This window comes from Methylotenera sp. (genome assembly GCF_030653755.1).
In the GTDB taxonomy this organism is placed as follows: Bacteria; Pseudomonadota; Gammaproteobacteria; order Burkholderiales; family Methylophilaceae; genus Methylotenera.
In genome coordinates, this window is the sequence record NZ_JAURYU010000027.1 from 1 (window position 1) to 115,343 (window position 115,343).

A 115,343-nucleotide genomic window follows, 5' to 3' on the forward strand; every position below is an offset into this window, starting at 1 on the left:
AAAGTTTAACGGTATCCCTAAGCATACGTTCTATCTGCACCTGAAAGAGACTGAATATAGATTTAATCATCGACGTGATAACATTTACCTTGAGATACTTAAACTTTTACGAAATAAACCGCTTTAGCTTCCTAAGACCCAAAATAATATAAGCAAAGATATTTAATGATGTTGGCTAAATGTTAAAATGTTGCAATGAATAAACTACCAGACATACTCCAACGTTTCGTGTTTGAAAACACACCAATACGTGGCAACCTTGTCAATTTAACAAGCACGCTACAATTAGCCCTCAACAAGCAACATTTGCCAGCCGGTTTAAAGCGCGCGCTTGGTGAGTTAATGGCCGCCAGCGCTTTGTTGACTGCAACCCTTAAAATGAGCGGTTCTCTTGTGCTACAAATTCAAAGCAAAGGTGCATTAAAACTACTTGTAGTAGAGTGCAACTCTGAATTTGGTATTCGCGCTACCGCGAAGTGGAAAGGTGAAGTTTCTGATGACCAGAACTTATTTGACCTCATCGCCCATGGGCAATTTATGATTACGCTAGACCCTAAAGATGGCCGCCAAGCATATCAAGGCATTGTGCCACTTGAGGGAGATAGCATCAGTACAATTCTTGAGAACTACATGCTACGCTCTGAGCAAATTGATACCAGAATATGGTTGCACTGCGATGGAAACGCTGCGGCTGGCATGTTGCTACAAAAGCTCCCTGAAACAATGAACCAAGTCACAAAATCGGAAGATTTAAGCACGCAAGATTTAGACGCATGGAACCGCATTGGTCACTTAGCTGACACCATCACTGATGATGAGTTGCTTAACCTACCAACAGAGACTTTATTAAAACGCTTGTTCCATGAAGAGGATGTACGCCTTTTTGAAGCAAGCAATACTAAGTTTTATTGTAGTTGCTCGCGTGAAAGTGTTTCTGGCATGCTCCGTATGCTGGGCAATGAGGAATTGACAAGCATTATTGAAGAGCAAGGCAAAATTGAAGTGAATTGTGACTTCTGTAACGCCCACTACAGCTTTGATAAAGTAGACGCAACGCAATTAATGGTGACAGAGGTCGTCACTCATCCTAGCGCAAAGGTTCATTGAGAAAAGCCTCTCAATTAGCTACATTGCTGGATGATTAATATGTTAGGTGGAAATTAAGCGTAGCATTCGCGGTCAGTGACTGCTCCTACAGGTAGGTGTAGAAACGCAATGGTGAGATTATGTAGGAGGGACAGTCCAATTTTCTACCCGTAAAGGGCATCACCACCAATGTAAGCTGCTATACCAGCATTTGGCTTCCCCACATAATATATGCGCTAAAGCGCATTATTCTGAATGATATCTCTTGAAAAGTCGCATGTACCACAGGCACTCCGATTTGCTAAGTGCTGAAGCACTTGCAAAGTCGTATGTAGGAGCGGCTAGTAGCCGCGAACAAAGCCTCTCAATTAGCTACATTATTGGATGATTAAAATGTTAGGTGGAAATTTAGCATAGCATTCGCGGTCGATGACCGCTCCTACAGTTAGGTGTGCGCTCACAATCGATTGCGCAAAAGCAGCATTACTTAACACTATCAATATTCACACAATCAATCATGTGCCTATAGAACCATGCCTTTATTAAATCTAAATTACCTGAATATATAACACTGGTTATCTAGGACAGTCCCTAAAAAATATTTACTGGTACTTCATTATAAAACAAATATTTAAGCACACTTCCTACCTAAACAAACCCACCAACACCATACCTTCCAACAGTGTATATAGTCCTACCTACACAAATGTGGCAGATATTCAGGTGGAATATTGGTTCTGTTTTCACCTTTTATTGTCATCTTTTCTGGAGCTTTAGCATTGCCGCACACCCACGCCACTGGCACCACTCTAGACTCCTCAATTACAGCGGGCCTTAAACTAAGTATTTTATCTTTAATTTGAGGATGTGCTTTGTTACCAAAGGTCATATGAATTGCGCCGTTATGAATTTCCAATGCACTGATAAAATTACTCACGACTTTGTCAGGGCTAGGTAAATCAGCCTCTGCATTATTAGCCACCATCACCTGCGCAATTGACCAAGTTGCTGCGATAGGTGCCTTTGCAATATCTGCCAATGGCAAAGCAGCGGTAACTTGCTCTTTAATAATTTTGCTCATGCTTGATGGAATCGCCACCATTGCTAATATGCCTAAAATAGCGACAACCACCATCATTTCTATCACGCTAAACCCATGTGCAGAAGGCGCCAATTGCTCAGATTGTATTTGCATATTTGACTCCGTACTCCATCATCACAACTAAATTTAGTTTACCTGCCGCATACGTTCATACAAACAAACAGCGGTGGCTGCACCCGCGTTTAAAGATTCAACTGAGCCAAGCGCCGTCTGCGCCATCGGGATAGTAATCCGCTTGGTAGTGGCAGCCATGGTTTGGCTACGTAGCCCAGCCCCTTCGTTACCAATCACAAATGCGGTAGGTGTAGATAAGTCTTGTGCATAAAGAGACTCCCCCTGCATGGCTGTTGCGTAGCTATTACCTTCAAATTCTTGCAATGTTTTCACTAAGTCAGCGCGTTCAACAATCGGTAACACAAACTGTGCGCCCTGCCCGCCTCGCAACGCCTTAGGCGACCACGCATCAGTACAACTAATGCTTAAGTACACCACTTCAACACCAGATGCAGCCGCTGTGCGCAACATGCTACCAATATTACCTGGGTCTTGTATGTCTTCTAGCATTAATGCAAATACTGGCTTCTCTGGAACAGGCAATTGCGGTATTTTGACCAGCGCCAAAATACCAGTTGCGTTAGTCACAGGGGTCAACTCAGCAAACAGCAAAGTTGGCAGCATGATGGTGGGAATATCAACTAAGGCTTGTATGAGCCCAGTTGCTTCTACGGTGCTTTTGCCTTCTGGAATAATCACTAACTCAGGCTCACCAAACGTAGCCATATAGGATTCGATAAGATGCACGCCATCCAACAGTGTTTTGCCTTCAGCACGGCGCTCTCGTGCATTATCTGCAAACTTCTTAAGTTGTTTAAAAACTGGATTGTCGCGTGAGACGATGTGCTTAAAAGACATATGACGATTGTTTATAATTTAAAGGCTTAGTTTAACCTAATCTTACTTTTCATTACATGATGATTAAACCAAATTAAGTGAAGTGAACACTAAATAAAATATTCAATGGGCACAAACGTTGTTACCTCCATCTTTTTACATCCATCGCTGCCAAAATAATTAGCATTTTAGGGAAAATCTGTACGGTCAATCAAAAGACCATGTATGTACCTAAGTGCAAACTTTACAGCGCAAGCCTTTTTGTTTGTGCCTTATAATAGCACTATGGCTAAAAAACTTTCTATCGAACGCATTTTACACAACCAAGGCTTTGGGGCACGCAAGCTATGTCGTATTCTGGTCATCAACGAAGAGGTCACCGTTAATGGTGAACCCTGTAACGACCCTGATGCCACATTTGAGCTAGAAAATCTGCACTACACAATCAAAGGTGAAGCATGGGACTATCGTGAAAAGTCTTATCTCATGATGCACAAACCAAGCAACTACGAGTGCTCTCATAAAACCCAGCATCACCCAACTATCTATAGTTTGCTTCCCCATCCGCTGGTGGAGCGTGGCGTACAATGTATTGGCAGGTTAGATGAAGATACTACTGGGCTTATTTTAATTTCTGATGATGGCCAGTTTATTCATCGTATGAGCTCACCAAAACACAAAGTGCCTAAAGTATATGAAGTAACTTGTAAGCATGCAGTAAGTGATGAGCAAATCGCCCATATTTTAAAGGGCGTACAATTAATAGATGAAAATGCACCTATTGCAGCTTTAGCCTGCACAAAAATTAACGACCATGTGATTCACATGACGCTTGCGGAAGGTAAGTACCATCAAGTTAAACGCATGGTTGCTGCGATTAGCAACCGCGTAGAGGCATTAAAACGCATTGAAATTGGACGTTTAGCGTTACCGCAAGATTTAAAGCTTGGAGAGTGGCGCTGGCTAAGTGAAGCTGACCTGAGTGCTTTAAAACCAGAAAATAAAAACTAGAGATCAACTTCTAATCTAAATTTTTAACCCAATTTCTAAGCACAAGTTTTTAACGCAAAGCTTTTAATATAATGACAAAGCAAACATAATCTAATCAATCGCTCAAACAGTAGCACTATATAAATTAGGAGTACGATGAAGCGCATCTATCAATACTTTTTTCGCGGCCTGATTACAGCCTTACCATTAGGACTCACTGTATATCTGCTATACGCTTTTTTATCATGGGCGGAGCAAATTGCCATGTGGTGGGTGCGCCCAATCATTGGTGACTTCTACATCCCTGGCTTGGGTCTTGCATTAGGACTAGGTGGCATTGTTCTACTGGGCTATCTTGTGTCACACCAATATATATACAAAATACTCTCACTGATCGAATTTCCATTTACAAATCTGCCAGTTGTAAAAAGCATCTATTCATCATTAAAGAGTTTTGCTGATTATTTTGCACCACATAAAAAAGGTAGCTCTCAGCAAGCCGTTACCTTAAAGATTCCTGGATATGAGCTTGAAATGGTGGGCTTAATTACCAGACAAAATACAGATGGTTTGCCTGATGGATTTATTCAGGGTGACCGTGTAGCTGTCTACTTACCGATGGGTTATATGATTGGTGGTTACACTGTTTTTGTGCCGCGTGATTGGTTAATGCCAATTGATATGTCGGCAGAAGAAGTCATGCGTTCTTCACTCTTTGCATGGATGTTAAAGTCAGATTAATATCAGTCAATCATTTAAATCATAATCAATAGAATTTTTAAACCATTTAATGGTCAGATCACTAACTATAAAATATTAGAATTTGTTCACGATGACACTGCTCAATAATTCATTACGCCACTTACTTATTTCAAGCTGCTTGCTATTGTCTTCATGCATGGGAGTACCAGACAATGTAAAAGTCATTGATAGTTTTGATGCCAACCAATACCTAGGCACTTGGTATGAGATTGCACGGCTAGATCACAGCTTCGAACGTGGCCTAGACAATATAACTGCCACTTACAGCCTGCGAGATGATGGAGGCCTAAAGGTAATCAATCGTGGATTTAACCCAAAAACCAAAGAATGGAAAGAGGCGATTGGTAAAGCCTATTTTATTGACCCCGCTAATGCAGATAAAACCAACACAGGTAAACTGAAAGTGTCGTTCTTTGGGCCGTTCTATGGTGCTTACAACATTATTGAGTTGGATAAACCTTATTACAACTACGTGATGATTTGCGGGCCAGACAAATCTTATTTCTGGATACTTTCACGTACACCACAACTATCCTACCCGATTAAACAACATTTAATTGCACAAGCCAAAGAACTCGGGTTTGAAACAGATAAATTGATTTACGTCAATCAGTCGCCAGAAGTGGTTAATTATGAGGCTGGGCGCCACGTTACAAATTAGACATTGTGGTTTATTGTTTTTTTACAACGCTCAACTTATAACCCGCTTGCTTTAATGCTGCAATTAATCCAGTTTCACCCGCGAGGTGTGAAGCGCCTACTGCCACAAACAAGCTTTTATCTTTTGCTTTGGCTAACATACGCTCAGCCATCGCCAAGTTACGCTCGTCTAACAATTTAACACGCATACGCGCCCACAATTCGGCAGGCAGCATACTACCTGTCATCTGATCATTGATCGCATTTAACTTATCTGCATCACCTTTTAAATAAGCTTTTAATAGCCGCTCGTAATCTCGCTCTTTAATTTTCTGACTACGCTTTAACACCTTGCGCAAAAAAGCCAGTTGCTCATCAAGCGTTAAGCTATCCATCACAGAAAAATGTTCAACCGCTGTTTCTAAGCCAATGACTTCTTTTCCTGAGTCTTCAGCCAAGCGCATCAGTAGATTATCTTGCGCATAAGGCGTTAGTGGCCTTGGCGAATCAAACACCACCGCTAACAGCCAAGGTTTTGTGCGTAACGCAGCATCTCGATGCATCACATGAAAATCAGCTAATGCATACAGCTGTTCTAACTCTTGCGCACTCAACATTGCACTGAGATTAGCATCTTGCATCTGCAACATACTAGTGTCTTTAGGGGGCTCGACCTCCATCATAAAAACATCGACTGATTTTAATGCTGCGATGACTTGAGGGGGAAAGTCAGTGACACGATTATCATCAGTATGAATCGTACCAAACAGATAAATAGGTTTACTGGCGTTAGATTCTGCTTTCCAGAACAGCCCTTGCTCTGCAAAAGCTGTTGTACTTAGTAAAGACAGCAATAAAACATAAATGAGGGGTTTACAAAAATTAAGCATGAATCACCTTAAAGTTAAATCACCCTCGTGCAGAATTGCCTAAGAGTATTTACGTTTTTTCTCTGTGGTTCGTCTAGGCCTAACAGTTCGCTCTAATTGCTCACCACGCACTGTTGTCACAGGCTTACTTGAAAGTGGCTGCCAAGCAGGAATCAAACAGTGCTTGCCACTGCCAATCAAATCGTCACGCCCCATTTTTTTGAGTGCTTCGCGTAACATAGGCCAGTTATTAGGGTCATGATAGCGAATAAAAGCTTTATGTAATTTACGTACATTACCTGCTTTAGGAATAGGCACATCATCAGAATCTGCCGTCACTTTACGCAAGGGATTTTTACCTGAGTGATACATTGCGGTCGCCATTGCCATTGGCGTAGGCGTAAAGGTTTGCACTTGGTCTAATTTGAAGTCGTATTTCTTTAGCCACAATGCCAAGTTCAGCATGTCATCATCTGTCGTGCCCGGATGCGCGGCGATAAAGTATGGAATCAAATATTGCTTCTTACCTGCTTCTGCACTGTACTTCTCAAACATGACTTTAAATTCGTCATAAGCACCCATGCCAGGCTTCATCATCTTGCTCAGCACATTTTCTTCTGAATGCTCTGGTGCAATTTTCAAATACCCGCCCACATGATGTTGTACCAACTCTTTGACATACTCTGGTGATTTCACCGCTAAGTCATAACGCAAACCTGAGCCGATGAGAATTTTCTTCACACCTTTGATAGCACGCGCTTTACGATACAACTGAATCAAAGCACTGTGATCAGTATTTAAGTTTTCACAAATTCCAGGATAAACGCAGCTTAATTTACGGCAATTTTTTTCGATCGTTTCAGATTTACATGCAATACGGTACATATTGGCAGTAGGTCCGCCCAAATCTGAAATTACCCCAGTAAAGCCATCAACTTTATCTCGAATTTCTTCCACCTCTTTAAGGATAGAAGCTTCACTACGGCTTTGAATAATGCGGCCTTCATGCTCAGTAATACTACAGAATGTACAACCGCCAAAGCAGCCGCGCATAATGTTCACGCTGAAACGTATCATCTCCCATGCAGGGATTTTTGCATCTTTATAGGCTGGATGTGGCTTACGTGCATAAGGCATGTCATACACGTAATCCATCTCTTTAGTGGTAAGTGGGATGGGCGGCGGGTTCAGCCATACTTCACGGTCACCATGCTTTTGCACTAAAGCACGCGCATTGCCTGGGTTAGCCTCCAAATGTAGCACCCTTGAAGCATGGGCGTATAACACAGGGTCATTAGCGACCTCTTCATACGCAGGCAAACGTACCACCTGCTTGGTTCTATCTGCCTTTGGTGCTTTTAACCTTAGATTGGGCACAATCTCAATGCCTTTTACGCCATCGGGCAATGCTGTTTTAGCTTCATCTGTTGCGCAGCTAGCATCGGCCTTACCCATCTTCATCTCATAAGGGTCAACTGGCTTATCTACAGCACCAGGACGATCAAGCTTTGTGCTTTCTATTTCACTCCAGCCCTCTGGAATCTTTTTACGTAAAAAAGCAGTGCCACGAATATCTTGAATGTCCGCAATTTTCTCACCTTTAGCAACTCTGTGGCTGAGTTCGACCAGTGCACGTTCTGCATTACCGTACAATAAAATATCTGCTTTAGAGTCCACCAAAATACTACGACGCACTTTGTCAGACCAATAGTCATAATGGGCAATACGACGCAAACTCGCCTCAATGCTACCAACCACCAAAGGTACATCTGAGTAGGCTTCACGACAGCGCTGGCTATACACCAACACAGCACGATCAGGGCGTTTATTAGCTGCGGCATCAGGTGTGTAGGCATCATCACTACGGATTTTTCTATCGGCAGTATAGCGGTTCACCATGCTATCCATATTGCCTGCGGTGACCCCAAAATAAAGATTAGGCTTACCTAATACTTTGAACGCATTTGCATTTTGCCAATCTGGTTGCGCGATAATCCCTACTCTAAAGCCTTGCGCCTCTAGCAAGCGGCCAACTAAAGCCATGCCAAAGCTAGGGTGGTCAATATAAGCATCCCCTGTAATCAAAATGATGTCGCAACTATCCCAGCCAAGAGCGTCCATCTCTGCGCGTGACATCGGTAAAATTGGCGCAGGCCCAAACCGCTTCGCCCAGTAAGGACGATAGCTAGGAATAGGTTTTGCTAACATTGTTGAATATTGTTCCAAGGTATCTACTATAAATCGATAAAAGTGCGCGCATTTTACGCGCTAATCATATGATTAAGAAGCTTTTTTATAGTTCAATCCTTCAGCGATGCAAACTAAATAAATTTAATATCAGTTTTTAACGACTATACCCCGCATTATTACTTACAATATAAGCACATACCATCGATGAGTCTAGACAAAAACTTATGCGTAGCTACGAAAGTTTAGTACAAACTTTGCATCAATTTGCAGAAAAAGCAAAAGACAAGCCTTTAACGGTAGGCGAGGCGCTAGATACCCTAGATGAAGCTGGTTATGCATTTATTTGCATCATTCTGGTAATGCCATTTCTGCAACCTATCCCTCTAGGTCCATTCACTGTACTTGGGGGAATCGCTTTTGGCACGCTAGGCTGGCAATTGTTACGTGGTCATGAATCTCCCATATTGCCAAAGAAAATACTAGCCATTGAATTTAATGAGAAAACTTGGAGAATGCTAGTTAAAGTCTGCATAGAGATTTTAGGTTTATGCAGAAAAATTAGTAAGCCACGCTATCCAATGATCGCAGAAGGAAGGCGTGGTCAGAAAATAGGTGGTTTTATTTTACTGGCAGCTGGCGGATTAATGGCAATCCCTTTTGGGGTATTGCCATTCAATAACTTTCTACCTGGCTTAGCTATTCTGTTTTATTGCATCGGTGAACTTGAAGATGACGGGCTGATGTACTTGATTGCATTCTTTTGGCTCATCATCACGGTGATTTATTTCACTGTGTTCTTTTTTGCACTTTGGTATTTTGGTGAAAAGGCATTAGCATTTTTCAACATACTCTAAATACCAATGCCCTGACAATGCTAATGTCCTGAATGCCCTGAAGGTTTGCGCACATGAACCTCCACTGCTGATTGCTCATCAGTCGCTGGTGGTCTGGTCACAGCAGGCACTTCACCAACGTACTCGTAAGCTACCGACCCTTTAGGGTGCTGATAGGGGCCAGGGTCCTGATAGTCATTTTTAGCAAGCCCTTCTCGCACTTTTAGCGTTGTGAACATCCCGCCCATATCAATGGCACCATATTGCCCAGTTCCCGTCATCATTTGCAGTGTGTTTTCTGGCAAAGGCATCTCCATCATGCTCGCCATCTCACTCATTTCCGCCATGCCAGTCTCACCCATCGCCATATAATCAGGCAATAAATCATTGATTCTCCCCACAAGGTCATGCTGTTTAACCCCTATCATGTTTGGCACATCGTGACCCATTGCATTCATGGTATGGTGGCTTTTATGGCAATGAAAAGCCCAGTCACCCAACTCATCGGCAACAAACTCAATTGCTCTCATCTGCCCGACTGCAATATCCGTGGTGACTTCAGGCCATCTTGCAGATGCTGGCACCCACCCACCATCTGTACCTGTTACCTGAAACTCGTGGCCATGCAAATGAATAGGATGATTAGTCATGGTGAGGTTTCCCACACGGATTCTGACACGATCATTCTTATTCACAACCAATGGATCTATCCCAGGAAAAACACGGCTATTAAATGTCCATAAATTAAAATCTAGCATGGTGTTGGTTTTGGGTGTGTAACTACCAGGCTCAATATCATAGGCATTGAGTAAAAAAATAAAATCACGGTCAACTTGCATAAACTTCGGATTTTTGGGGTGTGTCACCCAACTACCCATTAAACCCATCGCCATTTGTGTCATTTCATCTGCATGAGGATGGTACATAAAAGTACCCGCCCGCCTTGCTTCAAACTCATACACATAAGTTTTACCTGGTGGTATAGCTGGCTGCGTTAAACCACTTACGCCATCCATGCCGTTAGGTACACGCTGACCATGCCAATGCACGCTGGTTTTTTCAGGCAGTCGGTTTGTCACAAAAATTCGAACACGGTCACCCTCTACCACTTCGATGGTAGGCCCAGGGCTTTGTCCGTTATAACCCCACAAATGCGCTTTCATGCCTGGCGCCATTTCACGTATCACGGGTTCAGCCACCAGGTGAAACTCTTTAACACCATTTCTCATCCGCCAAGGCAGGCTCCATCCATTCAGCGTCACCACAGGGTTATATGGTCGCCCATTATCAGGATGCAATGGCGCTTGGGTGTTAGCTTTTTCAGCCGTCACTATTTCAGGTAATGCAGCAAGGGCAACTTTATTCACAGCGGTTAATGCGATGCCTGCACCAGCCACCTTAAAAAAATCACGCCTTGATATATTTTTTGTTGATTTTGGCGTATCCATTATTCATTTCCCTCAATCAAACTAACACTCGCCACCATGCTCATTTGCAGACCTACCTCTGCCAACCAAAATGCATGTAATTTTTTAATATAGGTATTGACGCTATCTACCTGCGCACGCGCACTTGAAAAAAGCTCAAATGGGCTCACCAGCATACCGTTGTAACGTAGCTGGTTCTCATCCAATACTTTTTTACGCAAAGGGACAATCTCGTCTCGGTATTGCTTGGCAATTTCATAACTGACTAAGTAATGATTATGTGCTGTGCTAATTTCAGATTGTGCATCAATCAACATCTGCGCAGTAAGGTTAACCGCCTGCATATAGCTAGCCTCGGCACGTGCAACTTTGGCGCCACCCCAATCGAACAAAGGTAAGTCAAAGGATAAATCAACACCTTTTTTGTAATCACCGCCTCGTCTTCCTTCTAAAACTCTGGCAGGCCCTATTTCAAAAACGTTAATAAACCTTGTCACCTTGGTTAAGCCCAAACGCTTTGCTAAGTTTTCTGTTTCTAACCGCATCGCTTGCAGGTCTAACCTTTGTTCAAAAGCGCCTTGCTCAAACGCCCTTAATTCAACCGTTGTTTTTGGTAAATCAGGTAAACGTTTCTGTAGTTTAATTTTATCGACAGACACCCCTAACAATCGAGACAACCACTGATGCGCACGCACCTGCTGATTTTTAGCCTCTAACACACCCAAAACCGCATCGGCAAAAAACCCTTGCTCCCTTGCCAGCTCAAGGTGATTCCAGTTACCAGCGCGCTTCATGCGTGCTGCCAACTCAGCACTCGCCTCGGCAGAGTTTTTCACTTGTAAGCTGTAATCTAGTTGTTGATTAGCAGATACAGCATTAAAGTATGCAATCCTTGTTTGGTATGCCAAGCGCAACACATTAAGCGCGACATCTTGTTTGGTTTTCTCAAAATGTTGGCGCTCAATTTCCAATACTTTAGGCATCGTTACTAATGAAAAAATATTAAACGTGAGCGCCTGCTCAATTTTGTAATCTCCATGATTACGCGCATAAAACATTGAAAATTTAGGGTTAGGCAAACGCCCAGCTTGCACGATATCAGACTCAGCAATCCCTAAATCATAAAGCGAGCTCTGCAAAGACTTATTATTGAGCAATGCAATCTGCACGGCATCTTCAACGTCTATGGGCTTTGCGAGGATATCGTCAACGCGTGTAGTTATCATCTTTTGCTCATCAGCTGATTTTGGCCAAACCACCTCCTGCTTGATATGCTTCTGAACGACAGACTTCACGTCACCTAGGCCGCCATCTTTAGAAAAACTAGCGCATCCAGCCAGCACAAAACCAGCCAAAATACAGGTAAAAAAACCACGGGGGGAATGCGCTCCGCTTAAGAGCTTTTTATCCCTATTCATACAACCTCCAAATTCAGTCAAAAACTTGTGGTACATAGCCACAAATCATCAATACACACTCAGTTAAAGTGAATATAAACGATGAACATAGCTAACCAGCTTATGCTCATACGTTCAGGTGAGAACATTTAAAGAATAGGGGGTTTTTGCGGTTGAATAGTGACTGGGGATAAGTAGATTGGCGCAAATAAAACTGCCAAAACCATTGGGGGCTTAATAGTGGCTGCACTTAACGACACTAGTGGAAGCGCAGAAAAGCAAGCAAAACAATGATGACATTGGTTACAACTGCTGTGTACGTTAAGATTTTGATCAGTACTTTTATCTTGATCATGGCAATGTGTTGCTTCTTGCGTATGATCCTGATGTTGTACAGCAATACTTTCTTTTACATTTTCAAAAGGTTTAGACGTCATCACGCCTGCCGCGTAAACTGTATTTGTAACAAACACAGCAAGTAGCAGAACTACGAAAACCCTTAAAAAAGGTAGCCTAAACAATTTCATGAATATGTATGATTACCTCAATATTTGAAATTCAGATATTTAAAACTTACGTTTAAATGATGCATCTACAATAGTACGCTTATCATTACATAGATAGCATAATACGAATAAGACAAGAGAATCAAGACTAAAGTTTATGAGCCACGGATATTATCAACTACCCAACGGTCGAGTTGCCAGTATTGATGGTGATTGTGACTTCCCACCACTCAGCGAAGCACTGACAGACCCTAATGGTTTGGTCGCGATTGGCGGAGATTTATCTCTACCGCGTTTACTCACCGCTTATCATCAAGGCATCTTCCCATGGTTTAGTGATGGCGAACCCATTATGTGGTGGAGCCCTAACCCACGCATGGTGTTGTTTCCAAACGAGCTAAAAATATCAAACTCGCTACAAAAAACATTGAAGAAAAAAGTGTTCGAGGTTCGATTCAACACTGCATTTCGAGAAGTCATCACAGCTTGCAGCGCCACCACACGGTCACAACAAGCTGGTACTTGGATTACACAAGAGATTATTGAAGCCTACTGCAGACTACATGAAGCAGGGTTTGCCATTTCAGCAGAGGCTTATTTAGACAATCAATTAGTCGGCGGCTGCTATGGTGTGCGTATAGGCAATATGTTTTATGGTGAAAGCATGTTTCATCACAAAACAGATGCCTCCAAGGTCGCTTTTGCAAACCTAGTCCAGCACCTCACAGCGGAAGGTGTAGCACTGATTGATTGCCAGATGAAAACAGCTCACTTAGCCAGCTTTGGCGCGAGAGAAATAAACCGCACAGCATTTGCATCTTACTTAACTAAGCTTACCAATATCAGTTTAACAAACACCATAGTTAGCAACATCGATTAAAAATAGGATTATACTTTTGCCATGAGCCTACCTAGCGATACGCCACTGCAAAAACTGCAATTTTACGTCACCACAGGTTACGCTTGCGGCTATCTGCCAAACAAAATGGCACAAAGCTTAATTGCCGCGCCGCAACATCTGGTCGATGCAAAAGTGTATAGCGGCTTAATCCAACAAGGCTTTAGGCGCAGCGGAAAGTTCTCGTACAGGCCACATTGTGAAAACTGCCAAGAATGTATCGCAGTCAGAATTGTTTTAGATCAATTCAACCCAAACCGTAGCCAGAAACGTGCTTTTAAACAGCACCAAAACCTCAGCACTACCATACTGCCAGTAGGTTTTCATGAAGAGCATTACACACTCTATGCAAGCTATCAACGCGCACGTCATAGTGATGAAAAAATACAAGCCGAAACCGAATCTCAAGAAACCAATATTGAGCAATACCAAAGCTTTTTATGTCAATCCAACGTAGAAAGTGTGATTGTTGAGTTTAGAGATAATAGCCAACTCAAAATGGTTAGCGTTATTGATATTGTTAGGGATGGCATATCAGCGGTTTATACCTTCTATGACACTACCGACACCAGCAGCAGCTATGGTACTTATAACGTGTTATGGCAAACACTTTGGGCTAGAGAATTAGGCCTACCCTACCTATATTTAGGCTATTGGATTAAAGACAGCAAAAAAATGGCTTACAAACAAAACTTTAAACCCCTAGAAAAACTCATCGATGGGGAATGGGTTAAATAAGCACATCAACTTTAGCTAAAGCAGAAAAATAAGGTTCAATGCTACAATTGGGCATATTAATAAAAGAATGAATATGCTTTGAAAAATCAGGTTCTAAAAAAACTCGTTATTTTTGGCGTAGGTCTCATCGGCGGCTCTGTTGCATCTGCACTAAAAAAAGCAGGAAGCTCGGCAGAAATTGTAGGCGTTGGTCGATCTAGCGAAAGTCTGCAAACCGCAATAGATCTAAACGTCATCGACACGGCAACCAGCAATATCGCTGAAGCACTTTTGCACGCTGATATCATATTGATTGCCGCGCCAGTTGCACAAACACCGCTGATTTTAAAGGCAATTAAGCCACACCTGCATGCAGATACTGTGGTGACTGATGCTGGCAGCACTAAAAGTGATGTGCTCGCATGCGCGAAAGAAATCTTAGGTGAGCAATTTGCTCAGTTTGTGGGCGGGCACCCGATTGCAGGGGCTGAAAAAAGCGGCGTAAAGGCAGCAACCGCAGATTTATACCTCAACAAAAATGTAGTACTAACCCCGACTAACAACACTAACGAAAATGCGGTTCAACGTGTGCGTGAACTATGGCAATGCTGTGGTGCAAATGTCACTGAAATGCCAGCAGAAACACATGATGGTATCTTTGCCGCCGTTAGTCACCTTCCACACCTACTCGCTTTCGCGTTGGTAGATGACATTGCATCACGCGCTAATGCAGAACAGCTATTTGGATTTGCAGCGAGTGGCTTTAGAGACTTTACGCGTATTGCGGGTAGCCATCCTGAAATGTGGCGTGATATTAGCTTAGCCAACAAAACTGCATTACTGAGTGAAATCACCGCCTATCAAGATGAATTATCTCGACTAAAACAAATGCTGGAACGCGATGATGGTAAAGGTTTACACGCATTGTTTGAACGTGCCAGCACCGCTCGCAACAACTGGGCAAAGCTCAAAGAGCAATAACCTAAATTAAAGAATTTAAAGAATTAAATATGGAACAACTTACACTTGCAGCTAGCAGTCAAGCACAAGGCAGCATTACCTTACCTGGCTCAAAAAGTATTTCAAACCGCACATTACTGCTTGCAGCTCTCGCTCACGGCACAACTGAAATACGCGACCTACTGGTATCAGACGATACCTCACGTATGCTGGAAGCCTTGGAAACCTTAGGCGTAAAACTAGAAAACTTTGCTGAAAATGCATGGCGTGTAGAGGGTTGTGGTGGCCATTTCCCTAATAAAAAGGCTGACTTATTTTTAGGGAATGCTGGAACGGCTTTCAGGCCACTCACAGCAGCATTGGCGCTAGCTGGTGGCGAATACACGCTATCAGGCGTCCCTCGCATGCATGAGCGCCCCATTGGTGATTTAGTTGATGCTTTAGTACAGGCGGGCGCAGCTATTCAATATTTAGGCAATGATGGCTTTCCTCCATTAAAAATCACTCCGCCTCAAATTGACGTATCCAAACCCATTAAGATTCGCGGCGATGTTTCCAGCCAGTTCCTAACCGCCCTACTGATGGCATTACCATTAACCAAGCAACAAGCCACCATTGAAGTTGTGGGTGAGCTAATCTCCAAACCTTATATTGAGATTACACTCAATTTGATGGCGAAATTTGGCGTTCAAGTCGAACGTAATGGCTGGCAAAGTTTCACTATTCCAGCCAATAGTCACTACTCCTCACCCAAAGAAATTTTTGTAGAGGGCGATGCATCAAGCGCCTCCTACTTCTTAGCGGCAGGTGCAATTGCAGGTAATGTGTCAGTAGCAGGATTAGGCAAAGATAGCATTCAAGGCGATGTGCGTTTCGCAGATGCACTAGCGCTCATGGGCGGCAATATAAGCTATGGTGATCACCATATTACTGCTAGCAAAGCAGTGAGTATCAATACCATAGACCTTGATTGCAACCATATTCCAGATGCCGCGATGACACTCGCGATTATTGCTCTGTTTGCAAAAGGCACTAGTACATTACGCAACATTGCAAGCTGGCGTGTGAAAGAAACTGACCGCATCTCTGCCATGGCAACCGAACTACGCAAGGTAGGTGCGATTGTTGAAGAAGGTGCAGACTACATCAGCATCACCCCTCCAGAAAAACTAACGCCTAATGCAGTGATTGATACCTACGACGACCACCGCATGGCGATGTGTTTTTCACTGGTAAGCTTAGGCGGCGTGCCTATTACCATTAACGACCCCAATTGTGTGGCTAAAACATTCCCCAACTATTTTGCTGAGTTTAAAAAGTTAATCTCTTAAATTAAATATTGCGCCTTAATCAACACGGCTTCATTGCAGTTAAATGTGTGATTACTCACCATTAATGAATATGAAGCCAACCAGACTTAACCGCACTTGCATGCGTTTGAGGGTCAACCTCAGCAAACCTCTTCCAAGCCTTTTCATGAAAATGGAATACAACCGTGTTGCAAGCAGGCTCAATCACAGCAAGCATGCCACCGACCATGGCACTACCTGTTAATAAATAACCTACCGTAAACGCAACGGTAAAGTGTAAAATCGCGAATGAAAATGTTTTAGCCATGTTGCTCTCCAAAAGTTGCAAACTACAATGAGGCTATCATCCCCCTAGGCAATTATTAAATCCAATTGATTGTTATTAACGCTACGATAAATTTTACAAATGAATAAAACGCAAGTGAATACAATGCAGACCCAACACATCCCAGTCATTACCATCGATGGGCCATCAGCTTCTGGTAAAGGTACGGTTGCTCAACTAGTTGCAGATAAACTTGGGTTCGCTTATTTAGACTCTGGGGCACTTTATCGGGTTGTTGCTTTCGCCGCACAGCAAAATGACATTGCATGGGATGATGCCAATGCCGTGGCTGACTGTGCAAAAGCACTGCATATTAAATTCAAAAATGGGCAGGTATTTTTAAACGACCATGACATTTCAGAAGAAATTCGTAGAGAACAGATGGGCAAAGGTGCCTCACAAGTTGCAGTGCATGCACCAGTGAGAGCTGCTTTAATTGATTTACAACATAGCTTTCATCAAGCACCTGGCTTGGTTGCCGATGGCCGAGATATGGGCACGGTGATTTTCCCATCTGCACCGCTTAAGATATTCCTGACTGCATCCACTGAAGTGAGAGCAGAACGACGTTACAAGCAACTAATAGGCAAAAACCAGCCTGCCAATTATGAAAGCATTCTGCAAGACCTGCAAGAACGCGACGCAAGAGACAAAGGTCGAGCGAGCGCTCCATTAGTCATGGCTGAAAATGCAATATTGCTAGAAACAGACAACTTAGGCATCACAGATGCAGTCAATACTGTGTTAAATGCTTATCAACAGGTAACGAATAGTTGAAAGCATACCGATTTAGGCTGGACCTAAGCTATTTCAGTTAAATAATTGAGAAAATCAACATTTAAAAATAAAATCAAGATTGCATTGCAACACCTTGATTTAGCCAAAAATAGTACGAAAAAAGTATTTTTTATCACAAAATATCAGTAAAAATTCATAAATAGTCTTTTATTTTTCAATGTTTTAGTTATAATTCCATCTTTGGGTTTCTAAAACTCGGTATCGTCCTACGCATCGCACCGATTCGTAGCTTTTTAACTACCCCACTGCTAGGTGGGATATTTTAGGTAATTTTAATTAATGGCTTCTACTTCTAATTCTACTGCTTCACCTATGGAATCTTTTGCTGCGCTTTTCGAAGAAAGCTTAGCTCGCCAAGAAATGCGTTCTGGCGAAGTGATCACCGCTGAAGTTGTTTCTGTTGATAATGATCATGTGATCGTTAACGCAGGTCTTAAATCTGAAAGCGTAATCAACGCTGATGAATTCCGTAATGCTCAAGGTGAACTTGAAGTTCAAGTGGGCGACTTTGTTAAAGTAGCAATTGAGAAGCTAGAAGACGGCTTCGGTTCAACTGTTCTTTCACGCGAAAAAGCTAAGCGCATGGAAACATGGTTAGACTTAGAAGATGCAATGAACGAAGGCCGCATCATCAAAGGTTTCGTAAGTGGTAAAGTTAAAGGTGGTTTACGCGTATCTGTAAATGGCATCATGGCATTCTTGCCAGGTTCATTGGTTGACGTACGTCCAGTAAAAGATACTACTCCATTCGAAAACAAAGAATGTGATTTGAAAGTGATCAAACTAGACCGTAAACGTAACAACATCGTTGTTTCACGCCGTGCTGTCATGGAAGTTTCTGCTGGTGCTGACCGCGAAGCTTTACTAGGTACATTGGCTGAAGGTGCTGTTGTTAAAGGTATCGTTAAAAATATTACTGACTACGGCGCGTTCGTAGACTTAGGCGGCATTGATGGCTTGCTACACATTACTGACTTAGCATGGCGTCGTGTAAAACACCCATCTGAAGTATTAACAGTAGGTGAAGAAGTTGAAGCTAAAGTATTGAAATTTGATCAAGAGAAAAACCGTGTTTCATTAGGTATCAAACAATTAGGCGACGACCCATGGGTTGCATTGACACGCCGTTACCCAGTAAGCACACGCTTGTTCGGTAAAGTGTCTAACTTGACTGACTACGGTGCATTCGTTGAAATCGAACCAGGTATCGAAGGTTTAGTTCACGTTTCAGAAATGGACTGGACAAACAAAAACATTCACCCAGGAAAAATCGCTCAATTAGGTGACGAAGTTGAAGTAATGATTCTTGAGATCGACGAAGCTCGTCGTCGCTTATCATTAGGTATGAAACAATGCCAATCTAACCCTTGGGATGATTTCTCTGCAACTCACGCTAAAGGCGACAAAGTTTCAGGCCAAATCAAATCTATCACTGACTTCGGCGTGTTCATTGGCTTGCCAGGTGGCATTGATGGTTTAGTTCACTTGTCAGACTTGTCATGGACACAAACTGGCGAAGAAGCAATCCGTAACTTCAAAAAAGGTGACGAGTTACAAGCTGTGATCTTAGCTATCGACGTTGAGAAAGAGCGTATTTCTTTAGGCGTTAAACAATTGTCAGCTGATCCTTCAGGCGCAACTTCTGATGAAAAATCAGATGCTAAACCTAAAGCTAAATCTGCTAAAACAAAAGAACCTGCTCCAATGCCTGATGACGGCGCGGCTGCTGGTACTACAAACCTTGGCGCATTGTTAAAAGCTAAGTTAGACAGCAAGAAATAATTAGCCCGTTATTTAGTATCAAGAAAAAGGCATATAAGCATGACAAAATCTGAGCTAATCACACTACTTGCTGAACGTTTCCCGCAATTAGTGATGAAAGATGCAGAGCTTTCAGTGAAGGCAATATTAGACGCGATGTCTGATAACCTAGCGACAGGCGAACGCATTGAAATAAGAGGCTTTGGCAGCTTTAGCTTAAATTATCGTCCACCGCGTTTAGGTCGCAACCCAAAAACTGGTAGCAAAGTGGAGGTACCTGAGAAACATGTACCTCACTTTAAAGCTGGTAAAGAATTACGTGAACGTGTGGATTTAAGCTAGCATTTGCTTTTAAGTTCCAGTCTAAACGGCAACCAAATGGTTGCCGTTTTTTTATATTGCCATATACAATTAAGGTAAAATAACGCTAATTCGTAAAATAAGGCTTAGCTCGAGTTAAGCCTTATAATCAGATTTAAATATCGCACGTTATATGTATAAGCAACCCACACGCTTAACACAACAACCCTAATCAATTAATAAAGTAGAATAAAATGGAATTTGAGTTTTGGTGGCTATTGGCATTACCTTTATTCTTTAGCTTAGGCTGGATAGCCGCTCGCGTTGACCTTAAACAACTCTTAGCTGAATCAACCGCCCTGCCAGCCGCCTACTTTAAAGGCCTTAACTTTTTAATTACCAATCAGCACGATAAAGCGATTGAAGCTTTTTCAGAGGCAGTGCAAGCCAATACAGATTCGCTCGAACTACATTTTGCATTAGGTAGCTTATTCAGAAGACGTGGTGAAGTTGACCGCGCAATTCATTTACACCTTAATTTACTCTCAAAAAAAGAACTAGAACCACAACAAAAACTCGCCGTGACCGCAGAGCTCGCACAAGATTATCTGAAAGCTGGCTTACTTGACCGCGCTGAAGAACTTTTTGAAACATTGGACGATGACCGCTATCGCCAACCAGCACTACGCGCTTTACTTGAAATTTATGTACGTGAACGTGAATGGGAACGTGCGATTAAAGCCGCAACAGAACTAGAGCGATTATCTGGCGTACCTTTCAGGGTTGAAATTTCACACTACTACTGTGAAATGGCGGTTAAATCCAAGCTTGCTAATGACACCCATAGCGCAAGATTTGAACTGGACTTAGCCCTGAGTGCTAATAAGAACTGCGTGCGGGCGAATGTACTGCTTGGGGACTTAGAAGCTGAAGCTGATGAGCATAAAGCTGCCATCTCTACCTGGAAGCGCGTAGAGTTTCAGCAACCAGAATACTTAGGTCTTATCGCACCGAAACTGCTAACAAGTTACCGCGCTTTAAATGCAACATCAGAAGGCCTTGCTTTATTAAGCACTTACTTACAAACATACCAACTCAGTTCATTACTCAACGTATTGTATGAAGCGACTTTAGTAGAAGAAGGCGCTGAAAACGCAGCAAAACTAGCACGCACTGAACTGATCAAAATGCCGAGCTTAAACACGCTAGATTTACTGCTACAAGCTCGCGCCATTGTGGAGACCAACCAACCAGAACATAGCAACCTACAAGACACGCAACTCATGCAGCAGGCAGTACGCCATGCAATTGGCAACAAAACAGCCTACCATTGCGAGCAGTGCGGCTTTAAAGCCAAATACCATCACTGGCAATGTCCAGCTTGCAACGCATGGGAAGCGCTCCCATCAGAACCTACTGCCGTTTAATTACTCAATACACTCCATGACTACATCACTAAATTCACAACAACCTGATCCGAAAATCATTGTCGCCTTAGATTATGCAGATAGCGCAAGCGCACTAGCACTTGTTAAGCAATTAGACCCTGCCCTTTGCAGGTTAAAAGTGGGAAAAGAGTTATTTACCAGTACAGGTCCGCAATTTGTTGAGACTTTGGCTCGTTCAAATTTTGGTGTATTTTTAGATTTAAAATTTCACGATATTCCTAACACTGTCGCTAAAGCGTGTACTGCAGCAAGTAACCTAGGTATCTGGATGCTGAACGTGCATGCAAGTGGCGGCATGGAAATGATGCAAGCGGCAAAACAAGCAGTGAATGACACACCAAACAAACCATTACTGATTGCAGTGACCGTGCTCACTAGCATGAATCAACAAACATTGAATCAAATCGGCATTCAAACGGACTTAGCAACGCATGTATTAAACCTTGCAACACTCACTCAGCAGGCAGGCCTTGATGGCGTGGTGTGCTCTGCACTTGAAGCTGAAGCATTAAGAGCGCAGTTAGGTCAGGACTTTTGTCTAGTGACTCCTGGCATTCGCCCTGCAAACGCCAGCAAAGATGACCAATCACGCATCGTAACCCCTGCTGACGCCTTAAAGCTTGGCTCAAGCTACCTAGTGATAGGCAGACCTATCACCAAAGCAGCCAACCCGCTTGCCGCTCTTGAGGCGATACATAAAGAATGCCAAACAGTGATTTGATACAAGTGTATGAAAATTTTTCTGCTCGCTTTATTTCTAGTTTTAAACCTTAACTTATCAGCACTTGCTGCCATTAATCTCAATACGGCAAGCCAGTCTGAACTTGAGGAAATTAAAGGCATTGGTCCAGCTAAAGCAAAATCGATCTTAGACTACCGTAAACAACACGGTGATTTTAAAACCATTAATGAGTTAGAAAACGTGAAGGGTATTGGCGAAGCTACAGTAGAAAAACTTCGTAAGCAATTGTTTGTCATTAAGCATAGAAAAGCAGCTAATGCCACCAAAAACAATCAAGCTTCTGAATCTGCAAAAACAGCCAACCACAATGTATTAAAGCCAAATAGACCAGCTAAAGAGCCTGCTGCTACCCAATAAAATAATAGCTAAACGCTGTCAACAATGGCGTGGATATATATTTGCGTAATGACCAATGATCGAGAGCAATTGCTTTCGCGGTTACCAGTGCTAGGCATGTCCGTGGAATATAGGCAATAAATTGTCACACTTTACTTACCAGTTTACTGGTGTGGTAAATTGGGGAAGCCAAACGCTGGCTCACACGCCAAATGATCGCTCCTACAAACAGATATGTGACAGTTTTTTATTTAAGAGGTAGTTTAGCAATAACTGCATGCCATTAACAAAAAGCCCGCGATGCGGGATTTTTGTTAAATTTTAAGTTTACTTTTATGAAAAAATTCTTGCGTCAGCCTCGAATTACTTCACTTTCATCCCTGGCGCAGCACCCTCATCTGGGCTCAAGATAAATGGGCCACCTCGCTCATCACTTGCAGCGAGCACCATGCCTTCACTCATGCCAAACTTCATTTTTCTTGGCGCTAAATTGGCGACCATCACTGTCAAGCGGCCGATTAAAGTCGCTGGATCATAGGCAGATTTAATACCCGCAAACACTTGACGTGGTTTATCTTCACCAATGTCTAAAGAAAGCTTAAGTAATTTCTCTGCGCCTTCCACATGCTCTGCATTGACGATTTTTGCAATGCGTAAATCTACTTTAGTAAAATCATCAATACTAATATATTCAGCTTCCGCCACCTCTGCACTCGCTGCTTGCTGATGCTCTGCATGGCGCTGTTGGGAATGTGGCGCTGGTGTTGGCGTTGCCTGTAAATTCTCTTTATTCGCCTCAGTCATCGCTTCAATTTGCTTAGCATCAACACGGGTAATCAAATGTTCATAAGCATTGATACGATGTTGCGATAATAATGAAGTAGCAACAGCACTCCAGCTAAGTGGCGCTATATTTAAGAACTGCTCAATTTCACCAGCCAATTTTGGTAACACAGGCTTTAAATACAGAGTTAATAAACGGAACATTTCCAAAGCATCTGAACATACCTCTTGTAAAGCTGAATCTTGACCTTCTTGTTTTGCCATCACCCACGGTGCTTTTTCAGCCACAAAACCATTGGCAAGATCAGCCAAACGCATAATTTCACGCAATGCTTTACCATATTCTCGCTCTGCATAACTCTCAGCAATGACATTGGCCGATGCTTTGATTTCTGACACCACAGCATTGTTAGCAGATGGGTTTAATTGCCCTTCAAAACGCTTATTAATAAAACCAGCGGTTCTACTTGCGATATTGATGTACTTACCCACCAAATCACTATTCACGCGCGCCACAAAGTCTTCTAAATTCAGGTCAATATCTTCCATCGTACTATTTAACTTAGCCGCATAGTAATAACGTAAATATTCTGGATTTTTAATATAGTCCAAATAACTACGCGCAGTAATGAATGTACCGCGTGACTTGCTCATTTTCTCGCCATTGACGGTTAGAAAACCATGTGCAAAAATTTGGGTAGGCTTGCGATGCTCTGAGAACTCTAATGTCGCAGGCCAAAATAAAGCGTGGAAATACAGAATATCTTTACCGATAAAGTGATAAAGCTCAGTCTGGCTATCCTTCGCCCAGTACTCATCAAAATCTAACCCCTGCTTTGCACACAGACTCTTGAAGCTTGCCATGTAGCCAATTGGGGCATCTAACCATACATAAAAATATTTACCTGGTGCATCTGGGATTTCAAAGCCAAAGTAAGGCGCATCACGTGAAATATCCCAATCGTTTAGGCCATTTTCAAACCACTCGCCCATCTTGTTAGCTGCCTCACCTTGTAAGGTGCCAGAGCGCGTCCAATCTTTTAAGAACTGCTCGCATTCAGATAATTTGAAGAAATAATGCTCGGTCTCTTTACGCACTGGTGCCGAGCCAGAAACAGCAGAATATGCATTAATCAGTTCTGTCGGGTTATACGTTGCGCCACACACTTCACAACTATCACCGTATTGGTCTTTAGCATGGCATTTAGGACACTCACCTTTAATAAAGCGATCTGGTAAGAACATGTTTTTGACAGGGTCATAAAACTGCTCGATGGTTTTAGTTGAAATCTTACCCGCTGCTTTTAATTTTTTATAAATACTTTGCGAGAGTTCTTTGTTCTCAGGTGCATTCGTAGAATAGTAGTTATCAAACTGAACTAAGAATTCTGAAAAATCTGCTGAATGCTCTTTGTGTACATTGGCAATCAGTGTTTCAGGGGTAATGCCTTCTTTTTCAGCGCGCAACATAATGGGTGTGCCGTGTGTGTCATCTGCACATACATAATGCACCTGATGGCCTTGCATTTTATGAAAACGCACCCAAATATCAGTTTGGATGTATTCCACTAAATGACCTAAATGAATACTGCCGTTAGCGTACGGAAGTGCTGAAGTAACAAGAATTTTACGAGGATTATTTGCTGTTGCCATGAGATAAATGAATCTATTGAGCTAAAAACGACATTCTAACAAATGCGGCATGGTTCACACAGCAATGATTACTGTTTTTAAGTGCGCATATTCAATTAATCAATTATGGCGTGTAGTTTATGCAAAAGTTTGATGCAAAACATACAAGAAAACACCACAATCAGTTAAAATAACCTATTAATTTACTCAAGTTATAAAACTTGCAGCGCTACCCCATATTAAATCAAGATTAAATCAGGAATTTACGACATGGCAATTTCAGAACTACTCATTCAAAGCAGCTTAAAACTATGCATAGACCCTAACACTGGCAAAGACTTTGTGAGCAGTAAATCAGCAAGAAATATCAAAATAGATGGCAATGATATCAGTTTAGATATCGTACTTGGCTATCCAGCAAAGTCTGTCATGGCCGACATACAAAATCTTGTAGCACAAGCCCTATTAGGCATTGAGGGCATCGGCCGCGTTGCCGTAAATGTCAGCAGCAAAATCGTGGCTCATAAAGCGCAACAAGGCGTGAGCTTACTGCCAAATGTTAAAAATATTATTGCGGTAGCTTCAGGTAAAGGCGGCGTGGGCAAATCAACCACCTCTGTTAACTTAGCTTTAGCGCTAGCGGCAGAAGGTGCAAGTGTTGGTTTGCTAGATGCTGATATCTACGGCCCAAGCCAACCGCAAATGTTAGGCATCAGCGGCCGACCAGAAAGCACAGACGGCAAAAGCATGGAGCCGATGGAAGCACACGGCATACAAGCAATGTCTATCGGATTTTTAATCGACACAGACACACCAATGGTATGGCGTGGCCCAATGGTGACAGGCGCGCTAGAGCAATTGTTACGTGATACTAAATGGCGTGACTTGGATTACCTAGTGATTGACCTACCACCAGGCACTGGCGACATTCAACTGACGCTAGCACAAAAGATACCTGTCACAGGCGCAATCATCGTCACAACACCTCAAGACATCGCATTACTGGACGCACGCAAAGGTCTTAAAATGTTTGAGAAAGTCAGCATTCCTATTTTAGGCATTGTTGAAAACATGAGCACACACATCTGCTCTAACTGTGGTCACGAAGAACATATATTTGGTGCGGGTGGTGGTGAGTTGATGGCAAAAGACTACAACGTAGATTTATTAGGCGCATTACCACTGGATATCAATATCCGCATGCAAGCTGATAGCGGGAAGCCAACTGTAATTGCAAACCCTGACTCTAAAGTGGCTAATATTTATAAGGAAATTGCACGCAAGGCTACGATTAAGATTGCTAATTCAAGCTTAGATCACAGCGGAAAATTCCCTAACATTGTGATCCAAAATACCTAGCATAACCTCCAAAATACTTTAAGTTGCTTCTTGAGGTATTTTAAATCTTGAAGGCTAGCTTGCAAATAACATAGCAAGCTGGCCTTTAATTATTTCAGATTCATTAATTTAAAATTCAACACCAAAACTATACACATCCACACCACAACTTGGCGCAATCAAAGTGGCTGGAATCGCAACACCATTTAACCAGTTATTCACCGCGTCTTGCTTACCAGCGCCTGTCACCAGAAAAATCACACCATGTGTGTTATCAAGGCGATTTTGGCTAATGGTCACGCGCTCTACTGGCGGCTTTGGTGAATTAAATACAGGCACAGCATCTGCACTATTATCAACAGCTTGGTTTGGGAACAAGCTAGCGGTGTGACCATCTTCACCCAAACCCAGAATTACCAAATCAAAAGTGCGCACACCAGCCAAGGTTTGCGCATATGCTTTTGCGCCTTCAATATTGCCTAATTCTGCTGGAATATCATGAATCTGATGTTGTGGAATCGCCACATGGTTCAACCAAGCGTCACGTGCCATTTTGCTATTACGGTCTACATGGTCCACAGGCAAGCAACGGTCATCATTATGATAAACATGCCAATTAGCCCAATCTGCGTTTTCTTTAGCAAGCAATTGATAAACACTTTTGGGTGTACTACCACCTGCCAGCACAATTAAAAAACTACCATACTTTTGAATCGCCTCGTCAGCAGCTTGCAAGATGCGTTTTAAAGTCGCCTGATTGATTTCATCTTGCGAATTAAACCGATACCAACGCGTATGTTGATTGTTAGCTAAAGTGAGAGATTTAACTTCAAGTGTTTGTGTTGTTTGCATAAAACAGTGCTGCCTTTTTCGGTATAATTACGTTAATTCAATTAAAGGCGCTATTTTAACCTGAGTGTTTCATAAAGTTGCGAAATTATGAATCAATCTGGCGAATCTAAAATAGCCGCAGTATTTACAAAAACCTATTAAGAAAGTTTGAAATAATGGCAAAAAAAATAGATCCTTGTACCTTGGTGCTTTTTGGCGCGAGCGGTAACTTATCTCGCATCAAACTCATGCCTGGTTTGTTTCGCCTAGATGCAGCTGGTCGCTTACCTGAGCACATGGTGATTCTTTCAGTTGGCCGTGGTGAAGTAAGTCGCGAAGCATGGCAAGCCGATGTTAAGGGTATGTTAGATGCCAAATTCAAAAACGGTTACGATCAAAAAGTGTTTGAACGCTTTATCGCACGTAACCACTACCATTCAAACCCACCTACAGACCCTGATGCGTTTAAAAAGCTACAAGCAAAACTATCAGATGAATCAGTATTCCCACAAAACTTAGCTTATTTCTTATCAGTACGCCCTACTGACTTTGCAACAATTGTTGCGCAACTTTCAGAAGTTGGTTTAGTGGATGAAAGCAAATACTGGCGCCGTGTGTTGATTGAGAAACCATTTGGTACAGATTTACCAAGCGCACAAGCATTGCAAGCTGAACTTACTAAATACCTAAAAGAGAGTCAAATCTACCGTATTGACCATTACTTAGGTAAATCTGCATTGCAAAATGTGATGCTAACACGCTTTGCTAACGCAATGTTCGAGCCGCTATGGAACAATGAACACATTGACCACGTACAAATCACCAACAACGAAACATTAGGCGTTGGCGACCGTACAACATTCTATGATGCAACTGGCGCACTACGCGATATGGTGCAAAGCCACTTACTACAAACCTTGGCGCTTGTTGCGATGGAAAAACCAGCAGACCTTAGCCCAACGAGCATTCGTGCTGAGAAAATTAAGTTGCTAGAGTCTATTCGCCCGATTCCAGTCAATGAGCTTAACAAACATGCCTTCCGTGCCCAATACAAAGCCGGCCGCGTAGAAGCTGGTGATGGCCATGGTGAAAAAGTAACTGGTTACTTGGAAGAGTTAGCACGTGATGGCGTAACAGAAAGCGTAACAGAAACTTATGCGGCGCTAAAACTATTCATCGATAACCCACGTTGGAGAGGTGTGCCTTTCTACGTGCGCACTGCTAAACGCATGCATGAAGGCAACACTGCAATTTCTATCCGCTTCAAAAAAGCACCGATGCAATTGGTAGAAGGCCAACATCAAAACTGGTTAACACTGAATATTCAGCCACGTGAATGCATCAAAATGGAAATCGAATCTAAGATTCCAGGTTTGGACGTTGCAACGCGCACACTCAGCATTGATGGCCCACAACGTCAACAAGGTGATGAAACTATCGACTCTTACGAATCTTTAATGCTTAATTTGATGGAAGGTGACCCATCACTTTACCTACATATCAGTGAGGTTGAAGCACAATGGCGTTTAGTTGATCCTGTGGTAAAAGCTTGGATGGCAGATAAATCACCTGTACATCAATATCCAGCTGGTAGCCGTGATCCTCAAGAATCTAGCGTAATTTTTGAATCTGAAGATCAGTTCTGGCGCTATAGTATTGAATTAGGTGGCGACAAACACTAAGAAATCAGCTTGTAGTAAAAGCCTCCAAAAGCACCTCACAGCTTAGTAACTTGCTGTGAGGTTTTTTTGCGCCTAAACCCTATAAAAACTTATCATAATCAGCCATTAGGCCTTATAATTCGATTCACTTTAAACCTCTAAAATTTAAATACTTATGAGCATTAAATCAGACAAATGGATTCGCCGCATGGCAGAACAACACGGCATGATAGAGCCGTTTGAGCCTAATCAAGTTAAAGTAAATGCGGCGGGCGAACGCATGGTATCTTATGGTACTTCTAGCTATGGCTACGACATTCGTTGCTCAAAAGAATTTAAGCTGTTTACCAACCTTAACAGCACGATTGTGGATCCCAAAAATTTCGATCCCAACTCATTTGTTGAAGTTAATGCAGACTACTGCATTATTCCTCCGAACTCATTTGCACTGGCACGTACTGTGGAATACTTCCGCATCCCGCGTAATGTGCTCACTATTTGCTTAGGCAAGTCCACTTATGCTCGTTGCGGCATTATTGTAAATGTCACCCCATTTGAACCTGAGTGGGAAGGCTATGTCACATTAGAGTTCAGTAACACAACACCGTTACCAGCTAAAATTTACGCAAATGAGGGATGTGCACAAGTGCTGTTCTTTGAAGCAGATGAAGATGACATTTGTGAAACTAGCTACAAAGACCGTGGCGGTAAGTACCAAGGCCAAGTCGGTGTGACTTTACCAAAAATCTAACATGACCACGGACTATTAGTGATTGGATTTCACAGAACTGGCGAGAAACTGCTAACCTAAGTAAGTCATTAAGCTAAGCATGTGATAAAGATAGATTAAGAGTAAGCGGACTTCACAATACGAAGAACCGCGCTCACTATAAAATTTAAAGGCATTTGAATGAAATTTCGCTTCCCTGTCATCATCATCGATGAAGACTTCCGCTCAGAGAACTCATCAGGTTTAGGTATTCGTGTGCTTGCTAAAGCCATCGAAGAAGAAGGCACCGAAGTACTTGGTGTTACTAGCTATGGCGACCTCACTTCATTTGCACAACAACAAAGCCGCGCATCAGCCTTCATTTTATCGATTGACGATGAAGAGTTCATCGAAGAAAAACCTGAAGCAATCGAGCAATTGCGTAAATTTGTTGCTGAAATTCGCCACCGTAACGAAGAAATTCCAATTTTCTTACACGGTGAAACACGCACTTCACGCCACATCCCTAACGATGTATTACGCGAATTACATGGTTTCATTCATATGAATGAAGATACACCTGAGTTTGTTGCGCGTTTAATTATCCGTGAAGCAAAAGCCTATTTAGAAAGCCTGCCGCCACCATTCTTCAAAGCACTTACCCATTATGCGGCTGATGGCTCTTACTCATGGCACTGCCCTGGCCATTCAGGTGGTGTAGCTTTTTTAAAATCACCCGTTGGACAAATGTTCCATCAGTTTTTTGGCGAGAATATGCTGCGCGCTGACGTATGTAATGCCGTAGATGAACTAGGTCAGTTATTGGATCATACTGGCCCAGTAGCGGCTTCTGAGCGTAATGCAGCGCGTATTTACAATTGCGACCACTTGTACTTTGTGACTAACGGTACCTCTACCTCCAACAAAATGGTGTGGAACTCTACTGTAGCGCCTGGTGATGTGGTGGTGGTAGATCGTAACTGTCACAAATCCGTATTGCACTCTATTATTATGACAGGTGCAATACCAGTATTCCTGATGCCTACGCGTAACCATTTCGGCATTATCGGCCCAATTCCAAAAAGCGAATTTTCTTGGGAAAACATCCAGAAGAAAATTGACCGCAACCCATTTGCAACCGACAAAACTGTGAAGCCGCGTGTACTCACTATCACGCAATCAACCTATGACGGTGTGTTATACAACGTAGAAGAAATCAAGGAAATGCTGGATGGAAAAATTGACACCCTGCACTTTGATGAAGCTTGGTTACCACACGCTACTTTCCATGACTTCTATGGTGACTACCACGCGATTGGTGCAGACCGCCCTCGCTGTAAAGAGTCTATGGTCTTTTCAACGCAATCAACCCACAAACTGCTAGCAGGCTTATCTCAAGCCTCGCAAATTCTGGTGCAAGATGCGGAAAACAACCAACTAGACCGTGACGTATTCAACGAAGCATACCTCATGCACACCTCTACCAGCCCGCAATACTCTATCGTAGCGAGTATTGACGTGGCAGCAGCCATGATGGAAGCGCCAGGCGGCACAGCATTGGTAGAAGAATCTATTATGGAAGCATTAGATTTCCGCCGTGCAATGCGTAAAGTGGATGAAGAATGGGGTACTGATTGGTGGTTTAAGGTTTGGGGTCCAAACGACCTTTCAGAAGAAGGTATCGAAGAGCGCGATGCATGGATGCTAAAAGCCAATGAAAGCTGGCATGGTTTTGGTAACCTAGCAGAAGGCTTTAACATGCTAGATCCTATTAAAGCTACCATCATCACACCAGGCCTGGATATTCACGGTGATTTCTCCGATGAATTTGGCATCCCAGCTGCCATCGTTACTAAATACCTTGCTGAGCATGGTGTGATTGTTGAAAAAACTGGTTTGTATTCATTCTTTATCATGTTCACTATCGGCATTACTAAAGGCCGCTGGAACACCATGGTAGCCGCACTACAGCAGTTTAAAGACGATTACGACAAAAACCAGCCTTTGTGGAAGGTACTACCTGAATTCGTTCAAAAACACCCACGTTATGAACGTATGGGCTTGCGTGACCTATGTGCACAAATTCATGGTGTATACAAAGCTAACGATGTGGCACGCCTCACCACTGAAATGTACCTTTCAGACATGGTGCCCGCAATGAAGCCAACTGATGCTTTCGCAAAAATGGCGCATCGTAAAATTGACCGTGTGCCGATTGAGGAGCTTGAAGGTCGGATTACTGCGGTATTGTTAACACCTTACCCACCAGGTATTCCGTTATTGATTCCAGGTGAGCAATTCAATGGAATTATTGTGAATTACCTCAAGTTCGCACGCGAATTTAACGAGCGTTTCCCTGGTTTTGAAACTGACGTGCATGGCCTAGTTAAAAAAGTGGAAGATGGTAAGGCAATTTACTACGTGGACTGCGTAGAACAATAATAGCTAAAATAAAAGCTACTTACGGTCGTAAATCAAATCGCTATATTCAAGACCACCTCCTGAGAGGTGGTCTTTTTTTTCAACTAATTGCCAGTGATTAAAATCCACAGTAGGAAAAAATGCATCGCCAGCAAATTCCGCATGCACCCTTGTGATGTACAGCCTAGTTGCCAACTTTAAGCCGTGTTGATAGAGTTCAGCACCGCCAATTAAAAACGGTTCTGCGTCACCTTCGCATAGTGCTATTGCGGCCTCTAATGAATTTGCAGTCAGTGCACCTTCAATTTTGTAATCTTTATTACGCGTCACTATCACTGTGGTGCGGTTTGGTAGTAAACGCCCTAGTGATTCGTAAGTTTTACGTCCCATAATAATATGGTGACCAGTCGTTAACGCACGAAAACGTTTAAGATCTTCAGGTAAATGCCAAGGCAAAGTGTTATTCACACCGATGACATCATTATTAGCTGTAGCAACAATAATTGATAATGAATTCATAAGACTATTATACTGTATGTTTACAAGAGAAACTCTTAGAGAAAATCTATGCGTTTTCGTTACCCAAGTTCATTTTTAAAGCTATTGCTGGTTGGCTTTTCCTTTGCAATTGTGCCGCTTATATGGGTATTTGTGAATGCAAACATCGCCTTCGATAGCCTGTCAAAACAAAGTCAAATCACCATTTTCAATGCTGTAGAAGGGACACGTGCAGGTCGCATATTACAAGAGCAGTTACATCTAATGGAGCGAAGTAGCCGCCAATATTTTGTACTGCACGATGATGCATTATTTAGCAATTACAACAAAGCTAATATTAAATTTAATGAAGCTTTAACTCAGCTAAAACAATTAGCACCTCACGCGCCGCAAAAGACAAATCTAAATTTATTGAGCAATCAAATTTCACAATTAAATTTATCCATTAACAATGCCAGACAATCACATGCAACCGAAATAGAGTTTCTTAATTACTTTAGTCAACTCGATAAACAAATTGAAGTGATTATCGAAGAAAACAACACTACTATTGATGCCGCGTCCAAGCAACTAGCACTGAATGCACAAGCCACACAAAGAAAATTATTTCTACAAAGCTTGGTGTTAATTCCATTAGCGCTACTCATTGCTGCAAGCATTACCTATTTACTTGCTGTGCCTATACGTCGTATGGATGCAGCAATTAGGCATCTTGGCACAGGCCAGTATGATGTGCCCATTATCATTGATGGGCCAGGTGACTTACGTATTTTGGGGCAGCGCCTTGACTGGTTACGTACCGAGCTTAAAGAATTAAATCAGCAGAAACAACAATTTTTAAGGCACGTTTCACACGAGCTAAAAACACCGCTGACCGCCATCAGAGAAGGTACCGAGTTATTACATGACGGCATTGGTGGCTCGCTTTCAACCCAACAATCAGAAATCATTAGTATTTTGCGTGACAATAGCATTAGGCTACAAAAAATGATTGAGAACTTACTCAATTACACACGCATTGAGACTACGCAATTCAAATTAAAGTTGAGCCATCTAGAGTTATCCAATACGATTAATAAAGCACTTAATATCCACGCGCTTAGCATACAGAATAACAAACTACAGATTCAAACTGATTACCAAGTAGATGGAGTCGTTGCTGATGATGAGAAACTTGCCATTATTTTAGATAATTTAATCTCTAACGCTATCAAGTTCACACCAGCTAACGGAAAAATCACAGTCTCCACACATCAAGATAAAAATAAATGGTGCATCGAGATTTCAGACAATGGCCCTGGCTTCTCTAAAATAGACCAGGATAAATTATTTGATCCATTCTACCGTGGCGACACATTACACAAAAGTCTGATTAGCGGAAGTGGCTTAGGCTTAACCATTGCAAAAGATCTTGTAGAGGCCCATGGTGGTTACATTGCACTTCTTCCATCTACACAAGGTGCACACTTCATCATCAACATGCCCCAATTGGAACTTAAATGACTAAAAGCAATATATATGTTTTGCTTATCTGCCTAAGCCTGTTAAATGCTTGTGCAGATAAACACTTACTCAGTAGCAAAAGTGGCGTTAAACAAGATGAAACAATTAATATCACTCAACAAGACGAAGTGCAGCGTGAAAATGTAGTTACGCTCATTCAATTTTATGACAGTTACACCTCACTCACAGCAGACGATCAAAAGAGTATATACGCTGATACAAATGAAGCACTCATAGAAAATAAAAGCGATTCATTCCAGCGTATCAAACTGGCTATGATGCTTTCACTCCCCTCTAGCCGCATGCGAGATATCAATAAGGCACAATTATTGCTGCAAAACATTTTACAAGAAAATAACCTGCACTCGACGGAGTATGCATTAGTCAACTTGCTGTACGAATACACTTTAGACAGTACTAAACAGATGCAAAAAAATCGAGACGAAGCCAAAAAACTCGAAACCGCACAAACTAAATATGACAATTTACAACAAAAATATGACACCCTAGAGCAAAAACTTAACGACTTAAAAAACATAGAAAAAACCATGAACGAACGTGATGTTAAACCAGCCAATAAGCCATGAGTATGCCTAAACCTAATATACTCATCGTGGATGATGACAAGGATATTTTAAAGCTCATTAGCATGCGCCTAAGCGCTGCTGGCTATCACACACATTTAGCCAATAATGGTGCTGAAGCAATGTGTGCCATTGCATTGCAGCGCCCTGACCTTGTCATTAGTGATTTGCGCATGCCTGCGATGGATGGTATGGCTTTGCTAGATGCAATCCAACGCTCTCACCCTACCCTACCCGTCATATTACTCACTGCACATGGATCTATTCCTGATGCTGTCCGCGCAACACAGCAAGGCGCCTTTAGCTTTTTAACCAAACCATTTGATAGCCAAGCGTTATTACAACAAGTAGCGTCCGCATTACATTTAAGTGGATCCCATCAAGATAATGCGACTGAACAAGATGGCGCTTGGCGTGCCGACATACTTACCCGCAGCCCAATTATGGAAAGTCTGCTCACACAAGCCAAAATGGTTGCCAATACAGATGCCAGTGTTTTTATTCAAGGTGAAAGCGGGTCGGGTAAAGAGTTGTTAGCGCGGGCCATTCATCAGAGTAGCCAACGTCATACAAAACCATTTATAGCAATCAACTGTGGGGCAATCCCTGAGAACCTTCTCGAATCAGAGTTGTTTGGACACAGCAAAGGTGCTTTTACTGGCGCAGTAAATAACCATGTTGGTCTATTTCAAAGTGCAGAAGGAGGCACGCTATTTTTAGATGAAATTGGCGATATGCCGTTAAATCTGCAAGTAAAAGTACTACGTGCTCTACAAGAGCGTGTAATACGCCCAGTTGGTAGCACCAACAACATCAATATTGATATACGTTTAATTTCTGCCACTCACCGCAACCTAACGCTTGAGATGAGCGAAGGTCGTTTTCGCGAAGATCTGTTTTACCGCATCAACGTAGTCAGTTTAGAGATTCCCTCTTTAGCTAATCGTCGTGAAGATATTAGCTTATTGGCTAATCATTTTTTGCATTTGTTTAATCAAAAATATAAAAAATCCCTACACGGCTTTGCCCCAGAAGCGCTGGAAATATTAATCTCGGCACCATGGCCAGGCAATGTAAGGCAATTGCAGAACATCATAGAACAAACGATAGTGTTAGCAACCACCCACATTATTACCGCAAGCTTAGTGCAAAAAGCCTTGCAAGATACAGAAAACTCGATCGTGCCCTTTGAAATAGCTCGTCGACAATTTGAACATCAATATCTGGTCACCTTGTTAAAAACAGCTCAAGGCAATGTCACCCAAGCAGCCAAGCTCGCACAACGTAACCGTACCGAGTTCTATCGACTACTAGAGCGGCATCATATTCAAGCTAGCGCCTTCAAAAAAACATTAGAAGATCAATGAAATCAAAGTGTTAAGTCATATACAATTTAGTGTCGCTCATTAACAACAATATTTACTCAACAAATTCAAGGTATTAAAGCTAAGCCCAATTTTACTGTCCCGTAAAAGCGACAATCTCAAATCAAGCTTTTACAAACAATCTCAATAACATACTGATTTTATTGATTAAATAAAGTTGGCACGCTATTCGCTAATAGAATAGGGCAGTAACTTTTTTATTTGCATATCAGGAGTTAAACATGAAATTCAATTCAAACGTAATCACTCACCCAATCTCAAGCAGCATCTTAGCGGCATTGCTACTTTCCAGTTTAAGCATGACGGCATTTGCTGATAACAAAGCTGCATTAAAAAGCGCTGTGGGTGACGACACCAATATCGTTGCAGAAAATAGAACACCCGCTGCAATAGGTGCAGAGTCTCCAGCAAAACCTGCAGATGTTACTTTCAAGAAACTAGATATGAATCAAGATGGAAAATTAACTTCCAAAGAGGCGGTTAAAGATAAAACATTATCTAGCAACTTTGATGCAGTAGATGTCAATCGTGATGGTGCAATCTCTATAGATGAATACATTGCCTTTAGCACATCACTGCCATCAACATCTTCTTCAAACTGAATGTATGTGCTGTAACTTGTAACACGCCCCCTAGTGTTACAAGCTTTGAGGTCGCACTGTATATAGCGGAACATACAGTGCGACCTCATTTTTATATTGTTCTACAAAGCTTAAACTGCCACCTGCCCCTTAATTGCAGGGTGCGGGTCATATCCTTCTAATGTAAAGTCTTCAAATTTAAAACCGAAGATATCTTTTACATCTGGGTTAATACGCATCGTTGGCAAGGAACGCAGATCACGTTGGAGCTGCTCATTTACTTGATCCATATGGTTTGAGTAAATATGCGCATCACCGAGCGTATGTACAAAATCACCCAATTGAAGATCACATACCTGTGCCACCATCATGGTGAGCAATGCGTAGGAAGCAATATTAAACGGCACGCCAAGGAAGATATCGGCACTGCGCTGATAGAGCTGGCACGATAGCTTTGATCTTTGATCAGCCTCGTCAGGCGAGGCTGGCGCCACATAAAACTGGAAAAAAGCATGACAAGGCGGTAGTTTCATTTGATCAACATCAGCAACGTTCCACGCTGAAACAATCAACCGACGCGAGTCTGGATTATTTTTAATGGCATTCACCACCTGCGTAATCTGGTCAATATGTGAGCCATCAGGCTTAGGCCAATTGCGCCATTGATAACCATACACAGGGCCTAAGTTGCCATTTTCATCAGCCCACTCGTCCCATATGCGTACATTATGCTCTTTTAAATAAGCAATGTTAGTGCTGCCCTGCAAAAACCATAATAGCTCATGAATAATCGATTTTAGATGTACTTTTTTAGTGGTAAGTAGCGGAAAGCCCTCAGCCAAGTTAAAGCGCATTTGGTAACCAAATACAGAAACCGTGCCCGTACCAGTACGATCTTCTTTTTTATTGCCATGCTGAAGTACATGCTGTACTAAGTCGATGTATTGTTTCATTTTTAACTTATCATCCAAACGATCGCCATGTCTGCTCCAATTTAAACTCTTATGTCCAGCTATTATGACTAATTAGACGGTTTAATTAAGTGTTATTGACAATAAAGGCCTTAATGTCATCTGCGCTTGCCTCCATCACAGTAAACTTCTGAGGCAATGACTCAATGCCATTTAATACAGCAGGACGCTCTGGGGCTTGTCCTAACGCTTCTACAATAGCGTCTCCAAATTTAGCGGGTAAAGCAGTTTCTAATACAAGCATTGGTGTGTCTTGCTCTAAATACGCTAACGCAACCTTGAGACCATCGGCGGTGTGTGTATCAATCACTACATCATATTTGGCTTTAGCCTCGCGTATTGTTTGCATACGATTTTCATGATTGCTGCTCCCAGACACAAAACCATAATCAGCGATTTTTGCAAAATAGCCATCGGCATTTAAGTCAAAGCTATTACCGCTATCCACGTTGCTCCAAAGCGCACGTGTTTTATCACTATCACGACCCACTAGGTCGAACACAAAGCGCTCAAAATTAGAGGCCTTACTGATATCCATTGATGGGCTCGAAGTATGATAGGTTTTAGCTGAACCGCGCGGGCTATACACGCCTGTTTTAAAGAACTCATCCAGCACATCGTTCTCGTTGGTTGCAACCACAAGCTTATCAATTGGCAAGCCCATCATACGCGCAATATGGCCAGCACACACATTACCAAAATTACCTGATGGCACAGAGAAGCTAACTTTTTGGCTATTATGCTCAGTCACAGCAAAGTAACCTTTAAAGTAGTAAACGACCTGTGCGACGATACGGCCCCAGTTGATGGAATTAACTGCACCAATTTTATACTGTGCTTTAAATTCCGCATCATTAGACACGGCTTTCACCATATCTTGGCAATCATCAAACACACCATTTACGGCAATATTGAAAATATTGTCATCTTGCAAGCTGAACATCTGTGCCGTTTGAAAGCGGCTCATTTTTTTATGTGGGGATAACATAAATACACGAATCCCTTTTTTACCGCGCATCGCATATTCAGCTGCTGAACCTGTGTCACCAGACGTCGCACCTAAAATATTGGTGGTCTTACCTTCTTTAGTTAACACATACTCAAACAGGTTACCTAACAACTGCATTGCCATGTCTTTAAACGCTAAAGTGGGCCCATTAGAAAGACTGAGCAAATATAGGTTTTCTTCCAGCTTTAGAGTTGGCGTAATGTCTTTAGCATCCTGACCAGCACGGGTAAAAGCATACACGTCAGCACGGTAAGTCTTATCGATAATCGCTTTTAAATCAGAGGCAGGAATATCATCGACAAAACGCGACAAAATTGCAAACGCCAAATCAGCATATTTCATGCTGCGCATGGCAGATAAATCAGCATCTGTGAATTGTGGATAGCTCTCTGGCAGATATAAACCGCCATCTGGTGCTAAACCACCCAATAAAATTTGGCTAAAACTTAATGCAGGCGATTGCCCACGTGTTGATATGTATTTCATTTAATCTCTCATACGTCCGTGATTTCAGCTTGTGATGGAATCACGGCTTAGTCATTATTTTGCAAGTTCTTCCATACGAATACGCACTACTTTAGACGTAATCGCATCAAGTGCTTCGATAGCGGCAATTGCTGCATTCATATTTTTCTCAACAGTGATATGCGTCAAAATCACGATATCTGCTTCCGTTTCGTTTTCGTCAGGCTCTTTTTGTAGCATTGCATCAATGGAAATACTACGATCACCCAAAATCTTCGTCACATCGGCAAGTACGCCAGGTTTGTCACTTGCGCGCAAACGTAAATAATAAGCACTTTGTACATCGTCGATTGGTAAAATCGCTAAATCCTGCACCTGCTCTGGTTGGAAAGCTAAGTAAGGTACGCGCTGCGCGTCAGTTGCATCAATCAAACGTGCAACATCCATTAAGTCAGCCACGACAGCACTGGCTGTAGGTTCTGCACCCGCACCCGCACCGTAATAAAGTGTTGGGCCAACTGCATCGCCCTTCACTACTACGGCGTTCATCGCACCATTGACATTAGCCACCAAGCGTTTCTCTGGAATTAAAGTTGGATGCACACGCAACTCAACCCCGTTATCAGTGCGCTTAGTAATGCCAAGCAACTTCACACGGTAGCCTAGCTCTTCAGCGTACTTAATATCTACCTGCTCTAATTTGGTAATGCCCTCAGTGTAAGCTTGCTCAAACTTCATTGGCATGCCAAAAGCAATCGCAGACATAATGGTCAATTTATGCGCAGCATCAATGCCTTCTACGTCAAAAGTCGGGTCAGCTTCGGCATAGCCTAAACGCTGTGCTTCACCTAACACATCGGCAAAGTTCAGGCCTTTTTCGCGCATTTCCGTCAGAATAAAGTTAGTCGTGCCATTGATAATGCCAGCCACCCATTCAATGCGGTTAGCACCAAGGCCTTCACGCAAGGCTTTAATAATAGGGATACCGCCAGCAACCGCAGCCTCAAAAGCCACGATGACATTATTTGCTTTTGCCGCTGCAAAAATCTCATTACCGTGCAAGGCAATCAGTGCTTTATTCGCAGTGACTACATGCTTTTTATTAGCAATCGCTTTTAACACAAGTTCACGGCTTAAAGTGTAACCACCAATTAACTCTACCACTACATCCACAGCTGGATTGTTTACCACAGCAAATGCATCATCCGTGACATCAGTGTCAGTAGCCAATGCTTTTGCATGGGCTAAATTTCTATCTGCCACTTGTACAACATTAATTTCTACACCAGTACGACGCGTAATTTCAGTCGCATTGCGTTTTAAAACTGTATAGGTACCACCGCCTACTGTGCCTAAGCCCAATATTCCAACATTTAACTGTTTCAAGCTTTTGCTCCATCTAATTTTGATTCATGCTTTTTTCTATAACTTTCTAAGAACCTAGCAATACGTTTAATCGCCTCAGTTAAATCATCCACATTTGGTAAAAATACAACACGGAAATGATCTGGCGTTTTCCAATTAAATCCAGTGCCTTGGACTAATAACACTTTTTCTTCTAACAATAAATCCAGTATAAATTTCTGGTCATCTTCAATTGGATAAACTTTTGGGTCCAACCTTGGAAATAGGTACATCGCAGCCTGTGGCTTAGTGCAAGTCACGCCAGGAATTGCTGTGAGCATCTCGTACGCAATATCACGCTGCTTACACAAGCGCCCTTCTGGCGCGACTAAATCTTCAATACTTTGATAACCACCTAATGCGGTTTGAATGGCCAACTGACCTGGTACATTGGCACATAAGCGCATTGAGGCCAGCATATTTAGACCTTCAATGTAGTCTTTTGCATACTTTTTCTCACCACTTAAAATCATCCAACCTGCGCGATAACCACAAGTACGATAGTTTTTTGACAAGCCATTAAACGTGACAAACAACACGTCATCGGCAAGTGATGCAATCGACGTATGCTCGTTACCATCGTATAAAACTTTATCGTAAATCTCGTCTGCAAAAATCACCAAACCATGATGGCGCGCAATGTCTACAATCCCCTCTAAAACCTCACGTGGGTAAAGCGCACCAGTAGGATTATTGGGATTAATCACAACAATGCCGCGCGTATTGGCTGTGATTTTTGACTCTATATCTTTAAGATTCGGCATCCAGCCTGACTCTTCATCACACAAATAGTGACGTGCAGTACCGCCTGCCAACGTAACCGCAGCCGTCCATAAAGGATAATCTGGCATTGGTACCAAAATTTGGTCACCATTATTCAACAACCCCTGCATCGACATCACAATTAATTCAGATACGCCATTGCCAATAAAGATATCGTCAACGGTCACGCCCTTAATGTGCTTACTTTGTGAGTAATGCATGATCGATTTTCGCGGCTCGAACAGTCCTTTACTATCGGTATAGCCACCCGCCTTACCCATATTGCGAATCACATCTTGCTGAATCTCTTCAGGCACTTCAAACCCAAAAGCGGCAGGATTACCAATATTAAGCTTAATAATATGATGGCCTTCTTCCTCCATCTGCCGCGCGCGCTCAAGTACAGGGCCACGAATGTCATAACAGACATTGTTAAGTTTATTAGATTTATGTAAAGGCTGCATAATGCGTAAATTCGCGCTTAAAAAAGCTTATTAGTGAAAGGCATTAGTTTACATTAGAATGAGGCTTTGATTCAATTAAGCCCTAGAGATTAAAGGCAAATTAGACAATGAAACTACATTTAACCACCGCTGAAAATAACAACTTGATTACCGCTTACAGCGAAAGTTATATCGAAATCAACAAACAACGATATGCACAAAACCTAATCGTCATGCCAGAGGCTGTTATTCTTGATTGGAATGCAGAAAATGTGAACGCTTTGAATAATGATCATTTTCAAGAAATAATCAAATTAAAACCAGAGGTCGTGCTGCTAGGAACAGGGGGAACGCATTTGTTTTTACACCCTAAAAACTACCAAATACTGACTGAAAATGGCATTGCTCTTGAATGCATGACTACAGCTGCAGCTTGCCGCACCTATAATATATTGATGAGCGAAGGCAGGACTGTCGCTGCAGCGCTGATACTTTAATCATATCAGGTGTCTTATCACTTAATCTCTAGATTTACTTTAAGTCTAAATCCGCAAAGCATCGCAAATTAAGAACGACTCACAACGTAATAAAATAGACGATGAGTTTTAATACATAGCGTTTTAACACATCACGATTTAATACATTATTTAGCAAAACTAATCCGCGATTATTGATGTGTTCAATTTTTCAAACAAGAAAATATTTAGTCAATATACTTTCATGACTATGCTCGAACAGCACTCTCTCTTTCCCATTGACGCGTTTTTGCAGCGGCAATAAACGCCTCTACTTCTAAGGCATCGATTACACCTGAATCCTCTCTGAGATTGGCAGTTTTTAGTAGCGTAACGCCTCCATTATCAATTGCTATTGCTTTTAAATGTCCAAATGCATCACGAATAAAGTCGATTGCGGCAGCTTCCATAGACAATTCCTTTGCGGCTTCACTAGAAAGAATAATGGCAACAGCGTCAAATAGTACGGATGGAGTACCAGCAAGCTGACCATCGACTTTAATCATTGAGCCATCGCTGAGCTTGGCACCACCAATTTTGGGAGAGACGATTTTCACACTTGCGCCAGCATCGATCACTGCTTTTTTAAGCGCATTGATAGCGTCAATATTTGATCCATCAGCAATCAAAATTCCTATTGAGCGGCCTAACAATATACCTTTCATTTTTCCAATAATTTGTAAGGCGGGCGAGGCGGGCATTTCCTGTACGATTGATGCTGACTCATAAGCATCTGGTATCTTTTGCAAACCTAATCCATCAGAAACTTTACTGGCGAGCTCTTCTGAAATATGTCGTAAATGGCTAACCATTGCCTCTCTAATATGCAAATGCTCTACTTTAGATAATTCAAATATCAAGGCTGAGGCGATATGCGCTTCTTCATAGCTAGTTTGGCTAATGAAAAATTGTCTTGCCTGACTATAATGGTCAGCAAAGCTATCCATTCGTATGCGACCCTTTACCCCACCATCAATGACAGCTGCACTGTGAAATCCTTTAGGGGTCTCATGTGGAGGAGCTTCTGATAATGAATTAGGTTCGTAAGAAACTCTGCCAATTGGCTGCTGCATCTGCATTTGCCCATCGCGCTGATGATTTGCAAATGGACATTTTGGCGCGTTAATTGGAATCTGATGGAAATTAGGTGACCCCAAACGTGATAGTTGTGTGTCTAAATAGGAAAATAAGCGGCCTTGTAACAATGGGTCGTTGGAGAAATCAATACCAGGCACCACGTGAGAAGGGCAAAAAGCCACCTGCTCGGTTTCTGCAAAGAAATTATTAGGCCAGCGATTAAGTACCATACGGCCAATCACTTGCAATGGAACGAGCTCTTCTGGAATCAGCTTGGTCGCATCTAGGTGATCAAATGGAAATTTATCAGCCTCTTCAGCCGTAAATAGTTGCACGGCTAAATCCCATTCTGGATAATCTCCTGCCTCAATTGCCTCAAACAGTTCACGACGCATGAAATCTGGATCAGCTCCCGCAGTTTTGACGGCTTCATCCCATATCATGGATTGTAAGCCGAGCTTAGGACGCCAATGAAACTTTACAAAAGTTGAGTGACCATTTTCATTGATTAGTCGGAAGCTATGTACACCAAAGCCTTCAATCATGCGAAGTGAGCGTGGAATTGTGCGGTCTGACATAATCCACATCACCATATGCATAGACTCTGGCGTTAGTGAAATAAAATCCCAAAAAGTATCATGGGCAGTCGCTGATTGTGGAAAACCACGATCAGGCTCCATTTTGATGGCATGCACAAGATCAGGAAACTTAATGGCATCCTGAATAAAGAATACTGGAACGTTGTTGCCGACCAAGTCCCAATTGCCTTCTTTAGTGTAAAACTTGGTAGCAAAGCCACGCACATCTCGTGGTGTATCCACGGAGCCTGACCCACCAGCAACAGTTGATATACGCGTAAATAATGGAGTTTGTTCGCTAACTTCGGTGAGTATTTTGGCCGTTGTGTATTGCTCTAGTGAATGCGTCAATTCAAAATAGCCATGCACCCCAGTACCACGCGCATGAACAATTCGCTCAGGAATACGTTCATGGTCAAAATGCGTAATTTTTTCTCGAAGTATAAAGTCTTCCAGCAACACTGGCCCGAGCGGGTTAGATTTCAGAGAATTTTGGTTATCAGAGATTGGCACCCCCTGATTAGTCGTCAGCGAGGCATCGTCTCCATGTGCAATTTGATGCAGCTCTCCGCCCTGGCCAACTTGAGTTTTTTTGTTGTATTGCGCATCATCTTTACACTTTATAAACTTGTCGTTGTTCATATGCTATTTCCTAAGTGATCATTAATTTACTTACTCATCAAAGCTAGAGTCAGATATCAGCTTCTATCAGCAATCAATTCCAGTTTACGTGCAGTCATCATGTCACCCAATTCAAGCATGTCCAGTTTGGTCGCCTTGGCTTTCGGAAACATTTCGTCTTGCTCCTCTTTCACGTGATGTTTCACATACTCTTGAAGTACTTTTATTTTTGCGTCTAACATCTCGCCATCTGGCTCAAATCCATCAACTTGCGCAATAAGTGACTTTAAAGTTGCATGCTCCACTGTGGCTTCTGGCACTAACTCATTATCTTTCAGTGCTTGTTTAACTGCTGGGTAAAAGATTTCTTCTTCTACTTGTGCATGCACGCTAAGTTCCATACATATTTTTCTTACAAGCTTTTTCTTCATGGCCTTTGTTGATGCCTTTTCATAATCTTCAAACAAGCCACTGACTAATTTATGATCAGCACGTAGCAATGTAGTCGCATCTTGCGATTTATATGGAGTAGCAGATTTAGTTGTTTTGTTAAATAGAGTTGTCATGTTGTATTTTCCTATTCAGTAACCACTTTGTGAGCCCAAGGTGAAACGGATGACAATCCTAGCCCAGAACCTAGTAACAATAGAATAAGTGACAAAGCAGCTATAGCAGAGGCTCCTGCCAATATTGCAGCCCATGATACGGCGCTGATATTTGCTTGTGCAGAGTGGTAGTCGGTATGTGGAAAAACATTTACACGACTGAATTCTTCTTCGTTAGATAAATTGGCGGTATTAGATAGATTAGCTGTATTTGATAAATTGGAGAGCGCCATGTTGATATTCCACAGTTTTATTAAGTACTGACTATTGCACTGTTCACTGTGGGGTTCCGTTTGATGGCGTACATAGAACTAAATTAATCTAATTTATGTGTATTACTTGCTTTGTAAAAAGACTTATAGATTGATATGGTAATTAGTGCGTTAACGTACCGACCGTGCATTTGAAAAAACTTACTCTTTTCTCGACAAACTAGAATAAATTTAATAATTAGTTTGTTTATTCATCATTTGTAATTAAAAACATATTGTATAAAAAGGAAATAAAATGAGTTTAATCACAGGTTTATTTAAAGATCAAGATAGTGCTGAAAATGCTTATAAATCGCTCACAGAATCAGGTTATAACGCTGATGAAATTGATGTTGTCATGTCTGAAGAAACACGCCGTAAATATTATGGGAAAGATACAACTTTAGAGACGGAAGTAGGAAATAAAACTGCTGAAGGTGCTGCAATCGGTGGCGCGGTTGGTGGTACAGTTGGCGCAATTGCTGCAGCTATTGCAGCTGTAGGTACCACATTAGTTTTACCTGGGTTAGGATTAGTGATTGCGGGTCCAGTTGCAGCTGCTGTTGCTGGTGCAGGAGCTGGAGGTGTTACGGCAGGTATTGTTGGTGCATTGATTGGATGGGGCATCCCTGAAGATCGTTTAAAAGAATATGAGCAAGGTATTAATGATGGCGGTATATTAATTGGTGTGAAATCTAAATCCGACGATGATCAACGTCGATTTGAAAACGACTGGCGAGTCAATAATGAAAACCAAGTAAATGCTTAACTATTCAAAAGTGCTATTAGTCTAAATAGCTCTTTGAAGGCTTTTATCTGGCTGCACAATTGATATCATCAACTGTGCAGTCTTAAGTTATACAACAGTTTTCGGCTAAATTTAAACATCATCTACCTATCGCACAATGCCACCTAGCTTAATCTAAGCAAAGATCAGTTGGGTTACCGATAAGTATTTGGAAACTGACTGGGAGAACTGTGACTTTATTGTATTACAACAAGTATTAAATGACTACTAAACAACTGTATTACACGGCAACGTTACTGATGTGGACTTAATGTCACCACCAAGCCACGGTTATTTACTTTCATCTCTTTTGGGTAATATTGTGTTGTACCAACCTTAAGTGAATCAGCTTTGACCGTATAAAGATTAAGGCCATTCAGTAGCTGACTGCCAAGCATTTTAACCAGACCAGTCATTGCATCTGCATACTTTGGCTCTACGCCATCAATCACAAAATCATCGACCTCTGCATCGTTCAGAATCACTGAATTGCTGACAGTATCTAACTGCAAGTTACCCGATACTGCTAGCTTCCCTGCCATTGCTTTGCCAGTTAATTGATTCATTAACTGCGTATCAAATTTTGTATGCATCCTACCTGTCGCATGGTCAAACTTAACATTTGCATTACTTAAACTAAGATCGAAGACTTTGAGTAAAGATAAGGGAATCACCAGCTTTTCATTCAGCTTGGTTTGAATTTGTTGCTCGGAGATATAGACGGTTTTATTTGAAAAACCAGCACAGCCAAATAAGATGAAAATAATCGGAAATATGAGGCTTAAGAATTTAGTTTTAATCTTCATATTTCCGCACCTGTAATGACTACAAAAATCACTATGTGTTAATTACAGATTTTTTGTTGATAGCGTCAAAGTGGCATTCGTGCCACCAAAACCGAAACTATTAGATAGTGCTGTTTCAATTTTAACGTTTTCTATTGCAGTACGAACGATATTCAAACCCTCTGCTGCAGGGTCTAAAGTTTCGATATTGGCTGAAGCCGCAATAAAGTTGTTTTCCATCATCAGCAAGGTGTAAATTGCTTCATTCACACCAGCTGCGCCCAAGGCGTGACCTGATAACGATTTAGTGGAGGCAATGGCAGGGTTTTGGTTTAAACCATTTGCACCAAATACTTCACGAATCGCTTCTAGCTCTTTCACATCACCCACTGGTGTACTTGTACCGTGCGTATTGATGTAATCAATTTTTGCATCTACGCCTTCTAGGGCTAAGCGCATACAACGTATAGCACCTTCACCACTTGGGGCAACCATGTCATAACCATCAGAAGTAGCGCCATAGCCTACGACTTCTGCATAGATTTTTGCGCCACGTGCTTTAGCATGTTCGTACTCTTCTAACACGACAATACCGCCACCGCCAGAAATCACAAAGCCATCACGGTCAGCATCATAAGTGCGAGATGCTTTATCAGGCGTATCATTATATTTGCTGCTTAATGCACCCATAGCATCGAACATAAACGACAATGTCCAATGCTCTTCTTCCGCACCACCTGCAAAAATAATATCTTGCTTACCTAATTGAATTTGCTCTACACCTGCGCCGATACAATGTGCACTGGTGGAACAAGCTGAGCTAATGCCGTAGTTAATACCCTTGATTTTTGCACCTGTAGCAAGACATGCTGATACTCCGCTCGCCATCGCTTTTGTCACCATGTATGGGCCTACGCGGCGCACGCCTTTTTCACGAAGCGTATCGACACCTTCTAAAATACTTTCATGCGATGCACCACCTGCACCAACGATTAACCCAGTGCGTACATTAGATACCATCTCTTCAGGCAACTGTGAATCCGCAATCGCTTCTTGCATCGCAAGCCATGCGTAAGCATGGCCTTTGGCCATAAAACGCATCAATTTACGATCTATTAGTTCTTCAACTTTCAGATTCTTGATAGATCCAGCTACGTGTGAGCGCAAGCCCATAGCAGCGTATTCTGGTTGATAAGTAATCCCTGACTGGCCAGATTTTAGGCTCGCCAACACTTCAGCTTTGTTGTTGCCTAAGCTAGAAACAATTCCAAACCCTGTAATAACGACACGACGCATTTCGTGCTCCTTAAAAACTTTTTTATTCTACTTAAATACTAAAAATTATCTGAAAACTAGAAATTATCAGTGCGCGTAAATAAACCTACGCGTAAATCTGTTGCTGCATAAATTTCACGGCCATCAATCTGCATGGTTGCATCAGCAATACCCATCACTAACTTACGCATAATGACGCGCTTTAAATCGATGGTGTAAGTTGCTTTTTTAGCAGTTGGCAACACTTGGCCTGTAAATTTCACTTCACCCGCACCTAATGCACGGCCACGCCCTGGGCCGCCCATCCAACCTAAATAAAATCCAACGAGCTGCCACATTGCATCTAAACCTAAGCAACCAGGCATCACAGGGTCACCTGTAAAGTGACATTCAAAGAACCATAAATCAGGAGTGATATCCAACTCTGCAACGATCTGACCATTGCCATATTTACCACCATCTTCAGTAATTGAAACAATACGATCAAACATCAACATTGGCGGCAAAGGCAATTGCGCATTACCTTCACCAAACATCTCACCGCGACCACACTTGAGTAATTCTTCTTTTGTGAAACTATTTTGTCTTTGCATAATTTTGACTTCTAATGAGCTTTTTTAAATGACGATTCTGAACCCAATCATGGGAGCACTAATTTAACCACTTGATTAACTTTTGCTATTTTCGCTGGAAAACCATTTTTACGAAAGAGATATTCACTTTTTATTCTTATTTTTATCAATTTTTTCACTCATTACCCCTAATTTTTAGAATATATTTAGCAAAGGGGTATACAGATCTGTTTACCCCTCATAAAAAAACGTTTACTATGTATTTAAGTTTTATTACAACCATTTCAAAAAATACAGGAATTTTCAATGAGTGATGTTCAACTAGCTGATTGGCGCAATCATGCGCTTACCTTAGAGTCTGAAGTCAATAAAGTTGTGGTTGGCCAACAAACGCCAATTAGACTAATTACCACTTCAATTTTTGCACGCGGACACGTATTGCTTGAAGGTGATGTGGGCGTAGGTAAAACCACGCTGTTACGCGCTTTTACACGCGGTATTGGTGGTGGCTACCAACGTATCGAAGGCACCATTGACTTAATGCCTAATGACTTGGTTTACCATACTTATCTTGGTGAAGATGGCAAGCCGCATGTGAGCCCAGGCCCACTACTGATGTCGGGTGAAAATCTATCTGTATTTTTCTTCAATGAAATCAACCGCGCTCGTCCACAGGTTCACTCTTTATTACTTCGCGTCATGGCAGAGCGTAGCCTGTCAGCATTTAATACAGAACACTACTTCCCACATATGATTGTGTTTGCTGACCGCAACCAAGTAGAAAAAGAAGAAACTTTTGAAATCCCATCTGCGGCACGTGACCGTTTTATGATGGAAATCCCAATTGTGGTACCAAACGACGACGCCATCATGGAAGCATTGGTGTTTGACACTAAATTCCATAACGTAGATGCATTAGTGGATACGGTAAAACCTGACGTACTGCAATTTGACGAACTTAACGCATTTTCAAGCGTGATTCAAAACAGCATTGAAGCCAGCGACACCCTCAAAAAATACGCACTGAACTTATGGAAAGCAACCAAAACACCGCTAGATTATGGTGTAAAAGTGTCTGGCGTTGATATGAATCGCCTTGTGCTTTCTGGTGCCAGCCCTCGCGGCATGAGCATGATGTTGCGTGCGGCACGTGTCAATGCATGGATGAATAATCGCAATGCAGTGTTACCTGACGATATCCATGCAGTATTTCACTCAACGATTGCACATCGCTTGGTGTTTAGCCCAGTGTATGAAATGCGCCGTACTGAAATTGCCCGCGAAATGTTATCTGGCATTGTGAATGCAGTTTCTGCGCCTTAATTCAAGGTTTTAGATTTAAGGTATGAAATTTTATGATTGATAATATTAAATCTTTTGACTATCACGTTAGCTGGCGGTCACGCGGGCGCCATCCTGGGCGACACGCAAGTACGCAGCGTGGTATGGGCATGGAGTTTCGTGGGCATACGACTTTACTTTCTTACCCAGATCCACGCCGTATCGATATACGCCAAACCATACGTGATCCGCTTGAGCAAGTCTATGTGCGTCTTTTTAACCAAAAGAGTGCTACCCCTGTTTATGTCATCTGCGATTTATCAGGCAGCATGAATTTTGGCGCTAAAAAAAGAAAGATTAAATTAGCCGCTGAAATATCTGAGTCCATTGCACAGTCTGCAAGCGAGCATCATGATCCGTTTGGCTTTATCGGCTTTGATGAAAAAGTACGTGAAGACTGGATTAGCACGACCTCTTTCAAATCTCACCATGCAATCACAATGGCAGAGGCTTTAAAAGATTTTCATCCTGCCCAAGTCAATTGCAATGGCATTACTGAGGTTTACCGTTATTTACCGCGTGAACGCTCTTTAGTGTTTTTGATTTCAGACTTTCACATGCCGAACACTTTACTGGAAGAAGCATTGTCCAACCTGTTACGCCATCATATCGTGCCGATTGTGTTGTGGGATTCGGCTGAATATAAAAACTTGCCAGAATTTGGCTTAGTGAATGTGGATGATGCGGAAACTGGCGAAAAACGTACTTTATTTTTACGAAAAGAATTACGTGAAAAAATTGTGCAATCTTTTGAAAGCAGACGCAATGAAATCTATGAGCTATTCATGCGTTTTGATATGCCGCCTTTTTATGTAGAAGGTGAGTTTGATGCAGACGCACTGACAGAATACTTTCATCAATTTGTAGCTGCCTAAACCAATTAAAAAATAATCATGACAAAATATTTTAGAGTCCTACTACTTACAGCCATTTTGAGCACTAGCTCTCAACAAGTGCTGGCGATTGATAGCCAAACCCTTCCTGACGTTGATGAAGGCGTGGTAAGCATCAACACCATTGACCCATACAAACGCGTTGGCTATACCATTGGTGACGTGATTGAAAGAGAAGTCACACTCACCATAAACGCGCCCTACAAATTAATTGAAACTTCCCTGCCGATTGTAGGATACGAAAAACGCTATAGAGGCAAAGTGATTGGTATTGAGTTAAAAAATATCGAACACAGCAAAAAAGAACACAAAGACGGTACAACGCATCACATTAAACTTGCTTATCAAGTATTTACAAATAGTGTTGTCGCTAAAAATGTTGCATTGGGACCTGAATATTTAAATTTAATTAACACCAATAACAAAAAGCAATTGGTCAAATACCGCATCCCTAGTTTGGATATTGCAGTCTCACCGCTCTCTATTTTTGGGCAAGTTAAAGTAGAAAACAATATGAGCCAGTTCCTTGAGCCTTTGTTAATCAAAGATGATCAAGAAAGAAAAGGGCTCAACGTTGCCATTGGTGTACTTGTATTGAGTTTGCTTGCATTGCTCTACATATTTGGTAAGCACGCATGGCTACCGCGCATGGGAGGTACTTTTGCAAGAGCCTACCGTACCATTAAAAAACTACCAAATAATGAAGCTAGCCTTAAAAAGGCAATCTCAGCAGTACATCTATCGTTTAACCAAACGGCAAAGATGAGCGTTTTTAACGATAATTTAGATGAATTTCTCAAGAACAATCCTAACTTTTCACATATTAAGTATGAGATATCGCAGTTTTTCGGCCTGTCGCGTCAAGTTTACTTTGAGCCTAATGCACAACATAGTGTAGGTAATAATCCAATACAATGGCTATTAAAGTTTACCAAGCAATGCCGCGATTGCGAACGTGGGTTGATTCCAACCACTAACAAGACTGGAGTCTAGACCATGGTTTTTTCTCACCCATGGGTTCTGTGGCTATTACCACTAGCATGTTTACCCTTGCTGCTACAGCGCGCCCACGCCAAGCATTATTCCTGGGTAGATATGCTACCCATCGACCCACTATCGAATTTAATTAGTCTAATTTTAAAAATATTAGCTGTATTAACCCTGATTTTCATCATAATAGGCCTAGCCGCCCCGCACACGACCGAGCAAAAAGTAGAACGTATTGGTATTGGTGCACAAATTGCCTTGGTATTAGATCGAAGCGCGAGTATGGATGATCCATTCTCAGGCTCTTTGGATAGTTCGGGTAATATGACAGTAGGTGAAACAAAATCAGTCGCAGCAGCTAGGCTGATTACTGCTTTTGTAAAGTCACGCCAACAAGATATGTTTGGCATGATTACATTTAGTAACTCTGCTATGTATGTATTACCGCTAAGCGAAAACAAAAAAGCCATTGTTGCCGCGGTGCAAGCAACCGCGGGCAATGCGTTATTTCAAACCAACATCGGTAGTGGATTAACCAGCAGCGCTGGACTATTCGACAAAATTCCAGACTCAGGCTCACGTGCTGTCATCCTACTTTCTGATGGTGCTGGTCGAATAGATGCCAACACGCAACAGAAAATAAAAGATTGGTTTGAGCGTTTAAATATCAGTCTATATTGGATTGTGTTACGTCAGCCAGGCGGACTTAGTATCTTCGATACGAGTTATGTCCCTGTTGAAGACCAGCCATTGCCTGCGCAAATTGAGCTTCATGAGTTTTTTCAGAAATTCAAAACACCATTTAAAGCTTATGAGGCTGAAGACCCTAAATCTCTTCAACTCGCGATGAACGATATTAATAATCGTGAAAAGAAACCGATTAAATATTTTGAAAAAATTCCAGGACAAGACTACTCCAACCTTTGCTTCATGATTGCAGCATTCATGATTGCACTCTTATTAGGTGTTAAAAGAATTGAGGTAACAACATGGCATTAACGATTAAAAATACAGCACTACATTTTATTTCCATCAAAAAATTAACCCATTTTTTTAATGTAAAAGTGCTGTCATGGCTATTCATTAGTACAGCGCTACTCGCTAGCATTGCCAGCATTTACTACTTTAATCGCATCCAGCAGATTGAAGCATTTAACACGGCAATCAGCACAGGAAAGCAACCAAAAACTGATCTACAAAGTTTTGAGGCTAAATTCTCGACAGCTTATTGGTTAGCAAAAAATGAACGCTATAAAGAAGCAACCTTGCTATTTAACAAAGCGCTGAATGGTGCAACTACGGCACAAAAAGCGGCGATTCAATATAACTTAGGGAATATCTTCTTTAGACGTGGCCTTGCGATAGCAGGCACCAACATGACCGTACGTGATGAAGCTGAATATTTGTTAATGCAAGCCAAAACAGCGTATCAACTCTCATTAAGACAAGATAGTAGCAACTGGAGAGCGCGTCATAACTTAGATCGTTTACTAACAATGTTGCCAGAGAACCCAACACCAGGCGTTGGCGATAGCGATTCTCCAGGCTTAATCATGGGGAACATCCCTGTTGGCTTACCTTAAATCGATGAATGAAATCCAACTAAAAACTAAGACTGATTGATTCATTATGCATCCAATTTATAATTATTTACGTCACCGCAAAGATGTAAGTCTATTGCTCGCTGCTTTTTTGCTGTTAGTCATCGCATTATTTAATCCGACAATTCCAATTAAGCGCAATATCTACAGCTACATATTTGCTGTAGATATTTCACAAAGCATGAATGTGGTAGATAAATCCTTAAATGGGAAACCAGTTTCACGCTTAGTATACATACAAGATACATTACATAAGCTCGTGAGCGAATTGCCATGCGGCACTAACGTCAGTATTGGTTTATTTGCAGGGGTAAGCGTTGCAGCACTCTATACACCAATTGAGGTTTGCGAGAACTTTGACGCGATTAATGACACCATTGATCATTTTGACTGGCGCACAGGTTGGTCTGGTAATAGTAGAATCAGGGCGAGCATGCCTGTACTGGCGAAAACCATTCGTTCTTTTCCTGCTCCAGCACAAGTGGTGTTTTTCACAGATGGTGAAGAAGCGCCTAAGCTACATGTTTTTAACCGAGAAGACTTAAGCGCTTTTCAGGGTGGCGACGACTGGTTGCTGGTTGGTGTAGGTTCGGACAAAGGCACCCCTATCCCCAAATTTGATGAACATAACCAACTGATTGGCTATTGGGGCAATGAAAGTTTTGCGATGCAGCCTGGTATTGCACAAATTTCAGAATCCAACATAGGTACTAGAAACGATAGCGTCGCCAGTGGCGAAAGTGATAGATATTTATCTAAGTTAGACGAAACATACCTACAAGAACTTGCCAAAGAAATTAATGGTAAGTATGTACGTGCTGACAGCGTGTCATCAATACTCAGCGCCATGAAAAAACAAAAACCTGCCCGTCGCGATAATGCAAACTTTGAATTACGTTGGATATTGGCCTCGCTAGCGGGGGTATTGTTTATATTCGCTTACTTGCCAAAACATCCAGTCAATGAGCTAAAAATGCACTGGCGCAATTTAACTAGCCGCAGACAAGCGATTAAAAGATAAAAACTTAAAGAAGTCACTTAATCTAAGCATTTACTCAAAAAGTAAAGTTTCAAAAAAAAATGGCAAACAGCGTTAGATAAATAATCTAACGCTGTTTGTTCTTATGCCCCCAAAGCATCCACACTCTAAGCTGCCTAAATTCTTCTGCCTCTACACTATCAGGCAAAAGGACAAGTCGCTGGCAAAATAATTGTTGAAACCATGACCTGTATGTAAGTCGAAAATGAACAATCGTTAGCAAAGGCGTAACTATACTGTCATCTTTTAATGATAATTCGTTCAATACTTGGCCATCTTTTCGTATCACACTCAACTGGTTCTTCGCGTTAACATGAAGTTCCACTAGTGACCACGGGAACAAAAGCAATCCATCTTTAATAATCGCATAAGTAGCCGCTAACCAAATTAGCAACAGAGAAAAACACTGTATAAATAAAGAGAGATTAACCACATAAACAATCCAGCTACTCATGACACTCATCAGAAATATCGCGGTAGATAAAATAAATGAGGGCTTGAAATTCAGGTCGATAGGCTTCACGTTATAATCAGCTATATATTTTAAATGGTCTATTGATACTAAGTAATAATACAAAAGGTTAACATGAGCAATCAACAATGGCAGCAATTTATTCAAACATCAGTTTCCCCGAAAAATGCAGGGGAGATTTCACCATTGTTAGATCATGAAACAATGATGTGCGACCTCTCACATTTAGGTCTATTGCAAATTGATGGCGCGGATGCGTTTAACTTTCTGCAAGGTCAAGTGACTAACGATGTGAAACTATTGAATGGTAGCACAGCGCATTACACAGGTTACTGCACACCAAAAGGCCGCATGCTCGCCATATTTCTAGCATTCTCTCATCATGACCACATACATTTACAAATGCCTAGAGAGTTAATTGAAGCCGTTGCTAAACGGCTAAAAATGTACGTGATGCGTAGTAAAGTAGTAATACAAGATGTGAGTGACTCTATTATTAAGATTGGAGTGAGCGGCCCTAAAGCGGCTGAATTACTCAATACACTATTTTCAAAAGTGCCTCAAAATGACTACGAGTTAGCATCACTTGAAAATGGCGCATTACTAAAACTACCTAGCAAGCATGGGCGTTTTGAAATCTTTACGGATATCAACCATGCACAAACTATTTGGAACACTTTATCATCGCTTGCTACCGTTGCTGACGCCTCACATTGGGAGTGGTTAGAGATACATGCGGGCATCCCTGATGTAGTGCTAGCTACACAAGAAGAGTTTGTTCCGCAAATGTTGAACCTAGATTTAATCGGCGGCATTAACTTTAAAAAAGGCTGTTACACAGGTCAGGAAATTGTGGCGCGTACGCATTACTTAGGTAGCATTAAACGCCGTACCTACTTGGCACATTTAGATCACCCAACCCAACCCAACCCTGGTGATAATATTTTAAATGCGGCAAATGAAGCTGTCGGCAAGGTGGTCAGAAGTGCAGTCGCGCCTAATGGTGGCTATGACTTACTCGCTGAAATTAGGTGTGAGAACGTTAATAATAGTCAACTATCGACTGGTGGGTATGCATTAACGATTCAATCATTACCCTATACGCTTTAGTATGAGCTAAACAGCTACTCATCAACTTCTGTCATTGGTGGAAATGCGCGAATTGAAAGTAACTGAAATTAAAATAACGACAATCTGCTTAAGCAAAATTAAGACAGATACGATTACGGAGTGACTGGTGCGGACTTCTCAGTCTGAGTTGTTGGTGTGGGAACTGGTATTACTTGAGGCAACGGTTGGTCGATCACTTGATAAAACACTTCATCTTGTTTAATCATGCCAAGCTCGCTACGCGCTCTTTCTTCAATAGCGGCCTGCCCACTCTTCAGGTCTCTTACTTCAGCCTCTAAAGTGTCATTACGTGCTTTTATCGCACTATTTTTTTCCTGCTGTAGTGCAACTTGACGATTTAAGTCCCACACGCGTAACCAGCTACCTTTACCAAGCCACAATGGATATTGTAGCAAGGCAATCAGGATTACAAAAATTAGCGTGAGGGCTTTCAATTTAATTATTCAAACACTATTTCACTTGCTATCAAATCAACACTTGGTACATACACAGCGATGGATGCAGCTAAGGCGATATCCATATGTAACCAAGTATGATTCAAACGCATATTAGCATTATTTAAATAATTGATAAAAAGCTGACTTACCAGCATAGCTAGTTGCGTCGCCTAACTCTTCTTCAATACGTAACAATTGATTGTACTTAGCAATACGCTCTGAACGGCACAGTGATCCTGTTTTGATTTGCAATGCATTAGTGGCCACAGCAATGTCAGCAATCGTGCTATCTTCCGTTTCGCCTGAACGATGTGAAACAACTGCTGTATAACCAGCGCGTTTAGCCATTTCAATGGTTTGGAATGTTTCAGTCAATGTACCGATTTGGTTTACTTTAATCAATACAGAGTTTGCCACGCCACGTTGAATACCTTCACGCAAGATTTTGGTGTTGGTCACAAATAAATCATCACCCACTAACTGCGTTGTTTTACCTAAGCGCTTAGTCAACGTATCCCAACCATCCCAATCAAACTCAGCCATACCATCTTCAATACTGATGATTGGGTATTTATCACACCATGTTGCCAAGTAATCAGTAAATTGTCCTGAAGTAAGTGCCAAACCTTCTGACTCTAAGTGATAACGACCATCTTTATAGAATTCAGTACTTGCGCAATCTAAACCTAGATACACATCACGGCCTGGCTCATAGCCTGCATCTGAGATCGCTTCCAAGATATATTGAATCGCAGATTCATTAGAAGGTAAATTAGGTGCAAAACCACCTTCATCGCCCACTGTTGTAGCAAGGCCTTTTTTATGTAATGTCTTTTTCAATGCATGAAATACTTCAGCACCACAGCGAATCGCTTCACGGAATGATGGCAAACCTGCTGGAATAATCATGAATTCCTGCATATCCACGCTGTTATCTGCATGAGCGCCACCGTTAATGATATTCATCATCGGTGTTGGCAATTGCATAGAGCCTGAACCACCCAAGTAACGGTAAAGCGGCAGACCTGACTCTTCAGCAGCTGCACGCGCACAAGCCATTGATACAGCCAAGATTGCATTTGCGCCTAGGCGATCTTTATTCTCAGTGCCATCTAGTTCAATCAGCGTTTTGTCAATAAAGCTTTGCTCTTCAGCATCTAAGCCAATAATCGCTTCTGTGATTTCTGTGTTTACATTTTCAACCGCTTGTAAAACACCTTTACCTAAATAACGATTTTTATCGCCATCACGTAGCTCAACCGCTTCTTTAGCACCAGTAGATGCACCTGAAGGCACTGCAGCACGGCCAATAACACCACTCTCAAGTAGCACGTCTGCTTCAACAGTTGGGTTGCCGCGTGAGTCTAAAATTTCGCGGGCGATAATATCTACAATTGCGCTCATTACTTTCTCCTAAGTTCTAAATCGTTTGGCCACCGTTAACATTACCTATTCGCGTGGTTAAACGCTTCTTGGTATCAACACTACTTGGTGTGAAGTAGCCTAATTATTGTTTACTCTAATGATTACTTATAACGTACTTTCAATAAAACCTGCTTTTTTTACTAATCTGTCTAAATCTACTAACACTTCTAATAAGTCTCGCATTTTGTGCAATGGCCACGCGTTCGGTCCGTCAGATAATGCTTTTGCGGGATCAGGATGTGTTTCCATAAAGATACCTGCAATACCACTAGCCACTGCCGCGCGCGCTAATACTGGCACGTGTTCACGCTGACCACCGCTTTTATCGCCTTGGCCTCCTGGCTGCTGCACAGAATGCGTTGCATCAAACACCACAGGGCAATGCGTTTCACGCATAATGGCTAGGCCGCGCATATCGGAAACGAGTGTGTTATACCCAAATGATGCACCACGTTCACACACCATAATATTATCTGCACCGCCGTTAGCCTCTTTTGCCTTTTGCACGACGTTTCGCATATCACCAGGCGCCATAAATTGGCCTTTTTTGATATTCACAGGTTTACCTGAACGTGCACAGGCGGTAATAAAGTCTGTTTGACGGCACAAAAATGCTGGTGTCTGCAACACATCCACAACAGCTGCCACATGCGGCACCTGTTCTTCAGTATGTACATCGGTCAAAATCGGCACGCCTATCTGGCTACGTACGTGATCTAAGATTTTCAAACCTTCATCCATGCCAAAACCACGGAACGTTTTGTTTGAGCTACGATTAGCTTTGTCGTAAGAAGACTTGTAAATAAATGGAATATTCAGCGCTGTGGCAATTTCTTTTAGCTGGCCTGCTGTATCAATCGCCATCTGTTGTGATTCAATCACACATGGACCCGCGATTAAAAACAGCGGATGCTCTAGCCCAACATCAAAGTTACATAATTTCATATTAAACTCAATCTAAACAACGTTATTATTGTATCGAAACATCTTGGCTATGATCAATTTCTTCATGCTCCTCTAAGCCTTGAGCCGCATTATTAACTACTGTTGCAACATTACTTTTAGATTTGTTACTGTCTTTTTCTGGCATAAAATACAAAGCATTTTCTACACCTAACTCACTTGCTACGCGAGATACAAGATTGCACTCAGCATTAAATTCATCAGACATTTGCTTTCTTGCATCTTCAAATGTAAAACGAGTGCCATACCAAGTCCCATCTCTGACTAAGCCCATTGCTTTGTAGTATGCATCTCCGCACTTGTTGTAAGTATCTCGTAGTGAATTTAGATTTTTTTTGAAAAAATCCTTTCGCTCTTCTTCCAATTGCTTCTTTTCAGCCTTAACTAATACAGATAATTCGCTACCAAGCTCACATAACTTTTCATCTTTTTCAAAGCCGTTACACTTTTTTTGTACGAATTCGGATATATGTTCGTCACCAATATCCAATCTTAACTTTTTAAGCTCTGCACTATGTTTCTGGCTTATGTCAGTTAACATTACCGAGAACAAAGCTCCCAAATCACTAAACGATAGCTTTTCCATAGTTACAATATGTTTTTCGCCATTATTTGCAGCTTGACTTGCATATTGAATTTGAATGCTTTCATGATTTTTATCAAACGAAGAGTTTAACGTGGCGGTACAAGCATATTTATCTGTGGACTCGTCATACTGACTGTTAATTACGTTGTCCAAACTGAAACCCACTCGACCAAAATCACTACCCACATCAAAGTGACCAGCAAACATATTTTTTGTTTGAGTCAAACCAGTTTTAAGCATATCCCTCCCCATCTCACTTGAAAGCACATCGTTGACTTGAGCGTTCACCAGTTTAAGAACTTCTGTTTTTGTGTTTTGATCTGCGCAACCTGGGGTTTTAGCACCACATGCTGTTAAAAAAGGAATTAAAAAAACACTTCCCCAAAATTTAACACTAGAATTCATCAACCACTTTCCTTTTTCTTTAAAAATCCCCACCAGCCTCTGAAACTGATGAAATGAAGTCTAATATTTTCTTAACTTCAGTAACTGGAAACTCAGCACCTATATGCAGAGACTTGTGCGATGAAATCCATCTTTTTAGGCTTGAATCCTTAAATGCTTAGGGGATTTAGCCCAGTCTTTGTTGGGTTTATCAGTTTTATCAACCATCGTTATCCTTATATTATCTATCTCAATATAAGGATTTCCTGCACTATCACGCAATACCATGTTTATTCCACAAGCAGGGCATTTGTAAGTCTATTTCTTATTCGCTAATGCCGCTTTCACATAAGCAGTAAACAATGGATGCCCAGCACGTGGGTTAGAAGTAAATTCTGGGTGGAATTGGCAAGCGACAAACCAAGGATGCACATTCTGTGGTAACTCAACCATCTCACACAAGTCCTCAGTGGGTGTTCTCGCAGAAACCACTAGCCCAGCCGCTTTCAACTGATCTACGTAATGGTTATTCACCTCATAGCGATGACGGTGACGCTCATTCACCGCTGCGCCATAAATGCTTGCTGCTAACGTGTTAGGCACGACCGGGCAGCTTTGTGCACCCAGACGCATCGTGCCACCTAAATCTGAATTTTCATCACGTTTTTCAATATTACCTGAGGCGTCTTGCCACTCATCAATCAAACCAATCAATTTATGCTGTGCCTGCGGATTAAATTCTGTACTGTTAGCATCGCTTAAGCCTGCTACATGACGTGCAAATTCAATCACTGCCAACTGCATCCCTAAACAAATCCCTAGATAAGGCACTTTGTTCTCACGTGCATATTGAATCGCGGCAATTTTGCCTTCTGTACCGCGCACTCCGAAGCCGCCTGGTACTAAAATCGCATCCATCCCTTGCAGGGCAGCCGTACCCTTTTGCTCGATATCTTCAGAATCAATATAGTGAATTTTCACTTTTGATTCAGTGTGAATACCCGCATGAATCAATGCTTCTGTTAGTGATTTATAAGATTCAGTTAAATCAACATATTTACCAACAAAAGCCACATTCACTAAGTGTTTTGGGTTTGCTAACGCAGTCGCAATATGTTCCCACTCAGAAAGGTCAGCTGGTTTCACCTTAAGTTCTAACTTGTCACAAACGATGCCATCTAGATTTTGCTCGTGCAATAAGCCTGGAATTTTATAAATAGAATCCGCATCAATCGCACTAATCACCGCTTCAGATGCTACATTGGTAAACAATGCAATTTTTCTACGTTCATCATCAGGAATATTACGGTCAGCACGACATAGCAACACATCTGGCTGGATACCAATTTCACGCAACTCTTTCACAGAGTGTTGTGTAGGCTTGGTTTTTAATTCACCTGCAGTTGGAATCCAAGGCAATAGTGTCAAATGGATGTAGCAAGTGTTATTTCTGCCTTCTTCAAAGCCCATCTGACGAATGGCTTCAAGAAACGGTAAAGATTCAATATCACCAACAGTACCGCCAACTTCAACAATGGCAACGTCAGCACCCTCAGCACCACGTTTTACGTGCGCTTTTATTTCATCGGTAATATGTGGAATCACCTGTACCGTTTTACCTAAATATTCACCGCGACGCTCTTTTTTGATCACAGTTTCGTAAATTTGGCCAGTAGTGAAGTTATTGCGTTTACCCATGCGCTGGCTAATAAAGCGCTCGTAGTGGCCTAAGTCCAAATCAGTTTCAGCCCCGTCATCAGTGACAAACACTTCACCATGCTGGAATGGACTCATGGTACCTGGGTCAACGTTAATATAGGGGTCTAGCTTGAGCATGGTCACTTTAATACCACGTGACTCTAAAATTGCGCCTAGACTGGCGGCAGCGATGCCTTTACCAAGAGAGGAAACAACACCGCCGGTTACGAATACATATTTGGTCATGGAGAAGGCACTTAAATTATTATTACAGACGGGAGCCTATTTTACTTTAAAGCCCCAACGCCTACAAATAAAAACTCTTAATTCTGAGTTTATTTTACTGCGTTTACTTTTACAAAGCTTTGTAAAGAGAATATCGAACAATGTCATTCTTATCTGAAGCAAATAGCGTAATTTTGATATAAATCAATCAAATGAATTCTCATCAGAATAAAATTACCAATGAAATAATCAAGATGATTATATTTTACTGAGGAGATTAAAAATGTACGCAAATTTGTTTGGCACGTTTACAGGGTTATTAAGTTTAGGTGTGATTGTATTTGTGTTGTTAATGGCTGCATTTTTCATCCGCTTATTCATGTCAGCTAAGCCACAAGACCAAGAATAAAACTAAGCGCGATTTTTATAAAACAATTGAGTACATTAAGGGCTAGTGGCCCACGCGCCATATCCCTTAAACCGCTCATGCACCTCTGCCATTTCTTGCTGAGTCAGAATGTACGGCTCACCAACCTGTAGCGCCCTTAAGTACTGCTCACACAAGGTTTCTACTTCCACAGTAACACCAAGCGCTTTTTCAGCACTCTCTCCGATTGCAATCATGCCGTGGTTCGCTAACAAACAAGCTTTTCTTTGCGCCAACGCAAGCAAGGCATTGTCTGATAGTTGCTGGCTTCCAAAGAGCGCATATGGCGCACAGCGGATGTTATCGCCACCCGCCATTGCAACCATGTAATGAAATGCAGGAATATCTCGCCTTAACGTACTTAATGTAGTGGCAAACACACTATGCGTATGAATCACCGCATTGACCTCTGGTCTTTGCCGCATAATATCCACATGAAATCGCCACTCACTTGATTGTGCGCGATGCCCTTGCGCATTGCCAGAAAAATCCATCCACACCAAATCATCTAGCGTCATTTTATCAACCGCCATACCTGAAGGTGTAATGATCAAACCTAGCTGCCCTTGCGCACTACTTACTCTGACGCTTGCATTACCTGAGGTTCCACGATTCAGCCCCAGCGCACAAAGCTGCTGACTGATTAACAGCAGCTGCTCACGTGCATGTTGTAAATTCTCAGTCATTGAATACACATCCCGTTATCGTTGCATTGTGCTTAATTGTTGTGGTGAAAAAACGCCCTGCTCAGTGATAATGCCTGTTACCAACCTTGCGGGCGTGACATCAAACGCAGGGTTTGCAACTTGAGTTCCATGCGGCAATATGTTCACTGTGGCTATCGTGCCATCAGCAAGCTTACCACTCATCCAAGACAACTCCTCAGCACCACGCTCTTCTATTTCAATCGATTTAACACCGTCTTCTATCGTCCAATCAATCGTTGGTGATGGAACCGCTGCATAAAAAGGCACATGATGCCCCAAAGCAACGCTATCAAATGCAGCTAACGCTTTTAAATAAGTACCGATTTTATTGCATACATCACCACTGGCTGTCACGCGGTCTGCACCTACAATCACCATATCTACTCTACCTTGCTGCATTAAATGTCCGCCTGCATTATCACTAATCACAGTATGCGGCACACCGTGTTGACCAAGCTCCCAAGCCGTTAAGCTTGCACCTTGGTTACGAGGACGCGTCTCACCCACCCACACATGTACGCTAACACCAGCATTATGTGCTGCGTAAATAGGTGACAATGCAGTTCCAAAATCAACCGTTGCCAGCCAACCCGCATTGCAATGTGTGAGTATATTAATGGTACGTGCTTTTTTCTGATATTGCTCGCTGATTAATGTGAGGCCATGCGCACCAATCGCCTGATTAAGTTGCACATCCTCATCACATATCTGCGCAGCCTCAGACCACGCTGCCGACTGCCTATGTTCTACAGGCAATGCTAATAAAATACCCAACATACGCTGCACCGCCCATTTCAAATTCACCGCTGTGGGGCGGCTTGCTATTAACTGCATAGCTGATTGTTGCAAATGCAGGTCAGAACAACTTTCTAATGTTGAAAGTGCAAGCCCATATGCAGCAGCAGCGCCAATTAAAGGTGCACCACGCACTTGCATGGTTTTGATGGCAACAATCATTTGTGCCAATGTGGTGACTTTAGCAATTTCAAAAACATGCGGCAGCTTGGTTTGGTCAATAATTTCAACACTTGCTTGTTCATAATCAAAATTAGGCCAAATAGTACGGTATTGCTGGTGATTGACTAGCATAAAATTCCCAGCGCTTTATACGCTTTTTATAAAAATTAATAAATTTTAAAGTTGACTTTTAAAAAGTTCCGCTGAACTCAAAATACTCTCCACAATATCTGTGGATAACTTTGTGAATTGTTGTGACTTAAAAATGTAACATACCAATTTATAAGGGTTTTTTCAAATCGCTTATTTTTTAATCTATCATTAAACCCATATAAATCAAGAACTTAAAAAACAACCATTGATTGTTAACGGTTTTTTGGCACTCTTAATGTAGTGCATTAACTGGTGTGTATAAGTCAGCTAATTTTGGCATGATTTTTATGGCATTGGCACTAGTAATATCAAGCACTTGAGACACATTAAGCTGCCTTAAATCTGCTAAAACCTGTGCAATTTTCGGTAACTCTACAGGGCTATTTTTCCCTGCCGACCCTAGCCACTCTGGTGGAATATCTGGTGCATCAGTTTCAAGCACAATCGCCTCCAAAGGCAGTTGTGCAGCCAGCGCACGAATCCGTAACGCACGTGTATATGTCATTGCGCCACCAAAACCAAGTTTAAAACCTAAAGCAATGAACTGCTCGGCCTGTTGCATACTCCCGTTAAACGCATGCGCAATTCCACCTTTAACTTTATATTTGCGTAATTGTTTTAAAATATCATCTACTGCATGCCGTACATGCAAAATAACTGGCAAATCAAATTGTTGTGCAATTTTAAGCTGCTCGACAAAAAAGTGAGTCTGTTGCTTAATATTTTCGGGATGTTCTTTTGGATTCGTTAAAAAATAATCTAAACCAATTTCACCAATGGCAATTGGATTGTGGTTTTGTACATATGCGCGCAGCGTATCAATGTCATCCAATGAGGAACGCTCAACATACATAGGATGAACACCAAGCGCATATACGCAATTTTGATAGCGCTGACATAGTGCAATCACGTCATCAAAATAACAACGCGCCACAGCTGGGATCACTATGCCTGTTACGCCATGATTAAGTGCAGAAGCCACGACTTCCTCGCGATCAACATTAAATTCGGCAGCATCAAGATGACAGTGGGTATCAATCAGCATGACAACTCCATTTCTATTTAACCGTTAACATCATGCTAAGTTCACGATTATTATGACCATATATCCATAGGCGTTAGTTCATCTACACTACTGTAAATTGAACAAACTAAAGAAACTATCGCTGAGTTTTATCCACAGCAGGCTTTGCACGCACGCGAATATCCGCCCCCACTTGGCGTACATCTAACACTTGCAAATCTGGCACTTGCTGCATTGCGGTGAATGCAGGCATCGCAAACATAGCATGTGCAGCACTTCCCATGAGTTTTGGAGCGTAATAAAAAATGAACTCATCCACCAAGCCTGCATTTAACAATGCGCCATTAAGCCCTTGCCCAGCCTCAACCAGCACCTCATTCACTCCGCGCTTTGCTAACTCAAGCAATAACTTTTGCAAATCCACTCGCTGCTTATTATTTGGCAAGCAAATGAGTTCAGCACCTTGATTGATTAACGCAACAGAACGCTGTTGTGTATCTTCTGCATAAGCAATTAACACTGGGCTTTGTACCAGTAAAGATGGCGTTAGCATTTTGCAATCTAATGGTATTTGTAAGTGACTATCCACAACCACACGCAGGGGCTGACGTACCGTTGGATTTAAACGCACAGTTATACTAGGGTTATCAGCTAACACCGTGCCAATACCAGTTAAAATCACGCACGACTGCGCCCGCCAGTGTTGAACATCTTGCCGCGCAGGTTCACCTGTAATCCACTGACTTTTACCATTACTGAGTGCAGTACGACCATCTAAACTCGCCGCAATTTTACTGCGTACATAAGGCATGCCACGTGTCATGCGCGAAACAAAGCCTGCATTAAGTGCAGACGCCTCTTGCCCCAATAAACCCACGACAACCTCAATCCCTTGCGCGCGCAAAGCATCAACCCCACGACCAGCTACCAAAGGGTTTGGATCCTGCATGGCAATAATCACACGTTTAGGCTTTGCCGCAATCACGGCTTGTACGCAAGGGGGTGTTTTTCCAAAATGGCTACATGGCTCTAAGGTCACATACACATCGGCGTCACGCGCTAGCTCTCCCGCTTGCTGCAATGCAAATACCTCCGCATGCGGCTCGCCTGCTTTTAGATGCGCACCCTGCCCTACAATTTGGTGATCTCTAACGATGACACACCCCACACGAGGATTAGGTTGTGTCGTGTATAAACCTTGCGCTGCTAAACGCAACGCAAGATTCATATAGGTATAGTCAGTAGTGGAAAAATTAGACAATGACTTTAATCATCAAAAGATTGACTATGGTTTGAGCAATAGTCTATGCATCGGTAGAGCGCCGCTTAGCTATTACTGCTTGTTTATCCAAATCACGGATAACATTGTTAAAATCATCCACGTCAGAAAAACTCCGATATACAGAAGCAAAACGAATATAAGCGACTTTATCCATCATCTTAAGCTCGTGCATGACCATTTCACCCAAATCTCTAGCTGGCACTTCGCGCTCGCCACGTGCCAGTATTTTTTGCGTGATATGATCAAGTGCTTTATCAACGTATTCTGTCGGCACTGGACGCTTATGTAGCGCTCGCGTAAACGACAATCTTAATTTTTCACGTTTAAACTCTTCACGCGTGCCATTTTGTTTCACCACTTGTGGTAAATGCAATTCTGCCGTTTCATAGGTCGTAAAGCGCTTATCACATACCCCGCACTTACGGCGGCGTCTAATTGAATCACCTTCATCATTGACTCTAGAATCAATCACTTGGGTATCATCTGTTCCACAAAATGGGCACTTCACAGTTAGCCTTGATACACTGGGAATTGCGCAGTTAAAGCATGTACTTTCACTTTCGTTGCAGCAATCACAGCCTCATCTGTCGGGTTATCTAAAACATCAGCAATTAAATTAGCCACTAATCTAGCTTCATCTTCTTTAAACCCACGTGTGGTAATTGCAGGAGCACCGATACGAATACCAGAAGTCACAAATGGGCTTTCTGGGTCATTTGGAATCGCGTTTTTGTTCACAGTAACATGTGCTAAACCAAGTGCAGCATCTGCCGCTTTACCAGTTAAGCCTTTTGGACGTAAATCTACCATAAACATGTGAGATTCAGTACGGCCTGAAATAATACGCAAACCACGCGCAGCTAATGTTTCTGCCATAACCTGTGCATTTTTAATCACTTGCGCCTGATAAGTTTTGAATTCAGGTTGTGCGGCTTCCAAGAATGCAGTTGCTTTTGCTGCAATCACGTGCATTAATGGGCCACCTTGCAAGCTTGGGAACACGCTAGAGTTCAATGATTTTTCGAACTCGGCTTTAGCCATAATGATACCGCCACGTGGGCCACGCAATGTTTTGTGTGTAGTTGAAGTCACAAAATCAGCATGTGGCACTGGGTTTGGATAAACGCCTGCCGCAATCAAACCTGAATAATGCGCCATATCCACCATAAAGTAGGCACCTACTTTTTTAGCAATTTCAGCCATACGTGCCCAGTCAAAACGCAAAGCATATGCTGAGGCGCCACCAATCAATAGTTTTGGTTTGCACTCAAGGGCAATACGCTCCATCTCGTCGTAATCAATCTCTTCTTTATCGTTCAAACCATAAGGCACGATATTAAATAATTTGCCAGACAAATTAGCTGGTGAACCATGTGTCAAATGACCGCCATGACCCAAGTTCATGCCCATGATGGTATCGCCAGGCTTCAAAATAGAAAAATAAACCGCTTGGTTTGCTTGTGAGCCAGAATGAGGCTGCACGTTTGCGTACTCTGCACCGTATAAAGCTTTTAAACGGTCAATCGCAAGTTGTTCAACTTGATCTACAAACTCACAACCACCATAAAAACGTTTGCCTGGGTAACCTTCTGCATACTTATTAGTAAGCTGTGAGCCTTGTGCCTGCATCACTGCTGGGCTGGTGTAGTTTTCAGAGGCAATCAATTCGATATGTTCATGCTGACGCACAACTTCTTGCTCAATCATGCCCCACAATGCAGGGTCAGCTTGATTTAAAGTGTTATCGTAGTTAAATGGTGCCTTGTTTGATGATGCAGATGACATGGTAATTAGTTTTCCAAATATTTGAATAAAAGGGAGTTGTTATCATTTTAACATGCCAAGTCTGCATCGTTAAAGTGAAGTATTCAAGTTACAAAATTTAATCTGAAAGTATTTTAATAAGCCATTATGGTTGATATTAACCAAATTGGTTCAATTTGGTGCACCACATCCCTTTATGAAAAACATAACTCATTGAATATTATAAATTTTATAATTGGCATCTTATTTGCTTATATAAAATCAAGCGCATATCTCCAAAATCGCCCCTTGCCCGTAGACCCTAATTAGGTGCTACGGGATTTTTTTATCCATATTTTTTTATCCATAGAAATGCCACCTATGATTTTTATAGCTGACAAGGCTATAATCAAAAAATTATAGGAGATAAATTTATGAAATGGACAGACAGCCAAGCAATTGCGGAAGCGCTTTACGACAAACACCCTGATATCGACCCTAAAACAATTCGCTTTACAGACCTCATGGATTGGGTACTTAACCTCGATGGCTTTAACGATAGTGCAGATAAATGTGGCGAAAGAATTCTAGAAGCAATCCAGCTGGCATGGATTGACGAAGCAGACTAGCATAGGAACTTGCACCAATGCTAGAAGCGTCCATATTTGAAGCGCTTTTGTGTTTGTTTATCAAGCACTTCATCTGCGACTTTCCATTACAAGCATCCCCTTGGATGTACAAAAACAAAGGGACTTATGGTCACATTGGTGGCTTAGCACATGCGGGCATACATGGCGCAGGCACGTTTATCGCATTAATCTACTGGCTTGGTCTATCCGCATGGATTTTTGCACTTGCTGATATGGTTGCTCACTACCATATCGATTGGGCTAAAATGAACATCAGCATGAAGTTTGATCTAAAGGCAAATAACAGTGAATGGTTCTGGATATTACTAGGCTTTGACCAACTACTTCATCACCTCACTTACTTTACAATCATTGCCATTGCATTCAACCCTGCATAACTCACATGTCAAGAAACACATTTATTTCTATTTTGGTTTGGTTAGCCCTAGCAGGTGTGATTTACTACCTAGCGGATAGCATCCAGAATCCTAACAAGATTTACAAATTAGGTAACGCTAGCTCCGTTGTACTTAAGCGCGGACTAGATGGCCATTACCGCACAGAAGCGCTCATCAATGGTACAAAAGTAAAGGTATTGGTCGATACTGGCGCCACAGGCGTTGCAATATCACAATCTATCGCAGATAAACTTAATCTTAAAAGTATTCATGCGGTAAGAACCAATACTGCAAACGGCGAAAGCATAGGCTACATGGTACGGTTGAATTCAGTGCAAATCGGTGGTGTGCATGCAAACAATGTAGCCGCAATGATCGCACCTGGGTTGGACGGTGACATATTGCTTGGTATGTCCTTTTTAGGGCGAATGGATATCCGACTTTACAAGGGTGAAATGACCATCACACAAATTGAATAAGCCGTTATTTGTGAGAAAAAACTCACTGAATAACGGCTTATTTTTTCAAGAAACCTGAATTTAAGCAACTTAAATTTCAAATACCCAAAATTTCAAACATCCCAACTTCCACTCCCATAGCAGAAGTTACGTAATAACAGTAGGCGCTTCACGTCCCGTTTTTTCAACCAACTGTGAAATCCGCAAAGCGATTTGTATCATTTCAGCTAAAGCTACTTGAGCATCCAAGTGGTGCTTGGTGCTATCTGGCTCATACGATTCAAGGTAAATACGCAAAGTAGCACCTTCAGTACCTGTGCCAGAAAGCCTAAATACAATGCGTGAGCCATCAGTAAATAGAATGCGAATCCCTTGATTACTACTCACAGAACCATCAATTGAATCATGGTAAATAAAATCATCACATAGTTTGACGGTGTAGTTTCCAAACTTCTGATTTGGCAAACTAGCAAACTGAGATTTAATGTGAGCAATGACGCTATTCGCAGCCTCAGTTGGAATAGACTCATAATCATGACGTGAGTAAACGTTACGCCCAAACTCCAGCCAATGCGCTTTTAGAATAGCCTCTACACCCATTTTTTTGGCAGCAATAACATTGAGCCAGAACAACACTGCCCATAAGCCATCTTTCTCACGCACATGGTTAGAGCTGGTACCAAAGCTTTCTTCACCACATAACGTCACTTTACCCGCATCCATTAAATTACCAAAAAACTTCCAGCCAGTCGGTGTTTCAAAACATGGGACATTAAACTTCGCTGCCACTCGGTCTACAGCACCGCTGGTGGGCATGGATCGGGCAACACCAGCAATACCAGCCGCATAGGCTGGCACTAAAGTTGCGTTAGCAGCCAATACCGCTAAACTATCAGATGGCGTAACAAAAAAGTTTTGACCCAGAATCATATTGCGGTCACCATCACCATCAGACGCTGCGCCAAAATCTAGCGCATCTTCGCCTGCAAACATAATGTTCACCAAATCTTCTGCGTAAGTTAAATTAGGATCAGGATGCCCTCCGCCAAAATCCTCAGAAGGTTCGCAATTCATTAAACTCTCAATAGGGGCACCAAGTCGATTTACAAAAATCTCTTTTGCATAAGGCCCAGTCACTGCATGCATCGCATCGAACTTCATCTCAAAACCGCTAGCAAGCAATTGTTTAATTGCCTCAAAATCAAATAGGCTCTGCATTAAATCAGTATAATCCTGCACTGCATCAATGACCTGCACCGTAAAAGACTGGCCAGCAACAACCCCCTCAAACTGCGTTTCACCTATCGTATCAATATCTACCTGCGGTAAATCATAAACTTTATATTCAGTAATCACCTTACTTTTTGCAAAGACTTCATCTGTAATTTTTTCAGGTGCTGGCCCACCATTGCTAATATTGTATTTGATACCAAAATCACCATTGATCCCGCCCTGATTATGACTTGCTGATAACACCATGCCGCCAAATGTTTTATATTTGCGAATCACATGAGATGCAGCAGGGGTTGATAAGATACCTCCTTGCCCGATCAACACGCGTGCAAAGCCATTCGCTGCAGCCATGCTAACTATCGTCTGAATCGCCTGCCTATTATGATAGCGCCCATCACCACCTATCACTAATACAGCATCTTTGGGAACAATTAAGGTATCGAACAAACTTTGTACAAAATTTTCAAGATAATGCGCTTGCTGAAACACCTTAACCTTTTTCCGTAGGCCGGATGTCCCTGGTTTTTGGTCATTAAATGGCTGGGTTGGCGTTACAATCACTCTCATGGGGTTGGTTCTTTCCTTAAGTCACATCACACAATATAAAGGATGTTGGTCAACTCAACAACAATTCTTAACATCAGACCAAATATTTTATAAATACATTACTTAGTACACTTTAGTCAGGTAAAATTTTATACTGTCTATTCAACATGAAGCATAATAGCGTTACTTGTGTTGCTTTTAGATAATTTAGCACACGACTATTAAGAACACTTTAAGGCTAGAAAATGGAAGATCAAGTATTTATTGGGCGTCAACCAATTATGGATGTGAAGCAACACATCATCGGCTACGAACTACTTTTTAGACACAGCGCTGAAGCAAACGAAGCCGTTTTTGAAGACGAGCTCAAGGCATGCTCTAGCGTACTCGTCAACACCATGGGTGATATGGATGTGCAATGGTTATTAGGCGACAAACTAGCTTTCATCAACGTGAATGAAGCAATGCTGATGAGCGAATTCATTGAGCTCATGCCGCCACAACGTACCACATTGGAAATCCTCCGCACAGTTATCGCAGGTGAAGCTGTGATTGAACGCTGCAGAGCACTACACAAACTTGGATTCAAAATCGCACTAGATAATCCACATCTGAGCACACAACTAGAGCCACTGGTCGAGTTTGCTAACTTCATCAAAATAGACTCTCTAAGTGTTACCAAACAAGAGGCTAGTAAATTATTTCAAAAATACTCAGCACCCAACATACAAATGGTTGCGGAGAAAATTGAAACATTAGAACAGTTTGATTCCTACAAAGAAATTGGATTTAGACGCTTCCAAGGCTTCTATTTCGCTAGGCCAGAAACATTTACTGCAAAAGTAATCAACCCATCGTTTGATAGTGTATTAAATCTACTCAACCTAGTGACGCAGGATTCTGACAACATAGAAATTGAAAATGGATTTAAACGGGATGCAGCGCTCTCATTTAAATTGCTACGCTATATTAACTCCGTAGGCTTTGGGCTTTCATGTGAAATCCAATCTATTAAACATGCACTTACCATTTTAGGTAGAAAACAACTTTACCGCTGGCTGACGTTACTAATGGTGACTGCAGGTGAAAATGCCACCCCTCCAGCCTTGATGAAAACATCCATCACACGCGGACGTCTTACCGAACTACTCGGTGAAGGTTATTTTGATAAACATGATCGAGACAATCTATTCATCGTTGGCGTTTTTTCTTTATTAGATGCCATATTAAAAATGCCGATGGATCAAGTGCTAGAAAAAATTCAACTACCAGAAAATGTGTCCGAAGCGTTACTTAACCGCGGAGGTGTATACGGCCCATTTTTGCAGTTAACAGAAGCTTGTGAAGGTGCCGACAATAAGCGAATTTTAGAACTAGCGGAGCTTTTACAGTATGACGCCAACAAAGTAAATGAATGCCACATTGCAGCACTAGCATGGGCAGAATCACTAGGTATTTAGGCTAGGCCATAGCAAGCATGCACACATTAGGAATGGTTAACCCACGCCATGTGCTAACGCTATTGCCTGTCGCTCTAAAATATAGACATAACGGCTAATCAAACCTTCATTACCTCTTGAAGGCTCGACGTACACAAAGCCAATACGGTATTTAGTTACCACATCCTTTGTATGAATCTCAGTAATATTTCTAACCATTAAAGTGAGATTAGTTTCCCCCACTTCTGGAAAACGGATTTTGCAACTACTTAGTGCTTGTCCAATTACTAAGGCTGGATTTAACGGCGCAGTTACGAATGCACCAATACCACCTAAACTGACATCAACTAGTGTCAACTCAAGAATACTCTCCACCTCAGGTTCCAAAACATCAGGCACTGGAATACGGCATATGACAGGGCTAACAACAGGGGTAGCAAACCGATAAAAGTCTCTACGTTGAAGACGAATCAAGTCTCTAGGTAGCGCAATTTTGATAGCCTTGCCATCTTTTAAACTAACTTCTGTAACTTGCGTGCTCGTCCATTTAATTTTAACGCCATCTTCTTTTAAGAAAACTACATGGCTACTATCAAACAGTCGACGATTAAACTCCTCATCAACGCCAACATCCAAATATACCGCTCCGACTTTTGGGTCAATACTGATAATACTAGTCAGATATACATCTGCGCCATGGTTGAATGACACCTTGAGCATGGCTTTATGTTTGATCAAATCGTTCAAAATCTGCATAACCTCTTTGGGATTATGCACAATATACTGCTCTTCATTGTGATCAAATGTAGTGTGTTCCATGAGTTTCCTATTAAGCTTTAATGCTTAAGTCTGACTACCTATCAACAAAACTGATAACCAAACTTTACGATAGCGCACAATATACAACACACCTTCGTTATTTAATTGCAAGAAATCACTATAATATTCCCGCCTATTTAAACATTGAATCCACATACAAAAAAGCCAGCACATAGCTGACTTGATTGAAAGATTCCATTTTTGGTCGGGACGGTGTGATTCGAACACACGACCCCTTGCACCCCATGCAAGTACGCTACCAGGCTGCGCTACGCCCCGAACCTTTGTTACTTCTTGCTTGTAACAAGGTTTGCATTATATCGCAAAAGCAATGCAGCTATAAAATGAGCGTATAAAATAATTAGTGTGCTGTATTTGCCACGGAAATGTCGGCACGTAATAAATTTAATATCTCACGTAACTCTGCTTTAACCTTAGCATAATCAAAAGCTTTGGTATCAATATCTGTAGAAACCTCACCCGATACAGCACTTGGTGATGCTGCATTAGTATCATTGGACTTCACTGTCGCTTGCTTGTCATGCTTACCGCTAACCTCGGCGTCATCAAGGCGATTACGAGCACCACTGATGGTAAACCCTTGTTCGTATAACAATTCGCGAATGCGACGGATAAGCAAAACTTCATGATGTTGATAATAACGACGGTTTCCGCGGCGCTTAACTGGTTTGAGCTGAGTAAACTCCTGCTCCCAATACCTTAATACGTGCGGTTTTACACCACAAAGCTCACTCACCTCACCAATTGTAAAGTAGCGCTTTGCTGGAATTGGTGGCAATTGCACCTTGGCGACCTGCTCACTCATACTTTCGGCTTTCTCACTCATATTGCTATTACATTAAGAAAACTACTACACAACACTATCAACCAAATTGAGACAGTCTTTTATCAACTGGCTTTAATAAAAGACAGGCAATTCAACACTCGTGATTCATTTAGACAGCAAAGTTTGCATCAACTTTACTTTTTAATTTTTGACTAGCGTGAAAAGTCACCACGCGACGAGCAGTGATTGGTATTTCCTCACCTGTTTTAGGATTACGGCCTGGACGCTCTGATTTCTGGCGCAACTCGAAGTTACCAAAGCCTGATAGCTTCACACTATCCCCTGCTTCTAACGCTGTACGCACCTCTTCAAAAAATGCTTCCACCATATCCTTGGCTTCACGCTTATTCAACCCAACTTGCTCATACAGTAAATCTGCAAGCTCAGCTTTTGTTAAAGTCATAAACACTCCCGTTTTTTAAAGCTTTGTATCGCTATTTAATCTTATTGATTGATGTCTTACAAAAAAATAAATCTCTCTCATGCTCTAGCATGGAGAGTATTAGTTTCTTAATGCCGCATCAAATTTTATTTGCAACAATTTTAGCAGATTTTCGATTGCTGTATCAGCATCACTATCTGTTAATGTTTTTTGAGTATCGTGCATAAGTACTGATAATGCAAGGCTTTTTTTACTTTCAGGCACACCTTTTCCTTGATACACATCGAACAATGCAACATCCGCAATCAACGGAATATTTTCTTCATTAATTGCATTCAACACAGTTTGCACAGCAATACTTTCATCTAGCACAATCGCTAAATCGCGACGCACAGGCAATAACTTTGAAACCTCTTGATAAGTCGGTAATACTCGATTTACTACCGCATCAGCATCAAGCTCAAAAAGATAGGTGCTCTTGGCAAAACTATAATGCTGTTGCCATTTAGGGTGCAACTTACCCAACCAACCAACTGCTTTTCCATTTAGCAGGACGCGCGCTGTCTGACCTGGATGCAGGGCTGAGTGCTCTGCTTTCTCATAAGTGACTTGCTTGCTCGAACTGTCAGCGCCAAGCAAACTATCGACATTTGCCTTAACATCAAAGAAATCTATTTCCGCATTACTTACTGCCCACTGTTCAGGCTTGGCGCTACCATAAGCAAGACCTGAAACACGCGTAGTTTCATGATAAGCACCAGCTTGCTGATGATATACAGCACCAATTTCAAATAAATAAGCACGCTCTTGTTTACGATTCAAATTATAAGTAAGGGTATCTAGCAACCCACCCCATAAACTTGTGCGCATGACACTTAAGTTACTTGCGATTGGGTTTTTAAGTTTAATAGGCGAATGATTACCCAACAAATCACGCTCCCAGCTTTCATCCACAAAGCTGTAAGTCACCACTTCTTGATAGCCTGCTGATACCAGTCCATCACGTAATTGATTTAAATGCAAATGTTGCTCTGGTGCAGCAAGCATATTCAACGAAGCTACTGGCGGTATTGCAGTAATATGGTCATATCCATGTAACCGAGCAATCTCTTCAATTAAATCTTCTTCAATCGTGATATCAAAACGATAGCTCGGGGGAGTCACCGTGAACACATCATCTGCACAATCAAATGCAAAACCAAGCTGAGTGAGTAATTGTGCAACCTTCTGCTGCTCAAGGCTGATTCCCAATACAGAGACTAAGCGCGACATTCTCAACGTCACAGAATCACGTGCAGGTAACGTTGCCATCACTTCAGTGACGGGGCCGACTTGTCCACCGCACAATGTTTTAATCAATGCCGTTGCGTACTCAATGGCATTGCGCGTATTACCAAAATCAACACCACGCTCAAAACGATAAGATGAATCTGTACTAAAACCCAACCTACGTGCTTTACCCGCAATCACTGCTGGCGTAAAGAACGCACTTTCCAAGAAAATATCAGTCGTTGCATCACTCACAGCACTAGCTTGACCTCCCATTACACCCGCAAGTGCAAGTGGACCATTAGCATCAGCAATCAGTAAATCATCTGATTTTAGTTCTATTGTCTGATCATTAAGCAAACCAAGCGACTCACCTTCTTGAGCAAAGCGCACATTGATATCACCATGTAATTTAGCTGCGTCAAACGCATGCATCGGCTGACCCAACGCTAGCAACACGTAGTTTGTAATATCAACTACTACACTGATGCTACGCAAGCCGCTACGCTCTAAACGTTTAACCATCCAAGCAGGCGTAGCCGCCTGTGCATTGATACCAGTAATCAATCGGCCACAATACCGTGGGCAAGCAACAGGCTCATTCACGATGACCTGTTTTGCTTCCGCATGCTCAGCCATGACTGTTGGAATAGCTTCAAAATTAGCCTTAGCACCTGTTATCGCTACGATATCACGTGCAATGCCTGTCAAGCTTAAACAATCACTACGATTCGGTGTTAGTTTTAATGTAAACAAATGGTCATTTAAATCTAAATATTCACGAATATCTTGCCCGACGATGGCATCACTATCCAACTCAAGCAACCCTGTTGCTTCAGCCGTAATACCTAGCTCTTTAGATGAACACATCATGCCGAACGATTCAATGCCACGCACTTTGGCTTGTTTGATAGAAATACCTGGCAACTCTGCACCCACTAAAGCACATGGTGCAATTAATCCAGCACGCGCATTGGCCGCGCCACATACAATCTGCAATGGCGCTGAAAGCCCAACATCAACCTGACACACTTGAAGACGGTCTGCATCTGGATGCTTCTCGGCAGAGATAATTCTAGCCACAACGACTTTGCTAAACGACGCAGCAACAGGCTGGATTTCTTCAACTTCAAGCCCTGCCATTGTTAAGGCATGACTGAGTGCCTGACTATCCAACTCGGTATGAACTAAACTGCGTAACCAATTTTCTGAAAATTGCATAATGCTTTTACAACCTTAAATTAAGGATTAAATATGTATGTACTTAGTCTGCGCATTGCAAACTGCGGTGTTATTTAAACTGACTTAAAAAACGCAAGTCATTATTAAAGAAATGACGTAAGTCGTTTACACCATAACGAAGCATGGTCAAACGCTCAATGCCTAAACCGAAAGCAAAACCACGGTATTTTTCACTGTCGATATTCACATGTTTAAACACTTCAGGGTGCACCATGCCACATCCACCAATCTCTAACCAACCGCCATTCCAGCTCATATCCATTTCAGCGGAAGGCTCAGTAAACGGAAAGAATGAAGGTCTAAATCGCACAGTAAGATCATCACGCTCAAAGAATTTCTGTAAGAAATCCTGAACTACGCCTTTTAAATTAGCAAAGCTGATGTTTTCATCCACCCACAAACCTTCCACTTGATGGAACATGGGCGAATGGGTTGCATCTGAATCTACCCGATACACACGGCCAGGCGCAATAATTTTAAATGGAGGCGTTTGATTATTCTTTAATGCATTTTCCATATAGCGCGCTTGCACTGGTGAGGTATGCGTTCTTAACACATTGGCTTCATCAATATAAAACGTATCATGCATAGCACGTGCTGGATGATCTTCTGGGATATTTAACGCAGTAAAGTTATAAAAATCCGTTTCAATTTCAGGGCCTGTCGCAACATCAAAACCGATGGAGTGAAATAATTCCTCAACACGTTTTAACGTTAAGGTCACGGGATGCAAGCCACCTTGTGATTGCGCCCTAGCTGGCAGCGTCACATCAATAGATTCCTGCGCCAACTGTTTAGCTTGTTCAGCATTTAAGATTGACTCTCTACGTGCGGTCAACGCTGCCTCAATCGCCTGCTTCACCACATTAATCGCCGCCCCAGCAGCAGGACGCTCTTCCGCGCTTAACTTACCTAAGCCTTTTAATGCATCTGTGAGTGACCCTGATTTACCTAAGTATTTTGCCTTAGCAATTTCTAAGTCATTCATTGAAGCGGTATTGATAAAGTCTGCTTCTGCTTCTGCAATTAAATGCGTTAAGTCTGCCATTTTATTTCGATCTTTAATTATGGTTAATGCTATTCGCGTTTGAAGTCAAAGTGATGCTAACAATACATCACAATATATTTTTGTAATACGTTGATTTGCATGTAAAAAATGCAAGGTAGGATTTTACAACAAAAAAAAGAGGCCGAAGCCTCTTTTTTTACTCAAACTTAAATTAAGTTTGAAAAGTACTAAGCTATTATACTTAAGCCGCTAAACCTGCTTTTGCTAATTCTACGAATTTTGCAAATGCAGCTTTATCGAACACAGCCAAGTCAGCCAATACTTTACGATCCACTTCAATCGCAGCTTTTTTCAAGCCATTCATGAAGCGACTGTATGTCATACCGAATTCACGTGAACCCGCGTTAATACGTGCGATCCACAATGTACGGAATTGGCGTTTCTTTTGACGACGGTCACGATAAGCGTATTGACCCGCTTTCATTACCGCCTGTTTAGCAACGCGGTAAACGTTTTTACGACGACCACGGTAGCCTTTAGCTGCTTTTAATACTTTTTTGTGTCTAGCGCGAGCGATGACACCACGTTTTACTCTAGGCATATTCTACTCCTATTGTGTTGGCATCATAGCGCGGACGCGCTTGACATCAGTTGAAGAAATGATCGCCGTGCCGCGTAATTTACGCTTTTGCTTGGTGGTCTTTTTCGTTAGGATATGGCGCAAGTGAGAGTGTGTACGTTTCACTTTACCATTACCCAAGAATTTAAAGCGCTTTTTAGCGCCACTCTTGGTTTTCATTTTTGGCATTTTGTTCTCCTTTAGAGTGGTTAAGAGTGCTTAGGCATGCCTTTTAGCCGTATCACTCAGGGTACTACTTCTTTAGTGTAATTACTTGAATATCAAACCTAGCAATTACTTAACTTTCTTAATCGGACCCAATACCATCACCATTTGGCGACCTTCCATTTTTGGGTATTGTTCAACGATTGCGTATTCTTTTAAATCTGCTTCAACACGTTTCAATAAAGCCATACCAAACTCTTGGTGCGTGATTTCACGGCCTCTAAAGCGTAAAGTAATTTTTGCCTTATCACCTTCTTGAATGAATCGAATGATATTGCGCACTTTAATGTTGTAATCGCCATCATCAGTCCCTGGACGGAACTTGATTTCTTTTACAACCACTTGCTTTTGCTTAAGCTTAACTTCGTGCTGTCTTTTACTTTCGGCATATTTAAACTTGCCGTAATCCATCAATCTACAAACAGGTGGCGCCGCATTTGGCGCTATCTCTACAAGATCAATGTCAGCTTCTTCCGCTTTTGCAAAAGCTTCCGCTAAACTCACAATACCTAAGGGCTCACCCTCAACACCCACCAAACGAACCTGCGACCCTGTAATATCGCCATTAATTCGCGTTTCTTTATCTTGTGCTATATCAAATTCTCCAAATAGTTAAGCCGTGCACCTGTTTGCTCAAACCTTAGCTTCAATCTCTGCTTTTAGGCGCTCAATTACTGCGTCAATCGGCATAGAACCTAGGTCTTCACCTTTTCTGGTACGCACGGCCAAATGTCCTGCTTGCATCTCGCGCTCACCTGCCACTAGCAGATAAGGCATTTTTTGCATGCTATGTTCCCGTATTTTATAGGTAATCTTCTCATTTCTCAAGTCAAATTCGCATCGAATGCCATTTTGTTTCAAAGTTTCAACTACTTGGCGTACGTAATCTGCCTGACTTTCTGAAATATTTAACACCATCACCTGCACTGGTGCAAGCCACAATGGCATTGCACCTGCGTAGTTCTCGATTAATATACCGATGAAACGCTCCATGGAACCTACAATCGCACGATGCAACATCACTGGACGCTGACGTGAATTATCTTCCGCCACATACTCAGCACCTAGACGTTCTGGTAAGTTGAAGTCGAGCTGAATCGTACCGCATTGCCATAGACGACCTAAGCTATCTTTCAATGTAAACTCAATTTTAGGGCCGTAAAAAGCACCCTCACCTGGCTGCAAATCAAAAGCTTGGTTATTTTTATTTAAAGCATTCGCCAATGCTGCTTCTGCTTTATCCCACGTTTCATCAGCACCTACGCGCTTTTCTGGGCGTGTTGATAACTTAACCAGCACATCATTGAAGCCAAAATCACCATATGCCTTATAAAGCATCTGGATAAAGTCAGCCACTTCAGCTTCTACTTGATCTTCGCTACAAAAAATATGCGCATCATCTTGTGTAAATCCACGTACACGCATCAAACCATGCAATGAGCCTGACGGCTCATTACGGTGACAAGAGCCAAACTCAGCCAAACGTAATGGTAAATCTCGATAACTATGCAACTGGTTATTAAAAATTTGCACATGTCCTGGGCAATTCATCGGCTTCACGGCGTATTCACGATTTTCTGACGAAGTCACGAACATATTGTCATGATAATTTTGCCAGTGACCAGATTGCTCCCACAACGTTTTATCCATCACCGTTGGCGTACGCACTTCCTGATAACCAAAGTCTTTAAACATTTGGCGCATATATTGTTCAACCTCTTGCCAAATGCTCCAGCCACGTGGGTGCCAAAACACCATACCAGGTGCGTTATCTTGCATGTGGAAATAGTCTAGTTGCTTACCAAGTTTACGATGGTCGCGCTTTTCTGCTTCTTCAAGTTGGAACAAATAAGCTTCCAACTCCTCTTTATTGCGCCAAGCAGTGCCGTACACGCGTTGTAACATTTCATTGTTGCTATCGCCGCGCCAGTATGCACCAGCTAATTTCATTAGCTTGAATGACTTAAGCTTACCTGTACTCGGCACATGTGGGCCGCGACACAAATCGGTAAAGTTGCCTTCTGTATATAATGAAACATCTTCACCAGCGGGAATAGACTCAATTAGTTCAGCCTTGTATTGCTCGCCCATGCTTTTGAAATAAGCAACCGCTTCGTCGCGCGGTAATACTTTTCTCGTGACTGGCTCATCTTTTTTGGCGAGCTCAGCCATTTTCTTTTCAATCGCAATTAAATCTTCTGGCGTAAATGGGCGCTTGTATGAAAAATCATAATAAAAACCATTGTCAATCACAGGACCTATCGTCACTTGTGCATCAGGAAATAACTCTTTCACAGCATAAGCAAGCAAATGTGCAGTTGAATGGCGGATAACCTCCAAGCCTTCAGGGTTCTTATCCGTGATAATGGCTAAATCACTATCTACCTCAATTAAATAACTGGTATCTACTAACTTATCATTCACTTTACCTGCAAGCGCGGCTTTAGCTAAACCAGCGCCGATATTCATGGCGACCTCAGCTACTGTAACTGGCTGATCAAAATTACGTTGCGACCCATCGGGCAGGCGAATGACTGGCATACAATTCTCTCTAAAACACAACAGCCGCAAGCGGCTTTTGAATGACATAAGCTATAAAGGTTAGAATTATCGCACAGCACGATAAAAGACTGCAATTTATCATGCACTGTATTTATTAAGTTAAAACAAGTTAAATATGTACTGCGTAAATACCACGTGCAAATAAAAACGAGCCCATCTTTGCAGATAAGGCTCGTTTAAGTTTAATGCTTTATTACCCTACATCACTGCAAAGTAATAAAGTTTTATCAGAAGTCGTAACGAATACCACCAAATACCTGACGGCCGCGGCCTAAGAACATACCATCAACACGTGTAGATAAATACTCTTTATCAGCTAAGTTATGACCACTCAAGAAGTAACTCGCTTTAGAACCAGCAGGCCTAAAGTTAACTGATGCATTTAGCAGTGTGTAAGAAGGAATAATGCCATCTTGACCATTTGCTGTCTCAACTCTTGAGTTCTCATTGTCAGCATATTGCTGACTTACGTAGTCAATACCAAAACGTGCATCAATACCGATTGGATGAGAATATCCAAAATTGACTGAAGCTAAATCACGAGGCGCATATGGCAGACGGTTACCACTTTCTATACCATCTGTAGCTGCATCTCTTTTAAATTTTGCCGTAAACAAACTTGTGTAGTTTGCAGTCAAGTAAAAGTTATGCGGCGTGTTATAAATCGTTCCAAAATCAACACGACCAGCCGCTTCAAGGCCCGTATGTTGTGATTTACCCGCATTTAAAAATTGACCGTTAACAGGCCCTACTACTAAGTTATCAAAATCAATGTTAAACAATGTTGATTCAAACGTTACGCCTTTGAAATAACTTGTTCTAAAACCCAGTTCAGTATTTGTACTTTTTTCAGGTGAAGCGCCTAAAGCACGTGTTGGGTCTAAATCACGATCTGGACGTGGAGGTGCGAAACCACGATGAATACCCGCAAATACTGTTGTATTTGCAATGCCATTCCAAGCTACACCAAAACCTGGTAGCAAAGTAGTCTCTGTTTCTGAGTCTTTCAATCCAGATGCAACAAAATTAACAGTTTTCAGTTTGTTCGTTTGCTTCAAGCGCTCTACTCTTAATCCTGGTGTTAAAGCAAAATCACCCAAGAAGAAAGTGTTCTGACCATAAAGCGCCATTGACTCAACTTGAATATCACTATCATCACGCAAAGCACTTCCTGGATCATTTTCACGTGCTCTTGGTGTAGCACCATTGTAACGCTTACGATTAATATCCTCTTCGTGGTAGCGGAAACCTAGCACAGCATCACTGTTAAGACCGAATAGGTTATGGCTAAAGTCTAAGCGCGGCTCTACTCCCCAATAAGCATATTCACGCGGTCGCATTTTATTACCACAAAGATTTGCAAAGTTTTCATAATCACGTCTTGAGGCTCCAGGACAGGTTGCAATATTATTTACCCCGTCAGGTGACCTTGTCATTTGATCAAGCGACTCATCAGTTTGCCTATAAGAGGCCCGCTCTGAATTAACATAGTAAGCTTGCGTAGTAAGTTTAGCCGTGTCATTAATAGCCCAATTATGCACTAATTGCAGACTCTTGCGCTCATGTTCAAATGTATCGTTTTTACCAAAAGGGTTTGCAGTGGGGTCAGCGTTGTATCGAGCTGCATCTAATCCCGCCTCGGTATAGTGTGAGTTCTCCTCATACCAGCCGACTTTTGCCATTAAAGACTGCGTCTCTGTTAGATTCAACAAACCTTTCAGCGTAACATCATTCACTTCAAAGTCGTGATCTTTACGAATGCCATCACCCTTTCTGTTCAAGGCATCAACCATAATACCGCCACGCTCACCACCGTAACCCAAGTTAAAATGAACACCTCTAAAATCGTTACTGCCTGCCGTTGCAGAAACGCTACCCGCAAAACCCTCTTTAGGAATAGGCTTTGTAACAAAGTTAATCATACCACCTACAGTTTGAGGGCCATACAACACCTGACCTGAACCTTTAACAATCTCAATTCGCTGTACACGCTCTAAAGGTGTGGCATAGTGCGCAGATGGATCGCCATATGGAGCCAAGAATAACGGCATACCATCTTCAAGCAAAAGCGTACGTGAAGTACGGCGTGGATTTAAACCACGAACACCAATGTTTAAATTTAAACTTTGAGCACCTTCACCGACAACATGCACACCTGGTACATTATTTAATGCTTCCTGTATGGAAAATGGGCGACGCGTTTCCAACTCTTTCTCATCAACCACGTTAAAAGAGCCAGGCACTGACTCTAATTTCTCAGGCAAAATACCTGTGACTTCTACTTTGTCTAATTTGATTGATTCATCAGCATGAGAAAATGTAGCTATCACTGAACATGCGAAAGCTACTGCAATCGCGCTTTTTTTTCGATTAAAATTTTTTATCATTAAAATACTCTCCAAGATCATAACAGGAAAAAGTTTAAAAACTTTTAGCAAGCACTATATGCAAAGCCTGTTCCAACTTGGCGAGATTCCATAATAAATCATAACAATATGATTTTAATCATATAAATTTCATACAATTTAAATAATACAAGTAAGTTTTGGATGAGCTATGGTTGATAACAACCACCACATGAAGTATATCAACCAATAAAATGATGATGACCTAATATGCTTTGATAAGAAAAACTTTAGTCACTATTAATATTGAGGGTTAACGTGAATATCTAGGAAAGGTAGTTGGGGAAACATAAAAGACCGGTTAGATTTACCATCTTCTGATTTTTAAGTAGCGATAAATTTGGTAGATACCTCAATACGATTGTATTGCTAGGACTTGGACGTTAAAGACGTCTATCTCTTGTCAGCATGCCAATACCCTAAGCTTACTTTTACGACACCTTACATGACACCCTAAAGCATTTTGGCTAGGCTTGTTTATACATAATGATTTGTGAGCCATTTTGTAAGCACAGAATAACAACAATGGCTGTCAGTGAATGCTTTCAGCTTATTTTGTAGGGAGCTTTGAAGAGGAATGACGAACTATGAAAAAACTTGATTTATTGTAACTGGTAGGCAGTAGCAGATTCGAACTGCTGACCTCTTGGATGTCGACCAAGCGCTCTAACCAACTGAGCTAACCGCCTATGTTTGATGTTTCCGAACTGCTAAAAGTGAATACTTATTCGTACGGAGTTTAGCAATTCTAAACAGGGCACGATTTTAGCTGATTGTGGCATTAGGCGCAAACATAAATAGCAACTCAATTTCAAAATATCTTAAATCAGCATTAGGGATATGCAAGCGTCTTAGTGTAATAATAATTTTTGATACAGACTAGGGCTTGCATAGCCATCTGCTGGTAATTGCTGCTTTAATTGATAAGCGCGTACGGCGGCTTGTGTTTGCAATCCTGGCAAACCATCTGCCTTGCCAGCATCAAACCCTTGTTGATTTAGTCTATTCTGTAAATCTTGCATTTGTTGATAGCTAAGCGCGCCACTTTCTGCAAAATCGCCGCCCAATATGCTGGGCTCTTGATGTATCTGTTTCGCCAACTGCGCGACAGAAAGTGCATAATTAACTGACCGATTCCAGTCCATAATAATGTCAAAATTATCAAACACCATAAAGGCGGGGCCCTGCCATCCTTGTGGCAGTATGATAGAGGCTTGCCTTTCGACATTGATATTACTATACAGTTTAGCTTTAGTAATGACTTGCGACTGCGTCAGGAAAAACTCGATTTGTGTATTCATTTGACTGTTTTCTGCTCGCGCGCCTTCAACATCCGTGAACTTAGTAACATCTGTACTTTTAGGCTCAGCTAAATAAAACTCCACACCCAAATCAATCCAATCTTTAGGTGCTTTCCTAATGGCTAATTGTGCACTTTGCCAATCAAAATCATTGGGCAACTTAACTTCTATCATCACAGGTTCATGCTTGCGCCATCCAATTTTAGCAAGATAGTGCGCGGCAGAAGCAAACGCATCAGGCAATGAGTTAACAACATCAATAATGCCATCAGCGTCACCATCTACCGCGTAAAACATAAATGTCGATGGCATAAACTGCATATTTCCAAATGCACCAGCCCATGACCCTTTAAAGCGTTCAATATCAACATAACCAAGATCAACCATCAACATCGCGTCTAGCAACTGCGCCCTGAAAAAATCAGAGCGGCGTCCCTCATATGCTAATGTGGCTAATGCAGACAATATATCGACGTTTCCTTTTACTTGACCATACTGAGTTTCCATTCCCCAAAATGCAATCAGTATTTGCTTAGGCACACCGTACTGCGCTTCTATCTGCGACAATAAATCTTGATGTTCGGCAAGTAAGGCTCGCCCTTTTTGAATTTTCTTATCATCTACCCGTTTTGTAAAATAATCTAAAAATGGGCTAATAAACTCTGGTTGCGCTCTATCTTGCTTAATTACGTTAGGTAAGAATTTGGTGCGATTGACAAAATTAAGGGTGGTGCTATCTGAGATACCCAGAGATTTTGCCTCGTATCTTAGATTCTGAAGCCACACAGAAAAGTCTTCTTTAGCCGTAACATTGCATGCAAAAAACATAGTACAGATAACAAAGGCTAAATGTAGATATCTAAATTTATTCAATGGTGAGTTCCTGCAATAAGGCATGATAGCCAACCAGATAATCAGGATATTTCAGTAAAAAACCTGTTGCCAGCATCGCTTGGTTAGTTAAGCGTTTACCACCGTTTACTTGCATTGGCTCAGGTTGTTTTAATGCCAGTTGTGATGCAATCCAAGCAAGCACTTCATACTGACTCACAGGTTTAGCATCTGTTACGATATAACAAGGACTGATGGATTTGCCTGCTAATAATTTCTGGATTAGAAACACCACAAACGAAGCCGCATCGTCACGATGTATTCGATTAGTCCAGCTATTGTTTTGCGGCCAACGCTCTGGTGCTTTTGCAAGGTTAATCATACGCAAGCGACCTGGACCGTAAATACCTGACAACCTTAGTACGGTAGTGTCACATGACAATCCTACTAACAATGACTCAGCTTCTAATAACCGCTCACCGCCAAAATCGATTGGCAACGGTGTAACAGCCTCATCTAGAATGTCGTCCGTCTCTTGACCATATACGCGTGTGCTTGACACAAAAAACACATGTTTTAATTGATGATTATTAACCTGTGTCATTAATACATTACGCAAACCATCTACATATGCTTGCTTATATTGAGCATCAGTTTGTCCGCTAGCTGAAACGCAATAAACAATCATATCAGGATGAATATCGCGTAATCGATCAAGTGATGCTGGCTCAGTGACATCCGCCTGAACCATTTCAACGCCATCAACTGTCTTTTGGCTTCTAGCAACGCCATAAACGTGCATCTCTAAACACGTTAACCGCTCTGCAATAGCACCACCTAGATCACCAAAGCCTACTATCAAGACTTTCAATGAGGATGTCTTATTCATTATTCTGTATGTACTTTTCTGTGAGAAATAACGCCACAATCGTCTTACTATCTGTAATTTCACCCTGTTGTATTAACTTAATAGCTTCTGACAGTGGGAGTTCAAACACCTCCAAGGCCTCATCAACATCTAAATGACTAACGCCTGCCTTCAGATCTCTTGCTAAGTAAATATGAATCACTTCATTAGAGTATCCAATACATGGATGCTGTTCACCTAGCTTCACCCAGTCTTGGGCTTGATACCCAGTTTCTTCCAGCAACTCTCTTTGACCAGTTTGCAATGTACTTTCGTTTGCATCTATCTTTCCAGCTGGTAACTCAATAAAAACTTGATTTAAGGGATATCTAAATTGGCGCTCTAATACGACATTTCCATTATTCAATAATGGAACAATCACAACGGCTCCTGGATGCGTGACATATTCGCGCTGACTTACATGGCCGCTAGGTAGGCGAACTTGGTCTCGTTTAACACAAAGAAAATCACCCTTAGCTAAATCTTCGGTGCTAATACAATGCTCCGTTAAGTCCATCAGAAATCCTTTTTGTTGCTGGTATTAGAAAGTAGATATGACATATCGGCCTACACAAGACTAATAAAGATCACATGGAAGATAATAGCAGAAGACTAAAATTTCAAGTAAGGGCTAGCAAACAATACTGACGAGCTAAAACTAACCTATAACGACTAACATTTAGCCCGCCAAATAAGGCTGTAGTTTAGATTGTTCTTTTCCAGAGTACTTTATAAACAAACCCTGGAAAAGCAAACACTAAGAATAAGAAACTGGTGACAGCGTAAAACTCCCACCCTTGTGGCGCCACTTGTCCAAAAGTTGCTTGTTCGGCATACACTGCTAAAGCGCCAACTAAGAAATACAGAATAATCAACTCAAGCAAGCACCAAGCTAAATTCTTGGTGCTATCGATAGATTTTAAAGGAACGATATAAAACAACTTATCTGAAAACCAAGGCAGGTTTGCAGCTAAAAACATAATGCCGAGCAATACCCAATTAGTCATTAGCTTAAACTTCTACTAATCGCATAGAAACATATACTCATCAGGCCTTGTGGCATTAAACCAAGCGCCAACAAAGCCAAAGCATTAATGCTCAAAATTACACGCATATCAAATGGCGCAGTAATCGGGCTATGATCTTGCGGCTCATCAAAGTACATTAACTTAATTACGCGTAGGTAGTAAAACGCGCCAATCACTGCCATTAATACTGCAAACACAACCACCCACAAGAATCCTGCTTGCAATGCAGCTTGCAACACTGCGAACTTAGCATAGAAACCTAAGGTTGGTGGAACGCCTGCCATGCTGAACATCACGATAAGCATTAAAAAGGCAATCCAAGGGCTACGCTGATTCAGACCTTTTAAATCGCTTAAGTTTTCTGCTTCAAACCCCTTGCGTGATAACAAAAGGATAATACCGAAACCAGCAAGCGTCATGACCACATAACTAGCAATATAGAACATGGCAGAAACATAACCATTACCACTTGCACTCATCAAACCGAGCAACACAAAGCCAACATGAGAGATGGTTGAGTATGCCAACATACGTTTAATATTAGTTTGTGCAATTGCAGTCACGTTACCAAGCACTATCGACAGTACAGCCATAATTAACAACATTTGCTGCCAGTCAATGGCCAATGTTGGCAAAGCTTGAGCCAAAAGACGAATCACAAAAGCAAATGCTGCTAGTTTAGGCACTGAACTAATCAACATCGTCATCGCAGTTGGTGAACCTTCATAGACATCAGGCACCCACATTTGGAATGGCACAGCACCTAGTTTAAATGCTAGGCCAGCCACAATAAACACTAAACCTAAGACCAATACAGAGTGAATTCTAGCGCCACTCATTAATGCATGGTTAATGTCTGAGATATTTAAGCTACCTGTCATACCGTAAATCATGCTCATACCATACAGCAACATACCCGATGCTAAAGCACCTAATACAAAATACTTCATTGCTGCTTCTGTCGCACGATGATTATCACGGTCTAATGCCACTAAAGCGTACAGACTAAGAGATAGCAACTCTAAACCAATATACAGCGTTAACATACTTTGGCCTGACACCATAATCATCATGCCAACGACTGAGAACAGGACAAGTGCATAAAACTCACCACGGAACATATTACGCAGTTGAATGTATTGTCTAGTGTAGACAAATATCAATGAGGTCCCTAGATAAATCATCAGCTTTAAAACATCAGCCAAGGTGTCATCAACAAATGTGCCAGTAAATGCATAACCAACGCTTGGTACATGCGTAGTTACCGTAAAGTAAGCCGCTAAAAGCAAACCTAGTTGTGACAAGCCGTATATTGCAATCCGATTAGACTGTTTTAAAAACAGATCAGTAATTAATACAAGCATTGCCATCCCTAATAGGATGATTTCAGGCAAGGCGGTAATGAGGTCGTAACGTATATTTTCCATGACTTATAAGCCTACTGGCAGCTTGCTATTTGCTAGATGTGAAAGAAGTTGAGTAACCGTTGCATTGGTCATATCAGTAAGCGGCTGTGGGTAAACACCTAATGCCAATACTAATATTGCCAATATCGCCAATATTAAAAACTCACGTTTATTTAAGTCTTTAAGCGCGGCAACATTGGCATTAGCCACCTCACCGTAAAATACGCGCTTTACCATCCATAATGTATAAGCAGCGCCAAATATCAATGTAAATGACGCTAAGAACGCATACCAGAAATTAACTTGAATAGCGCCTAAAATCACCATGAACTCACCTACAAAACCAGAAGTACCAGGTAAGCCACTGTTTGCCATGGCAAACAATACTGCGAAAGCAGCAAACACTGGCATCGTGTTTGCCACGCCACCATAAGCATCTATTTGACGGCTATGTACACGGTCATACAGCACGCCTACACACAAGAACATAGCTGCAGAAATGAACCCGTGTGAAATCATTTGTACAACTGCACCTTCCAAACCTAAGTTATTGAAGATAAAAAAGCCTAATGTCACAAAGCCCATATGCGAAATTGAAGAATACGCAATCAGCTTTTTCATGTCTTTTTGCACCAATGCCACTAATGCAATATACACAATCGCAATCAGTGACAATGCAATCATAAAGCCTGATAGATGATGTGCTGCATCTGGTGCGATAGGCATTGCAAAACGTAAGAAACTGTAACCACCTAATTTCAGTGCAATCGCAGCCAATACTACAGAACCGCCTGTCGGTGCCTCAACGTGTGCATCTGGCAACCAAGTATGTACTGGCCACATTGGAATTTTGACTGCAAACGCAGCAAAAAACGCCAAGAAAATAAGCACTTGTACATTTAAAGGCATTGGCAATTGATAGTAATCAGTAATCGCAAAGCTACCCGTTTGATGGAACATGTAGATAAACGCCACTAACATAAGTAGCGAACCTAGTAGCGTATATAGAAAGAACTTCACTGTCGCATAAACACGATTAGGACCACCCCAAATACCAATCACAAGGAACATTGGGATTAACATCGCCTCCCAGAACACATAGTAGAGAATTGCATCTAAGGCACTAAATACACCAATCATCAGACCACTCATAATCAAGAATGAGGCCATATATTGTGCAACACGCTTTTCAATCACTTCCCAAGCTGAAATCACTACAATGACAGTGGTAAAACTAGTGAGCAAGATTAAAGGAATCGCAATACCATCAGCACCTAAATGATAATGAATATTAAAAGACATAATCCAAAGGAAGCGCTCTTGGAACTGAAACCCGCCATCAGCAAAGTTAAAGTGTGTATAGAGTGGAATAGTCACTAAAAAGCTGACCACACTACCAAACAATGCGGCCCAGCGCGTTAAGTTAGGTTTACTGTCATTCGCAGTAAACAATACCAAACCGCCCGCCAGTATTGGCAACCAGATGGCAAAACTAAGGATATGTTGCAAAAAGTAATCAAGCATTTTTTATACTTTAGAAAAGAATTAAATCTTTAAAAGACCAAGAGATAGCATTAAAAACACGCCAATAATCATCGCAAATGCATAGTGGTAAATCAAACCACTTTGCAACTTGCGAACAACACCAGACAACTTACCAATTAAATTAGCTGTGCCATTCACCATAGCGCCGTCGATAATTTTAACGTCACCTATTTGCCATAGTTTATTGCCTAAAAAGCGTGACCCAGCAGCAAAGAAGCGATCATTAAAGCTATCAAAACCATATTTGTTTTCTAATACTTTGTTAATTAAGCTAAAACGCTTTTGAATCGCAGCAGGAATATCTGGACGCATCATGTAGAAGAACCATGCCAAGGCAACACCTGATGCAGCTAATGCGAATGGCAATGTCATCAAGCCATGTATTGCCATACCTAATGGCGAATGGAATATCGTATGCCAATGGTGTGTTAGCTCGTGCATTGCAGGATGCGCATGTGCATCCACAAAGATAACGCCTTTAAAGAAATCACCGAAGAGCATCGGTTCGATGGCAAAATAGCCAATTGCCAATGATGGAATCGCTAATAAAATCAATGGTAACTTCACAACCCATCCAGGCTCATGCGGATCATCTGTTGGGCTCAAACCATGGTGATGTTCTTCATCATGGTGGTCTGCGTCATGATGTGCATCATGCTTTACCTCACGCCATTTTTCTTTTCCGTGGAACACTAAGAAATACATACGGAAGCTATAGAACGCTGTCACAAACACACCAGTGAGCACGGCAAAGTACGCAAACCCACTACCTGTTACCGTAGAGAATTTAGCCGCTTCAATAATGCTATCTTTAGAATAGAAACCTGAAAGTAGCGGTGTACCAATTAGAGCAAGTGAACCAATCAATGACGTAATCCATGTCACTGGCATATATTTTTTCAGGTTACCCATGTTGCGGATATCTTGATCATGATGCATACCCATAATCACTGCACCAGCACCCAAAAATAACAAGGCTTTAAAGAAGGCATGTGTCATTAAATGGAAGATAGCCACAGAATATGCAGAAGCACCTAATGCAACCGTCATATACCCTAATTGTGACAATGTAGAGTAAGCAACTACGCGCTTGATGTCGTTCTGGATAATACCCAAAAAGCCCATAAACAGTGCAGTGATGCTACCAATAATAATCACAAACGATAATGCTGTTGATGACAACTCAAACAATGGTGACATACGTGCCACCATGAATATACCTGCCGTCACCATCGTAGCCGCATGGATTAATGCTGAAATAGGCGTTGGGCCTTCCATTGAGTCTGGCAACCATACATGCAACGGCACCTGTGCTGATTTACCCATTGCACCAATAAATAACAAAATACAGGTAACGGTCATCAATGACCAAGACGCACTACCTATTAAATTAATCTTGGTATCTGCCATTTCTGGGGCAACTGAAAATACAGCCGCGTAATCAAGGCTACCAAAATGGTACAAGACCAAGCCAATACCTAGGAGAAAACCAAAGTCACCAACACGGTTTACTAAAAATGCTTTCAAATTAGCATAAATCGCTGTTGGGCGTGTGTACCAGAAACCAATCAACAGATAAGAAACCAAACCCACTGCTTCCCAACCGAAAAATAGCTGCATGAAATTATTGCTCATCACCAACATCAACATAGAGAAGGTGAACAGAGAGATATAACTAAAGAAACGTGCATACCCTTTGTCTTCATGCATATAACCGATGGTGTAAATATGCACCATCAATGAAACAAAGGTGACGACAACCATCATCATGGCACTGAGTCTGTCGATTAAAAAGCCAATCTCAAATGAGAAATTTCCACTTTTTAACCAAGAGTACACTGTCTCATTATAAGGTTGACTAACCATGGCATCTTTTAGCACATACACTGACAAAGCAAAAGAAAGTGCCACGCCAGCGATGGTGACTACATGCGCGGCAGCTCTAGGCAGATGCTTACCAAATAGACCGATAATAATCGCGGCCAATAAAGGTAGCAGAGGGATTGCAAGATAAATTTGTTGCATAGTCATGCTAAACACTTAGCCTTTCAAACTGTCTAAATCGTCAACATTAATTGTGCGTAAATTTCTAAACAACACGACCAATATCGCTAAGCCGATGGCTGACTCTGCAGCTGCCACCGTTAAAATAAAAAAAACAAAAACCTGTCCTGCAATATCATTAAGATAATGAGAGAAGGCAATAAAGTTAAGGTTAACTGCCAATAGCATTAACTCAATTGCCATCAATAAAATAATGACATTTTTTCGATTTAGAAAAATACCAATGACACTGATTGCAAACAGCAATGCCCCTAAAATGAGGTAATGAGATAAACCGACCATTATTTAGCCCCTTTATCATCAGCTTGAGCTGATGCATCTGCAACGTCATCTTTTTCCACAACAGCATCCATTTTTACAATTCTGAGTCTGTCTGCTTTTTTTGCCAGCACTTGTTTAGCAGGATCCATAGACTTGCTGTCTTTACGATCCCGTAATGTCAGTGCAATCGCCGCTACAATAGCGACTAACAATACAACCGAGGCTAGCTCAAAAGGCAGTAAGTAATCGGTATATAACACTCGACCCAATTCAGCTGTATTACTGTAGTCAGCTGGTCGCGCAACAGGTGCTGCAACAAGATCAGTGCCAAAGTTACGTGCACCTACAATCATGACCATTTCCACTGCCATTAATCCGCCTACTGGTAACGCTACTGGTAGTGCCTTCCAAAATCCTTCGCGCAACTTATCTAAGTTGATATCAAGCATCATCACCACGAATAAGAACAGCACCATCACCGCGCCAACATAGACTAGTACCAACGCAATTGCTAGGAACTCAGCCTCAAGTAACAGCCATATCCCCGCTGCGGTAAAGAATGCCAACACAAGATAAAGTGCCGCATAAACAGGGTTACGCGTTGTGATGACACGTAATCCTGCAATCAGCAAAATGATTGCAAGTGTATAAAAAACGATGTCTTGAAAATGCAAGCCAAAAAAAGTCATATTGTTAAATGGTTATCTATTAAAAGTGCTTAAACGATGTATGAAGGCTTCACTGTAAATCTGATACTTGAAATCTGTTGCTTAACTTGTTATTTCTTTCTAAACGATTTAGCCTATCTAAAGACCTTATCTTGCGCTCTGTCTGCTGCGATTTGTTTTTCATGTTTATCACCAACAGCTAAAAGCATTTCTTTTGTATACAACAAATCACCACGTTGCTCACCGTGATAATCAAACACACGTGTTTCTACAATTGAATCAACAGGGCAGGACTCTTCACACAAGCCACAAAAAATGCATTTAGTCAGATCAATATCATAACGTGTGGTGCGTCGAGTATTGTCATCGCGCTGTTCAGACTCAATCGTAATCGCCATCGCAGGACAAACAGCCTCACAAAGTTTACAAGCAATGCAACGCTCTTCACCATTTGGGTAACGACGTAATGCGTGTAAACCACGGAATCGGTTGGATTGAGGTGTATTCTCTTCGGGGTATTGAACCGTGATTTTAGGTGCAAAAAAGTAACGGCCTGTTAACGCCATCCCTTTGAGCAGCTCCCATAACATTAAGCTGCCTAATGTTTGTTTAATCGATTTAATCATAATTTAATTTATTCAAAGCCTAATCACTAAATCTAGTGAAACAAATGAGCCCAAGGAGTTTGCATCATGCCACCAACAAATACAATCCACACAATAGTAATTGGAATAAACACTTTCCAGCCTAAGCGCATGATTTGGTCATAACGGTAGCGTGGAAATGTTGCCCTAAACCATAAAAATAAGAATAAAAGGAAGCCAACTTTAGCAAGCAACCATAAGAAGCTATCTGGAATGAATGGGACTGGTGACAACCACCCTCCCAAGAACATGAGTGCAGCAAGCATCGACACTAAAATCATATTAGCGTACTCAGCTAGAAAGAAGACTGCAAATGCCATGCCTGAATATTCTACGTGAAAACCCGCAACAATTTCAGACTCACCCTCAGCCACGTCAAACGGTGCGCGGTTTGTTTCAGCCACAGCACTAATAAAGTAAACAATAAACAAAGGGAATAATGGGATGAAGTACCAATGCCAAAAACCACCCTCTTGACCCAACACAATCTTGCCTAGGTTCAAACTGTTTGCACACATTAATACACCTACGAGCGCAAAGCCCATGGCGATTTCATATGAAACAATTTGAGCAGCTGAACGCAAACTACCTAAAAACGCGTATTTAGAGTTAGAAGCCCAACCTGCAATGATCACACCATAAACAGCCACAGATGTCATGGCCAGAATGTAGAGTAAACCAGCATCAATATCTGCGAGCACCATATTCAAATCAAATGGCACCACTGCCCAAGCTGCAAATGCTGGTGCAATCGCCAATACAGGCCCTAGTAAAAACAAGGCTTTATTAGAGGCTGTAGGTAGAATTACCTCTTTAAATAGTAATTTAATACCATCCGCTAACGGTTGTAACAAACCAAAATAACCAACACGGTTAGGCCCGATACGCACTTGCATGTAACCGATGACTTTTCGCTCGGCTAAAGTAAGATAGGCCACAGCACCCATCAATGGCGCCACAATTGCGACAATTTTAATCAAAGTCCAGCCAGTGATTTCAACTGCTGGCCAGTAACTACCAAATAGATTTGATAACCATTCCATTAGGCACGCGCTTCCGTAATGTTTTTATTAATGTCTTGTAATCGCTGTGGAGATAGCTTTTCAACTGTGATATCACCCATCAAATCACCAAGGCCTGTTGTTACTTCATGAGCTGCTGCCACACGCACGCAACCCATTGCCACATGTTCATCTAAACGTACAGTTAATACCGCACTGCCTTTATCTTGTTTCACCAGCACATGATCACCGTCAACCAAGTCTAACGCCGCTAATTGACGGCCACACATACGCGCCATAGGCTTGATGTTATATTTAGTTTTTTGTAATGGCGGTGAGCGTCTAACAATCGGGTCTGATTCGTATTGTGGCACCTCACCTATACGTTGCAAGCCATCATGCTTAATATTTACCTGAATCTCAACCAGTTCTCTTAAGTTATTATTCAAACTACGCCAAACCACAGCTGATGGTTTTTCACCCGCAAAAATCGCATCTTTGACTTGCTCGCTTGATTCGAAATCAAAACCATCTAATCCTAGTGTATTTGCTAGCACACGTAGTACTTTCCAAGCTGGTCGAGACTCACCTAAAGGTCTTACCGCTGCCGCAAAGCTCTGTACGCGGCCTTCCATACTCATAAAAGTACCTGATGTTTCAGTGAACGGTGTGATAGGCAATAAGATATCAGCATGGTCTAGTGCTTGTGACTTATAAGCAGTCAATGCAACCACACATTCAGCTTTTTCCATCGCAGCTTTTGCTAATGCAGCATGTTGGCAATCTAACTCTGGCTCAATATTCAATAACAAGTAAGCTTTACGTGGCACTTCTAGCATTGCGCGTGCATGCATACCTGTACTTGATGGCATCACTCCCATCATATGCATACCAGTACTGTTTGCTGCGGCAGGCAATATGCCACCCTTAGCACCCGTAATACCACCAATCGCTTCAGCCAAGCTGTACATTTCAGTAAAACGTGGGTCGCTTAATGCCATATTACCTAAGAAGATACCAACTTTAGGTGCGATTAAGTCATAGTCCTTACCATGCCCAGCCAAACTCTCTGCAATGGCTTGAGTATTTGGTCGCACTTTAATGTCTTCCAACAGCGCAGTAAGCGTTGGAGGTAAACATAATGATAGTCGTTGTAAACCAGACATCGCTTTCAGTATTTGACCCAACACATTCACCATGTCGTTTGGTCGCACAATCACTTTATGTGCAATCGGCATCAATGGGTCATTATCTAAAGGACTCACTACAGACAACTCTGCACCATTAGCGACTGCTCTACGGAAACGTTGCGCTAATAATGGATGCTCATTACGAAGATTGGAGCCGATTACAATAATGCGATCGAGTTCTTCGATTTCATGAATATTACAACCCATCCATGGCGTACCTAGACGCTTGCCATCTAATCTAAAGTCAGTTTGGCGCAAACGATAATCGACATTACCGCAAGCTAAACCATTAGCAAGCTTTTTAGCCAAATAGCCTTCTTCCATCGTGCTATTAGGTGAAACTAAAACACCTAATGCTTCGCTACCATATTCATTGGTGATGTCTTTTAATTGACCAGCGGCAAACTCAAGCGCAGTTTTCCAGTCAGTTTCAACCCAAGCACCGTTATGTTTAATCATCGGTACTTTTAGACGATCTGCGCTATTAAGACCTTCATATGAAAAACGGTCACGGTCTGACAACCAGCACTCGTTGATGCTTTCTTTCTCACGTGGTAACACACGCATGACTTTATTATCTTTTACGTGCACTTCAATATGCGAGCCCAAGCTATCGTGCGCAGCAATACTTGGTCTGCGTGTTAATTCCCAGCTACGTGCAGAATATCTAAAGGGCTTACTTGTTAATGCGCCAACTGGGCACAAATCAATAATATTGCCAGACAACTCTGAGTTAACACTCTTATCAACATATGCTGTAATTTCAGCATGCTCACCACGTCCAATCATGCCTAACTCTTGCATGCCGCCCACTTCTTTCAAGAAGCGTACACAACGTGTGCACTGAATACAGCGCGTCATATCGGTGCTCACTAATGGGCCGATGTTTTTATTAAAAACAACACGCTTTTCTTCGGTGTAGCGAGAGCCGCTTACACCATAAGCAACAGCGACATCCTGCAAATCACACTCGCCACCTTGATCGCAAATTGGGCAATCTAACGGGTGATTAATCAGTAAAAACTCCATTACGCTTTGCTGCGCTTCAATCGCAGATTTTGATCGAGTAAAAATCTTCATACCATCGGCAACTGGTGTTGCACACGCTGGCAATGGCTTGTTAAATTTCTCTACCTGCACCAAACACATCCGACAGTTGGCTGCCACAGACAGTTTTGGGTGGTAGCAAAAACGTGGGATCGCAATACCGACTTTATCAGCCGCATCAATAATGGTGCTGCCGTGTTCGACTTCTATCGATTTACCATCTATTTCAATATTCAACATTATGTATTTTTACCGTCTTTACAGTTTATTTACCGTCAACCATGCTCTTGCCATGTTGAATATAGTATTCAAACTCTGGCCTGAAATGCTTAATGAAACTTAACACTGGCGTTGCAGCAGCTTCACCCAGTGCACATATTGTGCGACCTGCAATATTGTTACTAATATCTGCCAGGAGGTCTAAATCTTCCATCTTCCCCTGACCTTTCACAATACGATCAATCACACGATAAACCCATCCAGTACCTTCACGGCACGGTGTACATTGGCCACAGCTTTCTTCATAGAAGAAGTATGACAAACGATGCAAGGTCTTCACCATACAAGTTGTGTCATCCATCACAATCATTGAACCTGCACCTAGGCTTGATCTTGCCTTGCTAAGTCCATCGTAATCCATGGTCGCGCCAAGAATTGCTGAAGCTGGCATGACCGCAGTTGATGGTCCGCCAGGAATGACCGCCTTCAACTGACGACCTTTCCAAACACCACCAGCCAATGCTAACAGCTCAGTGAATGGCATGCCCATCTTCACTTCATAGTTACCTGGCTTTTCAACATGGCCAGATACAGAGAACAACTTTGTACCACCTGAGTTTGCAACACCTAGGTCAGCAAAAGCTTGACCGCCATTTTGCATAATCCATGGGATACTTGTGTAACTTTCAGTATTATTTACATTGGTTGGCTTACCAAACACACCATAACTGGCTGGAAAAGGTGGTTTAAAGCGTGGCTGACCTTTTTTACCCTCAATGGATTCGATTAATGCAGTTTCTTCACCACAAATATAAGCGCCATAACCATGCACAGCATATAGATCGAAGTTAAAACTTGTTCCGAACAGATTCTCACCTAGATAACCAGCCGCTTTTGCTTCATGTAGTGCAGCTTCAAAGATTTCGTAATCTTGCCAGATCTCACCATGAATATAGTTGTAGCCTACACGCGCACCTAAGGTGTAAGCAGCAATTGCCATGCCTTCAATCAATTGGTGCGGATTGTAGCGAATAATATCTCTGTCTTTAAAGGTACCAGGTTCACCTTCATCTGTATTACACACTAGATATTTTACACCGTCAAAATAGCGTGGCATGAAACTCCATTTAAGACCAGTCGGAAAGCCCGCACCGCCACGGCCACGCAAACCAGAGGTTTTAACCTCAGTAATAATGTCAGTAGGTTTAACTTTCTCAGTCACAATGCGTTTCAATGCCGCATAGCCACCTAATTTTAAATAAGTCTCAAGTGCCGCTGGATTCTCTTCTGTCAGCGTACGTAAGGTGACTAAAGTTTGACCCGCTAAATCGGTTTTAACTACTGGTTTACTAGAAGCGACCATTATTTAAGCCCCTCTATAATTGCATCAACTTTTTCTGTGGTTAAGAACTCATGCATTTCTGTATTATTCACATGCATCAAAGGCGCACCACCACAACAACCCATGCACTCACCTTCTTTTAAACAGAAATTACCATCTGGCGTAACTTCATTAAAACCAACACCTAGTTTAGTTTGCAAATGACTCACGATTTCATCAGAGCCTCTTAGCATGCATGAAATATTAGTGCAGATAGTCACCTTGTATTTTCCAACAGGGGATAAATCATACATATTGTAGAAAGTAGCAACTTCCATGGCTGCAATTTCTGGCATACCCAGATATTGGGCTACTTCTGTAATACTCTCTTTAGATAACCAGCCACGCTCAGTTTGTACAATGCGTAATGCACTCATTACCGCTGCTTGCCGTTGGTCAGCAGGGTACTTTGTCAACTCATAATCTATTTTAGTGATTGCTTCTGGGCTTAACATACTAATTGATTCCTACTCCGAGCAGCGCAATAACGCACACGGCAATGACGAAAATGCAAACAACAATAAAAATAACTGTGAATAAGTATTAAAGACTACGTTCATCGGTCAATTTCCCCGAAAACGATATCTTGAGTACCGATGATTGCAACCAAGTCAGCAATCATATGCCCTCTAGTCATCTCATCTAAAGCAGCTAAATGCGGAAACCCTGGTGCGCGAATTTTTAAGCGATAAGGCTTATTGGCACCATCTGACACCATATAAATACCAAACTCACCCTTTGGATGCTCAACCGCAGCGTACGCTTCACCAGCTGGCACATGAAAACCTTCAGTGAACAGTTTAAAGTGGTGAATTAGGTCTTCCATGTTGGTTTTCATACCTTCACGGTTCGGAGGTGCCACTTTATTATCAGAGGTAATCACAGGGCCTGGATTTTTACGTAACCAATCCACACACTGTTTGATAATACGGTTAGATTGCCTGAACTCTTCCATACGCACCAAGTAACGATCGTAACAATCGCCATTAACACCTACTGGAATATCAAAATCCAAGTCAGCATAAACCTCGTAAGGTTGCTTTTTACGCAAATCCCACTCGATACCTGAGCCACGCAACATTGGGCCAGTCATACCTAGCGCCAAAGCACGCTCTGGACTCACCACACCAATACCGACGGTGCGCTGTTTCCAAATACGGTTATCCGTCAACAATGTTTCGTACTCATCGATATAAGTAGGGAAACGGTTTGTAAAATCTTCAATAAAATCTAAAAGTGAGCCTTGGCGGTTCTCATTTTGCGCTTTAACTGTTTTAGCATTGCGCATAGAAGACACTTGATATTGCGGCATTGAGTTTGGCAAGTCGCGATAAACACCACCAGGACGGTAGTAAGCCGCATGCATACGCGCACCAGAAACCGCCTCATACACATCAAACAAATCTTCACGTTCACGGAACGCATACAAGAAGACCGTCATCGCACCTACGTCCAGCGCATGTGCACCCAACCATAGCAAGTGGTTCAGCACTCGCGTAATCTCATCAAACATCACACGAATATATTGCGCACGCACTGGAACCTCAAGCCCCAGCATTTTTTCAATCGCCATCACATAAGCATGCTCATTGGACATCATGGACACGTAATCCAACCTATCCATGTAAGGCACGCTTTGTAAATAGGTACGATTTTCAGCTAATTTTTCAGTGCCGCGGTGCAGCAAACCAATATGAGGGTCTGCACGTTGAATCACTTCACCATCCAACTCTAACACCAAGCGCAACACACCATGTGCCGCAGGGTGTTGTGGGCCAAAGTTCATGGTGTAATTTCTAATCTCAGCCACGATGCGCTCCTTCATTACGAATCACGCGAGGTACGTTATTGCGCAACTCAATAGAAACAGGCTGATAAATTACACGTTGCTGCTCTGGGTCATAACGCATTTCGACGTTACCTATCATAGGGAAATCTTTACGGAATGGGTGACCAACGAAACCATAATCTGTCAATAAACGACGCAGATCTGGGTGGTTTTCAAACATAATGCCATATAGGTCAAAAGCTTCGCGCTCAAACCAGTTAGCCACAGACCAAACACCAACCAAAGTAGGCAGGATTGGGAAATCTTCGTCCTTAGCAAATACTCTTAGACGTACACGATTGTTCAGTGAAACAGAAAGCAAATGGCAAACAACTGCATAACGTAAGCCATCATAACTGCCATCGCCATACTCTTGATAATCCACACCGCACAAATCAATTAACTGTTCAAACTTTAATGCTGCACCATCACGCAACAATTGACAAACTGCGAGATAGTCTTCTGCACGACACTCGATGGTAACTTCACCCAAAGCAACAGTTTGCTTAGTAATTTTTTCACCAAGCACCGCCTGCAAACTGGCTAATAGTTGATCTAATTTAGCTGACATAATTTTGTTCTTAATTTAACAGACCCGTCAACTTAACGGGCGATGGTGTTTGTACGTTTAATTTTATTTTGCAACTGAATAATACCGTACAGCAAAGCCTCCGCTGTAGGAGGACATCCTGGCACATACACATCGACAGGAACAATACGATCACATCCGCGCACTACCGCATAAGAGTAATGATAATAACCACCACCATTAGCACACGAACCCATAGAGATAACCCAACGCGGCTCTGCCATTTGGTCATACACTTTACGCAATGCTGGCGCCATTTTATTCACCAAAGTACCAGCCACAATCATCACATCAGATTGCCTAGGACTAGGGCGGAATACAATACCGAAACGGTCAAGGTCATAACGGGATGCACCTGCATGCATCATCTCAACCGCACAACAAGCTAAACCAAAAGTCATCGGCCACAATGAACCAGTACGGGTATAGTTAATAACCGTATCCAATGTAGTGGTGACAAACCCTTTTTCTAAAACACCTTCAATACTCATGATTCAATCAATCCCATTCCAATGCACCCTTCATCCACTCGTAGATGAAGCCAATCACAAGCACGCCCAAAAAAACCATCATCGCAAGAAAGCCGAACAAGCCAATTTCCTGCAACACAACAGCCCACGGGAATAAAAAGGCAATTTCCAAATCGAATAAAATAAACAGGATAGCAACAAGGTAATAACGCACATCAAACTTCATACGCGCATCTTCAAATGCTTCAAAACCGCATTCGTAAGGAGAATTTTTTGCAGAATCAGGCCTACTTGGGGAGACCAATTTAGATAGAATTAGCGGGCCAACACCAACAGCCAAGCCCACAATAATAAACAACAATATCGGAAAATAATTTTCTAGCACTAACAAACCCCAGACTAAATCACTAAAGAATTTGCAACAAATAAAAATAAACCACTATCTCAGCCAGAACAAACTAACGCAATACCCAACATTTACAACTTAAACCAACCAAAATTTGGTGCCGACGGAGAGACTCGAACTCTCACGACTTTCGTCACTACCCCCTCAAGATAGCGTGTCTACCAATTCCACCACGACGGCATATATGCTCGAACTACATATTATTTTGGCACAGCCTCTGTAGCAGGGTTTTCAGTTTCAGCACTCGAAGTGGCGTTAGCGCCATCAACCGACTGAGTAGCCATTGATTTCACAACACTACCACCACCCGCCTTATCACTCGCCATATAGGCTAAAGTGAGACTGGTAATGAAAAAAACAACCACAAAACCAGCTGTGGCACGACTCATAAAATTAGACGATCCAGATACACCAAACAAACTACCAGATGCACCACTGCCAAACGAAGCACCCATGTCAGCACCTTTGCCGTGTTGCAACAACACTAAACCGATCACACCACAGGCAGCCAACACATGAACTACTAATACAATATTTTCCATTTTTTACCTTATTTAACCATCACCAACGCTTAAATTTGTAAATCAACGTGATTAACATTACTTTTCCAACCACCGCATTTCTAATCACAAACAAATTCAAGATGCTGCGTGGCAAATTCCTTCAAATTCTTGAGCACTTAACGAACATTTACCAACTAAGCCGCCATCAATATCTTGCATAGAGAATAATTGTACCGCATTTTGCGGATTTACGCTCCCCCCATAAAGGATTTTCAAGCTAGCTGCCGCCTCTTTATTGTGGCTTGCAATTCTGTTACGTATAAACTCATGCATGCTCTGCGCTTGATCTGAACTAGCCGCCAACCCAGTGCCAATAGCCCAGATAGGCTCATAGGAAACCACGGCATCAGCAAAGACATCTGCACCATATTGGTTGATAATCGTATCTATCTGCTTTGCAACGACCATTTCCATCACGCCAGCTTCACGTTCTATCAACGTTTCCCCTACACATAAAATCGGCACAAGACCATTCGTCTTGGCTTGCATAAATTTAGCTGCAATATTCTCATCAGATTCACAATAAGCTGTCGCGCGTTCTGAGTGCCCAATAATGACATGTGTTGCGCCGAAATCGTTCAACATATTTGCGCTAACTTCACCTGTAAACGCACCAACAGCATCTTTACTTAAGTTCTGCGCACCCCATGCGATGGAGGTACCTTGTAATAAACTTTGTGCCTGTGCAAGATATGGATATGGGACGCAGACAACAATATCAACATTTTTTAGCGCACTTAATCGATCCAGATAGGCAATTAAAAGTTGTTGGTTTGATGTTAAGTTGCCATGCATTTTCCAATTGGCAACCACTAATTTTCTAGGCATGCTACCCCTAATTTTATTAAAATTTTTAAACTAAAAGTATATGGCTTAACCTACTTAAAACACGAGAATCTAAAAGAGATTCTGGCGCAATTTCGAAGCGCTACGACCTTGCAATATTGTAACTTAATTTTAGATATTAGGACTCAAGCTCAAATGATAGTATGATGAATCATGATTAAAAAACTTGTAATTACGGCTCTAATTACAACCCTCCCCTATATCAACGCGTTTGCCGATACTCCCTCAGAAGGAATGTGGTCTGATATTAAAAGCACCTTATCTGACACTTGGGACGCTAGTAGTTATGAGCTTTATCTACCAATCAACACTTGGCACAACCGACACTACTACAGCCAGGAAAAAATTAATGGCTACAACGAGCAACCATGGGGCTTAGGTGTTGGTAAATATAGATACGATGAAGATGGTGATTGGCATGGTGTTTATGTGATGGCTTTTACAGACTCTCATAGCAAAGTTCAACCCGTTGCAGGATATGCATTTCAAAAAATGTGGCGTCCAAACAATGGCATCCGTGTAGGCGCAGGCTACACGCTAGGCGTGACCTTGCGCGAAGATTTCAACTATATGCCTTTACCAGTGATTGCCCCTGTAGCCTCTATTGAATATAAACAACTAGCATTACAATCCACTTATATTTTTGGTGGAAAAGGTAATGGCAACATTTTATTTACTTGGATTAAATGGCAAATAGATTAATCAGTAATTAAGTGAGCGCCATGCGAAAAAACATACTTTCCAAACCCGCAGCCATCTAAATCTAACACTTACTAAAATGGTCATTAAGCTGTCTTATTGAGTTGGTTGAGTACATTTCGAACTTCTATCAACACTTCAGATGCAGTTAGGCCAACAGGCCCAACACCCTCAACCAAAGTATCTGCTGCCGCCCCATGCACATAAACACCCAACTTAGCCGCATAAACAGGCATTAAACCCTGTGCCATTAAGCTTGCAATTATGCCAGCCAGCACATCACCCGTACCACCTGCGGCAAGCGCTGGGTTACCTGTTGAATTGATCCAATACTGACCATCTTTTTCTGCAATAACAGTACCAGCACCTTTAAGCACACAAATGACCTGTAACAACTTAGCCAATCTAATTGCAGTTTCTACCCTGTTTCCTTGAATCTCAGCTACGCTTAAAGACATTAACCGAGCTGCCTCGCCCACATGAGGGGTCACGATGGTCGCAGCTTGTCTACTTTTAACCAACTCAGCTAGATGCGGATATTTTGCAATTAAATTAAGCGCATCGGCATCCAGCAACAAAGGGGTTTCTTTTTTAAGCCAACAGGTTAATAACTCAGTAGCAACATCTGACTGCCCCAAACCAGGCCCAATGACCACAGCGCTTAACTGAGCTAATGTAGCAATAGCATCTGGTGTACGCATCATAATTTCTGGGTGTAGCGGATCAACTGATAGTGCTGTTTGGCAAAGCATTGCCGCATAAATACGCCCTGTCCCAGAAAATAGCGCAGCTCTTGCCGCTAACAACACAGCTCCCAACATGCTGCAATCTCCGCCAATAATTGCAACACTGCCCGAGGAGCCTTTGTGTGCATCTACAGCGCGCGCAGGTAATGCGGGCTGAAACATTTGCTTGGTGAGTAAGTGTGTATCTGTTTGCATTGTGGTTTTAAACGTTCACATGCCTAATGTTTAATTGTACTTTTTGTGAGCCGTTGTAGCTATTTGTTTGCAATTGGTAAGCGGCCTCAATCTGGTTATCTAAAAACTCTGTTTGATTAAAGTAAATTGCATCAATCACGATAGATGATGGACTTGATAGTGGTTTCAAGCTGAGCTTTAAATGTTTTTCAGCCAAAATACGCTGATTCATCACTTCAAACTCATCATAGAATAAAGGTGGCGGAAAGCCCTGCCCCCATACTTGATTTTCCAATGTTTGAGCGATTGCATAGGTCATATCACTCGTGCTTAAACTTCCGTCAACCTCTAGCACGGCTTCTAAATCAGCCTCGGTAAGGAGACTCTTAACGACAGCCTCAAAACTTAATTTGAACAGGTTAAAGTCTTCAGCCTTGATGGTTAGCCCTGCCGCCATGGCATGACCGCCAAATTTCAATATCAAATCGGGCTGATGTTTGCTGAGCAAATCCAAAGCATCGCGCAGATGCAAGCCTGCAATTGACCGTCCAGAGCCTTTAAGCAGTCCAGCTCCACCATCGGCAAAAGCAATGACTGGACGATGGTGCCGCTCTTTAATGCGTGAAGCTAAAATACCAATCACACCCTGATGCCAGTCTGGCTCGTAAATACTAATCGAGTATTGATCTGCAATTGCAATATCATCGAGCGAGATATCAGCACTCTCTTGCATATCAGCTTCTATACTGCGTCTTTGTTTGTTCAGATCATGCAGCTGCTGAGCGAGAACCACTGCGTCTTTCTCTGATTCTGCTAATAAGCATTGAATGCCTAGTGTCATATCATCTAACCTGCCTGCGGCATTAAGACGTGGTCCTACATAAAAACCTAAATCTTGCGCCATTGCTTTTGCGGGTTCTCTACCAGCAATTTTAAGCAACGCTGAAACGCCATGACTACAAGCACCTGCGCGAATTCTACGTAAACCCTGCTCTACTAAAATACGATTGTTTTCATCAAGCTTCACCAAGTCTGCAACGGTACCTAGCGCAACTAAATCTAACAACTCGGTTAAATTTGGCTCAGGTTTTGTTTGATATGCACCTTGCTCACGTAGCTCAGCCCGTAGGCCAAGTAAACAATAGAACATGACGCCGACACCCGCAAGATTTTTACTAGAAAAGGTACATCCATGCTGATTAGGATTGACGATACAAGTAGCCTCTGGTGTTTGCGACCCAGGTAAGTGATGATCTGTGATTAACACTTGCATACCCATTGCATTAGCCGTAGCGACACCATCAACACTGGCGATACCATTATCAACAGTTACAATCACATCTGGTGCTTGTGTTGCTGCAAGCTTCACAATCTCAGGCGTAAGGCCGTATCCATATTCAAAACGATTGGGTACTAGAAAGTCGACATTTGCGCCAAACAAGCGCAAACCTTTCACAGCAACAGCGGTGGCTGTAGCTCCATCTGCATCGTAGTCACCAACCACTAATAGTTTTTTATTAGCCTTAATTGCATCCGCCAATAATCTAGCCATTGCCTGGTTATTAGTTAGTTGCTGTGGTGGTAGAAGCGCTCCCAACTGAATGCTTGTTTGCGCCAAGTCAGACACGCCGCGCGCGGCTAACAAGCGAGCCATCAGCGGTGAGAGTCCTGATAGTTGAAGGTTCTGCACAACTTCGGCTGGTGCGTTACGGTGCGTAATTGATGTCATGCTAAGTACACGCTCATAGGCTTGCTTTTCCGCCAAAATTTATAAAGATCAATCGGCTTAACTTTAGCCACCAAAGTTTTTTCGTAACAGGCCAGATTAATGACAAGCTGCGTTATTTTTCTCGTTTGGAGCCCGTCAACTAATGTCTGAAAAGTATCGTCTTCTAACAACATCTCTTGTGCCAACTGTAACCGCACACTCGATTGCTGTGTCAATTTTGAAATTGTATCTTGCAAGGTTGTAGACATCTCTTGATACACAGCACCAGAACGTCTAGCCAACTCTTGGTAAAAAACATGATGGGCAACAATGTAATCAAACCCCACTTGTATATTGAGCCGTTCAGGCATTACACCGCCGCCAGAAAGCCAAACGCTATTCACCACAATGTCACCTACCTGCTCGCGCGCCACATTGGCCGCATGCCCATGTAATAGCATTTGCACTTCATTCAGGTAAGCAACCCAAGGACTAGCATCGGCGCCTTGTGGCATAAAATGGGCAATATTCTTACCCATCGCCATGGCAGGTAAGGCCGTTTTAATTTGAGGCGGTTGCGCTAAATACAGATACCACGCATCTGAGTTACCTATGCAAAACTTCAAGCCATCTTGCTCAAAATGTTGATTCAAACTCAGTATCATTGCTTGTCCGTGCTCTCGGGACACAGACAACGGGCAAGGTTCGCTTAAGCTGAAGCTATCTCGCTGCAATACCAAATGTACAGGATCTGCACGTAGCCAATAAGCACCACCCACATCCAAACCATCTTCAGCCGCAGCAATAGCAGCAATGGGGTAATCTGGCACTGGGGTTAAGTGATGTTGCTCACAAACCAAAGCTTCCAATGGCATATCCACATAACTAATATTAGCTTTGGAGAGCAAATATGCCAGCATGCTACTTTGGGGCAGTGAGAATATCTGTCCAGTTGATACACAATCTAAAGTAAGCTTCACTAAGTTATTTTCAATTGATTACATTAAGCACCAATTTTACTTGCAACAGCCTATGTGTGGGGAAAATGACATAAAAAAACCTAGTAGCATTCACCGCTACTAGGTTATGTATAACTAAATCACACGGAACACGGCGCTAGTCAGCCATCTTTAAATCAATCAAGTTTAAATCGACCCAGTTTAGTAATAACGTCGATCATCCCTATCGTGACGATTATGACGCCCATTATCTTTCCGATCTTGCTTACCATGCCCACGATGACCTCTCCATTGACCATCACGACGATGATCTGGTGCAAGGTAGCTAATTTGTGAAACTGCATAACGATTTGGCGCTACCGCAACACTCACATCCACATAACGGCCAGGATGCTCAGTAGTCACGGTGTTATATGTTCTACCGTTATATTCATAAGTAACAAAGTAACCCGCATTCACCGTTTGCCATTGGTCTACCTGATAACAAGTTTGCACTGGCACGGTACGTGTCGCCACATTTTGGCGGCTATTTGCAATACGGTCACCAGCAACAGCACCAACACCTGCACCCACGGCGGCGGCGGCCACACGACCACTGCCTTTACCTACAGTGTTACCTAGTAAACCCCCTGCAATACCGCCAATCAGCGCACCTGTGATTGAGTTTCCACCTTGAGAGTAACTTTGTTGTTGATATTCTGTGCGACACTCTTGTTGTGGCACATTGATACGCTCAGTTTTAGGGGTCACAGAAATCACACGGGCAGTATCAATATATTGATCAGTAGCTAATGCTGGTGTTGCAAATACTGCGGCAATTAATACAGGCGCAGCTATCGTTACACGCATGCCATTTACAAGGTTAAACTTAACATTACGCATTTTACTTCTCCTCTATTTCGAGCATTGATTAAGTCACTTGCATCAAGTTACTTGGTTAATTTAATTGGTTAAATAAATTGATTATGACTATGATCAGTTAACGCGATTGTTTTAAATTGGCTTACCTGCAATTGTTAATGCTTTGTAACTAATGATTTTACTTAGCAAAACCACAGTTGGGAGAATGAATTACTCATCACTTTCTACATCCATGTCTGGAATATGATTAAACGCGATACGCATCGGTGCATCTTTTAGTGCCTCATGCGCACCACCAAAATAAATAGTGTTTTTGCCAAACTTCATGTTGAGTGTATCTATCGCCTTATTAAGCTTTTTTTCACTCTCAAGCGGAGCAATTTGAAACAAATCCCTTGCAACTTCATCAGCCGTGACCAAGCCGGAAAAAGACACCCCTACCGCATAAGGTTCGGCATTAGTTTGGGGATATTGCTGCATAAAAGTTTCGAGTGCTTCAATCAGTCTTAAAGTGTTATCAGTTGGTGATAGCGCACTTTCTTTTTGCCAGCTTGGCACATTTCTAAACTTGACTTTGACACTGATTCTTGAAGCAAGTAAATCATAGCTGCGCATGCGCATACAAGCTTTTTGCAACAACCGATGTAGCACTGCCCTTACGCCCACTTCGTTGCGCTGCTCAGGAGGAATCACATGTGAATGCCCTAAACTGCTACGTGGATTTTTAACGTAATAAGGCTCTAAACCACGCAATTTATCATACATGCGCTCACCTTCTACGCTACCCCATGCCACTTGTAGTTGTTGACGGTTTGCCGCGTACAGCTGCTCCACAGTCGTGATCTTGTAGCGATTTAAGCGCGCTTCCATCTGCTTACCTATACCGTTTAAATCACGTAGCTTTAAACCAAATAACCGTTGTGGTAATTCATGCGGCGCTATCAACACACAGCCATCTGGCTTTTGCATGTTAGAAGCGACTTTTGCCAAAAAAGTATTAGGTGCGATGCCGATAGAACATCGAATAAAATCTCCAGCCTTTTCCGCAAGTGCAGATTTAATCTTAGTCGCTAATTTAAGCGCATTTTCTGGCTGTTGCTGGCTACCTGTGAGATTGCAAACCATCTCATCAATAGAAAGCACTTTTTCTACATGGGTACAGCTTTCTACAATATCAATTAAAAAATGATGATACTGCACGTAAACAGGAGGCCGCGCCTCTACAAAAATAATATCAGGGCAAAGCTTGCGCGCTTCACTGACCAGCGTACCAGTTTTAATGCCAAACGCTTTTGCTTCATAACTCGCAGCAATGCAACAAGTGGTTTCTGCCATCACTGCCAGCACGCCAATAGGCTTACCTCTAAGCTCAGGCATCAACTGTTGCTCAACTGAAGCAAAGTAAGAATTAAAATCTACATAAAGCGCATTTAAATGCATGGATAATGGTGATGTAAAATATTTTTAAAAAGTGAATGTTTAGGCTGGCGCGCTGACTAATGATGCAGAATAAAGTAAGTAATATGCATAAAATATAAATTAAACTCGCAAAGTATTATTATAAGGATTACATCATGAATCATGAAGAAATTGCAGTATTTGCAGGGGGTTGTTTTTGGTGTACAGAGCCAGTATTTAGTCAGCTCAAAGGCGTAAAAAAAGTGGTATCAGGTTACATTGGCGGACACACCAGCAACCCAACTTATAAGCAAATTTGTAATGGGGATACTGGCCACGCTGAGGCGATAAAAATCACTTATGATGCATCAGTGGTGAGTTTTGAAACATTATTAGAGATATTTTTTGTATCGCATGACCCAACCACACCTAACCGCCAAGGCAATGACATTGGTACACAGTATCGCTCTGCGGTATTTTGCCAAAATGAAGCACAGCGAACCGCCACGATAAAAATGATTGCCGAACTAAACCAACAACATATCTGGCCCAACCCGATTGTGACCGAAGTCAACGCTGCCGAAGTTTTTTACCCAGCTGAAGATTATCACCAATATTATTTTGACAGGAACCCCAACCAGCCTTACTGCATGGCAGTAGCCGCGCCTAAAGCTGCAAAGATTCGAGCAAAATATGCGGGATTAATTAAAGATTAGATGCAATTGAGTTGGGGTTAGGTGAACACAACAACAATAGGGACAGCAACTGTCTTAAAATAAATAGTTTGGAGGAGTTTCTCAAGACTGTTGCTGATTCATATTGCTCCTAAGTTAAGCCTCCATGCGGCGTAATGCGCTTTGATTATTGAGGCCCTACAAGGGAGTGCGGGCCACGCTTGCTGCCACTTATTACTCTCTATTTTAATTTCCATGTAGTTTATCGCAGCTCAAAATCAATCAGAGTACCGTCATCTGGTTTGGTTGTAACGCCAGCACGCGCCCCAGTTATGTTATTTACAGCCTTGAACTTGAACACTTTAATAAAAGCCCCTACTACTAAACCAACCTCTAACTGACCCAGAAATTGGCCTGGGCATACTCGAGCCCCTAAACCAAATCCAAAATGCGTTAAATTTTTACGCGATATACCTTCTTTTGCCAGCACATCCCAGCGTGCAGGAACATAAGCATCTGCCAGATACCCTGAAACATCTTTACCCCAGAAAAATTCGTTGCGGTTTGCATTCCAAATATCCAGTCGAATGGTGGTGCCTTTGGGAATCATTATTTTTCTTGTATCGTCTAATTTAAGCCAAGTATCGGCGGTGGCTTTTCGTGGAAAGAAATATAGTGATGGTGTTAAACGTAAGGTTTCATTCAAACAGTGATTAAGCAATTTTGCTTCGGTTAGGCTTTCGGGGTCGTAAACATCAATGTCTTTTATTTCGTTGTATACCTGCTCTTGCAACTCAGGTTGTCGTGACAAGTGAGATAAAGTCCAAGTCGCAAACGATGTCGTCGCTTCTAACGCACCAGCTAAAAACACTCTGATGTTGCTGCGTAATGCTTCCTCGTCTTCAACATCACCAATGAAGTTCTTCCAATGTCCAGCCTTCTCAGCTTTGCCTGCAAGTGCAATATCCGTTAAATCCTCAAGTGCTTCACGCCATTGCTGCACAACAACATTTTCACCTGTAACAAACTGATGAATAGCTGAAAAATTAGGTGCAACCGTATCGGTAATCATATAGTCAATTAACGATAGCAACGCAGGGACATAACGCTCGCGCAGTTCTTTATATTCAACCGAACCACCAAAGAAATTATTGACTAACATTTCTAACATGATGGGTTGAATTTCCTGTTCAATTTCGATTCGCGAAAAATTTTTTTTACTAATATTCTGAGCATCACGTAAAACTATCAGTCGTTTTTCTATCGTTTTACGAAAAGTTTTCTCAAACTCATGAAACTCTTCAGGTTGAAACAAAGTGCCTTTGCCGAAAGGTCCTGCCGACATCTGTTTTTGTTTTCGCCATACTTTACCGTTTGCATACAATAAAGAATTAACTCCTGTTGCTCGGGCGATCCCAGTCATGGGCGCAGTATCGCGATCAAATTGCCCAGGCTTGTCGCCTGTAGCAAGTAAAATAGCTTTAATCACAGATGGGTCACGCGTAATGAAGACGGGAGGCATACCCATCACATATAAATATCGGTTATCACGCTCAAATAAATCTGGTGATTTAGCATTCGTATAAAAAGCATCAAAAATTGACAAAGGTGTTTTGTAGTTTAAAAGATGAGGAAAAGGAAGACATGGACGTCCTCGCTCAAACACATATACACGCGATGGCAACATATCACCTTTAAATGGATTAATACCCATGAGTTGTTGCCATAAATTCTTTAAAAAAATCATGATTTACCCTGATAAAAAATCAAATACAAAATATAAAAAAGTATGTAACGTTGCCACTATTAATGAAGTAAGAAGAGTGGGCTCAGAATCCCCTATTGTTGATTCTTATTTTTTATTAGCAGCGCCTACAGCTGCACTAGTAAAAAGAATTAACTGAACTGGTGCTGTGGCTACATCAAATGCAATAGCGAATGGTAATGCAATCAATTTATCCGCCATTTTTCCAGCATTAATTGATCTTTTATATTCTGTTGTTACAAATTTAATTTTGCGCCCAGCACTAAAGTTTTTTGCAATTGCTTCATTTACGTTTGTTTTTGCATAAACATTGCCTTCAATCCTAAATGACATTTCAAAGTATTCGCCCTTGCATTTCTCAGGCCTTGTGCGACTTTTGAAATTCAATTTATTTAGAACTATTAATTCTTCAAGCAAATAATTATCTTTTGTATATTGAACATCAACAATTCCGTTGAACTTAGATCCATAAATATTAAACTCTATTGGATTGTCGTGATGAAAACTCATGCACTTTGGATCTAATGTGAGTAGCTTGTTTATAGCTTCTGAACCTCCCCCATTTACCCCCCCAGATTCAGCCCAACCTACGAGCTAAGGTGCACCGCAGGCAGGCATAGATTTCATATAAACCGTACTGCAATGCCCACTATAACGATAGCCTTTACGAATCAGGCATCGTTGGTGTTCCGCACTTTGCCGCTTATAGGCTTGTAGAACATCCTCTCCTTCAATACTGTTTTTTGAATCCATTGCAAAGTTTCCGCTTTTATGACCGCCACATGCCTGCCAATCTGCAAGGCGGGTTTCTGCAGAGGTCTCAGTTCTTTGCCAGTTTTCAATATGAGGCTTTGGCGGAGGTGGCAACTGCGGAACAAAACACCCCATACACAGACATCCAGAAAGTAATGAAGCCAAAACAAGCGTTATGAATAGTTTTGCTAATCTCATTTAGCGCCTTTCAGTAAAATGGAAATGGCTGTCCAAACCTCGGGAGCCAGCAACTCTGCCATTGCAAATGGAGCAGATGGTAATATTGCTAGTTCAGATACCCGGTCACGCATAAATCGTTCCGTACTATCCATACCGCGCTTAGTATTACCCTGTTCATCATACAGCCCGGTGACTTGTCCACCAATATAGTCGTGCGTCCCACCGAAAGCCTCAATCAATTTATCCTGCCAGCTACCTGATTGATATTCTTTACCAAACAACGTGCCTATCCAACCTTGAATGCCACCAGTTGCACCAGAAGCTTTTTGTCCCTCCGGAGATTCTAAGAATGCAGCAAGTGATATATTATTGTCAGAGTGTCATTGAACCATGCCATCCTTTAGAACAAGGACTTTATTTCCATTCTCATCTATTCGCATAAATCGTGGTCTGTCCCCTATTATTCGTGCCTTGATTGGTAGTAAAGCCGTTCTATTTGTAGCTGTAAGCGATGGTGTTTTTGCATGTTGTTTTTGTGATTAAGTGTTGGGCTTCACAGATTCAGCCCAACCTACGAGCTGTAACGATTTAATTGTGTTACGTCCCCTATTTTCTTGTTCCAATTATTCCTCATGGTGTACCACATAAAGGTCGTGATTTCATGTAGTCACTGGAGCAGTTTCCGGTGTAACGGTACCCAGCCCGTATCATGCAACGTTGAAACTCAAATTCGAGTCTAGTTTGGAATGTTTCTGTACTTTCATCCGTTTTTCGCTTATTTCTGTCAAGTCGAAAACCACCATCAGCATGCCCTCCACACTCCTCCCATTCCTTCAGTCTGCTCTCATCCGTCATCGCGTCCTTCTGCCAGTAGGCAATGTAGGGTTTGATATCTGGTTTATAAAAAGGATCTCCATTCATCCAATAACCACCTATTCCGCAGCCTGTTTGTACCAGCAAGAGTAGCAATGACGCTTTTCTCATTTCGCCGCTCCCAGCAGAATAGAGATCGCTTTCCATACTTCAGCGGGTAGAAATGTTGCCGCAGCGAAAGGAGTGGCTGGCACCAGAGCAACAGATGTCCAAACTTCATTGGCTACCTTATCAGCCGCACTTCGCCCTCTTGGTGCGTTACCTTGTTGATCATAAAAGCCCGCAGCTTGCCCCCCGATTACATCATGCGATCCACCAAACGCTTCAATCAAATGATCCTGCCAGCTTCCTGCCTCATAGGGTCTGCCAAATAGCGTGCCTTTGATACCTTGGATTCCGCCAGTAAGACCAGCCATCTTTTTACCTTCAGGCGTTGTGAGCCAGTCTTTAAGGGATTGTCCATCTGCT

At 42.0% G+C, this 115,343-nt stretch carries 113 protein-coding genes, 3 tRNA genes and 1 pseudogene (1 of these 117 running past the window's edge); 40 read left to right on the top strand and 77 right to left on the bottom strand.

The features are described 5' to 3' along the window. Both Q7U33_RS05055 and hslO read left to right on the top strand, forming a co-directional pair. Window positions 1–127 (top strand): annotated as a pseudogene (locus Q7U33_RS05055) (IS1595 family transposase); the annotation flags it as partial. A 68-nt stretch (window positions 128–195) separates the two neighbouring features. After that, a complete protein-coding gene (hslO, locus tag Q7U33_RS05060; RefSeq protein WP_304858512.1) occupies window positions 196–1,107 on the top strand; it encodes an Hsp33 family molecular chaperone HslO in 912 nt (303 codons plus the stop codon). A 673-nt stretch (window positions 1,108–1,780) separates the two neighbouring features. Here the strand turns inward: hslO and Q7U33_RS05065 are convergent. Both Q7U33_RS05065 and Q7U33_RS05070 read right to left on the bottom strand, forming a co-directional pair. Continuing rightward, window positions 1,781–2,281: a pilin gene (locus Q7U33_RS05065; RefSeq protein ID WP_304858513.1), complete on the bottom strand. Its 501-nt coding sequence runs from the start codon at window positions 2,279–2,281 to the stop codon at window positions 1,781–1,783. A gap of 33 nt (window positions 2,282–2,314) precedes the next feature. Further along, window positions 2,315–3,100, bottom strand: a complete 786-nt coding sequence (locus tag Q7U33_RS05070) for an RNA methyltransferase (protein WP_304858515.1) — start codon at window positions 3,098–3,100, stop codon at window positions 2,315–2,317. Between the two features lie 264 nt (window positions 3,101–3,364). Between Q7U33_RS05070 and Q7U33_RS05075 the strand changes: the two genes are divergently transcribed. From Q7U33_RS05075 to Q7U33_RS05085, 3 genes are all read left to right on the top strand, one after another. Continuing rightward, window positions 3,365–4,090: a 16S rRNA pseudouridine(516) synthase gene (locus Q7U33_RS05075; protein WP_304858516.1), complete on the top strand. Its 726-nt coding sequence runs from the start codon at window positions 3,365–3,367 to the stop codon at window positions 4,088–4,090. A gap of 135 nt (window positions 4,091–4,225) precedes the next feature. Beyond that, window positions 4,226–4,810, top strand: a complete 585-nt coding sequence (locus Q7U33_RS05080; RefSeq protein WP_304858517.1) for a DUF502 domain-containing protein — start codon at window positions 4,226–4,228, stop codon at window positions 4,808–4,810. A 91-nt stretch (window positions 4,811–4,901) separates the two neighbouring features. Next, a complete protein-coding gene (locus Q7U33_RS05085) occupies window positions 4,902–5,492 on the top strand; it encodes a lipocalin family protein (RefSeq protein ID WP_304858518.1) in 591 nt (196 codons plus the stop codon). 10 nt (window positions 5,493–5,502) lie between these two features. On the opposite strand, the gene Q7U33_RS05090 is transcribed toward Q7U33_RS05085, so the two are convergent. After that, window positions 5,503–6,360 carry a TraB/GumN family protein gene (locus Q7U33_RS05090; protein ID WP_304858520.1) on the bottom strand — a complete coding sequence of 286 codons (858 nt, stop codon included), beginning with the start codon at window positions 6,358–6,360 and terminating at the stop codon, window positions 5,503–5,505. Window positions 6,361–6,399: 39 nt separating this feature from the next. Further along, window positions 6,400–8,547: a YgiQ family radical SAM protein gene (locus Q7U33_RS05095; RefSeq protein WP_304858521.1), complete on the bottom strand. Its 2,148-nt coding sequence runs from the start codon at window positions 8,545–8,547 to the stop codon at window positions 6,400–6,402. 206 nt (window positions 8,548–8,753) lie between these two features. Here Q7U33_RS05095 and Q7U33_RS05100 point away from each other — a divergent pair, with 206 nt between their 5' ends. Continuing rightward, window positions 8,754–9,383, top strand: coding sequence for an exopolysaccharide biosynthesis protein (locus Q7U33_RS05100; protein ID WP_304858523.1), 630 nt, complete (start codon window positions 8,754–8,756; stop codon window positions 9,381–9,383). Window positions 9,384–9,403: 20 nt separating this feature from the next. Here the strand turns inward: Q7U33_RS05100 and Q7U33_RS05105 are convergent, their stop codons facing one another. The 3 genes from Q7U33_RS05105 to Q7U33_RS05115 form a co-directional block, all read right to left on the bottom strand. Further along, window positions 9,404–10,810 (bottom strand): multicopper oxidase family protein, encoded by a 1,407-nt coding sequence (locus tag Q7U33_RS05105; RefSeq protein ID WP_304858525.1) that lies wholly within the window; start codon window positions 10,808–10,810, stop codon window positions 9,404–9,406. Beyond that, the gene (locus tag Q7U33_RS05110) at window positions 10,810–12,207 is read right to left on the bottom strand and encodes a TolC family protein (protein WP_304858526.1); all 1,398 of its coding nucleotides are present in this window, start codon (window positions 12,205–12,207) and stop codon (window positions 10,810–10,812) included. Before Q7U33_RS05110 ends, Q7U33_RS05105 begins: the two co-directional genes overlap by 1 nt. 128 nt (window positions 12,208–12,335) lie before the next feature. Beyond that, on the bottom strand, window positions 12,336–12,623 hold the full coding sequence (locus Q7U33_RS05115) for a hypothetical protein (RefSeq protein ID WP_304858527.1): 288 nt from the start codon (window positions 12,621–12,623) through the stop codon (window positions 12,336–12,338). Window positions 12,624–12,849: 226 nt separating this feature from the next. Between Q7U33_RS05115 and aat the strand changes: the two genes are divergently transcribed. From aat to aroA, 4 genes are all read left to right on the top strand, one after another. Then, a complete protein-coding gene (gene aat, locus Q7U33_RS05120) occupies window positions 12,850–13,572 on the top strand; it encodes a leucyl/phenylalanyl-tRNA--protein transferase (RefSeq protein ID WP_304858528.1) in 723 nt (240 codons plus the stop codon). Window positions 13,573–13,593: 21 nt separating this feature from the next. After that, window positions 13,594–14,328: an arginyltransferase gene (locus tag Q7U33_RS05125; RefSeq protein ID WP_304858529.1), complete on the top strand. Its 735-nt coding sequence runs from the start codon at window positions 13,594–13,596 to the stop codon at window positions 14,326–14,328. Window positions 14,329–14,406: 78 nt separating this feature from the next. Continuing rightward, on the top strand, window positions 14,407–15,288 hold the full coding sequence (locus Q7U33_RS05130; RefSeq protein ID WP_304858530.1) for a prephenate dehydrogenase/arogenate dehydrogenase family protein: 882 nt from the start codon (window positions 14,407–14,409) through the stop codon (window positions 15,286–15,288). 29 nt (window positions 15,289–15,317) lie between these two features. Next, entirely contained in the window at window positions 15,318–16,598 is a 1,281-nt protein-coding gene (aroA, locus tag Q7U33_RS05135; protein WP_304858531.1) for a 3-phosphoshikimate 1-carboxyvinyltransferase, read from the top strand. Between the two features lie 61 nt (window positions 16,599–16,659). Here aroA and Q7U33_RS05140 read toward each other — a convergent pair whose 3' ends face one another. Next, window positions 16,660–16,884, bottom strand: a complete 225-nt coding sequence (locus tag Q7U33_RS05140; protein WP_304858533.1) for a DUF2061 domain-containing protein — start codon at window positions 16,882–16,884, stop codon at window positions 16,660–16,662. Window positions 16,885–16,983: 99 nt separating this feature from the next. Here Q7U33_RS05140 and cmk point away from each other — a divergent pair, with 99 nt between their 5' ends. From cmk to Q7U33_RS05170, 6 genes are all read left to right on the top strand, one after another. Continuing rightward, on the top strand, window positions 16,984–17,679 hold the full coding sequence (gene cmk / locus Q7U33_RS05145) for a (d)CMP kinase (RefSeq protein WP_304858534.1): 696 nt from the start codon (window positions 16,984–16,986) through the stop codon (window positions 17,677–17,679). Between the two features lie 300 nt (window positions 17,680–17,979). Beyond that, window positions 17,980–19,482 (top strand): 30S ribosomal protein S1, encoded by a 1,503-nt coding sequence (gene rpsA, locus Q7U33_RS05150; RefSeq protein WP_304858535.1) that lies wholly within the window; start codon window positions 17,980–17,982, stop codon window positions 19,480–19,482. Between the two features lie 39 nt (window positions 19,483–19,521). Continuing rightward, entirely contained in the window at window positions 19,522–19,803 is a 282-nt protein-coding gene (locus Q7U33_RS05155) for an integration host factor subunit beta (RefSeq protein ID WP_015832458.1), read from the top strand. Window positions 19,804–20,015: 212 nt separating this feature from the next. After that, entirely contained in the window at window positions 20,016–21,188 is a 1,173-nt protein-coding gene (lapB, locus tag Q7U33_RS05160) for a lipopolysaccharide assembly protein LapB (RefSeq protein WP_304858538.1), read from the top strand. A gap of 16 nt (window positions 21,189–21,204) precedes the next feature. Continuing rightward, complete coding sequence (pyrF, locus tag Q7U33_RS05165) at window positions 21,205–21,930, top strand: orotidine-5'-phosphate decarboxylase (protein WP_304858539.1); 726 nt, start codon at window positions 21,205–21,207, stop codon at window positions 21,928–21,930. Window positions 21,931–21,939: 9 nt separating this feature from the next. After that, window positions 21,940–22,308: a ComEA family DNA-binding protein gene (locus Q7U33_RS05170; protein ID WP_370651986.1), complete on the top strand. Its 369-nt coding sequence runs from the start codon at window positions 21,940–21,942 to the stop codon at window positions 22,306–22,308. A 342-nt stretch (window positions 22,309–22,650) separates the two neighbouring features. On the opposite strand, the gene metG is transcribed toward Q7U33_RS05170, so the two are convergent. Then, window positions 22,651–24,723, bottom strand: a complete 2,073-nt coding sequence (gene metG, locus Q7U33_RS05175; protein WP_304858540.1) for a methionine--tRNA ligase — start codon at window positions 24,721–24,723, stop codon at window positions 22,651–22,653. Between the two features lie 249 nt (window positions 24,724–24,972). Here metG and apbC point away from each other — a divergent pair, with 249 nt between their 5' ends. Further along, window positions 24,973–26,061, top strand: coding sequence for an iron-sulfur cluster carrier protein ApbC (apbC, locus tag Q7U33_RS05180; protein WP_304858542.1), 1,089 nt, complete (start codon window positions 24,973–24,975; stop codon window positions 26,059–26,061). A 108-nt stretch (window positions 26,062–26,169) separates the two neighbouring features. Here apbC and pgl read toward each other — a convergent pair whose 3' ends face one another. Beyond that, window positions 26,170–26,892, bottom strand: a complete 723-nt coding sequence (gene pgl, locus Q7U33_RS05185) for a 6-phosphogluconolactonase (protein WP_304858543.1) — start codon at window positions 26,890–26,892, stop codon at window positions 26,170–26,172. Window positions 26,893–27,047: 155 nt separating this feature from the next. Here pgl and zwf point away from each other — a divergent pair, with 155 nt between their 5' ends. The 3 genes from zwf to Q7U33_RS05200 all read left to right on the top strand — a co-directional run bounded on the left by zwf (window position 27,048) and on the right by Q7U33_RS05200 (window position 31,683). Next, window positions 27,048–28,553, top strand: a complete 1,506-nt coding sequence (gene zwf, locus Q7U33_RS05190; RefSeq protein ID WP_304858544.1) for a glucose-6-phosphate dehydrogenase — start codon at window positions 27,048–27,050, stop codon at window positions 28,551–28,553. A gap of 154 nt (window positions 28,554–28,707) precedes the next feature. Beyond that, the gene (dcd, locus tag Q7U33_RS05195; RefSeq protein WP_304858545.1) at window positions 28,708–29,283 is read left to right on the top strand and encodes a dCTP deaminase; all 576 of its coding nucleotides are present in this window, start codon (window positions 28,708–28,710) and stop codon (window positions 29,281–29,283) included. A 159-nt stretch (window positions 29,284–29,442) separates the two neighbouring features. After that, complete coding sequence (locus Q7U33_RS05200) at window positions 29,443–31,683, top strand: arginine/lysine/ornithine decarboxylase (protein ID WP_304858546.1); 2,241 nt, start codon at window positions 29,443–29,445, stop codon at window positions 31,681–31,683. Between the two features lie 15 nt (window positions 31,684–31,698). On the opposite strand, the gene Q7U33_RS05205 is transcribed toward Q7U33_RS05200, so the two are convergent. Beyond that, on the bottom strand, window positions 31,699–32,181 hold the full coding sequence (locus tag Q7U33_RS05205; protein ID WP_304858547.1) for a dihydrofolate reductase: 483 nt from the start codon (window positions 32,179–32,181) through the stop codon (window positions 31,699–31,701). 48 nt (window positions 32,182–32,229) lie between these two features. On the opposite strand from Q7U33_RS05205, the gene Q7U33_RS05210 reads away from it, so the two are divergent. The 4 genes from Q7U33_RS05210 (at window position 32,230) to Q7U33_RS05225 (ending at window position 36,234) form a co-directional block, all read left to right on the top strand. Continuing rightward, a complete protein-coding gene (locus tag Q7U33_RS05210) occupies window positions 32,230–33,663 on the top strand; it encodes an ATP-binding protein (RefSeq protein WP_304858548.1) in 1,434 nt (477 codons plus the stop codon). Beyond that, window positions 33,660–34,250: a hypothetical protein gene (locus Q7U33_RS05215; RefSeq protein WP_304858549.1), complete on the top strand. Its 591-nt coding sequence runs from the start codon at window positions 33,660–33,662 to the stop codon at window positions 34,248–34,250. Before Q7U33_RS05210 ends, Q7U33_RS05215 begins: the two co-directional genes overlap by 4 nt. A 2-nt stretch (window positions 34,251–34,252) precedes the next feature. After that, window positions 34,253–35,614, top strand: a complete 1,362-nt coding sequence (locus tag Q7U33_RS05220) for a sigma 54-interacting transcriptional regulator (RefSeq protein ID WP_304858550.1) — start codon at window positions 34,253–34,255, stop codon at window positions 35,612–35,614. A gap of 239 nt (window positions 35,615–35,853) precedes the next feature. Beyond that, complete coding sequence (locus Q7U33_RS05225; protein WP_304858551.1) at window positions 35,854–36,234, top strand: EF-hand domain-containing protein; 381 nt, start codon at window positions 35,854–35,856, stop codon at window positions 36,232–36,234. 110 nt (window positions 36,235–36,344) lie between these two features. Here Q7U33_RS05225 and Q7U33_RS05230 read toward each other — a convergent pair whose 3' ends face one another. The 4 genes from Q7U33_RS05230 to Q7U33_RS05245 form a co-directional block, all read right to left on the bottom strand. Next, window positions 36,345–37,166 carry a thymidylate synthase gene (locus Q7U33_RS05230; RefSeq protein ID WP_304858552.1) on the bottom strand — a complete coding sequence of 274 codons (822 nt, stop codon included), beginning with the start codon at window positions 37,164–37,166 and terminating at the stop codon, window positions 36,345–36,347. 85 nt (window positions 37,167–37,251) lie between these two features. Continuing rightward, window positions 37,252–38,679, bottom strand: coding sequence for a threonine synthase (gene thrC / locus Q7U33_RS05235; protein WP_304858553.1), 1,428 nt, complete (start codon window positions 38,677–38,679; stop codon window positions 37,252–37,254). Window positions 38,680–38,733: 54 nt separating this feature from the next. Then, a complete protein-coding gene (locus Q7U33_RS05240; RefSeq protein WP_304858554.1) occupies window positions 38,734–40,044 on the bottom strand; it encodes a homoserine dehydrogenase in 1,311 nt (436 codons plus the stop codon). Then, entirely contained in the window at window positions 40,041–41,288 is a 1,248-nt protein-coding gene (locus Q7U33_RS05245) for a pyridoxal phosphate-dependent aminotransferase (protein ID WP_304858555.1), read from the bottom strand. The genes Q7U33_RS05240 and Q7U33_RS05245 overlap by 4 nt, the downstream gene beginning before the upstream one ends. 107 nt (window positions 41,289–41,395) lie before the next feature. Here Q7U33_RS05245 and Q7U33_RS05250 point away from each other — a divergent pair, with 107 nt between their 5' ends. Continuing rightward, window positions 41,396–41,764, top strand: coding sequence for an Mth938-like domain-containing protein (locus Q7U33_RS05250; protein ID WP_304858556.1), 369 nt, complete (start codon window positions 41,396–41,398; stop codon window positions 41,762–41,764). Window positions 41,765–41,991: 227 nt separating this feature from the next. On the opposite strand, the gene Q7U33_RS05255 is transcribed toward Q7U33_RS05250, so the two are convergent. From Q7U33_RS05255 to Q7U33_RS05265, 3 genes are read right to left on the bottom strand one after another with little or no spacing between them, the layout of a single operon-like run. Next, the gene (locus Q7U33_RS05255) at window positions 41,992–44,079 is read right to left on the bottom strand and encodes a catalase (RefSeq protein ID WP_304858557.1); all 2,088 of its coding nucleotides are present in this window, start codon (window positions 44,077–44,079) and stop codon (window positions 41,992–41,994) included. 56 nt (window positions 44,080–44,135) lie between these two features. Next, window positions 44,136–44,624, bottom strand: a complete 489-nt coding sequence (locus tag Q7U33_RS05260) for a hemerythrin domain-containing protein (protein ID WP_304858558.1) — start codon at window positions 44,622–44,624, stop codon at window positions 44,136–44,138. 11 nt (window positions 44,625–44,635) lie between these two features. After that, window positions 44,636–44,896 (bottom strand): hypothetical protein, encoded by a 261-nt coding sequence (locus Q7U33_RS05265; RefSeq protein WP_304858559.1) that lies wholly within the window; start codon window positions 44,894–44,896, stop codon window positions 44,636–44,638. 274 nt (window positions 44,897–45,170) lie between these two features. Here Q7U33_RS05265 and Q7U33_RS05270 point away from each other — a divergent pair, with 274 nt between their 5' ends. Beyond that, window positions 45,171–45,683 (top strand): hypothetical protein, encoded by a 513-nt coding sequence (locus Q7U33_RS05270; protein ID WP_304858560.1) that lies wholly within the window; start codon window positions 45,171–45,173, stop codon window positions 45,681–45,683. Window positions 45,684–45,955: 272 nt separating this feature from the next. Here the strand turns inward: Q7U33_RS05270 and Q7U33_RS05275 are convergent, their stop codons facing one another. Genes Q7U33_RS05275 through fabA form a run of 3 tightly spaced genes read right to left on the bottom strand, consistent with a single transcriptional unit; the run spans window position 45,956 to window position 48,354 of the window. After that, complete coding sequence (locus Q7U33_RS05275; protein WP_304858561.1) at window positions 45,956–46,507, bottom strand: DUF1439 domain-containing protein; 552 nt, start codon at window positions 46,505–46,507, stop codon at window positions 45,956–45,958. A gap of 42 nt (window positions 46,508–46,549) precedes the next feature. Continuing rightward, a complete protein-coding gene (gene fabB / locus Q7U33_RS05280) occupies window positions 46,550–47,782 on the bottom strand; it encodes a beta-ketoacyl-ACP synthase I (protein ID WP_304858562.1) in 1,233 nt (410 codons plus the stop codon). 56 nt (window positions 47,783–47,838) lie between these two features. Beyond that, the gene (gene fabA / locus Q7U33_RS05285; RefSeq protein ID WP_036302520.1) at window positions 47,839–48,354 is read right to left on the bottom strand and encodes a 3-hydroxyacyl-[acyl-carrier-protein] dehydratase FabA; all 516 of its coding nucleotides are present in this window, start codon (window positions 48,352–48,354) and stop codon (window positions 47,839–47,841) included. A gap of 285 nt (window positions 48,355–48,639) precedes the next feature. Here fabA and Q7U33_RS05290 point away from each other — a divergent pair, with 285 nt between their 5' ends. Genes Q7U33_RS05290 through Q7U33_RS05315 form a run of 6 tightly spaced genes read left to right on the top strand, consistent with a single transcriptional unit; the run spans window position 48,640 to window position 54,176 of the window. Further along, entirely contained in the window at window positions 48,640–49,656 is a 1,017-nt protein-coding gene (locus tag Q7U33_RS05290; RefSeq protein ID WP_304858563.1) for a MoxR family ATPase, read from the top strand. Window positions 49,657–49,688: 32 nt separating this feature from the next. Next, window positions 49,689–50,549 (top strand): DUF58 domain-containing protein, encoded by an 861-nt coding sequence (locus Q7U33_RS05295; protein WP_304858564.1) that lies wholly within the window; start codon window positions 49,689–49,691, stop codon window positions 50,547–50,549. Window positions 50,550–50,567: 18 nt separating this feature from the next. Beyond that, window positions 50,568–51,560, top strand: a complete 993-nt coding sequence (locus Q7U33_RS05300; protein ID WP_304858565.1) for a hypothetical protein — start codon at window positions 50,568–50,570, stop codon at window positions 51,558–51,560. 3 nt (window positions 51,561–51,563) lie between these two features. Continuing rightward, window positions 51,564–52,553 (top strand): vWA domain-containing protein, encoded by a 990-nt coding sequence (locus Q7U33_RS05305; RefSeq protein ID WP_304858567.1) that lies wholly within the window; start codon window positions 51,564–51,566, stop codon window positions 52,551–52,553. After that, a complete protein-coding gene (locus tag Q7U33_RS05310; protein ID WP_304858568.1) occupies window positions 52,544–53,137 on the top strand; it encodes a hypothetical protein in 594 nt (197 codons plus the stop codon). The genes Q7U33_RS05305 and Q7U33_RS05310 overlap by 10 nt, the downstream gene beginning before the upstream one ends. A gap of 46 nt (window positions 53,138–53,183) precedes the next feature. Then, window positions 53,184–54,176, top strand: coding sequence for a vWA domain-containing protein (locus Q7U33_RS05315; RefSeq protein WP_304858569.1), 993 nt, complete (start codon window positions 53,184–53,186; stop codon window positions 54,174–54,176). Window positions 54,177–54,261: 85 nt separating this feature from the next. On the opposite strand, the gene Q7U33_RS12065 is transcribed toward Q7U33_RS05315, so the two are convergent. Beyond that, a complete protein-coding gene (locus Q7U33_RS12065) occupies window positions 54,262–54,657 on the bottom strand; it encodes a protein YgfX (RefSeq protein WP_370651988.1) in 396 nt (131 codons plus the stop codon). Between the two features lie 123 nt (window positions 54,658–54,780). Between Q7U33_RS12065 and Q7U33_RS05320 the strand changes: the two genes are divergently transcribed. Next, window positions 54,781–55,776 carry a folate-binding protein YgfZ gene (locus Q7U33_RS05320; RefSeq protein WP_304858570.1) on the top strand — a complete coding sequence of 332 codons (996 nt, stop codon included), beginning with the start codon at window positions 54,781–54,783 and terminating at the stop codon, window positions 55,774–55,776. 113 nt (window positions 55,777–55,889) lie between these two features. On the opposite strand, the gene ftsB is transcribed toward Q7U33_RS05320, so the two are convergent. The 5 genes from ftsB to Q7U33_RS05345 form a co-directional block, all read right to left on the bottom strand. Further along, the gene (gene ftsB, locus Q7U33_RS05325; RefSeq protein ID WP_304858572.1) at window positions 55,890–56,231 is read right to left on the bottom strand and encodes a cell division protein FtsB; all 342 of its coding nucleotides are present in this window, start codon (window positions 56,229–56,231) and stop codon (window positions 55,890–55,892) included. A 120-nt stretch (window positions 56,232–56,351) separates the two neighbouring features. Beyond that, window positions 56,352–57,638 carry a phosphopyruvate hydratase gene (gene eno / locus Q7U33_RS05330; protein WP_019897927.1) on the bottom strand — a complete coding sequence of 429 codons (1,287 nt, stop codon included), beginning with the start codon at window positions 57,636–57,638 and terminating at the stop codon, window positions 56,352–56,354. Window positions 57,639–57,764: 126 nt separating this feature from the next. Further along, window positions 57,765–58,604 carry a 3-deoxy-8-phosphooctulonate synthase gene (gene kdsA, locus Q7U33_RS05335; protein WP_304858574.1) on the bottom strand — a complete coding sequence of 280 codons (840 nt, stop codon included), beginning with the start codon at window positions 58,602–58,604 and terminating at the stop codon, window positions 57,765–57,767. 25 nt (window positions 58,605–58,629) lie between these two features. After that, complete coding sequence (locus Q7U33_RS05340; protein ID WP_304858575.1) at window positions 58,630–59,613, bottom strand: hypothetical protein; 984 nt, start codon at window positions 59,611–59,613, stop codon at window positions 58,630–58,632. A gap of 297 nt (window positions 59,614–59,910) precedes the next feature. Further along, window positions 59,911–61,536, bottom strand: coding sequence for a CTP synthase (locus tag Q7U33_RS05345; RefSeq protein WP_304858577.1), 1,626 nt, complete (start codon window positions 61,534–61,536; stop codon window positions 59,911–59,913). Window positions 61,537–61,798: 262 nt separating this feature from the next. Between Q7U33_RS05345 and Q7U33_RS05350 the strand changes: the two genes are divergently transcribed. Next, the gene (locus tag Q7U33_RS05350; RefSeq protein ID WP_304858578.1) at window positions 61,799–61,924 is read left to right on the top strand and encodes a DUF3149 domain-containing protein; all 126 of its coding nucleotides are present in this window, start codon (window positions 61,799–61,801) and stop codon (window positions 61,922–61,924) included. Window positions 61,925–61,959: 35 nt separating this feature from the next. Here the strand turns inward: Q7U33_RS05350 and Q7U33_RS05355 are convergent, their stop codons facing one another. The 6 genes from Q7U33_RS05355 to glyA form a co-directional block, all read right to left on the bottom strand. Continuing rightward, window positions 61,960–62,628 carry a class II aldolase/adducin family protein gene (locus Q7U33_RS05355; protein ID WP_304858579.1) on the bottom strand — a complete coding sequence of 223 codons (669 nt, stop codon included), beginning with the start codon at window positions 62,626–62,628 and terminating at the stop codon, window positions 61,960–61,962. Window positions 62,629–62,643: 15 nt separating this feature from the next. After that, complete coding sequence (mtnA, locus tag Q7U33_RS05360; RefSeq protein ID WP_304858581.1) at window positions 62,644–63,738, bottom strand: S-methyl-5-thioribose-1-phosphate isomerase; 1,095 nt, start codon at window positions 63,736–63,738, stop codon at window positions 62,644–62,646. Window positions 63,739–63,991: 253 nt separating this feature from the next. Beyond that, entirely contained in the window at window positions 63,992–64,804 is an 813-nt protein-coding gene (locus Q7U33_RS05365) for a TatD family hydrolase (RefSeq protein WP_304858583.1), read from the bottom strand. Between the two features lie 115 nt (window positions 64,805–64,919). Then, window positions 64,920–66,044: a bifunctional diaminohydroxyphosphoribosylaminopyrimidine deaminase/5-amino-6-(5-phosphoribosylamino)uracil reductase RibD gene (gene ribD / locus Q7U33_RS05370; protein ID WP_304858584.1), complete on the bottom strand. Its 1,125-nt coding sequence runs from the start codon at window positions 66,042–66,044 to the stop codon at window positions 64,920–64,922. A gap of 43 nt (window positions 66,045–66,087) precedes the next feature. Next, window positions 66,088–66,573 (bottom strand): transcriptional regulator NrdR, encoded by a 486-nt coding sequence (nrdR, locus tag Q7U33_RS05375; RefSeq protein WP_304858585.1) that lies wholly within the window; start codon window positions 66,571–66,573, stop codon window positions 66,088–66,090. A 2-nt stretch (window positions 66,574–66,575) separates the two neighbouring features. After that, on the bottom strand, window positions 66,576–67,850 hold the full coding sequence (glyA, locus tag Q7U33_RS05380; RefSeq protein ID WP_304858587.1) for a serine hydroxymethyltransferase: 1,275 nt from the start codon (window positions 67,848–67,850) through the stop codon (window positions 66,576–66,578). A 392-nt stretch (window positions 67,851–68,242) separates the two neighbouring features. On the opposite strand from glyA, the gene iscX reads away from it, so the two are divergent. From iscX to Q7U33_RS05395, 3 genes are read left to right on the top strand one after another with little or no spacing between them, the layout of a single operon-like run. Beyond that, the gene (iscX, locus tag Q7U33_RS05385) at window positions 68,243–68,437 is read left to right on the top strand and encodes a Fe-S cluster assembly protein IscX (protein WP_304858588.1); all 195 of its coding nucleotides are present in this window, start codon (window positions 68,243–68,245) and stop codon (window positions 68,435–68,437) included. Window positions 68,438–68,454: 17 nt separating this feature from the next. Beyond that, entirely contained in the window at window positions 68,455–68,835 is a 381-nt protein-coding gene (locus Q7U33_RS05390; protein ID WP_304858590.1) for a DUF3307 domain-containing protein, read from the top strand. Window positions 68,836–68,840: 5 nt separating this feature from the next. Further along, window positions 68,841–69,314 carry a TIGR02281 family clan AA aspartic protease gene (locus Q7U33_RS05395; protein ID WP_304858592.1) on the top strand — a complete coding sequence of 158 codons (474 nt, stop codon included), beginning with the start codon at window positions 68,841–68,843 and terminating at the stop codon, window positions 69,312–69,314. A gap of 126 nt (window positions 69,315–69,440) precedes the next feature. Here the strand turns inward: Q7U33_RS05395 and Q7U33_RS05400 are convergent, their stop codons facing one another. Further along, window positions 69,441–71,093: an alpha-D-glucose phosphate-specific phosphoglucomutase gene (locus Q7U33_RS05400; RefSeq protein ID WP_304858593.1), complete on the bottom strand. Its 1,653-nt coding sequence runs from the start codon at window positions 71,091–71,093 to the stop codon at window positions 69,441–69,443. A 224-nt stretch (window positions 71,094–71,317) separates the two neighbouring features. On the opposite strand from Q7U33_RS05400, the gene Q7U33_RS05405 reads away from it, so the two are divergent. Next, a complete protein-coding gene (locus Q7U33_RS05405; RefSeq protein WP_304858595.1) occupies window positions 71,318–72,532 on the top strand; it encodes an EAL and HDOD domain-containing protein in 1,215 nt (404 codons plus the stop codon). 36 nt (window positions 72,533–72,568) lie between these two features. Here the strand turns inward: Q7U33_RS05405 and Q7U33_RS05410 are convergent, their stop codons facing one another. From Q7U33_RS05410 to tpiA, 33 genes are all read right to left on the bottom strand, one after another. Then, window positions 72,569–73,330, bottom strand: coding sequence for a flagellar brake protein (locus tag Q7U33_RS05410; RefSeq protein WP_304858596.1), 762 nt, complete (start codon window positions 73,328–73,330; stop codon window positions 72,569–72,571). Window positions 73,331–73,532: 202 nt separating this feature from the next. Continuing rightward, window positions 73,533–73,609 (bottom strand) — tRNA-Pro (locus Q7U33_RS05415). A gap of 82 nt (window positions 73,610–73,691) precedes the next feature. After that, window positions 73,692–74,156, bottom strand: coding sequence for a MerR family transcriptional regulator (locus tag Q7U33_RS05420; RefSeq protein WP_304858643.1), 465 nt, complete (start codon window positions 74,154–74,156; stop codon window positions 73,692–73,694). Between the two features lie 130 nt (window positions 74,157–74,286). Further along, complete coding sequence (locus Q7U33_RS05425; RefSeq protein WP_019897903.1) at window positions 74,287–74,580, bottom strand: integration host factor subunit alpha; 294 nt, start codon at window positions 74,578–74,580, stop codon at window positions 74,287–74,289. A gap of 99 nt (window positions 74,581–74,679) precedes the next feature. Then, entirely contained in the window at window positions 74,680–77,049 is a 2,370-nt protein-coding gene (gene pheT / locus Q7U33_RS05430) for a phenylalanine--tRNA ligase subunit beta (RefSeq protein ID WP_304858598.1), read from the bottom strand. A gap of 70 nt (window positions 77,050–77,119) precedes the next feature. After that, the gene (gene pheS, locus Q7U33_RS05435) at window positions 77,120–78,118 is read right to left on the bottom strand and encodes a phenylalanine--tRNA ligase subunit alpha (RefSeq protein WP_304858600.1); all 999 of its coding nucleotides are present in this window, start codon (window positions 78,116–78,118) and stop codon (window positions 77,120–77,122) included. Between the two features lie 202 nt (window positions 78,119–78,320). Next, on the bottom strand, window positions 78,321–78,680 hold the full coding sequence (gene rplT, locus Q7U33_RS05440; protein WP_304858601.1) for a 50S ribosomal protein L20: 360 nt from the start codon (window positions 78,678–78,680) through the stop codon (window positions 78,321–78,323). A gap of 9 nt (window positions 78,681–78,689) precedes the next feature. Further along, entirely contained in the window at window positions 78,690–78,887 is a 198-nt protein-coding gene (gene rpmI / locus Q7U33_RS05445; protein WP_019897898.1) for a 50S ribosomal protein L35, read from the bottom strand. A gap of 105 nt (window positions 78,888–78,992) precedes the next feature. Next, a complete protein-coding gene (gene infC / locus Q7U33_RS05450) occupies window positions 78,993–79,517 on the bottom strand; it encodes a translation initiation factor IF-3 (RefSeq protein WP_304858644.1) in 525 nt (174 codons plus the stop codon). A 39-nt stretch (window positions 79,518–79,556) separates the two neighbouring features. Beyond that, a complete protein-coding gene (gene thrS / locus Q7U33_RS05455; protein ID WP_304858608.1) occupies window positions 79,557–81,464 on the bottom strand; it encodes a threonine--tRNA ligase in 1,908 nt (635 codons plus the stop codon). 248 nt (window positions 81,465–81,712) lie between these two features. After that, window positions 81,713–83,872 carry a TonB-dependent receptor domain-containing protein gene (locus Q7U33_RS05460; protein ID WP_304858609.1) on the bottom strand — a complete coding sequence of 720 codons (2,160 nt, stop codon included), beginning with the start codon at window positions 83,870–83,872 and terminating at the stop codon, window positions 81,713–81,715. A 630-nt stretch (window positions 83,873–84,502) separates the two neighbouring features. Next, window positions 84,503–84,579 (bottom strand) — tRNA-Val (locus Q7U33_RS05465). Between the two features lie 162 nt (window positions 84,580–84,741). Beyond that, window positions 84,742–86,019: a lytic murein transglycosylase gene (locus Q7U33_RS05470; protein WP_370651989.1), complete on the bottom strand. Its 1,278-nt coding sequence runs from the start codon at window positions 86,017–86,019 to the stop codon at window positions 84,742–84,744. Window positions 86,020–86,056: 37 nt separating this feature from the next. Next, window positions 86,057–86,911 (bottom strand): NAD-dependent epimerase/dehydratase family protein, encoded by an 855-nt coding sequence (locus tag Q7U33_RS05475; RefSeq protein WP_304858611.1) that lies wholly within the window; start codon window positions 86,909–86,911, stop codon window positions 86,057–86,059. Further along, on the bottom strand, window positions 86,904–87,446 hold the full coding sequence (locus Q7U33_RS05480) for an NUDIX domain-containing protein (protein ID WP_304858612.1): 543 nt from the start codon (window positions 87,444–87,446) through the stop codon (window positions 86,904–86,906). Before Q7U33_RS05480 ends, Q7U33_RS05475 begins: the two co-directional genes overlap by 8 nt. A 187-nt stretch (window positions 87,447–87,633) precedes the next feature. After that, window positions 87,634–87,936 carry a DUF2818 family protein gene (locus tag Q7U33_RS05485; protein WP_304858613.1) on the bottom strand — a complete coding sequence of 101 codons (303 nt, stop codon included), beginning with the start codon at window positions 87,934–87,936 and terminating at the stop codon, window positions 87,634–87,636. Further along, a complete protein-coding gene (gene nuoN, locus Q7U33_RS05490) occupies window positions 87,936–89,384 on the bottom strand; it encodes an NADH-quinone oxidoreductase subunit NuoN (protein ID WP_304858614.1) in 1,449 nt (482 codons plus the stop codon). Before nuoN ends, Q7U33_RS05485 begins: the two co-directional genes overlap by 1 nt. 3 nt (window positions 89,385–89,387) lie before the next feature. Beyond that, the gene (locus Q7U33_RS05495; protein WP_304858615.1) at window positions 89,388–90,887 is read right to left on the bottom strand and encodes an NADH-quinone oxidoreductase subunit M; all 1,500 of its coding nucleotides are present in this window, start codon (window positions 90,885–90,887) and stop codon (window positions 89,388–89,390) included. Between the two features lie 21 nt (window positions 90,888–90,908). Then, complete coding sequence (gene nuoL, locus Q7U33_RS05500; RefSeq protein ID WP_304858616.1) at window positions 90,909–92,939, bottom strand: NADH-quinone oxidoreductase subunit L; 2,031 nt, start codon at window positions 92,937–92,939, stop codon at window positions 90,909–90,911. Window positions 92,940–92,948: 9 nt separating this feature from the next. Then, window positions 92,949–93,254 carry an NADH-quinone oxidoreductase subunit NuoK gene (nuoK, locus tag Q7U33_RS05505; RefSeq protein WP_019897883.1) on the bottom strand — a complete coding sequence of 102 codons (306 nt, stop codon included), beginning with the start codon at window positions 93,252–93,254 and terminating at the stop codon, window positions 92,949–92,951. Further along, window positions 93,254–93,922, bottom strand: a complete 669-nt coding sequence (locus tag Q7U33_RS05510) for an NADH-quinone oxidoreductase subunit J (RefSeq protein WP_304858617.1) — start codon at window positions 93,920–93,922, stop codon at window positions 93,254–93,256. Before Q7U33_RS05510 ends, nuoK begins: the two co-directional genes overlap by 1 nt. A 113-nt stretch (window positions 93,923–94,035) precedes the next feature. Next, window positions 94,036–94,527, bottom strand: a complete 492-nt coding sequence (gene nuoI, locus Q7U33_RS05515; RefSeq protein ID WP_370651987.1) for an NADH-quinone oxidoreductase subunit NuoI — start codon at window positions 94,525–94,527, stop codon at window positions 94,036–94,038. Window positions 94,528–94,559: 32 nt separating this feature from the next. Further along, window positions 94,560–95,588 (bottom strand): NADH-quinone oxidoreductase subunit NuoH, encoded by a 1,029-nt coding sequence (gene nuoH, locus Q7U33_RS05520; RefSeq protein ID WP_304858618.1) that lies wholly within the window; start codon window positions 95,586–95,588, stop codon window positions 94,560–94,562. Next, on the bottom strand, window positions 95,588–98,023 hold the full coding sequence (nuoG, locus tag Q7U33_RS05525) for an NADH-quinone oxidoreductase subunit NuoG (RefSeq protein ID WP_304858619.1): 2,436 nt from the start codon (window positions 98,021–98,023) through the stop codon (window positions 95,588–95,590). The genes nuoH and nuoG overlap by 1 nt, the downstream gene beginning before the upstream one ends. Before the next feature lie 25 nt (window positions 98,024–98,048). After that, the gene (nuoF, locus tag Q7U33_RS05530) at window positions 98,049–99,365 is read right to left on the bottom strand and encodes an NADH-quinone oxidoreductase subunit NuoF (RefSeq protein WP_304858620.1); all 1,317 of its coding nucleotides are present in this window, start codon (window positions 99,363–99,365) and stop codon (window positions 98,049–98,051) included. Beyond that, the gene (gene nuoE, locus Q7U33_RS05535) at window positions 99,365–99,838 is read right to left on the bottom strand and encodes an NADH-quinone oxidoreductase subunit NuoE (protein ID WP_304858621.1); all 474 of its coding nucleotides are present in this window, start codon (window positions 99,836–99,838) and stop codon (window positions 99,365–99,367) included. Before nuoE ends, nuoF begins: the two co-directional genes overlap by 1 nt. A gap of 101 nt (window positions 99,839–99,939) precedes the next feature. After that, window positions 99,940–101,193: an NADH-quinone oxidoreductase subunit D gene (locus Q7U33_RS05540; protein ID WP_304858622.1), complete on the bottom strand. Its 1,254-nt coding sequence runs from the start codon at window positions 101,191–101,193 to the stop codon at window positions 99,940–99,942. After that, on the bottom strand, window positions 101,186–101,782 hold the full coding sequence (locus Q7U33_RS05545; protein WP_304858623.1) for an NADH-quinone oxidoreductase subunit C: 597 nt from the start codon (window positions 101,780–101,782) through the stop codon (window positions 101,186–101,188). Before Q7U33_RS05545 ends, Q7U33_RS05540 begins: the two co-directional genes overlap by 8 nt. Window positions 101,783–101,814: 32 nt before the next feature. Further along, the gene (locus tag Q7U33_RS05550; RefSeq protein WP_013441505.1) at window positions 101,815–102,291 is read right to left on the bottom strand and encodes an NADH-quinone oxidoreductase subunit B family protein; all 477 of its coding nucleotides are present in this window, start codon (window positions 102,289–102,291) and stop codon (window positions 101,815–101,817) included. Between the two features lie 7 nt (window positions 102,292–102,298). Beyond that, window positions 102,299–102,655: an NADH-quinone oxidoreductase subunit A gene (locus tag Q7U33_RS05555; protein ID WP_304858624.1), complete on the bottom strand. Its 357-nt coding sequence runs from the start codon at window positions 102,653–102,655 to the stop codon at window positions 102,299–102,301. A 116-nt stretch (window positions 102,656–102,771) separates the two neighbouring features. Next, window positions 102,772–102,856, bottom strand: a tRNA-Leu gene (locus tag Q7U33_RS05560). 20 nt (window positions 102,857–102,876) lie between these two features. Continuing rightward, window positions 102,877–103,218 (bottom strand): preprotein translocase subunit SecG, encoded by a 342-nt coding sequence (gene secG, locus Q7U33_RS05565; RefSeq protein ID WP_304858625.1) that lies wholly within the window; start codon window positions 103,216–103,218, stop codon window positions 102,877–102,879. A 96-nt stretch (window positions 103,219–103,314) separates the two neighbouring features. Next, window positions 103,315–104,067: a triose-phosphate isomerase gene (gene tpiA / locus Q7U33_RS05570; RefSeq protein WP_304858626.1), complete on the bottom strand. Its 753-nt coding sequence runs from the start codon at window positions 104,065–104,067 to the stop codon at window positions 103,315–103,317. Window positions 104,068–104,238: 171 nt separating this feature from the next. On the opposite strand from tpiA, the gene pagP reads away from it, so the two are divergent. Then, on the top strand, window positions 104,239–104,787 hold the full coding sequence (gene pagP, locus Q7U33_RS05575; protein ID WP_304858627.1) for a lipid IV(A) palmitoyltransferase PagP: 549 nt from the start codon (window positions 104,239–104,241) through the stop codon (window positions 104,785–104,787). An 83-nt stretch (window positions 104,788–104,870) separates the two neighbouring features. Here the strand turns inward: pagP and Q7U33_RS05580 are convergent, their stop codons facing one another. The 5 genes from Q7U33_RS05580 to Q7U33_RS05600 all read right to left on the bottom strand — a co-directional run bounded on the left by Q7U33_RS05580 (window position 104,871) and on the right by Q7U33_RS05600 (window position 110,672). After that, a complete protein-coding gene (locus Q7U33_RS05580) occupies window positions 104,871–105,725 on the bottom strand; it encodes an NAD(P)H-hydrate dehydratase (protein ID WP_304858628.1) in 855 nt (284 codons plus the stop codon). A 7-nt stretch (window positions 105,726–105,732) separates the two neighbouring features. Then, entirely contained in the window at window positions 105,733–107,433 is a 1,701-nt protein-coding gene (gene recJ, locus Q7U33_RS05585) for a single-stranded-DNA-specific exonuclease RecJ (protein WP_304858629.1), read from the bottom strand. After that, complete coding sequence (locus tag Q7U33_RS05590) at window positions 107,430–108,392, bottom strand: hypothetical protein (RefSeq protein ID WP_304858630.1); 963 nt, start codon at window positions 108,390–108,392, stop codon at window positions 107,430–107,432. The genes recJ and Q7U33_RS05590 overlap by 4 nt, the downstream gene beginning before the upstream one ends. Before the next feature lie 180 nt (window positions 108,393–108,572). Then, window positions 108,573–109,253 (bottom strand): glycine zipper 2TM domain-containing protein, encoded by a 681-nt coding sequence (locus Q7U33_RS05595; RefSeq protein WP_304858631.1) that lies wholly within the window; start codon window positions 109,251–109,253, stop codon window positions 108,573–108,575. A 189-nt stretch (window positions 109,254–109,442) separates the two neighbouring features. Then, on the bottom strand, window positions 109,443–110,672 hold the full coding sequence (locus Q7U33_RS05600; protein ID WP_304858633.1) for a DNA polymerase: 1,230 nt from the start codon (window positions 110,670–110,672) through the stop codon (window positions 109,443–109,445). Between the two features lie 134 nt (window positions 110,673–110,806). Here Q7U33_RS05600 and msrA point away from each other — a divergent pair, with 134 nt between their 5' ends. Then, entirely contained in the window at window positions 110,807–111,346 is a 540-nt protein-coding gene (msrA, locus tag Q7U33_RS05605; protein WP_304858635.1) for a peptide-methionine (S)-S-oxide reductase MsrA, read from the top strand. Window positions 111,347–111,566: 220 nt separating this feature from the next. Here msrA and Q7U33_RS05610 read toward each other — a convergent pair whose 3' ends face one another. The 5 genes from Q7U33_RS05610 to Q7U33_RS05630 form a co-directional block, all read right to left on the bottom strand. Next, window positions 111,567–113,051, bottom strand: coding sequence for a cytochrome P450 (locus tag Q7U33_RS05610; RefSeq protein ID WP_304858636.1), 1,485 nt, complete (start codon window positions 113,049–113,051; stop codon window positions 111,567–111,569). Between the two features lie 105 nt (window positions 113,052–113,156). After that, window positions 113,157–113,579, bottom strand: a complete 423-nt coding sequence (locus tag Q7U33_RS05615; RefSeq protein WP_304858637.1) for a hypothetical protein — start codon at window positions 113,577–113,579, stop codon at window positions 113,157–113,159. An 84-nt stretch (window positions 113,580–113,663) separates the two neighbouring features. After that, window positions 113,664–114,020, bottom strand: coding sequence for a hypothetical protein (locus tag Q7U33_RS05620; RefSeq protein ID WP_304858638.1), 357 nt, complete (start codon window positions 114,018–114,020; stop codon window positions 113,664–113,666). Then, on the bottom strand, window positions 114,017–114,241 hold the full coding sequence (locus tag Q7U33_RS05625) for a hypothetical protein (protein ID WP_304858639.1): 225 nt from the start codon (window positions 114,239–114,241) through the stop codon (window positions 114,017–114,019). The genes Q7U33_RS05620 and Q7U33_RS05625 overlap by 4 nt, the downstream gene beginning before the upstream one ends. Before the next feature lie 741 nt (window positions 114,242–114,982). Then, on the bottom strand, window positions 114,983–115,343 hold the 3' portion of the coding sequence (locus Q7U33_RS05630; RefSeq protein ID WP_304858640.1) for a hypothetical protein. Its footprint extends 572 nt past the window's final position; only the last 361 of its 933 coding nucleotides appear in the window; the start codon falls outside the window, past its right edge; the stop codon is at window positions 114,983–114,985.

Bases quoted from the DNA above. Each gene is read 5' to 3' on its own strand.
- metG (WP_304858540.1), bottom strand. From the start codon at position 24,723: ATGGCAACAGCAAATAATCCTCGTAAAATTCTTGTTACTTCAGCACTT.
- nuoI (WP_370651987.1), bottom strand. From the start codon at position 94,527: ATGATTAAATCGATTAAACAAACATTAGGCAGCTTAATGTTATGGGAG.
- fabA (WP_036302520.1), bottom strand. From the start codon at position 48,354: ATGCAAAGACAAAATAGTTTCACAAAAGAAGAATTACTCAAGTGTGGT.
- nuoF (WP_304858620.1), bottom strand. From the start codon at position 99,365: ATGGTCGCTTCTAGTAAACCAGTAGTTAAAACCGATTTAGCGGGTCAA.
- rplT (WP_304858601.1), bottom strand. From the start codon at position 78,680: ATGCCTAGAGTAAAACGTGGTGTCATCGCTCGCGCTAGACACAAAAAA.
- zwf (WP_304858544.1), top strand. From the start codon at position 27,048: ATGGCAAAAAAAATAGATCCTTGTACCTTGGTGCTTTTTGGCGCGAGC.
- Q7U33_RS05205 (WP_304858547.1), bottom strand. From the start codon at position 32,181: ATGAATTCATTATCAATTATTGTTGCTACAGCTAATAATGATGTCATC.
- Q7U33_RS05495 (WP_304858615.1), bottom strand. From the start codon at position 90,887: ATGCTTGATTACTTTTTGCAACATATCCTTAGTTTTGCCATCTGGTTG.
- Q7U33_RS05065 (WP_304858513.1), bottom strand. From the start codon at position 2,281: ATGCAAATACAATCTGAGCAATTGGCGCCTTCTGCACATGGGTTTAGC.
- Q7U33_RS05510 (WP_304858617.1), bottom strand. From the start codon at position 93,922: ATGACTTTTTTTGGCTTGCATTTTCAAGACATCGTTTTTTATACACTT.
- hslO (WP_304858512.1), top strand. From the start codon at position 196: ATGAATAAACTACCAGACATACTCCAACGTTTCGTGTTTGAAAACACA.
- nuoG (WP_304858619.1), bottom strand. From the start codon at position 98,023: ATGTTGAATATTGAAATAGATGGTAAATCGATAGAAGTCGAACACGGC.
- Q7U33_RS05075 (WP_304858516.1), top strand. From the start codon at position 3,365: ATGGCTAAAAAACTTTCTATCGAACGCATTTTACACAACCAAGGCTTT.
- pyrF (WP_304858539.1), top strand. From the start codon at position 21,205: ATGACTACATCACTAAATTCACAACAACCTGATCCGAAAATCATTGTC.
- Q7U33_RS05345 (WP_304858577.1), bottom strand. From the start codon at position 61,536: ATGACCAAATATGTATTCGTAACCGGCGGTGTTGTTTCCTCTCTTGGT.
- Q7U33_RS05105 (WP_304858525.1), bottom strand. From the start codon at position 10,810: ATGGATACGCCAAAATCAACAAAAAATATATCAAGGCGTGATTTTTTT.
- Q7U33_RS05420 (WP_304858643.1), bottom strand. From the start codon at position 74,156: ATGAGTGAGCAGGTCGCCAAGGTGCAATTGCCACCAATTCCAGCAAAG.
- thrC (WP_304858553.1), bottom strand. From the start codon at position 38,679: ATGAAATACATATCAACACGTGGGCAATCGCCTGCATTAAGTTTTAGC.
- Q7U33_RS05475 (WP_304858611.1), bottom strand. From the start codon at position 86,911: ATGAATAAGACATCCTCATTGAAAGTCTTGATAGTAGGCTTTGGTGAT.
- eno (WP_019897927.1), bottom strand. From the start codon at position 57,638: ATGAGCGCAATTGTAGATATTATCGCCCGCGAAATTTTAGACTCACGC.
- glyA (WP_304858587.1), bottom strand. From the start codon at position 67,850: ATGTCATCTGCATCATCAAACAAGGCACCATTTAACTACGATAACACT.
- Q7U33_RS05400 (WP_304858593.1), bottom strand. From the start codon at position 71,093: ATGAGAGTGATTGTAACGCCAACCCAGCCATTTAATGACCAAAAACCA.
- Q7U33_RS05110 (WP_304858526.1), bottom strand. From the start codon at position 12,207: ATGAATAGGGATAAAAAGCTCTTAAGCGGAGCGCATTCCCCCCGTGGT.
- Q7U33_RS05600 (WP_304858633.1), bottom strand. From the start codon at position 110,672: ATGCATTTAAATGCGCTTTATGTAGATTTTAATTCTTACTTTGCTTCA.
- Q7U33_RS05480 (WP_304858612.1), bottom strand. From the start codon at position 87,446: ATGGACTTAACGGAGCATTGTATTAGCACCGAAGATTTAGCTAAGGGT.
- Q7U33_RS05265 (WP_304858559.1), bottom strand. From the start codon at position 44,896: ATGGCGCTCTCCAATTTATCAAATACAGCTAATCTATCTAATACCGCC.
- cmk (WP_304858534.1), top strand. From the start codon at position 16,984: ATGAATAAAACGCAAGTGAATACAATGCAGACCCAACACATCCCAGTC.
- Q7U33_RS05245 (WP_304858555.1), bottom strand. From the start codon at position 41,288: ATGCAGCCTTTACATAAATCTAATAAACTTAACAATGTCTGTTATGAC.
- Q7U33_RS05615 (WP_304858637.1), bottom strand. From the start codon at position 113,579: ATGAGTTTTCATCACGACAATCCAATAGAGTTTAATATTTATGGATCT.
- pagP (WP_304858627.1), top strand. From the start codon at position 104,239: ATGATTAAAAAACTTGTAATTACGGCTCTAATTACAACCCTCCCCTAT.
- Q7U33_RS05350 (WP_304858578.1), top strand. From the start codon at position 61,799: ATGTACGCAAATTTGTTTGGCACGTTTACAGGGTTATTAAGTTTAGGT.
- Q7U33_RS05395 (WP_304858592.1), top strand. From the start codon at position 68,841: ATGTCAAGAAACACATTTATTTCTATTTTGGTTTGGTTAGCCCTAGCA.
- Q7U33_RS05270 (WP_304858560.1), top strand. From the start codon at position 45,171: ATGAGTTTAATCACAGGTTTATTTAAAGATCAAGATAGTGCTGAAAAT.
- kdsA (WP_304858574.1), bottom strand. From the start codon at position 58,604: ATGAAATTATGTAACTTTGATGTTGGGCTAGAGCATCCGCTGTTTTTA.
- mtnA (WP_304858581.1), bottom strand. From the start codon at position 63,738: ATGCTAGTCAATCACCAGCAATACCGTACTATTTGGCCTAATTTTGAT.
- Q7U33_RS05200 (WP_304858546.1), top strand. From the start codon at position 29,443: ATGAAATTTCGCTTCCCTGTCATCATCATCGATGAAGACTTCCGCTCA.
- Q7U33_RS05485 (WP_304858613.1), bottom strand. From the start codon at position 87,936: ATGACTAATTGGGTATTGCTCGGCATTATGTTTTTAGCTGCAAACCTG.
- Q7U33_RS05410 (WP_304858596.1), bottom strand. From the start codon at position 73,330: ATGGAACACACTACATTTGATCACAATGAAGAGCAGTATATTGTGCAT.
- Q7U33_RS05095 (WP_304858521.1), bottom strand. From the start codon at position 8,547: ATGTTAGCAAAACCTATTCCTAGCTATCGTCCTTACTGGGCGAAGCGG.
- Q7U33_RS05355 (WP_304858579.1), bottom strand. From the start codon at position 62,628: ATGACTGAGAATTTACAACATGCACGTGAGCAGCTGCTGTTAATCAGT.
- Q7U33_RS05225 (WP_304858551.1), top strand. From the start codon at position 35,854: ATGAAATTCAATTCAAACGTAATCACTCACCCAATCTCAAGCAGCATC.
- Q7U33_RS05290 (WP_304858563.1), top strand. From the start codon at position 48,640: ATGAGTGATGTTCAACTAGCTGATTGGCGCAATCATGCGCTTACCTTA.
- Q7U33_RS05230 (WP_304858552.1), bottom strand. From the start codon at position 37,166: ATGAAACAATACATCGACTTAGTACAGCATGTACTTCAGCATGGCAAT.
- Q7U33_RS05115 (WP_304858527.1), bottom strand. From the start codon at position 12,623: ATGACGTCTAAACCTTTTGAAAATGTAAAAGAAAGTATTGCTGTACAA.
- Q7U33_RS05100 (WP_304858523.1), top strand. From the start codon at position 8,754: ATGCGTAGCTACGAAAGTTTAGTACAAACTTTGCATCAATTTGCAGAA.
- Q7U33_RS12065 (WP_370651988.1), bottom strand. From the start codon at position 54,657: ATGAGTGTCATGAGTAGCTGGATTGTTTATGTGGTTAATCTCTCTTTA.
- Q7U33_RS05250 (WP_304858556.1), top strand. From the start codon at position 41,396: ATGAAACTACATTTAACCACCGCTGAAAATAACAACTTGATTACCGCT.
- recJ (WP_304858629.1), bottom strand. From the start codon at position 107,433: ATGACATCAATTACGCACCGTAACGCACCAGCCGAAGTTGTGCAGAAC.
- Q7U33_RS05365 (WP_304858583.1), bottom strand. From the start codon at position 64,804: ATGCTGATTGATACCCACTGTCATCTTGATGCTGCCGAATTTAATGTT.
- Q7U33_RS05405 (WP_304858595.1), top strand. From the start codon at position 71,318: ATGGAAGATCAAGTATTTATTGGGCGTCAACCAATTATGGATGTGAAG.
- Q7U33_RS05295 (WP_304858564.1), top strand. From the start codon at position 49,689: ATGATTGATAATATTAAATCTTTTGACTATCACGTTAGCTGGCGGTCA.
- pheS (WP_304858600.1), bottom strand. From the start codon at position 78,118: ATGGCAGACTTAACGCATTTAATTGCAGAAGCAGAAGCAGACTTTATC.
- Q7U33_RS05310 (WP_304858568.1), top strand. From the start codon at position 52,544: ATGGCATTAACGATTAAAAATACAGCACTACATTTTATTTCCATCAAA.
- iscX (WP_304858588.1), top strand. From the start codon at position 68,243: ATGAAATGGACAGACAGCCAAGCAATTGCGGAAGCGCTTTACGACAAA.
- Q7U33_RS05215 (WP_304858549.1), top strand. From the start codon at position 33,660: ATGACTAAAAGCAATATATATGTTTTGCTTATCTGCCTAAGCCTGTTA.
- Q7U33_RS05320 (WP_304858570.1), top strand. From the start codon at position 54,781: ATGAGCAATCAACAATGGCAGCAATTTATTCAAACATCAGTTTCCCCG.
- Q7U33_RS05340 (WP_304858575.1), bottom strand. From the start codon at position 59,613: ATGAATTCTAGTGTTAAATTTTGGGGAAGTGTTTTTTTAATTCCTTTT.
- Q7U33_RS05595 (WP_304858631.1), bottom strand. From the start codon at position 109,253: ATGCGTAATGTTAAGTTTAACCTTGTAAATGGCATGCGTGTAACGATA.
- Q7U33_RS05220 (WP_304858550.1), top strand. From the start codon at position 34,253: ATGCCTAAACCTAATATACTCATCGTGGATGATGACAAGGATATTTTA.
- aroA (WP_304858531.1), top strand. From the start codon at position 15,318: ATGGAACAACTTACACTTGCAGCTAGCAGTCAAGCACAAGGCAGCATT.
- nuoN (WP_304858614.1), bottom strand. From the start codon at position 89,384: ATGGAAAATATACGTTACGACCTCATTACCGCCTTGCCTGAAATCATC.
- Q7U33_RS05300 (WP_304858565.1), top strand. From the start codon at position 50,568: ATGACAAAATATTTTAGAGTCCTACTACTTACAGCCATTTTGAGCACT.
- dcd (WP_304858545.1), top strand. From the start codon at position 28,708: ATGAGCATTAAATCAGACAAATGGATTCGCCGCATGGCAGAACAACAC.
- Q7U33_RS05255 (WP_304858557.1), bottom strand. From the start codon at position 44,079: ATGAACAACGACAAGTTTATAAAGTGTAAAGATGATGCGCAATACAAC.
- nuoL (WP_304858616.1), bottom strand. From the start codon at position 92,939: ATGACTATGCAACAAATTTATCTTGCAATCCCTCTGCTACCTTTATTG.
- Q7U33_RS05550 (WP_013441505.1), bottom strand. From the start codon at position 102,291: ATGAGTATTGAAGGTGTTTTAGAAAAAGGGTTTGTCACCACTACATTG.
- lapB (WP_304858538.1), top strand. From the start codon at position 20,016: ATGGAATTTGAGTTTTGGTGGCTATTGGCATTACCTTTATTCTTTAGC.
- Q7U33_RS05090 (WP_304858520.1), bottom strand. From the start codon at position 6,360: ATGCTTAATTTTTGTAAACCCCTCATTTATGTTTTATTGCTGTCTTTA.
- thrS (WP_304858608.1), bottom strand. From the start codon at position 81,464: ATGCCAGTCATTCGCCTGCCCGATGGGTCGCAACGTAATTTTGATCAG.
- Q7U33_RS05080 (WP_304858517.1), top strand. From the start codon at position 4,226: ATGAAGCGCATCTATCAATACTTTTTTCGCGGCCTGATTACAGCCTTA.
- Q7U33_RS05425 (WP_019897903.1), bottom strand. From the start codon at position 74,580: ATGACTTTAACAAAAGCTGAGCTTGCAGATTTACTGTATGAGCAAGTT.
- Q7U33_RS05460 (WP_304858609.1), bottom strand. From the start codon at position 83,872: ATGATAAAAAATTTTAATCGAAAAAAAAGCGCGATTGCAGTAGCTTTC.
- nuoE (WP_304858621.1), bottom strand. From the start codon at position 99,838: ATGTTAAGCCCAGAAGCAATCACTAAAATAGATTATGAGTTGACAAAG.
- msrA (WP_304858635.1), top strand. From the start codon at position 110,807: ATGAATCATGAAGAAATTGCAGTATTTGCAGGGGGTTGTTTTTGGTGT.
- Q7U33_RS05610 (WP_304858636.1), bottom strand. From the start codon at position 113,051: ATGATTTTTTTAAAGAATTTATGGCAACAACTCATGGGTATTAATCCA.
- nuoH (WP_304858618.1), bottom strand. From the start codon at position 95,588: ATGGAATGGTTATCAAATCTATTTGGTAGTTACTGGCCAGCAGTTGAA.
- fabB (WP_304858562.1), bottom strand. From the start codon at position 47,782: ATGCGTCGTGTCGTTATTACAGGGTTTGGAATTGTTTCTAGCTTAGGC.
- apbC (WP_304858542.1), top strand. From the start codon at position 24,973: ATGGCAATTTCAGAACTACTCATTCAAAGCAGCTTAAAACTATGCATA.
- Q7U33_RS05275 (WP_304858561.1), bottom strand. From the start codon at position 46,507: ATGAAGATTAAAACTAAATTCTTAAGCCTCATATTTCCGATTATTTTC.
- Q7U33_RS05070 (WP_304858515.1), bottom strand. From the start codon at position 3,100: ATGTCTTTTAAGCACATCGTCTCACGCGACAATCCAGTTTTTAAACAA.
- Q7U33_RS05580 (WP_304858628.1), bottom strand. From the start codon at position 105,725: ATGCAAACAGATACACACTTACTCACCAAGCAAATGTTTCAGCCCGCA.
- Q7U33_RS05085 (WP_304858518.1), top strand. From the start codon at position 4,902: ATGACACTGCTCAATAATTCATTACGCCACTTACTTATTTCAAGCTGC.
- tpiA (WP_304858626.1), bottom strand. From the start codon at position 104,067: ATGCCTAGAAAATTAGTGGTTGCCAATTGGAAAATGCATGGCAACTTA.
- rpmI (WP_019897898.1), bottom strand. From the start codon at position 78,887: ATGCCAAAAATGAAAACCAAGAGTGGCGCTAAAAAGCGCTTTAAATTC.
- pgl (WP_304858543.1), bottom strand. From the start codon at position 26,892: ATGCAAACAACACAAACACTTGAAGTTAAATCTCTCACTTTAGCTAAC.
- Q7U33_RS05140 (WP_304858533.1), bottom strand. From the start codon at position 16,884: ATGGCTAAAACATTTTCATTCGCGATTTTACACTTTACCGTTGCGTTT.
- Q7U33_RS05170 (WP_370651986.1), top strand. From the start codon at position 21,940: ATGAAAATTTTTCTGCTCGCTTTATTTCTAGTTTTAAACCTTAACTTA.
- Q7U33_RS05620 (WP_304858638.1), bottom strand. From the start codon at position 114,020: ATGAGATTAGCAAAACTATTCATAACGCTTGTTTTGGCTTCATTACTT.
- Q7U33_RS05210 (WP_304858548.1), top strand. From the start codon at position 32,230: ATGCGTTTTCGTTACCCAAGTTCATTTTTAAAGCTATTGCTGGTTGGC.
- Q7U33_RS05470 (WP_370651989.1), bottom strand. From the start codon at position 86,019: ATGTTTTTTGCATGCAATGTTACGGCTAAAGAAGACTTTTCTGTGTGG.
- Q7U33_RS05545 (WP_304858623.1), bottom strand. From the start codon at position 101,782: ATGTCAGCTAAATTAGATCAACTATTAGCCAGTTTGCAGGCGGTGCTT.
- Q7U33_RS05305 (WP_304858567.1), top strand. From the start codon at position 51,564: ATGGTTTTTTCTCACCCATGGGTTCTGTGGCTATTACCACTAGCATGT.
- Q7U33_RS05315 (WP_304858569.1), top strand. From the start codon at position 53,184: ATGCATCCAATTTATAATTATTTACGTCACCGCAAAGATGTAAGTCTA.
- rpsA (WP_304858535.1), top strand. From the start codon at position 17,980: ATGGCTTCTACTTCTAATTCTACTGCTTCACCTATGGAATCTTTTGCT.
- aat (WP_304858528.1), top strand. From the start codon at position 12,850: ATGAGCCACGGATATTATCAACTACCCAACGGTCGAGTTGCCAGTATT.
- secG (WP_304858625.1), bottom strand. From the start codon at position 103,218: ATGGAAAATATTGTATTAGTAGTTCATGTGTTGGCTGCCTGTGGTGTG.
- nuoK (WP_019897883.1), bottom strand. From the start codon at position 93,254: ATGGTCGGTTTATCTCATTACCTCATTTTAGGGGCATTGCTGTTTGCA.
- Q7U33_RS05390 (WP_304858590.1), top strand. From the start codon at position 68,455: ATGCTAGAAGCGTCCATATTTGAAGCGCTTTTGTGTTTGTTTATCAAG.
- Q7U33_RS05125 (WP_304858529.1), top strand. From the start codon at position 13,594: ATGAGCCTACCTAGCGATACGCCACTGCAAAAACTGCAATTTTACGTC.
- pheT (WP_304858598.1), bottom strand. From the start codon at position 77,049: ATGCAATTTTCAGAAAATTGGTTACGCAGTTTAGTTCATACCGAGTTG.
- Q7U33_RS05155 (WP_015832458.1), top strand. From the start codon at position 19,522: ATGACAAAATCTGAGCTAATCACACTACTTGCTGAACGTTTCCCGCAA.
- Q7U33_RS05260 (WP_304858558.1), bottom strand. From the start codon at position 44,624: ATGACAACTCTATTTAACAAAACAACTAAATCTGCTACTCCATATAAA.